Below are 113,493 nucleotides of genomic sequence, written 5' to 3'. Positions count from 1 at the left end.
CCGGCCTTTTTCCAGGACGACCAGGCGATCCATCCGGGCGATGGTCGAAAGGCGGTGGGCGATGGCAATCACGGTCTTGCCCTGCATCAGGGTTTCCAGGCTTTCCTGGATCGCCGCCTCGACCTCGGAGTCCAGTGCCGAGGTGGCTTCGTCCATGATCAGGATCGGCGCATTCTTCAGCAGCACCCGGGCGATCGCGATGCGCTGGCGCTGGCCGCCGGACAGCTTGACCCCGCGCTCGCCGACATGGGCGTCGAAGCCGGTGCGGCCCTGGGCGTCGCTGAGCAGCGGGATGAACTCGTCGGCCCGTGCACCACGCACCGCGTTCCATAACTCCTCGTCGCTGGCGTCGGGCTTGCCGTAGCGCAGGTTGTCGCGGATCGACCGGTGCAGCAGCGAGGTGTCCTGGGTAATCATGCCGATCTGCCCGCGCAGGCTCTGCTGGGTCACCCCGGCGATGTCCTGGCCGTCGATGAGGATTCGTCCGCCCTCCAGGTCATAGAGGCGCAGCAGCAGGTTGACCAGGGTCGATTTGCCCGCGCCGGACGGGCCGATCAGGCCGATCTTCTCGCCCGGACGGATATCCAGGTCGAGGTTGCTGATGATCCGGCTGCCGCTCTTGCCGTAGTGGAAGTCGACATTCTCGAAACGTACCGCGCCGCGCTCGACCTTCAGCGCCGGGGCGTTCGGCCTGTCGCTGACGCTGACCGGCTGGGCGATGCTTTCCAGGCCGTCCTGCACGGTGCCGATATTCTCGAAGATGCCGTTGACCACCCACATGATCCAGCCGCTCATGTTGACGATACGGATCACCAGGCCGGTGGCCAGGGCGATGGCGCCGGTACTGATCAGCGACTGGGTCCACAGCCACAGGGCAAGGCCGGTGGTGGTGACGATCAGCAGGCCATTCAGGCTGGTGATGACCACGTCCATGCTGGTGATGACCCGGCTGGCGAGCTGGGTCTTCTCGGTCTGCTCGCGGATCGCCTCGCGCGCGTATTGCTGCTCGAAATCGGTATGGGCGAACAGCTTGAGGGTGGCGATATTGGTGTAGCCATCGACGATGCGTCCCATCAGCTTGGAGCGGGCCTCGGACGACACCACCGAGCGCTCCTTCACCCGCGGCACGAAGTAGCGCAGCGCCAGGATGTAGCAGGCGATCCAGGTCAGCAGGGGGATCATCAGGCGCCAGTCGGCTTCGGCGAACAGCACCAGGGAACTGATGGCGTAGATGCTCACGTGCCACAGCGCGTCCATGGCCTGCACCAGCGAATCGCGCAGCGAATTGCCGGTCTGCATGATGCGCTGGGCAATGCGCCCGGCGAAGTCGCTCTGGAAGAAGTTCAGGCTTTGCTTGAGCACATAGGCGTGGTTCTGCCAGCGGATCATGCTGGTCATGCCCGGGCTGATGGCCTGGTGCACCATCAGGTCATGCAGGCCGACGAAGAGCGGCCTGAGGATCAGCGCCACCACCAGCATCCAGATGAGTTCGCCGGCGTGCTCGCTGAACAGGTTGACGTTGGGAGTGCCCTGGGCCAGGTCGATGATCCGGCTCAGGTAGCTGAACAGTGCCACCTCGATCAGCGCGACGATCAGGCCCAGCACCATCAGGGCGACGAAGGCCGGCCAGACCTGGCGCAGGTAGTAGAGATAGAAGGGCAGGACCCGTGAAGGAGGCGCCGCGGTGGGCGCCTCGCGAAAGATGTCGATCAACTGCTCGAAACGACGGAACAGCATGCAGCACTCCTGTAGTCGGGGCGGGCGCCTTGCCCGCGGGGTCACGTCCCTGTGACACCACGGTCAGTCGATGCGCTTGGCCGACTTGATATAGACCGGATCGGCGGGCACGTCGCGCATGCCTTTCTTCACGGTGGTTGGTGAGTTGACGATCTGGTCGACCACTTCCATGCCCTTGGTCACCTTGCCGAATACCGCGTAGCCGGCGTCGCGGCCCGGGTTGAGGAAATCATTGTCGGCCACGTTGATGAAGAACTGGCTGGTGGCCGAGTTCGGGTTAGAGGTACGGGCCATGGACAAGGTGCCGCGGGTGTTCATGAGGCCGTTGCCGGCCTCGTTGCGGATCGGGTCCTTGGTGTCCTTCTGCACCATCTGGTCGGTGAAGCCGCCGCCCTGGACCATGAAGCCCGGGATCACGCGGTGGAAGATGGTGTTGTTGTAGAAGCCGCTGTCCACGTACTGCAGGAAGTTCTTCGTGCTCAGCGGCGCCTTTTCGGCGTTCAGTTCGATCTCGATCTTGCCGAAGCTGGTGACCAGTTCGACGTGCGGGGTCTTGTCCGATGCCATGACGCCGGTAGCGAAGGCGACCGAGCAGGCGGCCATGAGGATTTTCTTCAGCATGTACTCAATGATCCTTGAGAGGTGGTTGGAGCCGCAGCGAGGAACTGCAGCAGGGTCTGGTTGAAGACATGAGGCTGGTCCAGCGGCGTAGCGTGCCGGGAATCGGCGATCACCGCCAGTCGTGCGCCGGGAATCAGTGCGGTGTATCGCTCCTTGAGCGCCACCGGGGTGTAGTCGTGGTCGGCGCTGATGATCAGGGTCGGGCAGGTAATCCGCCCGATGCGCTCCTCCACGCCCCAGTTGACGATGGCGTCGAAGCTGGCCAGGTAGGCGCGCTTGTCGTTGCGGGCCCAGCGTTCGGCCATCGTCTGCCGTAGGCCGGCCTGCTCCGGCTTGGGGAACAGCCGGGCCGCCAGGCCCTTGCCGATGGTCCGCAAGGGCAGGGCCCGGGCCAGGGTCCAGCGCTTGGCCCACTGCCAGTAATCGTCACGGGTCCGGACCTTTACCGCCGGGGCGCTGTTGACGATGGTCAGGCTGCGCAGCCGTTCAGGATGATCGACGGCGAACTGGAAGCCGACCATGCCGCCCATGGACAGGCCGACGAAGTGCACCGGGCCTGTGTCGAGATGGTCCAGCAGGGCGGTCAGGTCGGCACTGAAGCCGGCGATGCTGTAGCGCTCGCGGGGCTTGTCGGAGCGGCCATGGCCGCGCAGGTCGAGAAGGATCAGGCGGTAACGGGCGGCCAGTTCGGGAATCTGCAGCTCCCAGTCCTGGCAACTGGAGCCCAGGCCGTGCAGCAGTACCAGGGGTTGGCCCTGGCCATATTCTTCGTAGTGCAGGGAGCAACCTTCATGTTCGAAGCGGGCCATGGGCGGTACCTGTCAGGCTTGGGCCGGGGCGGCGAAGGGAACGTCCAGCGGCGCGGTATCGAAGTTGCGCAGCAACTCGATGAGGATCTGCGTGGCCGGGCCCAGGGGTTTGTCCTTGTTCGAGTAAAGGTAGAACAGCGGGTGGCGACTGCCACCCTGGTCCAGCGGCAGCGGCTTGAGCACGCCTTCGCGCAGCTCGCGTTCGATCAGATGGCGCGGCAGCCAGGCGAAGCCCAGGCCACTGCTGACGAAGGTCGCGGCCGTGGCCAGGCTGCCCACGGTCCAGCGCTGTTCGGCGCCGAGCCAGCCGACATCGCGCGGCTGGGAGCGACCGGAGTCGCGGATCACCACCTGCAACTGGCTTTCCAGGTCCTGGAAGTTGAGCACCCGGCCGAGGCGATGCAGCGGATGCTCCGGGTGGGCCACGGCGACGAACTCCACCGCACTCAATTCGGCGCCCAGGTAGCCGGCGATGCTGAAGCTGCTGATGGCCAGGTCGGCGATACCCTCGTGCAGCACCTCCTCGACCCCGGACAGCACTTCCTCGCGCAGGCGCACCCGGCAGCCGCGGCTCTGCGGCATGAAGGCGCTGAGGGCGCGGACCAGGCGCGCGTTGGGGTAGGCGGCGTCCACCACCAGGCGCACCTCGGCTTCCCAACCCTGTTCCATATGGTGGGCGAGGTCTTCCAGCTGGCTGGCCTGCTTGACCAGTTGCCGCGAGCGACGCAGCAGGACGTTGCCGGCATCGGTCAGCACCGCCTTGCGCCCGTCGATGCGCAGCAGCGGTACGCCCAGTTGATCCTGCATCCGCGCCACGGTGTAGCTCACCGAGGATTGCGAACGGTGCAGGGCTTCGGCGGCCTGGGCGAAGCCGCCATGATCGACCACTGCCTGCAGGGTTCGCCACTGATCCAGGGTAACGCGCGGCGCTTTCATCTTCGGCTCCTGTTGTCCTAAGCTGGCGCTCTTCTCAAGGAGAGCGCCGAATGAAGAAATATTCTGTTGCGTTGCTGGCCCTGCTGCCGCTGACCGTGCTGGCCGCTTACCCCATCGAGGTGAAGAAGGAGCTGGCCGAGGGCATCAAGCTCGATACCACCGCCTACGACACCGCCAACGACATGACCACCATCACCCTCAACAACTATGGCGACAACGCCGCCTCGTGCCGGGTGATGTTCAAAAACGGCCCGGAAACCCCGCGTAACCGCAGGGTCGATGTGCCGGCGAAGAAGAGCGTGGATGTCACGGCCAACTTCAACAAGCAGATCATCAAGATGCGCATCCTGGTGGACTGCAAAGTGCAAGAAACAAATTAACTGATAGATTTAACCGATTTTTTACGCTTTTTTATCGATAGGTCAATCATTAATCTTGCCTCCATCGACTTAGCGACCTTGCCGATGGAGGCAAAATTCAATGTCCCGCGTACTGATCATCGAAAGCAGCGCCCGCCAGCAGGATTCGATCTCCCGTCAACTGACCCGTGATTTCGTTGCCCAGTGGCAGGCCGCCAACCCCGCCGACAGCATCACCCTGCGCGACCTGGCGCAAAATCCGGTGCCACACCTGGACGCCAACCTGCTCGGTGGCTGGATGAAGCCGCAGGAACAGCGCAGCGCCGAGGAACTCCAGGCCCTGGCCCGTTCCAACGAACTCACCGATGAAGTGCTGGCCGCCGATGTGCTGGTGCTTGCCGCCCCGATGTACAACTTCGCCATCCCGAGCACCCTGAAGGCCTGGCTGGACCATGTGCTGCGTGCCGGCGTGACCTTCAAGTACACCGAAACCGGCCCGCAAGGCCTGCTGACCGGCAAGCGCGCCTATGTGCTGACCGCTCGCGGCGGCATCCATGCCGGTGCGTCCAGCGATCACCAGGAACCCTACCTGCGCCAGGTGCTGGCCTTCATCGGCATCCACGACGTGACCTTCATCCATGCCGAAGGCCTGAACATGGGCGGCGACTTCCACGAGAAGGGCCTGAACCAGGCCAAGGCCAAGCTGGCCGCGGTCGCCTGAGGCCGAAGAACATTCCCTGACTGACACCCCTTTTTTGCTCCTTTGGGTGTACTGCCCGGTCGAAGCCTAGCGCTCGGCCGGGCTTTTTTATGGGCGACGCGTACCCTGTGGGAGCGGGTTCACCCGCGATTACGATAGTGGATTCACCACCGCAATCGCGGGTGAACCCGCTCCCACAGGGTACGCGTCATGGCAACCAAAGCGTTGCATCTCAATTGCATCCCGACCGCCCAACCCGCTAAGGTCGCCGCCTTGATCCCCGAGAGGCAACCATGGGCTACCTACTGATCGTCGCGCTGATCCAGGCGTATTCCTTCAACCTGATCGGCGAATACCTCGCCGGCCATGTCGACAGCTACTTCGCCGTGCTGGCCAGGGTCGTCCTGGCCCTGCTGATCTTCCTGCCGCTGACCCGCTGGCGCCAGGTCGAGCCGCGCTTCATGCGCGCCATGCTGGTAATCGGTGCCTTGCAGTTCGGCATCACCTACGTCTGCCTCTACCTCAGCTTCCGCGTGCTCACCGTGCCGGAAGTCCTGCTCTTCACCATTCTCACCCCGCTGCACGTGACCCTGATCGAAGACGCGCTCAACCGCCGCTTCAACCCCTGGGCCCTGCTCGCCGCGCTGGTGGCGGTGGCGGGTGCGGCGGTGATCCGCTTCGACAGCATCAACCCGGACTTTTTCATCGGCTTCCTGCTCCTGCAGCTGGCCAACTTCACCTATGCCGCCGGCCAGGTCCTGTACAAGCACCTGGTCGCCCGCCATCCCAGCGACCTCCCGCATTACCGGCGCTTCGGCTATTTCTACCTGGGGGCGTTGATCGTCGTGCTGCCGGCCTTCCTCGCCTTCGGCAACGCCCAGCACCTGCCCACCACCGATGTGCAATGGGGCGTGTTGCTGTTCCTCGGGCTGTGTCCGACGGCGCTGGGCCTGTACTGGTGGAACAAGGGTGCCTGCCTGGTCTCTGGCGGCACCCTGGCGGTGATGAACAACCTGCATGTCCCGGTGGGCCTGCTGCTCAATTTGCTGATTTGGAATCAGGACGAGCCGCTGGGACGGTTGTTCATCGGCGGGAGCATCATTCTTGCCTCACTGTGGCTCAGTCGCCTCGGTACGCAACGCCCGGCGCTCGCCGGCGAGGCCGGTCGATAGGGCATCCAGCCCGGCGCGCAGGTCGCTGCCGCTGGGCTGCTGGTACAAGGCCAGGCCAAACTCCGGCAACACCGCCAGCAGATAATCGAAGATATCCCCCTGAATCCGCTCGTACTCGGCCCACACCGTGGTGCGGGTAAAGCAGTAGATTTCCAGCGGCACGCCCTCGGCGGTGGTCTGCATCTGCCGGACCATGCAGGTCATGCCCTGCTGCACATCAGGGTGGTTCTTCAGGTAGGCAAGGGCGAAGGCGCGGAAGGTGCCGATGTTGGTGAGCTGGCGGCGGTTGGCTGCCAGTTCCGCGACCTGGCCCTGGGATTCGTTCCAGCGGTGCAGCTCGTTGCGCTTTTGCGCCAGGTAGTCCTTGAGCAGGCGCACGTCGCCCAGGCGATGCTGTTCCTCGGCAGTCAGGAAGCGCACCCCGCCGGCATCGATGAACAGGCTGCGCTTGATCCGCCGTCCGCCGGATTGCTGCATGCCGCGCCAGTTGCGGAACGACTCGCTCATCAGGCGCCAGGTGGGGATGGAGACGATGGTCTTGTCGAAGTTCTGCACCTTCACCGTATGCAGGGTTATATCCACCACATCGCCGTCGGCGCCGACCTGGGGCATCTCGATCCAGTCGCCGACCCGCAGCATGTCGTTGCTGGTCAGTTGCACGCTGGCGACGAAGGACAGCAGGGTGTCCTTGTACACCAGCAGGATCACCGCCGACATCGCACCGAGACCGGACAGCAGCAACAGTGGCGAGCGGTCGATCAGGGTGGCGACGATGACGATCGCGCCGAACACGTACAGGACCATCTTCGCCAGTTGCACATAGCCCTTGATCGAGCGGGTGCGCGCGTGTTCGGTGCGGGCATAGATGTCCAGCAGCGCGTCGAGCAGGGCGGCGACGGCGAACAGCAGGAACAGGATGGTGAAGGCCAGCGCGACGTTGCCGAGGAAGTGCTGGCTGGTGGCGCTCAGCCCGGGCACCAGCTTGAGGCCGAACTGCACTACCAGCGAAGGGGTTATCTGCGCCAGGCGGTGGAACACCTTGTTGTGCAGCAGGTCCTTGAGCCAGTGCAGCGCCGGTTGTCGGCTGAGCAGCTTGACCGCATGGAGGATGACGAAGCGTGCCACACGGCCCAGCAGCAGGGCGACGATGAGCAGCGTCGTCAGGCCGAGACCGGCGTGCAGCAAGGGGTGCTGGTCGAGGGTGCCCCAGAGGTCGAGGGCGTCTTGCCAGAATTGTTGGATAGCCATGGAGGACGGGAAATCTCGCGAACGGGAAAAACAGGCCGTCCATTAGAGCCGCGCAGGCACCCTCGGGGCAAAAAGAAATTCGGCTCCGGCGGTGGAAAACGTTACCCTATGTGGCTGAATTTCTGCACATGCCCGAGGTTACATCCGTGTTCTCCGATTTCGCCCTGCACGAACGCCTGCTCAAAGCCGTCGCCGCACTCAACTTTGTCGAGCCGACGCCGGTGCAGGCCGCGGCCATTCCCCTGGCCTTGCAAGGACGTGACCTGCGGGTGACGGCGAAAACCGGGAGCGGCAAGACCGCGGCCTTCGTCCTGCCGGTGCTCAACCGCCTGGTCGACCTGAACCAGAAGCGTGTGGAAATCCGCGCCCTGATCCTGCTGCCGACCCGTGAGCTGGCGCAGCAGACCCTCAAGGAAATCGAGCGTTTCGCCCAGTTCACCTTCATCAAGTCGGGGATCATCACCGGCGGCGAGGACTTCAAGGAACAGGCGGCGATGCTGCGCAAGGTCCCGGATATCCTGGTCGGCACTCCGGGGCGCATGCTGGAGCACCTGAACGCCGGCAACCTGGACCTGGAGCATGTGCAGGTGGTGGTTCTCGACGAAGCCGACCGCATGCTCGACATGGGCTTCGCCGAGGACGTCGAACGTCTCTGCGGCCTGTGCCCGAACCGTGCCCAGACCCTGCTGTTCTCCGCCACCACGGGCGGCGCCGGCCTGCGCGACATGATCGGCAAGGTGCTCAAGGACCCCGAGCACCTGATGCTCAACGCCGTCAGCCAGCTCAACGAAACCACCCGCCAGCAGATCATCACGGCCGACCACAACCAGCACAAGGAGCAGATCGCCCAGTGGCTGCTGGCCAACGAAACCTATGAAAAGGCGATCATCTTCACCAACACCCGGGTCATGGCCGACCGCATCTACGGTCACCTGGTGGCCAAGGACGTGAAGGCCTTCGTCCTGCACGGCGACAAGGACCAGAAAGACCGCAAGCTGGCCATCGAACGCTTCAAGACCGGCAATGCGAAAGTGCTGGTGGCCACCGACGTGGCGGCCCGTGGCCTGGATGTCGACGGCCTGGACCTGGTGATCAACTTCGACATGCCGCGCAGTGGCGACGAGTACGTGCACCGTATCGGCCGTACCGGCCGCGCTGGTGCCGATGGCCTGGCGGTTTCGCTGATCTGCCATGGCGACTGGAACCTGATGTCGAGCATCGAGCGCTACCTGAAGCAGAGCTTCGAGCGCCGGGTGATCAAGGAAGTCAAGGGCACCTACAGCGGGCCGAAGAAGGTCAAGGCCTCGGGCAAGGCGGCAGGGGCGAAAAAGAAAAAGACCGACAAGAAGGGTGACAAGAAGGCCGTGGCCAAGCGCAAGCCGACTGCGAAGCCGCGTCCGAATGCGCCGCTAGCCAGTTCCGATGGCTTGGCGCCGCTGAAGAAGCGCGCTCCGGCAGCCGAGTAATCCATCGTACGCGTGATTTTCTGACTTACTCGGCCCCCTGTGGGAGCGGGTTCACCCGCGATTGCGGTAGTCGATTCACCGACGCAATCGCGGGTGAACCCGCTCCCACAGGGGCCGTGTTCACCCAGACGATCAGGTTTTCTTCTCCGCCTCGCGCAACTCCTGCAACCGCTTGTCGATCAACTGGCACTTGTCCGGCAGATCCTTCGACTCGGTTCCCAGCTTCATCCCCCGCAATTCCTCGTTGATCTCCTTGGCCTTCTGTGGATTCTGCTCGGTCAGCCGGGTCACTTCCTTGGCCAGCTCCTCACGTTTCTCCGTTGCCTCCTCCAGCGTGCAGGCCCAGCCTGGCAGGGCGAACAGCAGGCTGGCGGTGGCGGTGAGTGTCATCAGGGTTTTCATGGTCGAGCCTCCTTGTCCAGGTTCCCGGTTGAGGCCGGCGCCGTCTGGAAAGTTCAGTCGAACCGCGGCGAACCGGGTCGGTCACAACCTTGACTGTCACCACGCGAGGCCTTTTGCCATGAGCACTGTGTATGACTGGGACCTGATCGAACGCCTGCTCCACGAAGTGCAGAACAGCGCCGACCAGCATTTCACTCCGCGCCCTTACGCCGAACAGCACGCCGCGCAACTGGCGGCGGCAGGCGAGCCGGTGCCGGACGTCGATCACCTGAAAACCCGCGCCTGCGACTACGAACGCCTGCTTCTGGAACGTGGCTATATCGCCGATCGCCCGGAAAGCGAGGGCGGCAACGGAGAGAACTACGTGCTGACCGAGCGCGGCTCGCGCCTGTTGAGCCTGATCGACAGCAGCATCCCCGGTAACGACCATCCGCGCCAGGTGCTCAACGAACAGGCCGACGCCCTGGATGAGGCCACGTTCGAAGAGGTCGCGTCGAAAGCGCAGATCGCCTGAAAATGGTGCAGACATATCTGGTAATGGCTGGCGAGCCTCACTGATAATTGGCGCCAATTCTTCGCTGCCAAGAGGTGGTCATGCCGTTGCCAGAGTCCGGGGGTGAGCGATGAGCGATGCGCGCCGCAACCCCGATGCCTTCGCCTTCCAGGTCATGCTGGGCTTGTGCCTGATCTGGGGTATCCAGCAGGTCGTAGTGAAAATGGCTGCCGCCGACATCGCACCGGTGATGCAGGCGGCAACCCGTTCCGGTATTTCTGCGCTGCTGGTCGGGCTACTGATGTGCTGGCGCGGCGGCTGGGAGCAGCTCGGTACGACCTGGAAGGCCGGATTGCTGGCCGGCGCGTTGTTCGGCCTGGAGTTCCTGTTCATCGCCGAAGGCTTGCTGCTGACCTCGGCGGCGCATATGTCGGTATTCCTCTATACCGCCCCGGTATTCACCGCCCTCGGCCTGCATTTCAGCCTGCCCAGCGAACGCCTGCGGCCCTTGCAGTGGCTGGGCATCCTGCTGTCGTTCTGCGGGATCGCCGTGGCGTTCGCCGGTGGCCTGTCGTTGCAGGACCTCAATGGTCCGATGCTGCTGGGCGATGCCTTTGGCGTGCTGGCCGGCGCAGCCTGGGGCGCTACCACCGTGGTGGTGCGTTGCTCGCGGCTGTCGGAAGCGCCGGCGACCCTGACCCTGTTCTACCAGTTGGCAGTGGGCTTCGTCGGCCTGCTGTTGATTGCGGCGTTCAGCGGCAAGATCACCCACGTGGCCCTGACCCCCATCGCCATCGGCAGCGTCCTGTTCCAGGCCCTGGTGGTGTCATTCTTCAGCTACCTGACCTGGTTCTGGCTGTTGCGCAAATACCTGGCCTCGAACCTGGCGGTGTTTTCCTTCGTCACGCCTATCTTCGGCGTGACGTTCGGTGTGCTGCTGCTCGACGAACCCTTGAGCGCCAACTTCGTCCTCGGCGCCATCTGCGTGCTGCTGGGCATTGTCCTGGTCAGCGCCGAGCAGTGGGTGCGCAGGCGGTTGCGCACGCTGCTGGGACAACGGTAGGCCGCAAGGTCAGCAGGCCGGCCAGGAGCAAGCCGCTGCCGGCCGCCAGCAGTGCCGGTTGCAGGCTGCCGGCAAGCTGGTTGCTCAGCGCCGCCAGCAACGGGCCGCCCAACTGGCCGAGGGCGAAGCAGGCGGTCAGCAAGCCGGCATTGCGCTGGGTGGCGTGCGGTGCCAGTTCCCGCGAACGTTGCATCACCAATTGCATGCAGGCCAGGAATGGCGTGCCGCAGAGGATCACACCCAGGGCCAGGCCCAGGCCATCACCCATCAGGCAGGCGAATACGCCGGCGGCCTGCAGCCACAGGGTCAGCATCAGCCAGCGCGGCGTGCCGTTCGCTGTCGGGCGACGCAGGCTCAGCAGCATCACGCCAACCGCTGCTGCGAGACCGAAGCCGGGCCAGAACAGGTCGGCCATCCACTGCCCATGAAACCGCGCGTTGGCCATCTGCGACATGAAGGTGGCCGGGATGATGTAGCCGATGCCGTACAGGCCGTAGATCAGGCCCAGGCGGGCGATGCCCCGGGTGGGATGGACGGTCAGGCCGCTGGCAGGTTGCAACGGGGTGTTCTCGGGTTGCGGCAGCATCGGCCGCACCGCCAGCAGCATGACCAGTGCAGCGCCGGCGTAGATCAGCCACAGCGGTGCCGAGCCCAGGCCAAACAGGTTGGACACCAGCGCCAGCAGGCCGGTGAGCATGATCCCCAGGCCTGGCCCGGCGAATACCAGCGCGCCGAGTCGCGGCAGATTGTTGCGTGCCGCAAGGGGCTGGCTGAGGCTGGTGATCATCACCAGCACCCAGGCACTGGCCATGCCGGTGCCAAAGCGCAGCAGGGCGTGGACGATGAAACCATCGGCCTCGAACGACAGCAGGGTCAGCAGCACGCACAACCACAGGCCAAGGTTAAGGCGCAGGCGTACCTGGTCTGGACGCCGGGCGAACATCGCGTCCAGCGCACCCAGCAGATAACCGAGGTAATTGGCGGCGGCCACCAGCCCGGCGGTGGTCAGGCTCAACTGGCCTTCGCTCACCAGGTGCGGCAGTTGCGGAGTAAGTGCGAAACGGCCAATGCCCATGGCCATCATCAAGGCCACGAAGCTGGCGATCAAACGCAGGGTTGGCGACATGTCCGGTGCTCCTGTCAGAGGAATCGTTCGATGCCGTCAGACTACTGGTGGTTGTCATTCTGAAAAATTGAATAATACTGAGCTACTTGTTCAATTTTGGAGAATCGGTGTGGAGCTGAGCCAGTTGCGCATTTTCCAGGCTGTCGCCGAGACTGGCTCGGTGACCCGCGCCGCCGAACAGTTGCACCGGGTGCCGTCGAACCTCTCGACGCGCCTGCGTCAGCTTGAGGAGCAACTTGGCGTCGAGCTGTTCCACCGGGAGCGCCAGCGCCTGCAACTGTCGCCCGCCGGCAAGGTGCTGCTGGATTACGCCGGACGCATGCTGACCCTGCATGACGAGGCCTTCGCTGCGGTGCAGGGTGGCCAGCCGGCGGGGGAGTTCGTGCTGGGCTGCATGTACAGCACGGCGGCGATCCATCTGCCGGACTTGCTCGCGCGTTATCACAAGGCCTATCCGGCAGTGAACCTGCAGGTGCAGACCGCGCCCAGCGGCGAGCTGCTGGAAGGCCTGCTGGCCGGCCGCCTCGACGCCGCGCTGCTGGACGGGCCGCTGTCGCTGTCGGGCCTGGATGGCGTGCCGCTGTGCGAGGAAACGTTGGTATTGCTCACCGAACCCGATCATCCGCCGGTGCGCAGCGCCCGCGACGTGGCCGGGCGGGCAGTGTTCACCTTCCGCAAGGGTTGCTCCTATCGCATGCGCCTGGAGGCCTGGTATGCCCACGATCATGCGGCCATGGGCCGGGCCATGGAAATCGAGTCCTACCCGAGCATGCTGGCGTGCGTGGTTGCCGGATCCGGAGTGGCCTTGATGTCGCAATCCATGCTCGACAGCCTGCCGGGCCGGGAGAATGTTGCGGTGCATCGCTTGCAGACGCCGTTCGACCAGGCGACTACCTGGCTGGTCTGGCGTCGCGGCATGCGCGGAGCGAACCTGGATGCCTGGGTGAACCTTCAGGAAGAGAGCCGCCAGGGACCGCCTGTCGGCCAGGCGCTCAGCGCTTGATCCGGATCAGGAAACTGTTGATTTCTTCGAGCGGCTTGTAGGATTTGGGCCTATGATGTGTTTGAAACATCGTAGCCATTGGATTGCCACGATGACCCTCAAGGGGGATTCCATGAAAAACCTGATGATGAACTGGCTCCACGACCTTGCTGTGGCCCTGGGCTTGATCCCGCCGATGCAGCCGGTACCGATTCCTGCCGATGAAGAAAAGCGCAGGCGGCAGCCGCGGCGCTGAGATCTCTGAAGAGCGACACGGGCCCTGTGGGAGCGGGTTTACCCGCGATTGCGGTATTGAGGCCACTATCGCAATCGCGGGTGAACCCGCTCCCACAGGTCTGCGCCAAGCAAAGAAAAAGGGCCTGCTTCAGCAGGCCCTTTTCATTTCAATCTGTTTCAGCTCAAGCCAGTTTGGCCGCATTCACCGCCGGCCGCGACATCAGGCTCACCACGACGAAGCTCACCAGCCCGATCGCCAGGCTGTAGTAGATCGGCGTGTTCGCATCCATGCCGTCCTTGATCATGAACGCCAGGGCGGTAACGAAGCCCAGGCTCATGCTGACGATGGCGCCGCGAGTGGTCGCGCGCTTCCAGTAGATGGCTCCGATCAGCGGCACCAGCATGCCACCCACCAGCAGGTTATAGGCCAGGGTCAGGGCGCTGATCACGTCTTCCACCACCAGGGCGATACCCAATACGGCGATACCGGTCAGCAGGGTGAACAGGCGGTTCACCGCCAGGCTCGATTGCTTGCCGCCACGCAGCTTCGGCAGCAGGTCTTCGGTCAGTACGGTGGAGGCGGCCAGCAAGCCGGCACTGGCGGTGGACATCATCGCCGCCAGGGCCGCAGCGATCACCAGGCCACGGATACCATCCGGCAGCGCGGTTTTGACGATAGCGGCAAAGGCATTGTTGGCGTTGCCCAGGTCCGGCAACAGCACATGGGCTGCCATGCCGATCACCGCGCAGACCAGGCCGTATATCACGCAGTACACGCCTGCGGTGGTGCCGGCGTACTTGGCGACGTTCTCGTCACGGGCGGTGAACACCCGCTGCCAGATGTCCTGGCCGATCAGGATGCCGAAGAAGTAGATCAGGAAGTAGGTGATGATGGTGTCCCAGCCGATGGTGGTCAGGCTGAAGCTGGCTTCCGGCAGCTTGGCTACCAGTTGGTCCCAACCGCCGACGCGGTACAGGCAGATCGGCAGCAGGACGAACATCAGGCCGACGGTCTTGATCACGAACTGGACGATATCGGTCAGGGTCAGCGACCACATGCCACCGATGGTCGAGTACACCACCACGACGCCGCCGCCGAGCAGGATCGCTGCCCAGAACGGCAGTTCGAACAGCACTTGCAGTACGGTGCCGATGGCCAGGGTAGAGGTCACGCCGATCATCAGCGCATAGGCGAGCATGATCACCGCACTGGCCTGGCGCGCCATCGGGTTGTAGCGGCGCTCCAGGACCTGGGTCACGGTAAAGATGCGCAGGCGCAGCAGGGGTTTGGCGAGGAACAGGTTGAGGGCGATGATGCCCAGGCCCAGCGCGGCGCACAGCCAGAAGCCGGAAATGCCATGGACGTAGCCGAGTTTCACGGTGCCGACGGTGGAAGCGCCGCCCAGCACGGTGGCGGCCATGGTGCCCATGTACAGGCTGGGGCCGAGGTTGCGTCCGGCCACCAGGTATTCCTCGTGGGTCTTGGCGCGGCGCATGCCGTACCAGCCCAGCAACAGCATGCCGGCGGCGTATATCAGTACAACGAATATGTCCAGGGCCATGGGGTGTCTCCAGTTATCTTTTTTATGTGAGATCGATCCCGCCTGCGACAAGGCGCGGCGGGTCTTTTCTTCGTAGTCACTTCTTCGTAGCAGCGGGGCCCCTGCTCAAGGGGCCGCCGTCATGGCTCCTGCCGGGTGAAGCTCCGTTAGCGACGGGCTACGCCGGGCAGCACGCAGAGCATTTCGTAGAGCAGGTTGGCACCCAGCAACGAGGTGTTGCCGGTGGTGTCGTAGGGTGGGGAAACCTCCACCAGATCGCAGCCGATCAGGTCCAGGCCCTGGCAGCCACGGATGATTTCCATGGCCTGGATGGTGGTCAGGCCGCCGATTTCCGGGGTGCCGGTGCCCGGCGCCCAGGCCGGGTCGATACCGTCGATATCGAAGGACAGGTACACCGGACCGCCGCCGACCTTTTCGCGGACTTCCGCCATCAGCGGCTCCAGCGACTTGTGCCAGCACTCTTCGGCCTGGACCACGCGGAAGCCCTGCTTGCGGCTCCAGTTGAAATCCTCGGCGGTGTAGCCCTGGGCGCGCAGGCCGATCTGCACCACGCGCTGGCAATCGAGCAGGCCTTCTTCCACGGCGCGGCGGAAGGTGGTGCCGTGGGCGATCTTCTCGCCGAACATGTGGTCGTTGACGTCGGCGTGGGCATCGATATGCACCAGGCCGATCTTGCCGTGCTTCTTGTGCAGGGCACGCAGGATCGGCAGGGTGATGGTGTGGTCGCCGCCCAGGGTCAGGGGGATCACGTTGTGCTCGACGATCTGGTCGTAGGCTTCTTCGATGATGCGCACGGCGTCGAGCAGGTTGAAGGTGTTGATTGCCACGTCACCGATGTCGGCGACCGACAGCGAGTCGAAGGGCGCCGCACCGGTGGCCATGTTGTACGGACGGATCATCACCGATTCGGCGCGGATCTGCCGCGGGCCGAAGCGGGTGCCGGAGCGCAGGGAGGTGCCGATGTCCAGCGGCACGCCGATGAAGGCGGCGTCCAGGCCGGCAGGACTTTTCAGGTGCGGAAGGCGGAGCATGGTAGCGATGCCGCCGAAGCGCGGCATTTCGTTGCCGCCCAGTGGTTGGTGAAGAATCTTGTCCACGGTTCGGGCCTCATCGATTCGATTGTTCTAGTTGTTGATATCTGTTCTCGACACCGGCCAGCCAGCCGGAATAGTCCTGGAACAGTTGCTGTGCGGCGCAGTCTGCAAAAGGTAGTGCGGCAGAAGAATCGCTACCGGCAAATACTTAGTTCAGGTTTTTCTGAACTATCGCTGAACTATTCGCCTGGGCGCGGTTAGACTGTGGCGATTTCCGACGTGCGGATACCTCGCCATGGCCTCGAACCTGCCCGACCTGAAGCTGCTGCGCATCTTTGCCAGCGTGGTGCGCCACCAGGGCTTCGCCAACGCCCAGCGCGACCTCAACCTGTCCACCTCGGCGATCAGCACCTACATGAGCCAGCTGGAAGGGGCGTTGGGCATAGTGCTGTGCCATCGCGGTCGTGGCGGCTTCAGCCTGACCAGCAAGGGCGAACTGTTCCATCAGGAGACCCTGCGCCTGCTCGCCGAGTTGGACGGCTTCGAGCAATACGCAGCGGCGCTCAAGGGCGAACTGCGCGGCACGCTCAATCTCGGGGTGATCGATTCGACCGTCGGCGACCGCGCCTTGCCCCTGGCCGAGGCCATCGGCGCCTACAGCCAGGAACACCCGGCGGTGCATCTGCACCTCTCGGTGTCCAGCCCCTACGAGTTGCAACTGGGCGTGCAGGATAACCGCCTGGACCTGGCCATCGGCGCCTTTTCCACGCGAATGAGTGGCCTGGTCTACCAGCCGCTGTATCGCGAGCAGCACTGGCTGTATTGCAGTAACCGTCATCCGCTGTACCACGAGCGACGCATTCCCGAGCAGGTCATCACCCAGCAGCGCATGGTCGGACGTGGCTACTGGAGCCAGGCAGAACTGGCCCGGCACGGCTTCAAGCACAGTGCGGCCACCGTAGAAAGCATGGAAGCGCAACTGATTCTGGTTCTTTCCGGCGCTTACATTGGCTATTTGCCCGAACACTATGCCCAGGCCTGGGTGGACAAGGGCGACCTGCGGGTGCTTTCTCCGGCGACCTTCGGCTATCAGGCGCCTTTTTCCATGATCATTCGTCGAGGACGCAGCCGCGAACCCTTGATCCAGACCTTCCGCGACCTGCTCCGCGCGCAGTTGACCCCGGCGTGATGCGGACATGGGATCATTAATACTTTGTGTCTAGGGTAAAAAACACTGGCCTATTGCCCACATCCAGTTGAATGCTCTGCTATTCCTTTTCTTGCTGTGATGAATTTCCCATCCATCTCATCAGCAGGGATCGCCCAAGATGCGCAATAACTTGCCCGTCACTGAGCATGAAAGAACCTTTCCGCAGGAACAGCGGCTCATCTCCACCACCGACCTGAACAGCCGGATCACCTACTGCAACGACGCCTTCGTCGCCATCAGCGGCTTCACCCGCGAAGAATTGATCGGCCAGCCCCATAACATCGTGCGCCACCCGGATATGCCGCCAGCGGTGTTCGGCCATATGTGGGAGACGATCAAGGAGGGCAGGCCGTGGATGGGCGTGGTCAAGAACCGGGCGAAGAACGGTGATTACTACTGGGTCAGCGCCTATGTCACGGCGATCTACGAAAACGGCCGGATCAGCGGTTACGAGTCGGTGCGCTCGTTGCCAACCCGGGAGCAGGTCGGGCGGGCCTCGGCGCTGTATGCGCGCTTGCGTGCCGGGCGTTCGCCCACGCCTTGGGCGGCCCGGGTCGGCGATGTGCTGGAGCATGGCTGGCCCTTGCTGCTGGCCGGGCTGGTCTCGGTGGTCGGCTACCTGACCTTGCCGCAGTACGCGGCCCTTGGGTTGCTGATGGCGAGCCTGCTGGGGGCCTGGTTCCTTCTGGAAAACCGCCAGAACCGCGTTATCCGCCGCACCCTGGCCGAGCATCCGAAGGCGTTCACCAGCCCGCTGGTGGCCCTGACCTACAGCCGTAATCTTGGCCCGCAGGGGCAACTCGATCTGGCGATGATCAGCGAGGAGGCGCGTCTTCAGACGGCGCTGACACGTTTGGTGGATGCCGGCGTCAGTGTGAAGACCCGGGCTTCGCAGTCGTCGGAACTTTCCGACTCCCAGGCGCAGATGCTCGACCGCCAGCGCAGCGAAACCGACCAGTCGGCCACCGCCGTGGCGCAGATGGCGGCGACTATCCAGGAAGTGACCCATAACGTGCAGAGCACCGCGCATGCAGCCTCCGACGCCGATGAGTTGACGCGCCAGGGCAGCGACCTTGCCCAGCAGAGCCTAAAGGCCATGGGCAGCATGACCGAGGCGGTTCACGAGATTGGTGCGGCGGTCAACGCCCTGGCCGAGCAGACCCAATCCATCGGCAGTGTGGTGGATGTGATCACGTCGATTGCCGAGCAGACCAACCTGCTGGCGCTTAACGCGGCCATCGAGGCGGCGCGGGCCGGTGAGCAGGGCCGCGGCTTTGCCGTGGTGGCCGACGAAGTGCGCTCCCTGGCCCAGCGCACCCGTGCCTCGACCGAGGAAATCCACCAGATCATCGCTTCGCTGCGGGCGGGAGCCGACCGGGCGGTGAGCAGTGCCAGCAAGGGCGAGCAGATCTCCCGCGACAGCGTGCAGAGCGTTGAAGCGGTGCAACAGGCACTGGGCGGAATCCGCGAGGCGGTTAGCCGGATCACCGGCATGAGCCAGCAGATTGCCACGGCGTCCGAGCAGCAAAGCCATGTAGTGGAAGATATCAACCAGCAGATCGTGCGCATCGCCCAGCTGTGCGACCGCAGTGCCGGCCAGGCCCGCCAGGGCGCTGAAATAAGTGTCGAATTGGAGCGCATGGCGGGGTATCTGCACGACCTTGCTGAACGTTTCAACCGCTAGTTCTTCGACCGGCCCACACGGATGTGGGTGCTTTCCGGGACTGCTGTGGCAAAATTCACCGCCTCAGGAGAACCCGATGTCCAGAATCCAGTGCGAACGCTGCCTGCGTCCACGAAGCCATTGCCTTTGCCCTTCGATCCCGTGCCTCGACAGCCGTACCCGGGTGGTGCTGTTGCAGCATCCCGATGAAGTGCGTCACGCACTCAATACCGCGCGTCTGGCGGCGCTGGGGTTGCGCAATGCGCAACTGCGGGTGGGGGAGGTGTTCGACGACCTGTCGGAGCTGATCGCCACGCCGGGGTACCGCCCCGGATTGCTGTTTCCGGGCGATGGCGCCGAGGCGTTGGCCGCTTATTCCGGGGCGGTGGATGAACGGCCGTGGCTGTTGATCGTACCGGACGGAACCTGGCGCAAGGCACGCAAGCTGCTGTACCTCAATCCATTGCTGCAAGGGTTGTCGCGGGTCACCCTGGCCGAGGTGCAGCCGTCCCGCTACCGCTTGCGCAAGGCGCCGGAAGCGGGAGCGCTGTCGACGGTGGAGGCGGTGGCCCAGGCGCTGAATGTGCTGGAGGGCGCGGGGCGCTTCGATAAGTTGCTGCGGCCGTTCGAGGTGTTGATCGAGGGGCAGATTGCGGCGATGGGGATGGAGACGTTCGAGCGCAATCATCTGCGCTGATCTCTCGGGCCCCATCGCCGGCAACGCCGGCTCCCACAGGTTTTTGTACGCCGCGAATCTTGTGGGAGCCGGCGTTGCCGGCGATGAGGCCATCAGCAACACAGACGATTTCCAGCCCTTACCTCTCCCTCAAGGCTTCGGTCCGCGCCTTCAGCACCGGCTTGAGCAGGTAATCCAGCACACTCTTTTCCCCGGTGATGATATCCACCGTCGCCACCATTCCCGGGATGATCAGCAGCGGTTTGTTGTCGCCGCCCAGGTGGTTCCGGTCGGTGCGTACCTGGATCATGTAGAAGGCATTGCCCTTGTCATCGGTGATGGTGTCGGCGCCTATCAGTTCCAGCTTCGCCGTGAGCCCGCCATAGATGGAGTAGTCGTAGGCACTGAACTTGACCATCGCGTTCTGCCCCGGATGCAGGAACGCCACGTCCTGGGGGCGCACCCGGGCTTCGATCAGCAGGTTGTCTTCCACCGGCACGATTTCCACCATGTCGCTGCCCGGCTGCACGACGCCGCCGATGGTGTTGACCTTGAGCATCTTGATGATGCCGTGGACCGGCGAGACCACCGTGGTGCGGTTGACCCGGTCGTCGATCGCGACGCTGGTGGCAGTGATCTTCGACAGATCGGTGCGTTTGTCGTTGAGTTCCTTGGCCGCCTCCGAGCGGAAGCTGGCATCGGTTTCCTCGATCTTGCTCTTGATCTCGGCCACCGCTGCCTCGGCCCGGGGAATCGCCAGGCTGGTGGCGTTCAGCGAGCCACGGGCTTCCACTGCGTTGCGCCTGAGGCGCAGGATCTCCACCGGCGAGATGGCGCCGGTCTTCACCAATGGCGTGGACATGTCCAGCTCCTGTTGCAGCAGGGCCAGCCCGGAACGGTATTGCTCGACCTTGGAGCGGAACTCGGCGAGCTCCTGGGTCTTTTGCCGCAGTTGTTCGTTGAGGGTCTGCTTCTCGCTGCTTAGTCGGCGCTGGCGTGACTGGTACAGGGCCATCTCGTCCTCGGCCACCTGCGGCGCCTTGCTGCGTACTTCCTCGGAGACCTGGAAGGGCTTGCCCTCGGCCTCCGCCGCCAGGCGATCGACCTGGGCGGTAAGGGCGTAGCGGTCGGCCTCGCTCTCGCCCTTGTTCGAGCGAAAGCGCGTGTCGTCCAGGCGCAGCAGGGTATCGCCCTTGTTCACCATCTGCCCTTCGCGCACAAGGATCTCGGTGACGATGCCGCCTTCGAGGTTCTGGATCACCTGGACCTTGCTCGACGGGATGGCCTTGCCCTCGCCGGTGGTCACTTCGTCGAGCACCGCGAACCTGGCCCAGACCAGCGCTATCAGCAGCAGCGCCGCCGCCAGCCACACGGTCAGCCGGGAGCGGCGTGGCGAGTCCTGCAGGGTGGCCCGGGCCAGGTCCGGCAGGTAGTCGTGTTCGGCGGTCTTGTTGAAGCTGTGGAAGTAGCTGCGCAGCGAGGACATGGTGCGTGCCTCTTGTGTAGCAATGAAACGATAGTCGGTTCAGCGCGGACCTTGTGGGAGCGGGTTTACCCGCGATTGCGGTGGAGAGTTCACCAACGCCATCGCGGGTGAACCCGCTCCCACAGGGTACGCGTGTTCTTTTACAGGGCCTGCCCGACCCGTCCCTTGCGCAGCGCATCGATGACCGCATCCTTGGCGCCGTCCGCCACGATCTTGCCGTTGTCCAGCACCAGCAGGCGATCCACCAGGCTGAGCATGGCGGTGCGGTGGGTCACCAGCAGCAGGGTCTTGCCCTCGACCCAGCCGTGCAAGCGCTGGCGCAGTTGCTCTTCGCTGCTGTTATCCATGTGGCTGGTGGGTTCGTCGAGGACCACCAGCGGCGGTTCCAGCAACATTGCCCGAGCCAGCAGCACGGCCTGGCGCTGGCCTCCGGACAGCAGTTGTCCACGCTCGCCCACGGGCCGATCAAAACCGCGCGGGTGCTGCCTGGCCAGTTCACTGACGCCGGTCAGTTCAGCGACTTCGAGCATCCGGGCATCGCTGACATAGCGTGCGCCGAGGGTCAGGTTGTCGCGCAGGCTGCCGGCCAGCAGCGGCAGGTCATGGGCGACGTAGCCCAGTTGCTGGCGCAGGTCGGCGATATCCAATTGGCGCAGGTCCAGGTTGTCGAGCAGTACCTGGCCGTCGTCCGGCTCGTAGAAGCCCATCACCAGGCGCGCCAGGGTGCTCTTGCCCGAACCGCTGCGACCGATGATGCCGATGCGCTCTCCGGGCTTGACGCTGAAGCTGACGCTGTTCAGCGCCGGGCTGGCCTGGCCGGGGTAGCGGAAGGTCACCCGGTTGAACTCCAGCGCACCGTGCAGGCGGGTGTGCTCCAGCGGTTGCTGGTCGGTGCGGCGCTCCTGGGGCAGGGCCATCAGTGCGTCGGTGCTGCGCATGGTCAGTTGTGCCTGCTGGTAGCGGGTGATCAGCCCGGCGATCTGCCCCAGCGGGGCGAGGGTCCGGCTGCCGAGCATGTAGCAGGCGACCAGCGCGCCGACGCTGAGGTTGCCGGCGATGATGCTATAGACCCCGGCCACGATGGTGGCCATGCCGCAGAATTGCTGGATGAACAGGGTGCCGTTGCTGGCCAGCGCCGAGAGCTGGCGGGCATGGGCATCCAGTTGGGTCAGCGCGCCGTGGGTGCTTTCCCACTGATACTGGCGTTCACTTTCGGCGCCGCAGGCCTTGAGGGTTTCCAGGCCGCCGAGGGTTTCGATCAACAGCGCCTGGCGTACCGAGCCGAGGGCCAGGCTTTTTTGCACGGTGTCGCGCAGGCGGATCTGGATCAGCAGGGCAAAGATCACGGTCAGGGGAAAGGCGATCAGCGGGATCAGCACCAGCCAGCCGCCGAGCAGGCCGATGACCGCCAGCATCAGCACGACGAAGGGCAGGTCGATGACGCTGGTCAGGGTCACCGCAGTGAGGAATTCGCGCAGGCCCTGGAAGTCGTGGATGCTCTGGGCGAAGCCGCCGATGGTGGCCGGGCGGGCCTTCATCGACATGCCGGTGATGCGTTCGAACAGGGTCGCCGAGAGGATCATGTCGGTTTTCTTACCGGCCTGGTCCAGCAGGTGCGCGCGGACCACCCGCAACACCAGTTCGAACAGCGTGCCGATCAGTAGACCTATCACCAGTACCCACAGGGTCGAGGTGGCCTGGTTGGGGACCACACGATCGTAGGTCTGCATGACGAACAGCGGCACCATCAGGCCCAGCAGGTTGATCAGCAGGCTGGCCAGCAGGGCGTCGCTGTATAGCCAGCGGGATTGACGCAGCGTATCGCGGAACCAGGCGTGCACTCTGGGTACCAGCGGGTCGCGCTGCTGTTCCAGTTCATGGCGGGGGCGGGCGAACAGGGCGTGGCCGGCGTAGGCGTCGGCGAGTTCCTGGCGGCTGACCCACTGCTCGCCGCCGTCGGCTTCACAGGGCAGGATCAGCGCCTGGTCGGGGTCCTTCCAGCGCCGCAGCACGGCGCAGCGGCCGTCCTTGAACAACAGCAGCACTGGCAGGTTGAGCGCGGAAATCGCCTCCAGCTCGCGGCGCAGCACCCTCGCCTGCAAGCCGCCACGGGCCGCAGCGCGAGGCAGCAGTTCGAGATCGAGACGCTGCTGCGGCAAGGGCAGGCCGCTGCTCAGGCTGGCGCGGCTGGCCGTGCAACCGTGGAGCTTGCAAAGAATCAACAGCCCATCGAGCAACGGATCATCGAAACTCTGGCGCGGGTCCGCCGAGCTTGCCGGTTGCATGCTGGTCACAATGGCCTACCTCCCGCCGCTGCGGCGGAACAGGGTCAACGCATGTCAGGTAACTGCACGTTGTTGCGTACTTCGCTCTGGGCGATGGCTTCCGGCGGCAGGGAGATTTTCTGCTTCGTCAGCAGGTCACCCATGTTGGCCAGCAGCCGGTAAGCGGAGAACTCCTCGATATAGCGGACTTCGACATAGCGCCGATTGGCGTTGTACAGCTCGTTCTCGCTGTCGAGCAGGTCGAGCAGGGTGCGCTGGCCGAGGCCGAACTGGTCCTGGTAGGCGGCGCGCACCCGGGTGGTGGTCTCGGCATATTGCCTGGCCGCCGGGGTCTGCTTCTGGGCGTTGTTGAAGGCGTTCCAGGCCAGCGACAGGTCTTCGGTGAGCTGGCGCAGGGCGTTGTTGCGAATGTCCATGGCCTGGTTGATCTTGTGCGCATCCGATTGCAGGCGGGCCTTGTCGCTGCCGCCGCGGTAAAGGTTCCAGGTCATCTCCACGCCGGCCCTCCAGTCGGTATTGCTATGGCCTGGCTCGCCCCCGATGTTGTTGTTGGCTCCGGTGGACGCTATGGCGTCAAGACGTGGATAAAACACCGACTTGGCTTGTTCGTATTGCTGTTCGGCGGCCTGGATATCGGCCTGGGCCGATTTCAGGTAGGGGTTGTCCTGCAGCATGGCAGTGCGTGCTTCCTGAAGGCTGGCAGGGAGCAGGCCCTTGATCGAGGCGGGCGTTTCCAGCTCATCGGGGAAACGGCCCACCACGCTGTAGAAGTTGGCTTCAGCATCCTGCAGGTCCACCTCCGCGGTATTCAGGTTGTTCTCGGCGAGGGCGCGGCGGGCCACGGACTGATCGAGGTCGGCAGTGCTGCCCACGCCGCGCTCGCTGCGCAGGCCGATCTGGTCGTTGACCCGCAGGTGCGCCTGCAGGTTGTTCTTGGCCAGGGTCAGCAACTCACGACGCTTGAGCACTTCCAGATACACCTCCACTGCCCGCAGCGCCACGGTTTGCGCGGTGGCCTGGGTGTAATAGGCCCGGGACGTGGCGTAGGCCTGGGTGCGGGCCACCTCGTTGGAGGTATTGAAGCCATCGAAGAGCATCTGCCGCAGTCTCAGTTCCGACTGGGTGTAGTTGAGCGTTTCCTTGTTGTGATTGCGCGTGCCGTCAGGGTTGAGGCCCCGGGTGTTCAGGTTGTCCGAACGTTCTCGACCATAACCGGCAACCAGATCGACGGTGGGGTAGTAGCCACCGCGAGCCTGTTTCACATCTTCATCGGCAGACAGCTTGCTGTTGCCTGCCGACTTGATTTCCGGGTGGTAATCCACAGCGCTTTGCACGGCTTCCTGCACTGACATGGCCTGGGCGTTGGCACAGACGATGGCCAGTAGAACTGCACTGGTGATGGGGTTCAAAACGCGCATGGGGTACTTCTCCCTGAGTCCATTTTTGGATCTGCAATCGCCAAAAAAATGGCGAAAAATTGTGGTTTAACCGTTTCACGCTTGTAACAACAGAGCTAAGAACATTTGGGCGAAAAGCTAAGAAGAAATTTTCATAAGTGTTATGCGAAAAAAAACTTATGCGGTCTAAGGAAAGCGGCACATTGTTTAACCCGCAGGCCACGTAAATAGCGCGCTAAAGCGCTTTTTTACTGGCGTCAGAAAAACTTCGGTCGTCTTTCGACCATGGGCAAGAAAGGCGTGGAGCGGAGTCAGACAACCTTGGGATTTGCGACAGAAATTTGGCATGAAGCCAATCGCCACTATCGGTTGTCACTCCATCGCAGCGATCCATGCAAGGCATCCGGGTCTGGTTGAAAACCCGCCGTCTTGACGGTCGCAGCTACTTCGAGTCGGGCACCTTCCGGGTGTTCAACCACGAGACACCACAGGCTTTTCTGCGAAGAACGTCGACAGTGGAGGAGTGGCTAGATGGCCAAGTCAATTGGTGTGGTCAGCAAGGTGATCGGTCAGGTGTTCGCGGTCGAGGCCGACGGTACCCGGCGGTTGTTGATCGAGGGCGATCGGCTGTTCGTCGGCGAGCGACTGGAAACCGGTGCTACAGGCGCGGTGGCGGTCCATCTGGCCAATGGCGGGGAGCTGACCCTGGGGCGTGACAGCAGCCTGAGCCTTTCCAATGGTCTGTTAGCTCACCAGGCACCCCATGTGCTGGCGCCGGAGGCGGTCCCACCGAGCGAAGCGCAGCTCGCCGAAGTCGAGAAACTCCAGCAAGCCATTGCCGCCGGTGGTGACCCGACCCAGGATGCCGAGGCCACGGCGGCCGGCCCTACGAACGGGGCTCCGGGGGCATTGGGCGGCGGTCACAGCTTCGTGCTGCTGACCGAGGTCGGTGGACGTGTCGATCCGGTGATCGGCTTTCCTACGGCCGGCCTGCAGTTCGCCGCTGAAAGGGCTGAGCTGGACACCGGCTTCATCGACCACAACGAGCCGCTTCCGGCCGTCGACAATCCCATCACCCTGGTAGGGCTGGCGGTGGAGGGCGGTGAGATTTCGGTCAATGAAGCCAACCTGCCGCTGGGTTCTGCCAGCAATCCGGGCGCGCTCACCCAGACCGGCACCTTCAGCGTGGTGGCCCTCGACGGGGTGCTCAACCTGAATGTCGGCGGCATCAATGTGTTGACCAATGGTGTCGTCACGGGCGTGGGCCAGTCCTTCACCACTGGCCTGGGAAATGTCCTGACCATCACTGGCTACGACGCGGCCACCGGTGTGGTCAACTACAGCTACACCCTCGCCACTGCCGGCAGCGCCCTGGGCGAAAGCATCCCGGTGTTGGCCAGCGACAGCAATGGCGACGTCACCAGCGGCAGCCTGGATGTCACCATCATCGACGATGTACCGCAGGCGGTGGACGACGGTAACCCGTCGGTCGCTAGCGAAGCCGCCACCGTGCTGACAGGCAATGTGTTGCCCAACGATATCCAGGGCGCCGACCGGGTGGCCAATCCGATCATTCCCGGGACCTACGTCGGAACCTACGGCACCCTGGTCCTGGCTTCGGATGGCTCCTACACCTATACCCTGAATCCGTCGGACCCGGATTTCGTCAATCTGCACGGCGGTGGCAAGGGCACCGAGACCTTCACCTACACCCTGACCGACGCAGACGGAGATACCAGTACCGCCAACCTGGTGCTGAACATCACCAACCTCGACGACCCGGTGACTATCGGCGGACTCGGGGCCAACGGCGGGATCACCACGGTCTTCGAGAACAACCTTGGCACCGGCAGCAGCCCGGATATGGCGGCACTGACCCGGAGTGGCAGTTTCACCGTCAGTGCGGCGGACGGGCTGCAGACCCTGAGCGTGGGTGGAATCAGCGTCGTCAGCGGTGGGGGGGCGAACACCGGGACACAGTCGGTGGTCACGCCGCTGGGCAATACCTTCACTGTGATCGGTTATGACCCGGCGACCGGGTTGGTGACCTACAGCTACACCTTGAATGGCAATGAAGCCCACCCGGCAGGTGGCGGTGCCAATAGCCTGGGTGAGACTTTCACCGTGGTCGCTACCGATACCGATGGCAGCACCGGCAGCGTCAACCTTAACGTGGTGATCGTCGACGATGTGCCCACGGCGGTGGCTGACAGCAATGCCGGCGTGGCGACCGAAGCGGCAACCGTGCTGACCGGTAATGTGCTGACCAACGATGTGCAAGGGGCTGACCGGGTGGTTGGTCCTGTTACCGCTGGTACCTTCATCGGGACCTACGGCACCCTGGTGCTGGCTGCGGATGGTTCCTACACCTATACGCTGAATCCTTCGGATCCGGATTTCTACAACCTGCATGGCGGTGGTACGGGTACCGAGACCTTTACCTACACGCTGAGTGATGCCGATGGGGATACCAGCACTGCCAACCTGGTACTGGACATCAAGAACCTGAACGACCCAGTCACCCTCAACGGGCTGGACGTTTCTGGTGGTGAGCTATCGGTCTACGAGAAAAACCTCAGCGACGGCAGCAGTCCGAATGCTGCGGCCCTGACCCAATCCGGCACCTTCACGGTAACCGCACCGGACGGCCTGCAAACGCTGAGTGTGGGCGGCATCAATGTGATCAGCGGCGGCGTGGCGGCCACTTTCCCGCAAACAGCCACGACTCCTTTGGGCAATACGCTGACGGTGACGGGCTACAACCCGGCGACCGGGGTGGTTTCCTACAGCTATAGCCTGGTGGATAACGAAGCCCATCCAACGGGCGGTGGTATCAACAATCTGACCGAGAGCTTCACCGTCACTGCCACCGATACGGATGGCAGCACCAGCAGTGGCAGCCTGGACGTGAATGTCGTGGATGACGTGCCGACAGCCGTCGCGGATACCAACGCCAGCGTGGCGACGGAAGCGGCAACCGTGTTGACCGGTAATGTTCTGACCAACGATGTCCAGGGCGCCGACCGTGTCACCGGACCGATCACCGCAGGTACCTTCACCGGAACCTACGGCACCCTGGTACTGGCGGCGGATGGTTCCTACACCTACACGTTGAATCCTTCGGATCCGGACTTCTACAACCTGCACGGTGGCGGGACGGGTACCGAGACCTTTACCTACACACTGAGCGATGCCGATGGCGATACCAGCACTGCCAACCTGGTGCTGAACATCAAGAACCTCAACGACCCAGTCACCCTCAACGGTCTTGATGCGGAGGGCGGCGAGCTATCGGTCTACGAGAAGAGCCTCAGTGATGGCAGCAGCCCGAATGCTGCTGCCCTGACCCAGTCCGGCACCTTCACGGTAACCGCGCCGGACGGCCTGCAAACCCTGAGTGTGGGCGGTATCAATGTAATCAGCGGTGGTGTGGCAGCAACCTTCCCGCAAAGCACCACGACGTTGTTGGGCAATACCTTGGCGATCACCGGGTACAACGCAAGTACGGGTGTCGTGTCCTACAGCTACACCTTGCTGGATAACGAATCCCATCCTGCAGGCGGTGGCATCAACAACCTGACCGAGAGCTTCGCCGTCACTGCCACCGATACGGATGGCAGCACCAGCAGCGGCAGCCTGGACGTGAACATCATCGATGATGTGCCGACGGCAGTAGCTGACACCAATGCATCGGTGGCTACCGAGGCAGCAACTGTACTGACGGGTAATGTGCTGACCAACGATGTCCAGGGCGCCGACCGTGTCAGCGGGCCGATCACCGCAGGTACCTTCACCGGAACCTACGGCACCCTGGTACTGGCGGCGGACGGTTCCTACACCTATACGCTGAATCCGTCAGACCCGGACTTCTACAACCTGCATGGCGGCGGGACGGGCACCGAGACCTTTACCTACACGCTGAGTGATGCCGATGGCGACACCAGCACCGCCAACCTGGTGCTGAACATCAAGAACCTCAACGACCCAGTCACCCTCAACGGTCTTGATGCGGAGGGTGGTGAGCTATCGGTCTACGAGAAAAACCTGAGCGACGGCAGCAGCCCGAATGCTGCTGCCCTGACCCCATCCGGCACCTTCACGGTAACCGCGCCGGACGGCCTGCAAACGCTGAGTGTGGGCGGCATCAACGTGATCAGCGGCGGCGTGGCGGCCACTTTCCCGCAAACAGCCACGACTCCTTTGGGCAATACCCTGACAGTGACAGGCTACAACCCGGCGACCGGGGTGGTTTCCTACAGCTACACCTTGTTGGACAACGAAACCCATCCAATTGGCGGTGGTATCAACAACCTGACAGAGAGCTTCACGGTCACTGCTACCGACACTGATGGCAGCACCAGTAGCGGCAGCCTGGACGTGAATGTCGTGGATGACGTGCCGACAGCCGTCGCGGATACCAACGCCAGCGTGGCGACGGAAGCGGCAACCGTGTTGACCGGTAATGTTCTGACCAACGATGTGCAAGGGGCTGACCGGGTGGTTGGTCCTGTTACCGCTGGTACCTTCATCGGGACCTACGGCACCCTGGTGCTGGCTGCGGATGGTTCCTACACCTATACGCTGAATCCTTCGGATCCGGACTTCTACAACCTGCATGGCGGTGGCACGGGTACCGAGACCTTCACCTACACCCTGAGCGATGCTGATGGGGATACCAGCACTGCCAATCTGGTGCTGAACATCAAGAACCTCAACGATCCGGTGACCCTCAACGGTCTTGACGTATCTGGTGGTGAGCTAACTGTCTACGAGAAAAACCTGAGCGACGGCAGCAGCCCCAACGCAGTAGCGCTGACGCAATCCGGCACCTTTACGGTTACCGCACCGGACGGCCTGCAAACCCTGAGTGTGGGCGGTATCAATGTAATCAGCGGTGGCGTGGCAGCAACCTTCCCGCAAAGCACCACGACGTTGTTGGGTAATACCCTGACGGTCACCGGGTACAACACCAGTACCGGCGTGGTCTCTTACAGCTACACCTTGCTGGACAACGAAACCCATCCAACGGGCGGTGGCATTAACAACCTGACCGAGAGCTTCACGGTCACAGCGACGGACACCGACGGCAGCACCAGTAGCGGCAGCCTGGACGTGAACATCATTGATGATGTGCCGACGGCAGTAGCTGACACCAATGCATCGGTGGCTACCGAGGCAGCAACCGTACTGACGGGTAATGTGCTGACCAACGATGTACAGGGCGCCGATCGTGTCACCGGACCGATCACCGCAGGTACCTTCATCGGAACCTACGGCACCTTGGTGCTGGCGGCGGACGGCTCCTACACCTATACGCTGAATCCGTCAGACCCGGACTTCTACAACTTGCACGGCGGCGGTACGGGCACCGACACCTTCACCTACACGCTGAGCGATGCCGATGGCGACACCAGCACTGCCAACCTGGTACTGGACATCAAGAACCTCAACGACCCAGTCACCCTCAACGGGCTGGACGTTTCTGGTGGTGAGCTATCGGTCTACGAGAAAAACCTCAGCGACGGCAGCAGTCCGAATGCTGCTGCCCTGACCCAGTCCGGCACCTTCACGGTTACGGCACCCGATGGTTTGCAAACCCTCAGCGTGGGCGGCATCAACGTGATCAGCGGCGGCGTGGCGGCCACTTTCCCGCAAACAGCCACGACTCCTTTGGGCAATACCCTGACAGTGACAGGCTACAACCCGGCGACTGGGGTGGTTTCCTACAGCTACACCTTGTTGGACAACGAAACCCATCCAATTGGCGGTGGTATCAACAACCTGACCGAGAGCTTCACCGTCACTGCCATCGATACGGATGGCAGCACCAGTAGCGGCAGCCTGGACGTGAATGTCGTGGACGATGTGCCGACAGCCTTCGCGGATACCAATGCCGGCGTGGCAACGGAAGCCGCAACCGTGCTGACCGGCAATGTCCTTACCAATGATGTCCAGGGCGCCGACCGTGTCACCGGACCGATCACCGCAGGTACCTTCACCGGAACCTACGGCACCTTGGTGCTGGCGGCGGACGGCTCCTACACCTATACGCTGAATCCTTCGGATCCGGACTTCTACAACCTGCATGGCGGCGGTACGGGCACCGACACCTTCACCTACACCCTGAGCGATGCTGATGGGGATACCAGCACTGCCAATCTGGTGCTGAACATCAAGAACCTCAACGATCCGGTGACCCTCAACGGTCTTGACGTGTCTGGTGGTGAGCTAACTGTCTACGAGAAAAACCTGAGCGACGGCAGCAGCCCCAACGCAGCAGCCCTGACCCAATCCGGCACCTTCACGGTAACCGCGCCGGATGGTCTACAAACCCTGAGTGTGGGCGGTATCAACGTAATCAGCGGTGGCGTGGCAGCAACCTTCCCGCAAAGCACCACGACGTTGTTGGGCAACACCTTGACGATCACCGGGTACAACGCCAGTACGGGTGTCGTGTCCTACAGCTACACCTTGCTGGATAACGAATCCCATCCTGCAGGCGGTGGCATCAACAACCTGACAGAAAGCTTCACGGTCACCGCCACCGACACCGACGGCAGCACCAGCAGCGGCAGCTTGGACGTGAACATCGTCGATGATGTGCCGACGGCGGTGGCTGACACCAATGCATCGGTGGCTACCGAGGCAGCAACTGTACTGACGGGTAATGTGCTGACCAACGATGTCCAGGGCGCCGACCGTGTCACCGGACCGATCACCGCAGGTACCTTCACCGGAACCTACGGCACCCTGGTGCTGGCGGCGGATGGTTCCTACACCTACACGCTGAATCCTTCGGACTCGGACTTCTACAACCTGCATGGCGGTGGCACGGGTACCGAGACCTTCACCTACACCCTGAGCGATGCCGATGGCGACACCAGCACTGCCAACCTGGTGCTGAATATCAAGAACCTGAACGATTCGGTGACCCTCAACGGTCTTGACGTATCTGGTGGTGAGCTAACTGTCTACGAGAAAAACCTCAGCGACGGCAGCAGCCCCAACGCAGTAGCGCTAACGCAATCCGGCACCTTCATGGTTACGGCACCGGACGGCCTGCAAACCCTGAGCGTGGGCGGTATCAATGTAATCAGCGGTGGCGTGGTAGCAACCTTCCCGCAAAGCACCACGACGTTGTTGGGCAATACCCTGACGGTCACCGGGTACAACGCCAGTACGGGTGTCGTGTCCTACAGCTACACCTTGCTGGATAACGAAGCCCATCCAACGGGCGGAGGCATCAACAACCTGACCGAAAGCTTCACCGTCACTGCCACCGATACGGATGGCAGTACCAGCAGCGGCAGCCTGGACGTGAACATCGTCGACGACGTTCCGACGGCGCGAGCGGACTCGGCCTCGGTGGTCGAGGGCGGCACGGTCAGTGGCAATGTGCTGGTGAATGACACCAGGGGCGCCGACGATCCGGGTAGCAATGTGGTGGTGGGCGTGCGCGCCGGCGCCAACACTGCGACTGCAGCCATCGGTTCGCTGAACACCAACGTTGCGGGCATCTACGGGACCTTGACCCTGGATGCCGCAGGCAATGCGGTTTATCACGCCAACCCGAACTCGGTGGCGCCGGCCGGGGCGCAGGATGTATTCACCTACACCATTCGCGACTCCGATGGTGATGAAAGCACCACGACGTTGACCATCAATGTGCAGGATTGCGGCTTGGTCGCCGGACAGGATCAGGACATTACGGTGTATGAAAAAGCACTGGACCTGACGAAAGATGGCCAGGACCTGGCCGCAGGGACTGTGATCGGCAGCGATCCGGGCAATACCGCGGAAACCGGCAGCGGGACCCTGGTGGGGTCGGTGTCGGGTGGTTCCGGCGCCATTACCTACAGCCTGCTGGGCAGTCCGACGGGTGCCTACGGCCAGATCCAATTGCTGGCGAACGGCTCCTACACCTACACCCTGACCTCCGCGCCGAAGACCCCGAGTGGTGCCAACGATGGCGCCAATGTGATGAGCGAGACCTTCACCTACAAGGCGACGGATGCGCTCGGCAACTTCACCACCAGCACCATCCAGATCAACATCGTCGACGACGTACCCAAGGCCGTGGGTGCGACCCGTTCTGTCACTCCGGGCCAGGTGGATTCCAACCTGCTGCTGGTGATCGACGTGTCCGGCAGCATGAACGATGCCTCCGGCGTACCGGGACTGACCCGTATCCAGCTGGCCAAGCAGGCCATCGCGCAGTTGCTGGACAAATATGACGACCTGGGTGATGTGAAGGTGCAGATCGTCACCTTCTCGAGTGGTGCTTCCCAGCCGTCTTCCGTCTGGGTTTCGGTGGCGGATGCCAAGACCATCGTCAATGGCCTGAGCGCTGGCGGCAACACCTACTATGACTCCGCCACCACCACGGCCCAGGCGGCGTTTGCCACCGCAGGAAAAATCGTAGGCGCGCAGAATATTACCTACTTCTTCTCCGACGGCGAGCCTACGTCTGGTCATGCCATCTCCGGTACCCGCGAAACCACCTGGACCAACTTCCTGGATGCCAACGGGATCAAGTCCTACGCCATCGGCCTGGGCAGTGGGGTCAATACCAGCAATCTCAACCCACTGGCCTATGACGGCAGCACCCACACCGACACCAACTCCACCGTTGTCACCGATCTCAACCAGCTCAACTCGGTACTTTCCGGCACGGTGCAGGGCGCACCGGTCACTGGCAGCCTTATGACTGGCGGCTACTTCGGGGCCGACGGCGGTTTCATCAAGTCACTGGTAATCGATGGCACCACCTATACCTACGATCCGAAGGGTAATTCCAACCAGGGATCCTATGCTGCCAGCGGGGGAACCGATCGCGGCATGTTCGATACCGCGAGCAACAGCATCACGGTGAAGACGGTACTCGGCGGTTCGATCGTGGTGAACATGGACACCGGCGAATTCACCTACACGCCGCCGAAAGACAATGGCAGCAGCCAGGTGGAGAACATCGGCTTTGTGGTCAGCGACAACGATGGTGACCTGAGCAATGCCACCCTGCTGGTCAATGTCTACACCAATGCCGCGCCGGTGGCCGGGGCCGACCATGTCATCACCAATATCCTGTCGGCCACTATCACCGTGCCGTCCGAGGCGCTGGTGGCCAACGACACCGATGCCAACAACGACCGACTGAGTGCTTCCCCGATTTCCTTCAATACCGGCTGGACGGCGCGCGGCGCGGACTTCACCGTAGGTAATACAACGCCTACGGTCGTATTCAACGGGACCAACAACAGTGCGGCGAACCAGTTGAAGGACATCGCCCGCAGCACCTTCACCGGAACAGCCTCTTCCATGACCGCCGCGGTCATTGTCAGCGGCTACCTGGGCGCGGTGACTACGGCCAATGCCAACGACGAAGACACCATCACCGTTACCCTCAAGCAGGGCGAGTCTCTCAATCTCGACCATGACCGGCCGGCTGGCAATGTGCTGATGGAATGGAAGGACGCCACCGGCAGCTACCAGACCATTGCCGATGGTGGAACCTTCATCGCCAGCCACGACGGGGTCTACAGCATCCATGTGGTCAATCTCACCAACAGCGGTGGCGGAGGCAATGCCAACAACGCGGAAAACTATCAGTTGACCATGACCATCGATTATTCCGGCGCCGCCAACAACACGCCGCAATACAACGGTACCTACACCGTCAGCGACGGTCATGGCGGCACGGCGACCGGGGCTGTGGATATCAACTACCAGGACAGCTCGATCCTCACCGGTACCGTCAATGCCGACACCCTGCTTGGCGGCAGCGGCAATGACACGCTCAATGGTGGCGATGGCAACGATGTGTTGATCGGCGGTGACGGCAACGATGCGCTGTATGGCGGCAATGGCAATGACCTGCTGATCGGCGGTCCCGGCAACGACCTGCTGGACGGCGGCGCCGGTATCGACACGGCCAGCTATGCCAGCGCCACCGCCGGGGTAACGGTCAACCTGTCCATCGCCGCTCAGCAGAATACCGTCGGTGCCGGGCTGGATACCCTGGTATCGATCGAGAACCTGGTCGGTTCGGACTACAACGACACCCTGACCGGTGACGGCAACGCCAACGTGTTACGCGGCGGCCTTGGCAACGATGTGCTCAGTGGCGGTGGTGGCGACGACCTGCTGATCGGCGGGCGAGGGGATGACACCCTGACCGGCGGCCCGGGGGCCGATACCTTCCGGTGGCAACTGGGCGACAACGGGCATGATGTTGTGAGCGATTTTACCCCTGGCACCGATCATCTGGATCTCTCCCAACTGCTGCAGGGGGAGAACGCCACCAGTGCTTCACTGGACGATTACCTGCACTTCAAGGTGACCGGCAGTGGTGCCAGTGTGGTGTCGACCATCGAGGTCAGTTCGGTGGCCGGGGCGGCGGCTACCCAGACCATCGACCTGGCAGGAGTGGACCTGGCCCAGCATTACGGGGTGGCGGCAGGCTCGGGCGGGATGATAGCGGCGGGGGCGGATACGGCGACCGTCATCAACGGGATGCTGAATGACCAGTCGTTGAAGGTGGATACCGTGTAAGGCTTCAGGGCCTCATCGCTGGCAAGCCACACACAGGTTGGATCCCTGTGGGAGCTGGCTTGTCAGCGATGAGGCCCTCAAGACAACAACCTAGTCCCGCCGACGCAGGGTCTTCTGCCTGAGGATATAGATCGAAACCAGCACCGCACTGGTCAGCATGAAGCCCCGGGCCCAGGGTGATGGCACCAGGTAGCAGGAGAGGCCGATACTCGCCCACATCAGACCGATGGCGTAGACCTTGCCCTTGAGCGGAATGCCCTCGCCACTGAGGTAATCACGAATCCACGGCCCGAGCCGCGGGTGATTTACCAGCCAGTCATGAAAGCGCGGAGAGCTGCGGGCAAAACAGGCTGCCGCGAGCAATAGAAAAGGGGTGGTTGGCAATACCGGAAGGAAAATGCCAATCACCCCCAACGCGACGCTGAGCCAGCCAGTGGCCAGCAGCAGGTAGCGCACCACCACGGAATCAGTGGTGGCGCGGTTTGAGCAGGGCCGGTTTTTCGTCTGGCGCGTGGCACAGCAGGTACAGGGCAGTCAGTGCTTCGGGGATCTGCACGATCATGTCGTCCATCAGGTTCGCATCACTGGCAATGTCGGCGAACTCGGGCTGCTCGTCGAACAGGCCGGAACCGACCATGATCGGCAGGAGCATCTCGCTGACTTCCTCTTCGGCGCTTTCGAACCAGGCTTCCTCGCGCAGGAACACGCCTTCCATGAAGCCGATGCACCAGCCGCGCAGGTCGGAATCGTCCGGCTCGTCGCCAAGGTCGAGGTCGCATGGCAGCTCGAATTCCTCGTCGCTGGCCAACTGGCGGGCGATATGGCCCTTGAGCTGGACCAGGGTGGCTTCGATCTCGGCGCGCTGGGCGTCGCTGGCGTAGTGGGGCTCCTCGGAGAACAGGGCGTCGATCCATTCCCGCTCGGGCACCTCTTCGGCGCAGATCGATAGCGCGGTCAGGTAGCCGTGGGCGGCAACGTAGTCCAACGCCTCTTCATGCAGCTCGTCGGCGTCGAGGAAGACTTGCAGGCGGGTCAATTGCTCAGCGAAGGACATTAGGGGCTACCTTGAAAATGGAACAATATTGAATTCTAGCATTGTGCGGGCCTCGCAAGGCAAAGGATGACGCTCTATCGCGCGGTCGCCCTGCGCAGGCGGGGGCTCGGGTATACTCTCGGCTTTTTTCCGCCGGGTGCGGAATTTGCCCGGTAAAAGCTGCTTGCGTTTTTTTCCGTGAGAGGCGAAGGGTTTTGATCCAGCCTGTATGGCCAGGATGGGTTCACGATTTTGGAGTGGTTATGCTCGAACAGGCTCAGCGCGTTCTGCGCGATATCTTCGGCTACGACAGCTTCCGCGGTCGCCAGGGGGCGATCATCGAGTGCGTGGCCAAGGGTGGCGATGCGCTGGTGCTGATGCCTACCGGTGGCGGCAAGTCCCTGTGCTTCCAGGTTCCGGCGCTGCTGCGCAACGGCCTTGCGGTGGTGGTGTCGCCGCTGATCGCGCTGATGGAAGACCAGGTCGCGACCCTCGACGAGCTAGGGGTCGCTGCCGCGTCCCTGAACTCGACCATGAGCCCGGAACAGCAACGCGAGCTGGCCGGACGCATTCGTCGCGGCGAGCTGAAGATGCTGTATCTCGCACCGGAGCGCCTGGTCCAGCCACGCATGCTGGATTTCCTCCGTGACCTGGACATCGCCCTGTTCGCCATCGACGAGGCCCACTGCGTTTCGCAATGGGGTCACGATTTCCGTCCCGAGTACCTGCAACTTGGCCAGTTGGCCGAGCTCTTCCCGAATGTGCCGCGCATCGCCCTGACCGCTACCGCGGACATGCGCACCCGCGAAGAGATCGTCAACCGCCTGCATCTGCAGAATGCCGAGCGGTTCCTTTCCAGTTTCGACCGACCCAACATTTTTTATCGCATCGTGCCCAAGGAGCAGCCGCGCAAGCAGTTGCTGGCGTTCCTCGGCGAGCGTCGCGGCAATGCCGGCATCGTGTATTGCCTGTCGCGCAAGAAGGTCGACGAAGTCGCCGCGTTCCTGTGCGGCGAAGGCTTCCCGGCGCTGCCCTATCATGCCGGCCTGCCTGCCGAGACCCGTGCTGCCAACCAGCGTCGCTTCCTCAACGAGGAAGGGCTGATCATGGTTGCGACCATCGCCTTCGGCATGGGCATCGACAAGCCCAACGTGCGCTTCGTCGCTCACCTCGACCTGCCCAAGTCGCTGGAAGCCTATTACCAGGAAACCGGTCGCGCCGGTCGCGACGGCCTGCCTGCCGACGCCTGGATGGCCTATGGCCTGCAGGACATGGTCATGCTCAAGCAGATGTTGCAGAACTCCGAAGGCGACGAGCGGCACAAGCGCGTCGAGCAGCACAAGCTCGATGCCATGCTTGCGCTGTGCGAGGAAACCCGCTGCCGTCGCCAGGCGTTGTTGCGCTACTTCGATGAAGAGCTGCCCAACCCCTGCGGTCACTGCGACAACTGTGTCGATGGCGTGCAGACCTGGGACGCCACCGAGCCGGCGCGCCAGGCCCTCTCGGCGATCTACCGTACCGGCCAGCGCTATGGCGTCGGTCATCTGGTGGATGTGCTGCTGGGCAAGGACAACGAGAAGGTCCGCAACTTCGGTCACGAAAAACTCTCCGTGTATGGCGTCGGCAAAGGCCGCGCCGAAGGCGAATGGCGCTCGCTGTTCCGCCAGATGGTGGCCCGCGGCCTGGTGGATGTAGACCTGGACGGTTATGGCGGCCTGCGCCTGTCCGATACCTGCCGTCCGCTGTTGCGCGGCGAAGTGACCCTGGAACTGCGCCGTGACCTCAAGCCGCAGACCACCAGCAAGGGCAGCAGCAGCGGTGGCAGTCCGGCCAGCCAACTGGTGCGTGGTGACGAGCGCGAGCAATGGGAAGCCCTGCGTACCCTGCGGCGCAAGCTGGCCGAGGAACACGGCGTGCCGCCCTACGTCATCTTCCCCGACTCGACCCTGCTGGAGATGCTCCGCAGCCAGCCCACCACCCTGGCCGAGATGGCGCGGGTCAGCGGCGTCGGTGCACGCAAGCTGGAACGCTACGGCGAGGCCTTCCTCGAGGTACTCGGCGGCGAGGCCGGAACGCCACCTGTGGTCACCGACCTGCGCCACGAGCTGGTCAGCCTGGCCCGCGCTGGCATGACGCCTGCGCAGATTGCCGCGCAACTGAAATGCAGCGAGAAGAACGTCTACAGCCTGCTGGCCGAGGCGATTGGTCGTCAGGAGCTGTCGCTGGAGCAGGCCCTGGACCTGCCCGAAGACCTGATGATGGAAGTGCAGGATGCCTTCCTCGATGGTGAAGGCGAACTGCCGCCGGTGTCCGAGATCCAGCCGCTGTTCGGTTCGCGGGTACCGGACGGGGTGCTCTACTGCGTGCGTGCCGCCCTGGCGGCCGAATTCGAGATGTAGCGAGGGTTGTCACTATTTCTTACGTTTGGTCAAGATCGTCGTCAAGATGAACCTTGCCTAAGCGCAAAGGCCATGGTTAGCTGACTAATAATTAGTTCTGACCATGAGTTTTCCATGCCATTGACCGATCAACACCGCTTCGGGATGCAGCTTGCCCACATGTCCCGAGGCTGGCGCGCCGAGCTGGACCGCCGCCTGGCGGGCCTGAACTTGTCCCAGGCGCGTTGGCTGGTGCTGCTGCACCTTGCCCGTTTCGACGAAGCCCCTACCCAGCGTGAACTGGCCCAAAGCGTGGGCGTCGAAGGCCCGACCCTGGCCCGATTGCTCGACAGCCTGGAAGCACAGGGGCTGGTGAAACGCCATGCGGTGCTGGAAGACCGGCGGGCCAAGAAGATCGTCCTGTGCCCTCCGGCCAAGCCATTGATCGACCAGATCGAAACCATCGCCAATGCCCTGCGCGTGGAACTGTTCACCGGTGTCGATGAAGAGGACCTGGCGGTGTGCATGCGGGTGCATACGCGGATCCTGGCGAACCTGGACAAGTCCAAGGTTTGATTTTGAAGTCACTGGCTTCATCGCTGGCAACGCCAGCTCCCACAGGGATCGCGTGCACCGCCGAACCTTGTGGGAGCCGGCGTTGCCGGCGATGAGGCCCTAGAACGTCTGCCCAAGATTCAGGTACACCGCCTTCTCATCCTCGGTATTGAACCCATAGCTGAAGCTCAGCGGCCCCAGCGGTGTGTCGAAGCCGAGGAAGATGCTCGCCGCGTTGATGTAGCCGCTGTCGAATTCGTTGTCGTTGTTCCACACCCGCCCGCGCTCGAGCGATCCGCCCAGGTACAACGGGAAATCCAGCGGCAGATAGGCCCGCGGGGTCAGCCGGCGGTAGTACACCATGCGCATCAGGCTGAGGTTTTGCCCCGACAGCGAATTCTGCCGGAAGCCCGAGAGCTGCCGCGCCCCGCCCATGACCATGCTCGACACCACTACGTCGGCATCATCCAGGGTACGGCCATAGCGACCGCCCAGTACCCAGGTATCCGGTCCGCTGCTCAAGGCCTTGTCCAGCTTCAGATCCCACTGCCGGTAGCGCTGGTCCGACCCCAGTGCGGGCTCGAACTGGCGCAGGGTCAGGCGGATGTCTTCCCCGCTGTGGGGAAAGTAGACATTGTCCAGGGTGTCGAACGAGTACTTGAGGTCGTAGTAGCCCTCGTTGAAGTTGATCTCCGGCAGGTCCTGGTCGCCGACCCGCACTTTCGCCTGGCCCCAGGCCTGGCCTACCCCCAGGCGCACCTCGCCGCTGGTGCCGATCTGCCGACCGACATTGAGACCGAATCCGTAGCGTTCCAGGCGGTATTCGGCGATCGGATCGTTGTCCAGCGTCGCCTCGATATTCTGCGAGCCCAGCTCCAGGAACGGCGCGACGAAGTACCGCGAGCCTACGTCCATCGGCTGGTAGAACTCGCTGTACAGCTCCTGCACATCACCTATCTGCGCCCGGGTCAGCCATTCGGCGCCGAGCTGGTTGATGCCGTTGACCCGATAGCTGGCGCCGAGGTTGAAGGCACTGTCACCGCGCATGTCATCGGAAAGGTTGAGCCCCAGGCGCAGGTAATCGGTACCACCACGCCGCCCGCGGGCGGTGATCACCAAGGTGTTGTCCTTGCCCTTGTGCACCACGCGGTACTGCACCCGGTCGAAGTAATCCAGGCCGTAGAGGGTGCCCATGTCGGTCTGCAGGCGCCCCAGGTCCAGCGGCTGGCCGATGGTCTGGCGGATGTAGTAGCGAACCACGTCATCGCTGACCTTGGAGTCGTTTTCCACCTTGATCGCGGTGATGATCGGCGTGCGCTGGTCCGGCGAGCGCGCTACTGCCAGCTCGATGCCGCTGCCTTCGGGCGGACGCAGGGCGGCAAAGCGATTGTCGAGGATCCGTGTGGCCCGGTAGCCGGCGTCCATCATTTCCTCGGCGCGGCCGAAGTCGGTGGCGCTGATGCTGGCCAGCGACGGCTGGATCAGGATGTCATCGCGGTGCAGGGCCGCCAGTTGTTCCTCGGAGTTGCGCCGGGTCATCAGGGTGATGGACTGGTTGAGCACATCCACCACTGTGCCCAATTGCTTGCGGTTGCGCAGCGGGGTGCCGATATCGACGACGATCGCCACGTCCACCCCCATCTGCCGCACGATATCCAGGGGGATGTTGTCGACCATGCCGCCATCCACCAGCAGCCGGCCATCCAGCTCCACCGGGGCGAACACCGCCGGAATTGACATGCTGGCGCGAATCACCTGGGGCAGGTGGCCGCGGCTGAACACGACCTTTTCGCCGCTGGCGATATCGGTGGCTACGGCGCGGAAGGGAATCGGCAACTTGTCGAAGTCACGGGTGTCGCTGGTATGGGCCAGCAGGCTTTCCAGCAGCAAGGCGAGGTTCTGGCCCTGGATCACGCCCAGCGGCAGGCCGAGGCTGCCGTCGTCGCGAAAGCTGAGCTTCTGTTTCACCAGAAAGTCGCGGTCGTCCTGCTTGCGCCGGAACGGCACGTCCTTGCGCGGCGGGGCGTCGGACAGTGCCTGCTGCCAGTCGATGCTGCGCGCCAGCTTTTCCAGCTCCTCGACCTTGTAGCCGGAGGCATACAACCCGCCGATCACCGCGCCCATGCTGGTGCCGGCGATGGCATCGATCTTCACCCCCTGTTCCTCCAGGGCCTTGAGCACGCCGATATGCGCCAGCCCGCGGGCTGCGCCACCGGACAATACCAGGCCGACCTTGGGCCGGGCAGTTTCGGCGGCGACCAGATGCAGGGACGGGAGCAGGAAAAGCAAAAACAGCAGCAGGCAGCGCATCGCGATTCTCGAAGCCAAGGGCAAACCGCTAGTATAAGCGCCACTTACTTTCCTTTGAGACCGCCACCGTGAGCACCTCCAAGCCCGAGATCGTCATCACCTACTGCACCCAGTGCCAATGGCTGCTGCGCGCCGCCTGGTTGGCCCAGGAACTGCTCAGCACTTTCAGCGACGACCTGGCCCGTGTGGCCCTGGAGCCGGCCACCGGCGGCACTTTCCGCATTACCTGCGACGGTGTGCAGATCTGGGAGCGCAAGGCCGATGGCGGCTTCCCCGAGGCCAAGGTGCTGAAGCAGCGTGTGCGTGACCGGATCGACCCGCAACGCGACCTGGGCCACAACGATCGCTAATGCTCCGCAGCCACCTTTGTTGATCCGCCACTGGCCGCCAGTCGGCTGGAAACGACGATGGCGAAGATGATCAGTACGCCGCCCAGCAGCATGCGCGGCGTGGGCGTTTCGGCGAACAGCATCCAGGCCACGGCGATGCCGTAGATCGGCTCCATGGCGAACACCACGGCGGCGGTGCGCGCCTTGATCACGCCGAGGGCAGCGACGAACAGGCTATGGGCGACGCCGGTGCAGAACACCCCGAGCAGGCCGATCCACAGCCAGTCCAGGGCCGGCACCTGGCCCAGGCCGGGCGCGGCGAAAGGCAGCAGGCACAGGGCAACCACCAGGTTCTGGCACATCGCCGCCTGCACTGCGGGAATCCGTCCGGAGCCGGCACGGTTGGTCAGCGACAGCAGTGAGAACAGCAGGCCGGACAGCAGCGACCAGAGCAGGCCGCCGGTGGCCTCGCTGGCCAGGTTGAATTCCGGTGTCACCAGGATCAGGCCGACGGTCACCAGCCCCACCAGCAGCAGCTCGTTGCTGCGAATCCGCTCGCGGAACAGCACACCTTCCAGAAGCACGGTAAAGGCCGGAAAGCTGGCGAAACCGAGGGTGGCGATGGCTACGCCGCCGACTTTTACCGAAATGAAGAAACTTACCCAGTGCCCGGCCAGCAATACGCCGCCCAGCCCGAGGCGACGCCAGTCCTGTGCTTGCAGCGCTTTCCAGCCCGGCCCGGCGAGGCGGGCGAACAGGCCCAGGGCGAGTACCGCAAAGGCGGCCCGACCGAAGACGATGATCGACGGCGAGGCGCTGGCCAGCTTGCCGAAGACGCCGGTCAGGCCAAAGAACAGCGCGCCGATATGCAGGGCGCCGAGGGCAGTGCGGTGGTTCATGGAAGTCCTTGCGGGGTCCGGTATCGACACAGCCAGTCTACGGCGCCGACAGCGGGGCTGTCTGTCGCCGGACTCGCGTCAGTTGTCGCCGGACTCGCGGCGCAATGCGCCGGGGCTGCGACCGAAGGCCTTGAGCATGGCGGCGGCGAAGGCGCTTTGGGAACTGTAGCCGACCCGGCTGGCGATCTCGCCGATGGGCAGGCTGCTGCCTTGCAGCAACTGGCGGCCGCGCAGCAAACGGCGCTGGCGGATGTACTCCATCGGCGTGATCCCGCGTTCGGCCATGAAACGTGCATGCAGGCGGGCGCTGGACAGGCCGGCGAGACGGGCCAGGTCGGCGACTTGCAAGGGATAGGCGGCGTATTGCTCGATATGCGCGTCGAAGGACGCGTAGGGCAGCTCCCGCGACGGCGGCAGCGGGCTGTTGCCCCGATTCAGGCTGGCCAGCAGCAGTACCGCGCCCTGGCGGGTGATCAGTGGATCGTCCATCGGCCCATGGGCCAGCCAGTCCACCAACTGTTGCTGGCGGTTGTCCAGCAGCAGCGGGCCAGGACGGTCCAGCAGGCGCAGGCAGTCGCTGCTGCGCTCGCCCAGGCTCTGCGCCAGCCAGTTTTCCGCCGGCACATCCAGCACCAGGCAATGGCTGCCGACAGGGCTGCCGCAGGTGTGGTGGGCACCTGCGGGAATCACCATCAGGTCCTGGCGCTCGACCCGTCCGCCACGGCCGTCCACCTCGAAATCCAGGCGACCGCCGAGGCCGAACACCAGTTGCGGGTGGTCGTGGGCGTGGGCGATCAGGTCGTCGCGGTAATGGCGCAGGGAAAGAATCGGGCCGTTGCTCATCTGGCGTGGTGTCCGGCTGGGCGAAAGCTGCCATTGTACGCCCCGGCGGCTGTCATGGGATTGCCGCATGGCTGTCATGTCGGATTAACCGCTGGCTGGCAAGGTCGACCAAAGTCAGCCGGAGCCTCGCCCATGAACAGTGCCGCGTTTCTAAAGCCCACGCGCAAGCGGCGTGTCCGCACCCTGTGGATTTCCGACGTGCACCTGGGCACGCGGGATTGCCAGGCCGAGCACCTGTCGCAGTTTCTCAAGCGCTACCACGCCGACCGCATCTACCTGGTCGGCGATATCATCGATGGCTGGAAACTGCGCGGCGGCATGTACTGGCCGCAGGCACATACCAATGTGATCCGCCGGTTGCTGACCATGAGCAAGCGCGGCACCGAGGTGATCTATGTCACCGGCAACCATGACGAGTTCCTGCGTCGCTACTCCAGGCTGATCCTCGGCAATATCCACCTGGTGGACCAGGCCGAGCATCTGACAGCCGATGGGCGCCGCCTGCTGGTGATCCATGGCGACCAGTTCGACGTGATCACCCGCTACCACCGCTGGCTGGCGTTCCTCGGTGATTCGGCCTACGAATTCACCCTGACCCTGAATCGTTGGCTCAATCACTGGCGGGCGCGCTACGGCTATGGCTATTGGTCGCTGTCGGCGTACCTGAAGCACAAGGTCAAGACGGCGGTGAACTTCATCAGCGATTTTGAAGAAGCCATCGCCCATGAATGCGTGAAGCAGGGCTTCCACGGCGTGGTCTGCGGGCATATCCACCATGCCGAGATCCGCAAGGTGGGGGAGGTGGACTACCTCAATTGCGGGGACTGGGTGGAATCGTGCACGGCGCTGATCGAGCACTGGGATGGGACCATCGAGCTGTACCGGCTGGCCGAGGATCAGGCGCGGATGGCGGAGGAGGAAGCCGCCAGGGTGGCCGAATCCGTGCAAGGCTGAGGGGCCACCGCGACCTCTGTGGGAGCGGGTTCACCCGCGATTGCGATGGAGGGCTCACTATCGTAATCGCGGGTGAACCCGCTCCCACAGGGTGTGGTGCAAGCCTTTAGAAACTCACTTTCCCGCGCAACATGTCCCGATACATCACGAAATCCCCCAGCAAACTGTAGAACGGATGCTGAAAGGTCGCCGGCCGGTTCTTTTCGAAGAAGAAGTGCCCGATCCAGGCGAAGCCGTACCCGGCGAACGGCACTGCCAGCAGCAGCACCCAGGTGCCACTGCCGATCGTGTAGGCAAGCAGGGCGATGACCAGCGTGGTACCGATGAAGTGCAGGCGACGGCAGGCGGGGTTGGCGTGTTCGTTCAGGTAGTAGGGGTAGAACTGAGCGAAATTGTCGAATCGGCGGGGGCTTTCCACGGGGCTGATGCCTCCTTGTTCTTGTAGATTTTCAACGGGTACGGCGTGGAGCCTGAACCCAGTCTAGAGTCAATTGCTGTATCGGCAAGTGACAATAAGCGCCACTTTAGTATCCTTGCGTCTTATCCCAAACCAGAGCCAGCCAATGAACGAGCGAACCACCTCAGCAAGCTGGGCCTCGGGTATTGTCAAGGCTCTCGAGCTCGAAGGGCTGGACTGCCCGGCCCTGTTCCACAAGCTTGGCCTGGACTTTGCCGCGCTGAGCGACCCGGATGCGCGCTTCACCCAGGACTCCATGACCCGCCTCTGGCTGCTCGCCGAGGAGCTTTCCGGCAACCGCGCCATCGGCCTGAACATGGCCAGGGTGGTGCGCCCGGCATCCTTCCATGTGGTGGGTTATGCACTGATGTCCAGCCGCACCCTGGCCGAAGGCTTCGAGCGCCTGGTGCGCTACCAGCGGATCATCGCCGAGAGCTCCGACCTGAGCCTGCAGCTCGGCCCCGAGGGGCATGCCCTGATTCTCACCGTGCATGGTGATCACCTGCCACCGACCCGGCACAGTTCCGAAGCATCCCTGGCCTGCGCGCTGGCCCTGTGCAGCTGGCTCAGCGGGCGTACCATCCAGCCGCGCCGGGTGCTGATCCAGGGCCCGCAGCCCGAGGATATCGAGCCCTACCGTATCGCTTTCCATTCGCCGCTGGTGTTCAACGCACCCTACGATGCGCTGATCTTCGAGCCGTCCGACCTGCAATCCCCGTTGCCTACCGCCAACGAGGCGATGGCGGTGTTGCACGACCGGTTTGCCGGGGAATATCTGGCGCGTTTCTCGGAAAGCCGGGTGACCCACCAGGCGCGGCAGGTGCTGTGTCGCGTATTGCCCCAGGGCGAGCCCAAGCGCGAGCTGGTGGCCCAGGCGCTGCACCTGTCCCAGCGCACCTTGCAGCGACGCTTGCAGGAAGAGGGCACCAGTTTCCAGGCGCTGCTCGACGACACCCGCCGCGAACTGGCGGAGCAGTACCTTTCCCAGCCGGGCATGACCTTGTTGGAAACCGCCTATCTGCTGGGCTTCGCCGACCCGAGCAACTTCTTCCGCGCATTTCGTCGCTGGTTCGGTCTCACTCCCGGCGAGTATCGCGCCCGTCGCCATGGCCTGAGCCACGACGACGCGGAAGCGGACGCTGTCAGTGCCGCCAGAACGCCGGCATACAGAGAACAAATACGGTAATGATCTCCAGGCGGCCAAGCAGCATGCCGCCCGCCAGGATCCACTTGGCCGCGTCCGGCAAGGTGGCGAAGTTGCCCGCCGGGCCGATGGTCTCGCCCAGCCCCGGGCCAACGCCGGATACGGTACTCGCCGCGCCGGTCAAGGCAGTCATCCAGTCGACGCCGAGCAGCGACAGGAGCAGGGCGATCACGCAGATGGTGATGGCGAAGAAGAACGAGAAGGTCAGGATCGAGCGCACGATTTCTTCATCGAGGCGGTGACCGTTGTATTTCTGCTTGATCACCGCGCGCGGGTGGATCAGCTGGTTGAGCGAAGCCTTGAGCAGGATATACGCGACCTGGAAGCGGAAGATCTTGATGCCCCCGGCAGTGGAGCCCGAGCAGCCGCCGATGAAGCCCAGGTAGAAGAACAGCATCAGCGAGAAATTGCCCCACAGGCTGTAGTCGCCCAAGGCGAAACCGGTGGTGGTGACGACCGAGGTGACGTTCAGGGCGACATGGCGGAAGGCATCCAGCCAGTGCAGCTTGGTGGTCGCCCAGTACCAGGTGCCGAGCACGATCCAGGTTACTACCAGCAGGAGCAGCAGGCCCTGGACCTGCTGGTCGCGGATCAGCGCCCTGCGGTTGCCGCGCAGGGTGGCGACGTACAGGGTGAAAGGCACGCTGCCGGAGATCATCACCACTACCGCGACCCAGTGCACTGCCGGCTGGTCCCATTTCGCCAGGGACATGTCCGAGGTGGAGAAACCGCCGGTCGAGATCGCCGACATGGCATGGTTGATCGCATCGAACGGGCTCATTCCCGCCCACCAGAAGGCCAGGCTGCCGAAGATGGTGATGCCGACGTACACCAGCACGATGTACTTGGCCACCATGTGCGAGCGCGGCATGACCTTTTCCGAGCGGTCCGAGGACTCGGTCTGGAACAGGCGCATGCCACCGATGCGCAGCAGCGGCAGGATCGCTACCGCCATGCCGATGAAGCCGATGCCGCCGAGCCAGTGCAGCAGCGAGCGCCACATGAGGATGCCGGGCGACATGTTGTCCAGGCCGCTGAGCACCGTGGAGCCGGTGGCGGTGATCCCCGACATGCTCTCGAAGAAGGCGTCGGTGTAGCTGATGTGCTGGGTCAGGAGGAACGGCAGGGCGGCGAAGATGCATACCACCAGCCAGCTGCTGACGGTCAGCAGGTACATGTCCCTAGGGCGCAGGTGCACGTGTTCCGGACGCCCCGGCAGGACCAGGGCCAGGCCGGCGACGAAGGTGATCAGGCTCGACCACAGGAACGACGGCATGTCGCCGGTGCGCTCGAAGATGATCAGCGTGGCCATGGGGACCGTCATGCTGATCGCCAGGGTGATCAGGAAGATGCCGATAATGAAACCGATGATCCTTAAGGTCGGCAACGCCACCATGTACTCAGCCCTGACTCGAAACGGAAGGGCGCCATTCTACCTGCGGCCCCTTTTAAGTAAACGGCGCTGTGCGCTTTGCCGAAGAGCACCCTAGAATGGCCGCTCATTTTTCCACTGGAGGGTAGCCGATGGAGGCTCTCGACGCTTTGCTCAACCGTGTTTCCGTTCCGCGCCTGACCGAACCCGCGCCCAATGCGGCGCAGCGCGAGGGGCTGTTCCAGGCGGCCTTGCGTGCGCCGGACCACGGGCAATTGCGGCCATGGCGCTTCATCACCGTCGAAGGGGAAGGGCGCAACCGCCTGGGCGAGCTGTTCGCCGAAGCGGTAGCGCAGAAGGGCGATGCCGAACAGGCCGCGCTGGACAAGGCCCGGGCCATGCCGCTGCGCGCCCCCTTGCTGGTGCTGGTGATTGCCCGGACCCGCGAACACCCCAAGGTGCCGGTGTCGGAGCAGGTACTGGCGGCGGGCTGCGCGGCTCATGGGATCCTGCTGGCAGCCCATGCCCAGGGTATCGGCGCAGTATGGCGCACCGGCGAGCTGGCCTATTCGGCGCATGTCGCCAAGGGGCTGGGGCTGGAAGCGGGAGAGGAACTGATCGGCTTCCTGTACCTGGGCACGCCGATCGGTGAGCCGCGCACGGCGCCGGTGCTCAAGACCGAGGATTTCGTCAGCGCCTGGGGCTGAGATAGTTCTGAACGCGCCGCAGACCCTGTGGGAGCGGGTTTACCCGCGATTGCGTCGGTGAATTCACTATCGCGATCGCGGGTAAACCCGCTCCCACAGGGTCTGCGGCGTTGCAGTTTCAGGCGCTCGCGCTCCCCTGAATCGGCAGCACCAGGGTAGCCACAAACCCACCCTGCGGATGATTGCCCAGTTGCAACACCCCGCCATGCCGCTCTGCCGCCTTGCGCGCGATCGCCAGCCCTAGACCATGCCCCGCCGCCGTCTGCCCCGGCGCGCGGAAGAATGGCTCGCCCAACTGCTCCAGGTGCTCCGCCGCCACCCCGGGCCCGTGATCACGCACGCTGAGCATGATCCTGTCACCGTCGCGCCCGGCCGCCACTTCGATCGGTTGGCCTTCAGGATTGAAGCGCAGTGCATTGCGCAGCAGGTTGTCCAGCGCCCGCTCCACCAGGGTCGGCCAGCCGTGCAGGCTCAAGCCCGGGGTTTCCCGCAGTTCGATCAACTGCTCCGGCGCACTCAGTTGCGCATCCTTGCATACGCCATTGACCACCGCATTGATGTCCACCGGTTCGGCGTGGGCCTGCTCGGCATCGACCCGGGCGAGCACGAGGATCTCGCTGATCAGGGCCTCCAGGCGGTCGCATTCGCGGGTCAGGCGCGGCCAGTAGGTGTCACGCTGCTGCGGCTCGGCACGTTCGGCCAGCGCCAGGGCGATACGCAGGCGGGCCAGGGGCGAGCGCAGTTCATGGGAAACGTCGCGCAACAACTGGCGCTGGCTGCCGATCAGGCTCTGCAAGCGCGAGCCCATGCGGTTGAAGTCGTTGGCCAGCACGCCGAATTCGTCCCGACGCGCGGCCAGCCGGGCCAGGCTGTTCTGCTGGTAGGTGGTCTGGCCCAGGTCATGCACCGCGCTGCGCAGGCGGCTGAGCGGGCGGGTGATGGACAGGGTCACCAGCAGGCTGAACAGGGTCAGGACCACCAGCGCGATGCCAAGGGCGCTGAACGGCCAGATCAGGCTGTCGCGGTGCCAGGCGTCAAGCTCCGGATGCGGTATGCGGTAGATCAGCAGGTAGGTTTCGCCGCTGCTGGCACTGGTGTACTCCTCGGTCAGCCGGCGCCAGGGCAGGGGCCGATGATCGTTGCCCTGGCGCGCTTCGAACACCGCAGCCCGCCGCGGGAAGGTGCCGGGCACCACCGAGTCGCCGGCTTCGTTGAGCACTTGGGTGTCGATGTGGTAGCGCCGCTTGCGTTGCTCCAGGTACTGCTGGGCTGCTTCCGGACCCTGGGTTTCGTAGCGCTGGGTCCAGTTCTGCGCCAGGGTATTGAGGCCGGGGTGGCGGCTGAGGATCCAGGCGTCCTGGTTGAGGATGTGCCCGAGCAGGATCGACAGGCCGGCAACCAGGGCGATGGCCAGCCAGAAGCTGGCCAGGATACGCCAGAACAATGAACGCAAGGGCAGTCCCTCGAACAGGAAAAGCCCGGCCTGCTTGCGCAGGCCGGGCGGGGTTCATGGATTATTGGGCCTTTTTGCCATGTTCGGCTTTCCAGGCCTGGAACTCCTGCCATTCGGCACGGCGTTCCTCACGTTTTTTCTTCATCTCGTCGAACTGCTTTTGCTGTTCAGGCTTGAGCAGGGCGCGGATATCGGCCTGGGTCTTGTCCTGCTTGGCCTTGAGCTCGTCTTTCATGGCTTTCTGCTCAGCGGCTGGCAGTTTGTCCAGGTATTTCCGGGTGAGGTCGCGGCGGTCTTTCATTTCCTGGCCCATCAGCTTGCCGATCTGCTGGCGCTGTTCGTGGGTCAGGTCCAGCCTGGCAAGCGGGTCGCCACCGCGGTGATGTTCGCTGAAGCGTGGGCCGTGGTCAGGGCCCGGGCCTGGGCCGGCGTCCGGCATGGCCATGGCGACGGTCGGCAGGGCGGCAGCGAACATCAGGGCGATAAGGGTCTTGCGCATGGTGTATCTCCTTTCTGAAGGCCGGTCGTTACCGGATGTGGCCAGTTTATGGAGATCAAGGTCAGCGGCGGTCAGGTGACGGTAAAGCCTGGGTAAAGAGGACGAGCCTTGCTGCTGACATAGCCATCACAAGCTGTAGTAGTAGCCCCGGCTGCGCAGGGCGACGATGCGCGGGCGTCCGTCGGCATGCGGGCCGATCTTCTTGCGCAGGTTGCTGACATGCATGTCCAGGCTGCGGTCGTACAGGGTCAGCTTGCGCCCCAGGGCGATCTGCGCCAGTTCCTGCTTGTCCAGCGGCTCGCCGGGCTGGCGCAGCAGGGCTTCGAGGATGCGGCTTTCGGAAAGGGTCAGGGTCTGCTCGCGTTGGTCGATCTCGACCACGCCACGGGCGGGGCTGAAGCTCAGATCGCCGAGTTCCACCTGGGTCGGGGTCGCCGGGGCATGGCTGCGGCGCAGCACGGCGCGCAGGCGGGCGGTGAGTTCCCGTGGGTCGCAGGGCTTGGCCAGGTAGTCATCGGCGCCGAGTTCGAGGCCGAGGATGCGGTCCAGCGGCTCGCCGCGGGCAGACAGCATCAGGACCGGCAGCTCGGCGTGCTCGCTGCGCAACTGCTTGAGCAATTCGAGGCCGCTGCCGTCGGGCAGCATGACGTCCAGCACGACGGCAGCGGGGGCCTGTTCGGCCAGGGCCTTGCGTGCGCTCAGGCCGTCGTGGCAGGCGCGGACCTGGAAACCCTCCTGGCCCAGCCAGTGGACGAGCAGTTCGCAGAGTTCCTGGTCATCGTCAATCAGTAGCAGTTCGCTCATGTCTTACTCAGTTCAACCATTGCTTGCGCCGTCTGTGGCTGCCGCTGGCAAAGATACCGCAAAGCACGGCGATCAGGGCCACTGCGCCGCCGGTCACGAACCATTGCTGCTGTTCGGTCAGCAGGCGCGGGGCGATGCTGGCCTGGGCTTCCTTGAGCGCCAGTTTCAGGCGCTGGTTTTCCTGGCGCAGGCGCGCCAGCTGGGCGCTTTCGCGTTCGTTGTCGGCGCTGTGCAGTTGCTGGGCCAGGGCCTCGCGCTGGCGTTCGCTGTCCTGCAGGCGCTGCTGCAATTCGGTGATCTGGCTGCCGGCACTCAGTGACAACGGCGTGGACTCTTCGGCCTGGGCGAGCGGGCTCAGCAATGACAGGCACAGCAGCAGGGACAACGGACCTTGACGCATCATGACTCCTGTAATTCAAGACGAATGTTCAGGACGTTGTCGGCAGGGCGATGAGAATAATGAGCAACAGGGAAGATTTAAAGCGTCGACGACGCACCGCCGCCGGGCGGCGCGTCGCACCCGTCACGGCAGGACTTGCTTGAACGGCTTGACGATGACGTTGGCGTAGACGCCGGCGGCCACGAACGGATCGGCCTCGGCCCAGGCCTTGGCGGCTTCCAGGGAAGTGAATTCGGCGACGATCAGGCTGCCGCTGAAACCGGCGGCGCCCGGGTCGTTGCTGTCGATGGCCGGGTGCGGGCCGGCGAGGACGATGCGCCCCTCGGCCTTCAGTTGCTGCAGGCGCTCAAGGTGCGCCGGGCGCGCGGCCAGGCGGGCGTCCAGGGAGTTGGCGACGTCGGTGGCGATGATGGCGTAGAGCATGTCATTCCTCGGGTTTGGGAGTGGTGGGATCGCTGTCGTGCAGGTGTCGGGACAGGTAGATACCCTGGGCGACCAGGAACAGCACGGTCATGCCCAGGCTGCCGAAGACCTTGAAGTCGACCCAGTAGTCCTGGAAGGTGAAGGCGACGAACAGGTTGGCCGCGCCACAGAACAGGAAGAAGGCGATCCAGGCCAGGTTGAGACGGTTCCACACGGCGTCCGGCAGGGTCAGGGCGTGGCCCATGATGCGCTTGATCAGCACCTTGTCACCGATGAAGTGGCTGCCGAGGAAGGCCAGGGCGAACAGCCAGTTGACCACCGGCGCCTTCCACTTGAGGAAGGTCTCGCTATGGAAGGCCAGGGTCAGGCCGCCGAACACCAGGCAGGCCACCAGGGTCAGCAACTGGCCTTTTTCCAGGCGTCGCTGGCGAATGAACAGGGCGCCGTAGACCACCAGCGAGCTGACGATCAGCACCGCCGTGGCGCTGTAGATACCCCCCAGCTCGAAGTGCTGGCCGGCGAACTCGACCAGTCGCGGTTCGGTCTTGTAGACGATGAAAAACAGCAACAGCGGGATGAAATCGATGAATTGTTTCACAGTGGCAGCCAGGAGCGGGATGTCCCGGCATAATAACAAACCTCAATGAGAGGAAAAGCGTCACCCCATGAATGTTGATCTGCACTGCCACAGCACCGCGTCGGACGGCTCGCTGACCCCCACCGAACTGGTCGCACGCGCTTACGAGCAGGGTGTGCGGGTGATGGCGCTCACCGACCATGACACCCTCGAAGGCCAGCCCGAAGCCCGCCAGGCCATGCACGAGCGCGGCATGCAGTGGGTCAGCGGGGTCGAGTTGTCGTGCACCTGGTCGGGCATCACCATCCATGTGCTGGGCTACGGCTTCCCGCTGGACGCGCCGCCCTTGCTCGAGGCGGTGGAGTCGTTGCACCGCGGCCGCTGGCTGCGTGCCGAAGAGATCTCGCGGCGCCTGGCGGCCAAGGGCATGCCTGGTGCGCTGGACGGCGCGCGGGCGCTGCAGCAGGCCCTGGGCGACAGCGGCAACGCGCCGGCCCGTCCGCATTTCGCCGATTTCCTGGTCAGCGCCGGGCATGTCAAGGACCGCGCCGAGGCCTTCCGCAAATGGCTCGGCGCCGGCAAGCTGGGGGACGTCAAGCTGCACTGGCCGACCCTCGACGACACCGTCGAGACCCTGCGCAAGTCCGGAGCCTGGGTCAGCCTGGCCCATCCGATGCATTACGATCTTACCCGCAGCAAGCGCCGCCGCCTGATTGCCGACTATATTCAAGCGGGGGGCCAGGCTCTGGAGGTGGTCAACGGTATGCAGCCGGCGGAACAGGTCGGCACCTTGTCCATCCTGACCCGCGAGTTCGGTCTGCTGGCCAGCGCCGGCAGCGACTTCCATGGCCCGGGCACCTGGTCGGAAATCGGTGTCTACCGGCCCTTGCCGGAGGATCTGCCACCTCTGTGGCGTCGATTCAAACATGAGCAGCCATCCGCGGACGCCTGAACAGGAAGACAACGTGAGTCAATTTTTCCAGATACACCCGGAGAATCCACAGCCGCGCCTGATCAAGCAGGCGGTGGAGATCATCCGCAAGGGCGGGGTGGTGGTGTTTCCCACCGACTCGTCCTACGCCATGGGTTGCCAGATCGGCGACAAGGGCGCCATCGACCGGGTGCGCCGACTGCGCCAGCTGGACAAGAACCACAATTTCACCCTGATCTGCTGCGACCTGTCGCAAATGGGGCTGTTCGCCAAGATCGATACCGGGCTTTTTCGCCTGCTCAAGGCCCATGTGCCGGGGCCGTACACCTTCATCCTCAACGGCACCCGCGAAGTGCCGCGCCTGCTCCTGCACGAGAAGCGCCGGACCATCGGTCTGCGTGTACCCAGGCATCCGATCACCCTCGCGTTGCTGGAGGAACTGGGCGAGCCGCTGATGAGCGTGAGCCTGATCCTGCCCGGTGACGAGGAAGTGATGACCGACCCCTACGAGATGCGTCAGCGCCTCGAACATCACGTCGACCTGATCATCGACGGCGGCTACGGCGACCTCAAGGCTTCCACGGTGATCAACCTGGCCGACGGCGAGCCTGAAGTGGTGCGGGTCGGCTGCGGCGACCCGACCCCGTTCATGGTCGAAGCGTGAGCGCGGTCGAAACCGTCGAGGCGCCGCTCGATCCCCAGGCCGGCGCCCAGCAGGAACTGCCGCTGGTGATGGTCTATGGCCAGGCCCTGACCGAAATGCCGGTGGACCTGTACATCCCGCCGGATGCCCTGGAGGTTTTCCTCGAAGCCTTCGAGGGCCCGCTGGACCTGCTGCTCTACCTGATCCGCAAGCAGAACGTGGATATCCTCGATATCCCGGTGGCGGAAATCACCCGCCAGTACATGGGCTACGTCGAGCTGATGAAGACCGTGCGCCTTGAGCTGGCCGCCGAATACCTGGTGATGGCGGCCATGCTCGCCGAGATCAAGTCGCGCATGTTGCTGCCACGGGCCGAGACCGCCGAGGAGGAAGAGGACGATCCTCGTGCCGAGCTGATCCGCCGCCTGCAGGAGTACGAGCGTTTCAAGGCCGCTGCCGAGGATATCGACCAGCTCGCGCGGGTAGGTCGCGATGTGCTGGTGCCGCAACTGGAAGCCCCGCAGGCCAAGGCGCGCAAGCTGCTGCCTGATGTGATCATCGAGGAAGTGCTGATGTCCATGGCCGAGGTGCTGCGGCGCAGCGACCTGTTCGAAAGCCATCAGGTCAGCCGCGAGGCGCTGTCCACCCGCGAGCGCATGAGCGAAGTGCTGGAGCGCCTGCGCGGCGCTGGCTTCGTTGCCTTCGGCGAGCTGTTCAAGGCCGAGGAGGGCAAGCTCGGGGTGGTGGTGACCTTCATGGCGATTCTCGAGCTGGTCAAGGAACAATTGGTCGAACTGGTGCAGAATGAGCCCTTTGCGCCGATCCATGTCCGGGCCCGGGCAGAGTAATCCACGAGCATCCCCATGAACCTGACTGACCCCCACGACCTGGCGCCATTGCTGGAAGCCTTCCTGCTGGCTTCCGGCAAGGCGCAATCCCTGGATCGCCTGTTCGAGCTGTTCGAAGAAGCCGAGCGTCCCGAGCCCGAAGTGTTCAAGCAGGCCCTGGAGCTGCTGCGCGAGTCCTGCGAAGGCCGGGCCTTCGAACTCAAGGAAGTGGCCTCCGGTTATCGCCTGCAGATCCGCGAAGACTACGCGCCCTGGGTCGGCCGCCTGTGGGAAGAACGTCCGCAGCGCTATTCCCGCGCCTTGCTGGAAACCCTGGCGCTGATCGCTTACCGCCAGCCCATCACCCGTGGCGAGATCGAAGATGTGCGCGGCGTGGCGGTCAACAGCAACATCATCAAGACCCTGCTCGAACGCGAGTGGGTGCGCATCGTCGGCTACCGCGAGGTGCCCGGGCGCCCGGCGATGTTCGCCACCACCAAGGCCTTCCTCGACCACTTCAACCTGAAAAGCCTCGACGAACTGCCACCGCTGGCCGAGCTGCGCGAGATGGAGCCGTCGCCCATGCCGCCGGTCGATCTCGACGATTTGCCGGTTCCGGCCCATCTGCAGGCGCTCGCTGACGCCAGCGCCGACCCGGACGAGCAGCCGGCGGAGGAAACCAGTTTCCGTTCGCTGCTGGTGGAGCTGGATGCCATGGAAGAAGGGTTGAAAACCGACTTCGACGACCTGCTGCGCGATCTCCCGCACGCCGGCGACGAAGAGCAGCCGGCCGAGGCCGAGCCTGAAGAACCGAGGAACTGAACCGCCGCCGGGCGCAAAGCCCGGCGTGCAACGCGATATCGGTCTACTCTCTGATGCGTTTGCGCCGCGATCAGCGTATGATTCGCGGCCTTTTTGGTGCTCGCAGCATCAGGAACCCAGATTCTACTTTTACACCGGGAGGTGCCCAGATGAGTGAACAAGACCTGCAAGACAGCCCGCCACGTCCGGCCGGGGAAAAACTGCAAAAAGTACTCGCACGCATTGGCGTCGGCTCGCGCCGCGATGTCGAGGCCTGGATCGGCGAGGGCCGGATCAAGGTCAACGGCGTGGTCGCGACCCTCGGCCAGCGTGTCGACCTGCACGACGCGATTTCCGTCGACGGCCGCCTGATCAAGCGCGAAGAAAGCGCAGAATCCGTGCGCCGCGTGATCATGTACAACAAGCCCGACGGCGAGATCTGCACCCGCGACGACCCGGAAGGCCGCCCCACCGTGTTCGACCGCCTGCCGCGCCCGAAAGAGGGCCGCTGGATCAACGTCGGTCGCCTCGACATCAACACCACCGGCCTGCTGCTGTTCACCACCGACGGTGAGCTGGCCAACCGCCTGATGCACCCGTCCTTCGAGATGGACCGCGAATACGCCGTGCGTGTGCGGGGTGAAGTCGACGACGACATGATTGCCCGCCTGAAAGAAGGCGTGGTGCTGGAAGACGGTCCGGCACGTTTCACCGACATCCAGGTGGCGCCCGGCGGTGAGGGCTTCAACCACTGGTATCACTGCGTGGTGATGGAAGGCCGCAACCGTGAGGTGCGTCGCCTGTGGGAATCCCAGGGCCTGGTGGTCAGCCGCCTGAAGCGCGTGCGTTTCGGCCCGGTGTTCCTCAACTCCGACCTGCCGATGGGCCGCTGGCGCGAAATGAGCCAGGGCGAGATCGACATCCTGGCGGCGGAAGTGGGCCTGACCCCGGTAGCGATGCCGGCGATGAATGCCAAGACCAAGGACAAGCTGGAGCGCATGCAGCGTAAATCCAGCAAGCCGGTGGGCCGTGGCGAGCGCGTGCGCACCCTGCGTCCGGCCAAGGACGGAGCGCCTGCGGGTGAGCGTCCGGCGCGTCAGCCGCGTGAAGAGGGCGGGCGCAAGGGCCGTACCACCGTGGCCGAGCGTCCGAGCGATGTACGGCGCAAGCCGGCGGGGGCGCCGAAGCGTTCCGGGCCGGGGACTGGTCGCGGCAAGCCGCGCTCCGAGTAAGGGGCCCAGGTGTACAAAGAGCCAACCTTCGGGTTGGCTTTTTTGTGCCTGCAAGATTTGTAGTTACTGCTATTGGCTTAACGCGGCCCCTGTGGGAGCGGGTTCACCCGCGATTGCGGCAGTGGATTCACCAAAGTAATCGCGGGTGAACCCGCTCCCACAGGGGCCGCGCTAGCCAGTCCCTGGAAATATTTTGAACCACCTTGTAAAAAAATCCTTACGCCAGACAGCCCTTTCCCCAACCAATTCAGCCCCCGCCGAAGCCTGTAAACATTCCTTGCCGGAAGCCTCTCTCGATCCCCCTTTACGCTTACGTCAACCTCTTGCCCAAGCTCCCGAAAACCGGGCTTGATGTGGCCGACAGCCAAGTGCCTGACCCGCCGTAGAGCGGGACAGAAACAGAACAAAAACGGAGGGCGCGATGTACGCCATTCACTCCCCCAGGCTTCATCTCTCCCGCGGGAACGCGACGTGTCGTTATCAAAACGTTACGCGGCGTGTTGACCCCTGCGTCAATGCAAGGGTATACAGGGCGCCGCGTTTTACCTGTGACCCTTCTGCGTACCGCGCATTCTGGCTGACGCCAGGCTGATCTTCCGGGCTCGTCCGCGGAAACCGCCGCGTCCGGCCCAAGGTAACCACCTTGCCAATTCCGCCGCGCCACGAGCGAGGCGGGTCCGATCCCGTCACAGATAAAAACAACAGGTGACTTCGTTCATGAGTGGAACAACTCCGCATTCAGGTGAGCTCAAGCGCGGCCTGAAGAATCGCCATATCCAGCTGATCGCCCTCGGTGGCGCCATCGGTACCGGCCTGTTCCTCGGTTCGGCCGGGGTGATGAAGTCGGCGGGGCCGTCGATGATCCTCGGCTACGCCATTTGCGGCTTCATTGCCTTCATGATCATGCGCCAGCTCGGCGAGATGATCGTCGAAGAGCCTGTGGCCGGCTCCTTCAGCCATTTCGCCCACAAGTACTGGGGCGGTTTCGCCGGTTTCCTCTCGGGCTGGAACTGCTGGATGCTGTACATCCTGGTGGGAATGTCGGAACTGACCGCGGTCGGCAAGTACATCCACTACTGGTGGCCCGAGATTCCGACCTGGGCGTCGGCGGCGGCGTTCTTCATCCTGATCAACGCGATCAACCTGGCCAACGTCAAGGTGTTCGGCGAGGCCGAGTTCTGGTTCGCCATCATCAAGGTACTGGCCATCGTCGGCATGATCGGCCTGGGCAGCTACCTGCTGGTCAGCGGCAGCGGCGGCCCGGACGCCTCGGTCAGCAACCTGTGGGAACACGGTGGCTTCTTCCCTAATGGTGTCAGCGGGCTGGTGATGGCCCTGGCGATCATCATGTTCTCCTTTGGCGGCCTGGAAATGCTCGGTTTCACTGCGGCCGAAGCGGACAAGCCGAAGACCGTGATCCCGAAAGCCATCAACCAGGTCATCTACCGCATCCTGATCTTCTACATCGGTGCGCTGGTGGTACTGCTGTCGCTGACCCCGTGGAACAGCCTGGTGGCCAACATCGACGCGGCCGGCGGTTCGTACAGCGGTAGCCCGTTCGTCCAGGTCTTCTCGATGCTGGGCAGCAATGTCGCGGCGCATATCCTCAACTTCGTGGTCCTCACCGCGGCGCTGTCGGTGTACAACAGCGGCACCTACTGCAACGCCCGCATGCTCTACGGCATGGCCGAACAGGGTGATGCCCCGGCCAGCCTGGCGAAGATCGACAAGCGCGGCGTGCCGGTGCGTTCGATCCTGGCGTCGGCGGCGGTGACCCTGGTGGCCGTGCTGCTCAACTACTTCATCCCGCAGCATGCGCTGGAGCTGCTGATGTCGCTGGTGGTCGCGACCCTGGTGATCAACTGGGCGATGATCAGCTATTCACACCTGAAATTCCGCCAGCACCTGGACCGTACCGGCCAGAAACCGCTGTTCAAGGCACTGTGGTATCCGTTCGGCAACTACTTCTGCCTGGCCTGGGTGGTGTTCATTCTTGGCATCATGCTGATGATTCCGGGGATCCAGGTGTCGGTGTATGCCATGCCGATCTGGCTCGGGGTGATGTGGGTCTGCTACATGCTCAAGAGCAAGCGGGTGACGGCTGAGGCTGTTTTGGCCAAGTAACCCGTTGGGGCCGCAAAGCGGCCCCAATCCATGCAACACCGGGTATCCTGCTTGCATCTCCTACCCGGTCCCCTCCGAATGCTCCAACTCTCCAACAGCGTCCACATCCCCGACGAAGAAATCGAGTTGAACGCCATCCGCGCCCAGGGCGCCGGCGGGCAGAACGTCAACAAGGTTTCCAGCGCCGTGCACCTGCGCTTCGACAGCCAGGCCTCCTCCCTGCCGCCGTTCTACAAGGAGCGCTTGCTCCAGCTCAGCGACAGCCGCATCACCCGCGACGGCGTGATCATCATCAAGGCCCAGCAATACCGCACCCAGGAACAGAACCGCGCCGACGCCCTCGAGCGTCTGCGCGAACTGATCCTGTCGGCGGTGAAGGTGGAAAAGAAACGCCGTCCGACCAAACCCACCCTCGGCTCGAAAACCCGTCGTCTGGACGGCAAGAGCAAACGCGGCGCGATCAAGGCCGGGCGCGGCAAGGTCGATTATTGAGGGGAATGCAGCGAAGGGGAGGGGAGTGTTCTTGAGCGTGTGAAAACCGGTCGATCGACCGAGGTTTCCACACGTCCTGTGGTGCGCGGTTATTCCTGGTCGGCGCTCGGCGATTCGTCGCCTTGCTGATCCGCCGATTGCGCGGGTTCAGCGTTGATGGGGGCCGGCTTCTGCTCGACTTGGTTCAGGCTTGGGAAGGGAAGATTCGGGATTTCATGCATCTCGTCGTTCCTCGCAAGGTGGTCGTAGGTGGGAAGTTCACGCCAAAAAGCGCGTCGGCTCCGGTGAAGCCGGGGGCAGGATACCGCAGTCTGGATGACAGATTGAGGTTTTCCTGCTGATTGGTAGGAAATTTACAACATTAGTGCTGGTCTTGATGGCCTCATCGCCGGCAACGCCGGCTCCCACAGGTATTGTGAACACCGCCGAACCTTGTGGGAGCCGGCGTTGCCGGCGATGAGGCCATCAGCAGCAGTGCAAATTCAGCGACAGACGTCGGCAATAGCCGCAGCCAGCACATCCAGCCGCGCTTCATCCGCCCCCGCCACATTGGCCCGCCCGGTCCCGACCATATACACGCTGTGCCGCTCGCGCAGCGCCGCGACCTGGTCTGGCGACAGCCCGGTGTAGGAAAACATCCCGCGCTGCTCGGCAATATGCGCAAAGCGCTCGCTCAATCCGTGTGGCGCCAGGGCTTCGACCAGCCCGTTGCGCAAGCGTGCGATACGCTGGCGCATGGCCTCGACCTCGCTGGTCCACAGGCTTTTCAGCTCGGGATCAGCAAGAATCTCCGCCACCACCGCCGCGCCATGATCCGGCGGTGTCGACCACAGGTTGCGCGCAATGAACGCCAGTTGGCTGCGTACATCCAGCAGTTTTTCCGTATCGGCGCAGCATGCCAGCAAGGCGCCGGTACGCTCGCGATACAGGCCGAAGTTCTTCGAGCAAGAGCTGGTGATCAGCAATTCGGGCAGCTCGGCGGCGAACAAGCGCACCGCCCAGGCATCCTCGTCCAGCCCGTCGCCAAAGCCCTGGTAGGCAAAGTCGATCAGCGGCAGCAACGAACGCCGCTTCACTACTTCCAGCACCCGGCCCCAGTCGTCCCGCGACAGGTCGAACCCGGTCGGGTTGTGGCAGCAGGCATGGAGCAGGACGATATCACCCTCGGGCGCCGCTTCCAGCGCAGCGAGCATGCCCGTCACATCGAGGCGATTGTCCGCGCCGACATAGGGATAATGCCCGACCTTCAGCCTGGCTCCGGCGAAGATGGTCTCGTGGATCGGCCAGGTCGGATCGCTCAGCCAGATCCCGCGCCCCGGCAGGCAGCGCTGGATGAATTCCGCCGCCAGGCGCAGGGCGCCGGTGCCGCCGGGTGTCTGGGTGGCCCCGGCCAGCGGGGAATCCTTGCCCAGCACCAGTTGGCAGAGCAGGCGACCAAAGGCGGCATCGCCATGGCCGCCGACGTAACTCTTGCTCGACTGGCGATCCACCAGGCGCTGTTCCGCGATCTTCACCGCCCGGGGCACTGGCGTCAGGCCCTGGGCATCCTTGAAGACGCCCACGCCCAGGTCGAATTTCGCCGGGTTCGGATCCTTGGCGTAGGCCTCCATCAAGCCGAGGATGGGATCACCCGGAATCCGGGTGATGGCCTGGAAATGCATCACTTGCGCCCTTCGGCGGTCTTGGCGACCTCGTCAGTGCGCGCTGCCATGATGAAGTCGTTGCGGTGCAGGCCCTTGATCGAGTGGCTCCACCAGGTCACGGTGACCTTGCCCCATTCGGTCAGCAGGCCCGGGTGATGGCCCTCGGCCTCGGAGATCTCGCCTACCGCATTGGTAAAGGCCAGGGCGTGCTTGAAGTTCTTGAACAGGAAGACTTTCTCCAGCTGCATGATCGCGTCGCGGACTTCGATGTTCCAGTCCGGAATCATGCGGATCAGTTCCGGCAGTTCTTCATCGCTGACTTTCGGCGCATCGGCGCGGCAGGCTTCGCAGTGGGCTTGGGACAAGGCGTTCATAATGATCTCTTTTCCGTGGATTGTTATAGGTGTGCAGGGCGGCTCAGGCCGCCTTGGGTGGAAACCTGGGTGCGTGCAGGCCAAGCTGCATGGCGTGCTCGACCATGCCCATGATGTCCTCGTGGGCCAGGTCGAACAGGCGCTTGAGGTTCGGCAGAGTGAAATACACCGGCTGCAGGATATCGATGCGATACGGGGTACGCATGGCTTCCAGCGGATCGAACGGCTGGTGTTCCGGCTCGCTGGAAAGACTGTAGACCGTCTCCTTGGGCGAAGACAGGATGCCGCCCCCATAGATGCGCCGGCCTTGCGGGGTGTCGATCAGGCCGAACTCGATGGTCATCCAGTACAGGCGCGCCAGATACACGCGCTGCTCCTTGGTCGCGGCCAGGCCGAGCTTGCCGTAGGTATGGGTGAATTCGGCGAACCAGGGGTTGGTCAGCAGCGGGCAGTGGCCGAAGATCTCATGGAAGATGTCCGGTTCCTGCAGGTAGTCCAGCTCTTCTTCCGTACGAATGAAGGTAGCGACCGGAAAACGCTTGCTCGCCAGCAGTTCGAAAAAGGTCTGGAAGGGGATCAGTGCCGGCACCCGGGCGACCTGCCAGCCGGTGGTGGCGCCAAGCACCGCATTGATTTCCGAGAGCTGCGGAATGCGATCGTGGGGCAGGTCGAGCTGCTCGATGCCGTCCAGGTATTCCTGGCACGCGCGGCCCTCGATCACTTTCAACTGGCGAGTGATCAGGGTGTTCCACACCGCATGTTCCTGCGGCGGGTAATCGATAAAACCGTTCGCATCGGGCTCGCGGGCCACGTATTGCGTCTGTTTCATGCTGCTCTCCTGCTGAGGGCTTTTATTGTTGTGTGCGGCTTGCGCCATGCCCTTAGAGATAGCGCCTGGCTCCGTGAATTGCAGCGGTCGGGAAGGATTACAGGCAGTGTGAACGAACGAATTTTGTAACGCAGACTTTACGGAAACCGCGCTGGCGCGGAAACGCGTGCTTGCGGAGCGCTGGGAATCACGGGTTTTGTAACGTATTATTTACAAATTTTCCGGCGATCCAGCAGAAAAATCGCCGCTTCCTCCTCCCTTGCAGGACTTTTCATGCGTATCAAAGTGCATTGCCAGAACCGCATCGGCATCTTGCGGGACATCCTCAACCTGCTGGTGGAATACGGCATCAACGTCGCTCGCGGCGAGGTCGGCGGTGAGCATGGCAATGCCATCTATCTGCACTGCCCGAACCTGATCAACCTGCAGTTCCAGGCGTTGCGGCCCAAGTTCGAGGCGATCACCGGGGTATTCGGGGTCAAGCGCGTCGGTCTGATGCCCAGCGAGCGGCGGCACATGGAGTTGAACGCGTTGCTCGGTGCCCTCGACTTCCCGGTGCTGTCCATCGATATGGGCGGGTCCATCGTCGCGGCCAACCGTGCGGCGGCGCAGTTGCTCGGCGTCCGGGTCGACGAGGTGCCGGGCATCCCGCTGTCACGCTACGCCGAGGACTTCGATCTGCCGGAACTGGTGCGGGCCAACAAGGCCCGGATCAACGGCCTGCGGGTGAAGATCAAGAATGATGTGTTCCTTGCCGATATCGCCCCGCTGCAATCCGAACATGACGACAGCGAGGCCCTGGCCGGTGCGGTGCTCACCCTGCACCGCGCCGACCGCATCGGCGAACGCATCTACAACGTGCGCAAGCAGGAGTTGCGTGGCTTCGACAGCATCTTCCAGAGTTCGCGGGTAATGGCGGCAGTGGTACGCGAGGCGCGGCGCATGGCGCCGCTGGATGCGCCGTTGCTGATCGAAGGCGAGACCGGAACCGGCAAGGAGCTGCTGGCCCGGGCCTGTCACCTGGCCAGCCCGCGTGGACAGGCGCCGCTGATGGCGCTGAACTGCGCCGGGCTGCCTGAGTCCATGGCCGAGACCGAACTGTTCGGCTATGGCCCCGGCGCGTTCGAAGGCGCCCGTGCCGAGGGCAAGCTCGGGCTGCTTGAACTGACCGCCGGGGGCACGCTGTTCCTCGACGGTGTCGACGAGATGAGCCCACGCCTGCAGGTGAAGCTGCTGCGATTCCTGCAAGACGGCTGTTTCAGGCGTGTCGGCAGCGACGAGGAGGTTTATCTGGATGTCAGGGTTATCTGCGCGACCCAGGTGGATCTGTCCGAATTGTGTGCCCATGGCGAGTTCCGGCAGGACCTGTATCACCGCCTCAACGTGCTATCGCTGCATATCCCGCCGTTGCGTGAATGCCTCGATGGCCTTTCGCCGTTGGTGGAGCATTTCCTCGACCAGGCCAGTCGCCAGATCGGCTGCCCGCTACCGCGCCTGGCCCCGGCGGCGCTGGAGCGCCTTGGCCAATATCACTGGCCGGGCAATGTGCGACAACTGGAAAACGTCCTGTTCCAGGCGGTATCGCTGTGCGATGGGGGCGTGGTCAAGGCCGAGCATATCCGCCTGCCGGACTATGGCGCGCGTCACCCCCTGGGCGAGTTCTCCCTGGAGGGCGATCTGGCGCAGATTGTCGGGCGGTTCGAAAAGGCGGTGCTCGAAGCCTTGCAGCATGAATATCCAACCAGCCGGGCATTGGGCAAGCGTCTTGGTGTGTCCCATACGACCATTGCCAACAAGTTGCGTGATTATGCGATCGGCAAGTCTTCCGAGTGATTGAATAGTCGGAGTTTATTAAAGTTTCATTAGTTCTGGCATGGCGCCTCTTAATTGAACAAGAGGCGCGCCAGCACTGAACCAAGTGTTAGCCGTTGGAACAGCCATTACCCATCACGCGATATTCGAGGATGTGTTTCCGACCCTGGGAGTCTTCATAGGTCATACGCGCCGGAACGACTTCGCAGACGTTCGGGATTTCGCTCATGGACAGGACTTTGGCGATATCCAGGTGTTGCGAGTAACTGTACTGTTCAACCGGAATCTGCTCGGCGCCGTTATTTGCCTGTTCGGCGGCCATGGCCGCGCCGCAAACACTGCCGAGTACCAAAACCAGTAAAGCTTTCATCTTAAATTTACCTGTTCAAGGTCGAATAAGGGGGCGTAGCGCTTGTGGCGCTACGTTGTTGCAAAGTAAAAGCGGAATGTTATTCCGGGATTAACTGCCTTCGTGGGGGCTGTTACCAAACGTTAATCTCGTTGCCGTTGCTGGCGAGGTGAATTCTAGGGGCTGACATCAAACTGAAACAGCCAGCGTTTTGATAAACACTGTTGGCGGAATCCGTAACAATCGCCGGGAAAAGCCTGGCAATGTCTCGTCGATAAAGCGGAACGCCCGTGCCAGAGCGGCTTTTCGGCCGGAAGTGGCGAAAAGACCATGCCGTTACTACCAACGTCGAATGGTCTGGATGGCTCTGGTACAGTTAAAACGAGGTCATACAAAAACAACTATTACACCGAGGTAACAAAGATGAGTGCGGCTTCCCTGTACCCCGTTCGTCCCGAGGTTGCGGCGAATACCCTGACCGACGAGGCTACCTACAAGGCCATGTACCAGAAGTCGGTGGTCAACCCGGACGGCTTCTGGCGTGAGCAGGCCCAGCGCCTCGACTGGATCAAGCCCTTCACCAAGGTCAAGCAGACCTCCTTCGACGACCACCATGTCGATATCAAGTGGTTCGCCGACGGCACCCTGAACGTTTCCTACAACTGCCTCGACCGGCACCTGGAAGAACGTGGCGACCAGGTCGCAATCATCTGGGAGGGCGATGACCCTTCCGAGCACCGCAACATCACCTATCGCGAGCTGCACGAGCAGGTGTGCAAGTTCGCCAACGCCTTGCGTGGCCAGGACGTGCACCGTGGCGACGTGGTCACCATCTACATGCCGATGATCCCCGAGGCCGTGGTCGCCATGCTGGCCTGTGCCCGCATCGGCGCAATCCACTCGGTGGTCTTCGGTGGCTTCTCCCCGGAGGCCCTCGCCGGTCGCATCATCGACTGCAAGTCCAAGGTCGTCATCACCGCCGACGAAGGCCTGCGCGGCGGTCGTCGCACGGCGCTCAAGGCCAACGTCGATGACGCCCTGACCAACCCCGAGACCAGCAGCATCCAGAAGGTCATCGTGTGCAAGCGTACCGGGGCCGATATCAAGTGGAACCAGCACCGCGACATCTGGTACGAAGACCTGATGAAAGTGGCCGGCAGCGTCTGCGCGCCGAAGGAAATGGGTGCCGAGGAAGCGCTGTTCATCCTTTACACCTCCGGCTCCACCGGCAAGCCCAAGGGCGTGCTGCATACCACCGGCGGCTACCTGGTATACGCCTCGATGACCCACGAGCGCGTATTCGACTACCGTCCGGGCGAGATCTACTGGTGCACCGCCGACGTGGGCTGGGTCACCGGCCACAGCTATATCGTCTACGGGCCGCTGGCCAACGGCGCCACCACGCTGCTGTTCGAAGGCGTGCCGAACTATCCGGACATCACCCGTGTGTCGAAGATCATCGACAAGCACAAGGTCAACGTCCTCTACACTGCGCCGACCGCGATCCGCGCCATGATGGCCGAAGGTCAGGCCGCCGTTGCCGGCGCCGACGGTTCGAGCCTGCGCCTGCTGGGCTCGGTGGGAGAGCCGATCAACCCCGAAGCCTGGAACTGGTACCACCAGACCGTCGGCAAGGAGCGTTGCCCTATCGTCGATACCTGGTGGCAGACCGAGACCGGCGGCATCCTCATCAGCCCGTTGCCCGGCGCTACCGCCCTGAAGCCGGGCTCCGCGACCCGTCCGTTCTTCGGCGTGGTACCGGCGCTGGTGGACAACCTGGGCAACCTGATCGAAGGCGCCGCCGAGGGCAACCTGGTGATCCTCGATTCCTGGCCGGGTCAGGCGCGTTCGCTGTATGGCGACCACGACCGCTTCGTCGACACCTACTTCAAGACCTTCCGTGGCATGTACTTCACCGGTGACGGTGCCCGTCGCGACGAGGATGGCTACTACTGGATCACCGGGCGCGTGGACGACGTGCTCAACGTGTCCGGGCACCGCATGGGTACGGCCGAGATCGAAAGCGCCATGGTCGCCCACCCGAAGGTCGCCGAGGCGGCGGTGGTCGGCGTGCCGCACGACATCAAGGGGCAGGGCATCTACGTCTACGTCACCCTCAATGGTGGCGAGGAGCCGAGCGAGGCGCTGCGTCTTGAACTGAAGAACTGGGTGCGCAAGGAGATCGGGCCGATCGCTTCGCCGGACGTCATCCAGTGGGCGCCGGGGCTGCCGAAGACCCGCTCGGGCAAGATCATGCGCCGCATCCTGCGCAAGATCGCCACGGCCGAGTACGACTCCCTGGGCGATATCTCGACCCTGGCCGACCCGGGGGTGGTGGCGCACCTGGTGGAGACGCACAAGACCATGAATGTGGCTTGAGTAGTGAAGGCTGACGCGTAACCAATGTGGGAGCGGGTTCACCCGCGATTACGGTGGTGAGCCCACCGACGCCATCGCGGGTGAACCCGCTCCCACAGGGTCCGCATACCACCTGCAGGTAAAAGCCCAAGGCCCCGTAGGCAGCCAGCCTCCGGGGCCTTGGGCTTTTTTGTTACTTCGACTTTCATCGGTAACCTTTCCCACACGGCTTTCGTACAAAAACGGGGCGGAAGGAAACGGCTTCGCTCGCTCATGGTGCATGGGAAGATGAAATTTCCGACACCCAAACGGCTGGACTTGCCGTGATACAAGGCTTTGCCAATAATGGGCCCGGTTATTGCTTCAGTCATGGGTTATTTGTTTTTCGCTTTTGCATATTCCTCCGAAACTGTCAATATCTCCCGGCCGCTCTTCAAAGGCTTCTGTAACTACTTGTCGCTTTGAAGAAATATCGGCTTCCGAGCTGTCGTTAAAATGCCGATCACTCGCTCGTGACGCCTGACCCGTGGTCCGGTCCCGCGCAGCTCTGCGTTGTACTCATTCGCATAGTGGGCAGTCGTACTGCCTGGCATTGCCCTTTACCGATTGGAGTTCCCAGATGAAGAAACTCGCATTGCTTGGCGCACTGGCGCTGTCCGTGTTTTCCCTGGTGTCCGTGGCTGACGAAAAACCGCTGCGCATCGGCATCGAAGCCGCTTACCCACCCTTCGCCTCGAAAGCTCCGGATGGCAGCATCGTCGGCTTCGACTACGACATCGGCAACGCCCTTTGCGAGCAGATGAAGGTCAAGTGCACCTGGGTCGAGCAGGAGTTCGACGGCCTGATTCCGGCGCTTAAGGTGCGCAAGATCGACGCCATCCTGTCGTCCATGTCGATCACCGAAGATCGCAAGAAATCGGTCGATTTCACCAAGCGTTACTACCTCACCCCGGCCCGCCTGGTCATGAAGGACGGCACCACCGTCAGCGACAGCCTGGCCGAACTGCAAGGCAAGAAGATCGGCGTGCAGCGCGGCTCGATCCATGACCGCTTCGCCAAGGAAGTGCTGGCTCCGAAGGGCGCCACCATCGTTCCGTATGGCACCCAGAACGAAATCTACCTGGACATCACCGCCGGCCGCCTGGATGGCACCGTGGCCGATGCTACGCTGCTGGAAGACGGCTTCCTGAAGACCGACGCTGGCAAGGGCTACGCCTTCACCGGCCCGGCCTTCACCGACGCCAAGTACTTCGGCGACGGCATCGGCATCGCCGTGCGCAAGGGCGACAAGGAAAACCTGGAACGCATCAATGCTGCCATCGACGGCATCCGCGCCAGCGGCAAGTACAAGGAAATCCAGGACAAGTACTTCAACTTCGATATCTACGGTCCGGAACCCAAGTAACCGCTGTCCGTATCACCTGTGCAATGGTGCAAGCAGCAGAAGCGCTGAGGCTTGCACCATTTTTTCATCCCTAAGGTCGAGGACCTCATCATGTTGAAAGGCTACGGGGCAGTCATCCTCGATGGAGCGTGGCTGACGCTACAGCTCGCCTTGTCGTCCATGGCCTTGGCCATCGTGCTTGGCCTGATCGGCGTGGCCTTGCGGCTGTCGCCGGTACGCTGGCTGGCCTGGCTCGGCGATCTGTATGCCACGGTCATTCGCGGCATTCCCGATCTGGTCCTGATCCTGCTGATCTTCTACGGTGGCCAGGACATCCTCAATCGCGTCGCCCCGCTGGTGGGCTACGACGATTACATCGACCTCAATCCCCTGATTGCCGGCATCGGCACCCTGGGCTTCATCTTCGGTGCTTATCTGTCGGAAACCTTCCGTGGCGCCTTCATGGCGATCCCGAAAGGCCAGGCCGAGGCCGGCATGGCCTATGGCATGAGCAACGTGCAGGTGTTCTTCCGCGTGCTGGTGCCGCAGATGATCCGCCTGGCGATTCCCGGCTTCACCAACAACTGGCTGGTTTTGACCAAGGCTACCGCGCTGATTTCGGTGGTGGGCCTGCAGGACATGATGTTCAAGGCCAAGCAGGCGGCCGATGCCACCCGCGAGCCTTTCACCTTCTTCCTGGCGGTGGCCGCGATGTACCTGGTGATCACCAGTGTCTCGCTGCTGGCCCTGCGTTACCTGGAAAAGCGCTACTCGGTTGGCGTAAAGGCGGCTGAACTATGATTTTCGACTACAACGTCATCTGGGAAGCGTTGCCGCTGTATTGGGGCGGCCTGCTGACCACCCTCAAGCTGCTGGCGATTTCCCTGTTCTTCGGCCTGCTCGCGGCGATTCCGCTGGGGCTGATGCGGGTGTCGAAACAGCCCTTGGTGAATTTCGCCGCCTGGCTCTACACCTACGTGATCCGTGGCACGCCGATGCTGGTCCAGTTGTTCCTGATTTACTACGGCCTGGCCCAGTTCGCCGTGGTGCGCGAGAGTTTCCTCTGGCCCTGGCTGTCCAGCGCGACCTTCTGCGCCTGCCTGGCCTTTGCCATCAACACCAGCGCCTACACCGCGGAAATCATCGCCGGCAGCCTCAAGGCCACGCCCCACGGCGAGATCGAGGCGGCCAAGGCCGTGGGCATGTCGCGCTACAAGATGTACCGCCGCATCCTCCTGCCTTCGGCCTTGCGCCGGGCACTGCCGCAGTACAGCAACGAAGTGATCATGATGCTGCAGACCACCAGTCTCGCGTCCATTGTCACCTTGATCGACATCACCGGTGCCGCACGGACCGTCAACGCCCAGTACTACCTGCCGTTCGAGGCCTATATCACCGCCGGCGCGTTCTACCTGTGCCTGACCTTCATCCTGGTCCGCCTGTTCAAGCTCGCCGAGCGCCGCTGGCTCGGCTACCTGGCGCCGCGCAAGGGTTGAGCCCCGCGGCTAACTGATTCGCTCCGGGCGTGCTGGCGCGCCCCGGGCCTTATGAGACCGACAGCAATGTACAAACTCGAAATCCAGGACCTGCACAAGCGCTACGGCAGCCATGAAGTGCTCAAGGGTGTGTCCCTGGCCGCCAAGGCCGGCGACGTGATCAGCATCATCGGCTCCAGCGGCTCGGGCAAGAGCACGTTCCTGCGTTGCATCAACCTGCTGGAACAGCCCCATGCCGGCAAGATCCTGCTCAACAACGAAGAGCTGAAGCTGGTGGCGAACAAGGATGGCGCGCTCAAGGCTGCCGACCCGAAGCAACTGCAGCGCATGCGCTCGCGGCTGTCGATGGTGTTCCAGCACTTCAACCTGTGGTCGCACATGACTGCCCTGGAAAACATCATCGAGGCGCCGGTGCATGTGCTCGGCGTGAACAAGAAGGAAGCGCTGGAAAAGGCCGAGCATTACCTGGCCAAGGTCGGCGTGGCGCACCGCAAGGACGCCTATCCCGGTCATATGTCCGGCGGCGAGCAGCAGCGTGTGGCGATCGCCCGGGCCCTGGCCATGGAGCCTGAAGTCATGCTGTTCGACGAGCCGACCTCGGCGTTGGACCCGGAACTGGTGGGCGACGTGCTGAAAGTCATGCAGGCCCTGGCGCAGGAAGGCCGGACCATGGTGGTGGTGACCCACGAAATGGGCTTTGCCCGCGAGGTGTCCAACCAGTTGGTGTTCCTGCACAAAGGCCTGGTGGAGGAGAGTGGCAACCCGCGCGAGGTGCTGGTCAATCCGCAGTCCGAGCGGCTGCAGCAGTTCCTGTCCGGCAGCCTGAAATAACTGGTGTTGGCTTAAGGCTGCCTCTTTGCACCAAAATAGGTCATGCTGCGCTGTTTGCGCAGCGTGCGCCACGTTTGCTTAAGTCCGCCTATCATTGCGGACACCAGTTCCGGACCTCACCTCATGACCACCCAGCGAATCGGTTTTCTCATCTGGCCCAGCACCAAGGCCCTGACCCTGGCGCTGGCTGAAGAGGTGTTGCGGGTGGCGCAGAAGGTCCACCCGGAGGTGGTCTACGATCTGGCTTTCCTTCAGGCCGAGGCACCGGTCGACGGCGATTGGCGTCTGCCGGGCGAGCCGTGGAACGGGCGCCTGGACAACTGCCAGAAGCTGTTCCTGCTCGCCGACGAGCCGCCGCTGACGGTGGGCGCGGCGCTGGGGGCGGCGCTCAAGCAACTGGTGCGCTCCGGTTGCGTGGTTGGTGGCCTGTCGGCCGGGGTTTATCCTCTGGCGCAGCTGGGCCTGCTGGATGGCTACCGTGCCGCAGTGCACTGGCGCTGGCAGGACGATTTCGCCGAACGCTTCCCCAAGGTGATTGCCACCAGCCATTTGTTCGACTGGGATCGCGATCGCCTGACCGCTTGCGGCGGCATGTCTGTGGTGGACCTGCTGTTGGCGGTGCTGGCCCGGGATCACGGGGCCGAGCTGGCGGGGGCGGTATCCGAGGAGCTGGTGGTCGAACGCATCCGCGAAGGCGGCGAGCGCCAGCGCATTCCGCTGCAGAACCGCCTGGGCTCCAGCCATCCGAAGCTGACCCAGGCCGTGCTGTTGATGGAAGCCAATATCGAAGAGCCACTGACCACCGACGAGATTGCCCAGCACGTCTGCGTCTCGCGCCGGCAGCTGGAGCGGATCTTCAAGCAGTACCTGAACCGGGTGCCGAGCCAGTACTACCTGGAGCTGCGCCTGAACAAGGCGAGGCAGATGCTGATGCAGACCAGCAAGTCGATCATCCAGATCGGTTTGTCCTGCGGCTTCTCGTCGGGGCCGCACTTCTCCAGTGCCTACCGCAACTTCTTCGGCGCCACGCCGCGGGAAGACCGCAACCAGCGGCGCAGCAGTTCGCCGTTCGAGCTCTCCTCCGTTCCCGCCGAGCGCGGTTGATCTTTCGGGCCTCATCGCCGGCAACGCCGGCTCCCACAGGTTTCTCTTTCAGTCGATGGATTTGTGCTCGACGCGCACTTTGTGGGAGCCGGCGTTGCCGGCGATGAGGCCCCTCAAATCCCGGAAAAACCATCTATCACCCCCCAATCATCGAACACCTTGAACTTCCTGTCTTTCCCGCCTCCAACTCTCTCCCCGCCAAGCCCCCGCACCGTTTAAACTGCGCCTTTGCGAAGCTATATGTCGCATTGCCGAAAGCCTTGGAAAAACAGGGTTTGGCGCTATAAGAAGTTGTCGCTTGGCGACAAGGCCAAGTGTTCATCTCTCCTTACAATCCCCCCATCGCTCGCCAGTTCCAGGCAGGCGTTCCTCTTCAGGAGACTCCGATGTCCGTTGAGCAAGCTCCGGTGCAACGCGCCGATTTCGACCAGGTAATGGTTCCCAACTACGCACCAGCCGCCTTCATTCCCGTGCGTGGCGCCGGTTCCCGAGTCTGGGACCAGTCGGGTCGAGAGCTGATCGATTTCGCCGGCGGCATCGCCGTTAACGTGCTGGGGCATGCCCATCCGGCGCTGGTCAGCGCGCTGACCGAACAGGCCAACAAGCTGTGGCACGTCTCCAACGTCTTTACCAACGAGCCGGCCCTGCAACTGGCACGCAAGCTGGTGGATGCGACCTTCGCCGACCGCGCCTTCTTCTGCAACTCCGGCGCCGAGGCCAACGAGGCTGCCTTCAAGCTGGCCCGTCGGGTCGCCCATGACCGCTTCGGTCCGGAAAAGTACGAGATCATCGCCACCGTCAACAGCTTCCACGGGCGCACCCTGTTCACCGTGAGCGTCGGCGGCCAGCCGAAGTACTCCGATGGCTTCGGGCCGAAGATCACCGGCATCAGCCATGTGCCGTACAACGACCTGGAAGCGCTGAAAGCGCAGATCTCCGACAAGACCTGCGCCGTGGTCATCGAGCCGATCCAGGGCGAGAGCGGTGTGGTCCCGGCCGACAAGGCCTACCTGGAAGGCGCACGCGCCCTGTGCGACCAGCACAACGCGCTGCTGATCTTCGACGAAGTGCAGACCGGCGTCGGTCGTACCGGCGAGCTGTACGCCTACCAGCACTACGGTGTGGTGCCTGACATCCTGTCCAGCGCCAAGAGCCTGGGCGGCGGTTTCCCGATCGGCGCGATCCTGACCACCGACGAACTGGCCAGGCACCTGGCCGTCGGCACCCACGGCACCACCTATGGTGGCAACCCGCTGGCCTGTGCCGTCGCCAATGCCGTGCTGGATATCGTCAATACCCCTGAAGTGCTCAACGGCGTGAAGGCCAAGCACGAGCGCTTCAAGTCGCGCCTGCAACAGATCGGCGAGAAGTACGGTTTGTTCAGCCAGGTCCGTGGCCTGGGCCTGCTGATCGGTTGCGTACTCACCGACGCCTGGAAAGGCAAGGCCAAGGACGTGTTCAACGCCGCCGAGCAAGAGGGCCTGATGGTCCTGCAGGCCGGCCCGGACGTGGTCCGCTTCGCCCCGAGCCTGGTGGTCGAGGATGCCGATATCGACGAAGGTCTGGACCGCTTCGAGCGCGCTGCCGCCAAGCTGACCCAGGCCTGATTCACCGCGCTGCACCTTCGCTGGCCTGCCCGGGCCAGCGAACCGATTTCCGTGGCCTGTGCCCGATGCGCACACGCCGCTTTTTTTGCGCCGACACGTCGGCCCGTATATCCGAAAGGAGTGACACCATGCTGGTGATGCGCCCCGCGCAAATGGCTGACCTGGATGAAGTACAGCGTCTGGCTGCGGACAGTCCCATTGGTGTCACGTCCCTGCCGGACGATGCCGGTCGCCTGGGCGACAAGATTTCCGCCTCGGAAACGTCCTTCGCCGCCGAAGTCAGTTTCAACGGCGAAGAAAGCTATTTCTTCGTCCTGGAAGACCTGGCCACCGGCAAGCTGGTCGGTTGTTCGGCCATCGTCGCCTCGGCCGGCTACTCCGAGCCGTTCTACAGTTTCCGTAACGAAACCTTCGTTCACGCTTCCCGCGAATTGAAGATCCACAACAAGATCCATGTGCTTTCCCAGTGCCATGACCTCACCGGCAACAGCCTGCTGACCAGCTTCTACGTGCTGCCGGAACTGGTGAACACTGCCTGGGCCGAGCTCAACTCGCGCGGACGCCTGCTGTTCATGGCCTCGCACCCGGAGCGCTTCGCCGACTCGGTGGTGACCGAAATCGTCGGCTACAGCGACGAGAACGGCGATTCGCCCTTCTGGGACGCGATCGGGCGCAACTTCTTCGATCTCAACTACGCCGAGGCCGAGCGCCTGTGCGGCCTGAAGAGCCGTACCTTCCTCGCCGAGCTGATGCCGCATTACCCGATCTACGTGCCGCTGTTGCCGGACGCCGCCCAGGAAGCCATGGGCCAGGTCCACCCGCGGGCGCAGATCACCTTCGACATCCTGATGCGCGAAGGCTTCGAGACCGATCACTACATCGATATTTTCGACGGCGGCCCGACCCTGCATGCGCGGGTCTCCGGCATCCGTTCGGTCGCCCAGAGCCGGGTCGTGCCGGTCAAGCTGCAGGAGCAGCCGACCAAGGGCGGCCGCCAGTACCTGGTGACCAACGGCCAGTTGCAGGACTACCGCGCGGTGTTGCTGGAACTGGACTGGGTGCCGGGCAAACCCGTTTACCTGAGCCAGGACGCCGTCGAGGCCCTTGGCGTCGGCGAAGGCGCCAGCGTGCGCCTGGTCGCGGTTTGATACTGACTGAGTTTCGCGGGCGCCCATGGTGCGCCTGCCCGAGGAGATAGCATGATCGTTCGTCCCGTACGCAGCAGTGACCTGCCGGCGCTGATCGAGCTGGCGCGCAGCACCGGCACCGGCCTGACCACCTTGCCGGCCAACGAAGAACGTCTGGCCCACCGGGTCGGCTGGGCCGAGAAGACCTTCCGTGGCGAGGCCGAGCGGGGCGACGCCGACTACCTGTTCGTGCTGGAGAACGACGCCGGCGATGTGGTTGGCATCTCCGCCATCGCCGGCGCCGTCGGCCTGCGCGAACCCTGGTACAACTACCGGGTCGGCCTGACCGTCAGCGCCTCCCAGGAACTGAACATCTACCGGGAAATCCCGACGCTGTTCCTGGCCAACGACCTGACCGGCAACTCCGAGCTGTGCTCGCTGTTCCTGCGCGCCGACAGCCGTAGCGGCCTCAACGGCCGCCTGCTGTCCAAGGCGCGGATGCTGTTCATCGCCGAGTTCCCCGAGCTGTTCGGCAACAAGATCATCGCCGAGATGCGCGGCATGTCCGACGAGCAGGGCCGCTCGCCATTCTGGGAAAGCCTGGGCCGGCATTTCTTCAAGATGGAGTTCAGCCAGGCCGACTACCTCACCGGTGTCGGCAACAAGGCCTTCATCGCCGAGCTGATGCCCAAGTTCCCGCTGTACACCTGCTTCCTCTCCGAGGCGGCGCGCAATGTGATCGGTCGCGTACACAGCGATACCGAGCCCGCGCTGTCGATGCTCAAGAGCGAAGGCTTCAGCTACCAGGGTTATGTCGACATCTTCGACGCCGGCCCGGCCATCGAATGCGAAACCCGCAGGATCCGTGCGGTGCGTGACAGCCAGGCACTGGTGCTGGCGATCGGTACCCCGGGCGATGACGCCACGCCTTTCATCATCCACAACCGCAAGCGCGAGGATTGCCGCATCGCCGCAGCGCCCGCGCGCCTGGCGGCCGGTACCCTGGTGGTCGATCCGCAGACCGCCAAGCGCCTGCGCCTGAGCGCCGGCGATCAGGTACGCGCCGTTGCACTGTCCGCGCCCCGGGAGGCCAACCAATGACCACTCATTACATCGCAGGCCAGTGGCTGGCCGGCCAGGGCGATGCCCTGCAATCCTTGAACCCGGTCACCCAGGCGGTGATCTGGGCGGGGCAGGGCGCCAATGCCGGGCAGGTCGAGCAGGCCGTCGCCGCCGCACGCCAGGCATTCCCGGGTTGGGCGCGGCAGTCCCTGGACATGCGCATCGCCGTGCTGGAAGCCTTCGCCGCGCAACTGAAGGCCAACGCGGACGAACTGGCCCGCTGCATCGGCGAGGAAACCGGCAAGCCACTCTGGGAAGCGGCCACCGAAGTGACCAGCATGGTCAACAAGGTCGCCATTTCGGTACAGAGCTACCGTGAGCGCACGGGCGAGAAGAGCGGCCCGCTGGCCGACGCCACCGCCGTGCTGCGTCACAAGCCCCACGGCGTAGTGGCAGTGTTCGGCCCGTACAACTTCCCCGGCCACCTGCCCAATGGCCATATCGTCCCGGCGCTGCTGGCGGGCAATGCGGTGGTGTTCAAGCCAAGCGAACTGACGCCCAAGGTCGCCGAGCTGACCGTCAAGTGCTGGATCGATGCCGGTCTTCCGGCGGGCGTGCTGAACCTGGTCCAGGGGGCGCGGGAAACCGGCGTGGCCCTTGCTGCCGATCCGGGTATCGACGGGCTGTTCTTCACCGGCTCCAGCCGCACCGGCAATCTCTTGCACCAGCAGTTCTCCGGGCGTCCGGAGAAGATCCTGGCCCTGGAAATGGGCGGCAACAACCCGCTGGTGGTGGACGAGGTCAAGGACCTGGACGCAGCGGTCTACACCATCATCCAGTCGGCCTTCATCTCCGCCGGCCAGCGCTGCACCTGCGCGCGCCGCCTGCTGGTGCCGCAGGGCGCCTGGGGCGATCGTCTGCTGGCGCGCCTGGTGGAGGTCAGCAAGAACATTTCCGTGGGCGCTTTCGACCAGCAACCGGCGCCGTTCATGGGTTCCGTCGTGTCGCTCGATGCGGCCAGGGTGCTGATGGATGCCCAGGCGAAGCTGTTGGCCAACGGCGCCAGCGCCTTGCTGGAAATGACCCAACCGCAGGCGACTGCCGCCCTGCTGACCCCGGGCATCCTCGACGTCAGCGCAGTGGCTGATCGCCCCGACGAGGAATTCTTCGGCCCGTTGCTGCAAGTGATCCGTTATGCCGACTTCCCGGCCGCCATCGCCGAAGCCAACAACACCCGGTACGGCCTTGCCGCCGGCCTGCTGTCCGACTCCCATGCGCGCTACCAGCAGTTCTGGCTGGAAAGCCGCGCCGGTATCGTCAACTGGAACAAGCAACTGACCGGCGCGGCCAGCAGCGCGCCGTTCGGCGGTGTCGGCGCCAGCGGCAACCACCGCGCCAGTGCCTACTACGCGGCGGACTATTGCGCCTACCCGGTCGCCTCCCTGGAGACCGCCAGCCTGGTCCTGCCTGCCACGCTGACGCCCGGCGTCGCCCTATAACAACAGGTTCACGGAGCCTTGACCGATGAAATCGTTTGAAGTGAATTTTGATGGGTTGGTCGGACCGACCCATAACTACGGCGGCCTGTCCTACGGCAACGTGGCCTCGCAAAGCAACAGCCAGCAGGGTTCCAACCCGCGGGAAGCGGCGCGTCAGGGCCTGGCCAAGATGAAGGCCCTGGCCGACATGGGCTTCAAGCAGGGCGTGCTGGCGCCGCAGGAGCGCCCGGACGTGGCGGCGCTGCGTCGCCTCGGCTTCAGCGGCAGCGATGCCGAGGTGATCCAGCGCGCGGCGAAAGACGCCATGCCGCTGCTGGTGGCGAGTTGCTCGGCGTCGAGCATGTGGGTTGCCAACGCCGCCACCGTCAGCCCGAGCGCCGACACCGCCGACGGTCGCGTGCATTTCACCGCGGCCAACCTGAACTGCAAGTACCACCGCAGCATCGAGCACCCGACCACCAGCCGGGTGCTGGGCGCCATGTTCGCCAATCAGCAGTACTTCGCCCACCACGCGGCGTTGCCGGCGGTTGCCCAGTTCGGTGACGAAGGCGCGGCCAACCACACCCGCTTCTGCCGTGCCTACGGCGAACCGGGGGTCGAGTTCTTCGTCTTCGGCCGCAGCGCGTTCGACACCCGCTACCCTGCGCCGCAGAAGTACCCGGCGCGCCAGACCCTGGAAGCCTCGCAAGCCGTGGCCCGCCTGCACGGCCTGAGCGATGACGGCGTGGTCTATGCTCAGCAGAATCCGGCGGTGATCGACCAGGGCGTGTTCCATAACGATGTGATCGCCGTGGGCAATGGCGAGGTGCTGTTCTACCACGAGGATGCCTTCCTCGAGACCGAGCGCGTGCTCACCGAACTGAAGGACAAACTGGCCAGGCGCGGCGGCAATTTCAAGGCGATCTGCGTGCCGCGGGCCCAGGTGACGGTGGAGGATGCGGTGCGTTCCTATCTGTTCAACAGCCAGTTGCTGAGCCGCGACGACGGTTCCATGCTGCTGGTGGTGCCGGAGGAATGCCGCAACAACGAGCGGGTCTGGGCCTACCTGAACAGCCTGGCCAGCCAGGGCGGCACGATTTCCGAGGTGCGGGTATTCGACCTCAAGCAGAGCATGCAGAACGGTGGTGGCCCGGCTTGCCTGCGGCTGCGTGTCGCGCTCAATGAAACGGAACTGGCGGCGGTCAATCCAGGGGTTATCATGACCGCCCCGTTGTACGACACCCTGACCCAATGGGTCGACAGGCACTACCGCGACCGCCTCGTCGAAAACGACCTGGCCGACCCGCAGTTGCTGGTGGAATGCCGTACGGCGCTGGATGAGCTGACCCATATCCTCAAGCTGGGTTCGGTCTATCCGTTCCAACTCAACCCCTGAAAGAGCACCCGAAAATGTCCGACGCCCTGCAACTGATCCTTGAAGACGAAGATGGCAACCAGCGCGAAGCCTCCACCAACCGCTTTGCGGTGATCTGGCAGGGCAAGGAAGTGTGGATCCAGCAGGACGGCCGCGGGCAGTTGCTGATCGGCGTCGATGTCGAGGAAGGCGATACCGAGTACGCCAACCTGCTGCTGCGTCCGCTGGCGACCAACCTGGTCAGCCTGCAACTGGAAATGGAGCCGGCGGATGTCGGCGACGATGACGATCACGTCCATGGTCCCGATTGCGGACATCATCACTAAGGAATCGCCCCATGCTCTCCCTCGGCAAACTGCTTGATCTGACCCTGTTCGAACGCGAGCCGGCCGAGAAGACCCAGGCCACGGTGCAGGGTGTACGCCTGCGCTGGCTTGCCGAGGGCGCGCTGGAGGTGCGGCCGCCGGAGTCGCAGGACAACGGCCTGGACCTGCTGTTGTCCGCCGGCATCCACGGCAACGAGACCGCGCCCATCGAATTGCTCGACGATCTGCTCGGGCGGATCGCCAAGGGCGAGATCCACCCGAGGGCCCGGGTCCTGTTCCTGTTCGGCAACCCCGAGGCGATGCGCAAGGGCGAGCGCTATATCGAGCAGGACGTGAATCGCCTGTTCAACGGGCGGCATGAACTGTCCAGCGGTCCGGAGGCCCTGCGCGCCGGGGACCTGGAGCATCTGGCAGCGACCTTTTTCAGCATTCCGGGGCGTACCCGGTTGCACTACGACCTGCACACCGCGATCCGTGGATCGAAGATCGAGCAGTTCGCGCTCTACCCCTACAAGGAAGGGCGCCAGCATTCCCGCCGCGAGCTGGCGCGCCTGCGGGCTGCCGGCATGGAGGCGGTGCTGTTGCAGAGCAAGACCTCGATCACCTTCACTGCCTACACCTACGAGCAACTGGGCGCCGAGTCCTTCACCCTGGAACTGGGCAAGGCACGGCCGTTCGGGCAGAACCAGCAGGTCAACCTCGACCTTCTGGAGACCCGGCTCATCCAGATCATCGAGGGCAACGAGCCGGTGCCGGCCGAAGAGCTGGACGGCCTGCAACTGTTCAGTGTCGCCCGCGAGATCATCAAGCACAGCGACAGCTTCCACCTGCACCTGCCAGCGGACATCGAGAACTTCTCGGAGTTGTCCAAGGGCTATCTGCTGGCCGAGGATCTGGCCGAGACGCGCTGGATCGTGGAGGAGGAGGGGGCGAGGATCATTTTCCCCAATCCCAAGGTGAAGAATGGACTGCGGGCGGGGATCCTGATCGTTCCGGCTTCGGCTGAAGGACTAGGCCAGTAGTACCGGCTTCATCGCTGGCAAGCCAACTCCCACAGTGACCTGTGGGAGCTGGCTTGCCAGCGATGAGGCCGGAACAGACAACCAAGAAGGCCGCGGTATCAACCGCGGCCTTCTTCATTTACACCGCCACCTTCTGCGGCACTTCGTTGCGGCGCAATGCCCGCAGTTTCAACAAGGTATCGGCACAGGTATTCGCCGCTTCCTCGCCCTTGAGCACGAAGTGCTCGAAGAAGAATTTCTGGTGCTCGTCGCCGGCATGGAAGTGGTGAGGGGTCAGTACTACCGAGAACACCGGTACTTCTGTCTCGAGTTGTACCTGCATCAGCCCGCTGATCACCGATTGGGCAACGAACTCATGGCGATACAGCCCGCCATCCACTACCAGCCCGGCCGCGACGATCGCAGCATAACGGCCAGTGCGCGCCAGCAGCTTGGCGTGCAGCGGAATCTCGAAGGCGCCGCCGACTTCGTAGAAATCGATATCACCAGCCTGATAGCCATGCTTGGCCATCTGCTCGACGAAGCCCTTGCGGCTCTGATCGACAATATCCTTGTGCCAGCAAGCCTGGACGAAGGCGATACGCTCGTTGCCGTGGGCTTTGCTGTCGATTGGGGTTGCTTGCATTGAAACGGACTCCTGTTTGTATAAGAAACAGGGCATCTGGATCGAAAGGGATGGTCGCTCGCGAAAATGCGGACGAACGGACACAAGGTGCCTATCCCGTTCTCTCTTTATCCGGACTGTGACCGTCGGCCCCGGGATCACACCGGGTCTGCTGACCTTGCAAAGCCTTGCCTGCAAGCGCTCGCGGGCTATGCGCGCTGGGCGCAATTACCGCCGGTGGGGAATTGCACCCCGCCCTGAGAACGTTGCCATCATGGGTGATGGCCGGGCTTTTTGTAACACAGTTTTCCGATGAACGCATAGCCTGCTAAGCAAATCGCCTCGATTAACCTTCTTTTCATCCGTGAATGGGCCTTTGCATCGTATAAACCCACTACAACTGGCACGCAGGCTGGCTATAATGCGGCCCTTTGCCGTCGTTTTCGTCATTTGACGCGCACTTTTGCCTCAGGCCGCCGTTTCCGTGGAAGAACCTATGAAAAGCGCAGAAATCCGTGAAGCCTTCCTTCGATTCTTCGAAGAGCAGGGACACACCCGAGTCGCCTCCAGCTCCCTGATCCCGGGCAACGACCCGACCCTGCTGTTCACCAACGCCGGGATGAACCAGTTCAAGGACTGCTTCCTCGGCCAGGAAAAGCGCGCATACACCCGCGCGGTGAGCAGCCAGAAATGCGTGCGTGCCGGCGGCAAGCACAACGACCTGGAAAACGTCGGCTACACCGCGCGCCACCATACCTTCTTCGAAATGCTGGGCAACTTCAGCTTCGGTGACTATTTCAAGCGCGATGCGATCACCTTCGCCTGGACCTTCCTGACCTCCGAAAAGTGGCTGAACCTGCCGAAGGACAAGCTTTGGGTCACCGTCTACGCGACCGACGACGAGGCCTATGACATCTGGACCAAGGAAGTCGGCGTCCCCGCCGAGCGCATGGTCCGCATCGGCGACAACAAGGGTGCGCCATACGCGTCCGACAACTTCTGGACCATGGGCGACACCGGCCCGTGCGGTCCGTGCACCGAGATCTTCTACGATCACGGCGCCGACATCTGGGGCGGCCCACCCGGCTCGCCGGAAGAAGACGGCGACCGCTACATCGAGATCTGGAACAACGTCTTCATGCAGTTCAACCGCACCGCGGATGGTGTCCTGCACCCCCTGCCGGCGCCATCGGTGGACACCGGCATGGGCCTGGAGCGCATCAGCGCGGTCCTGCAGCACGTCCACTCGAACTACGAGATCGACCTGTTCCAGAGCCTGCTGGCCGCTTCGGCCAAGGCCATTGGCTGCACCGACGAAGGCCAGCCTTCGCTGAAAGTGGTGGCCGACCATATCCGTTCCTGCGGCTTCCTGATCGCCGACGGCGTGGTGCCGTCCAACGAAGGTCGCGGCTACGTGCTGCGCCGCATCATTCGTCGCGCTTGCCGCCACGGTAACAAGCTCGGCGCCAAGGGCAGCTTCTTCTACCAGATCGTCGCGGCGCTGGTGGCCGAGATGGGCGACGCCTTCCCCGAGCTGAAAGCCCAGCAGGCGCATATCGAGCGTGTGCTGAAGACCGAGGAAGAGCAGTTCGCCAAGACCCTGGAGCAGGGCCTGAAGATCCTCGAACAGGACCTGGCCGACCTCAAGGGCAACGTCATTCCCGGCGAAGTGGTCTTCAAGCTGTACGACACCTACGGCTTCCCGATGGACCTGACTGCCGACATCGCCCGCGAGCGCGAGCTGAGCATCGACGAGGAAGGCTTCGAGCGCGAGATGGAAGCGCAGCGCGAGCGCGCCCGCTCTGCCAGCGCCTTCGGCCTGGACTACAACAGCCTGGTCAAGGTCGACGTGGACACCGAGTTCCTCGGCTACAGCGCTACCGAAGGCAGCGCGAAGATCGTCGCCCTGTACAAGGATGGCGAGTCGGTCGAGCAACTGGGCGAAGGCGAGGAGGGCGTGGTCATCCTCGACCGTACGCCGTTCTACGCGGAGTCCGGTGGCCAGATCGGCGACACCGGCTACCTGCAGGCTGGCGCCGCGCGTTTCGACGTGCGCGACACCACCAAGACCGGCGGTGCCTTCCTGCACCACGGGGTGATCGCCAGCGGCAAGCTCGTGGTCGGTGCCCAGGTCGAGGCCAGGGTCGATGCCGATGTGCAGAAGGCCACGGCGCTGAACCACTCCGCGACCCACCTGCTGCACGCTGCGCTGCGCCAGGTCCTGGGCGAGCACGTACAGCAGAAGGGCTCGCTGGTGAACAGCCAGCGCCTGCGTTTCGACTTCAGCCATCCGGAGGCGGTCAAGCCAGAGCAGATCAAGGCCCTGGAAGAGATCGTCAACCGCGAAATCCGCAAGAACTCCGAGGTGCAGACCGAAGAGACCGATATCGACACCGCCAAGCAGAAGGGCGCCATGGCCCTGTTCGGCGAGAAATACGGCGACAGCGTGCGGGTCCTGAGCATGGGCGACTTCTCGGTCGAGCTGTGCGGTGGTATCCACGCCAAGCGTACCGGTGATATCGGCCTGCTCAAGATCGTCAGCGAAGGTGGCGTGGCCTCCGGCGTGCGTCGTATCGAGGCGGTCACCGGTGCTGCGGCACTGGCCTACCTCAATGGCGCCGAAGAACAGCTCAAGGAAGCCGCGCAACTGGTCAAGGGCAGCCGCGACAACCTGATCGACAAGCTGTCGGCCGTGCTGGAGCGCAACCGCCAGCTGGAAAAACAGCTGGAGCAACTGCAGGCCAAGGCTGCCAGCGCCGCCGGCGACGATCTCGCCAACAGCGCGGTGGACGTCAAGGGCGTCAAGGTCCTGGCTGCACGCCTGGACGGCCAGGACGGCAAGGCCCTGCTGGCCCTGGTCGATCAATTGAAGAACAAGCTCGGCCGCGCAGTGATCCTGCTCGGCAGTGTCCACGAAGAGAAGGTCGTACTGGTCGCCGGCGTGACCAAGGACCTCACCGGCCAACTCAAAGCCGGGGATTTGATGAAGCAAGCCGCTGCGGCGGTGGGTGGCAAGGGTGGCGGTCGTCCGGACATGGCGCAAGGTGGTGGCGTGGACGCCGCAGCGCTGGACGGCGCACTGGCCCTGGCCGTGCCATTCGCAGAGCAGGGTGTCTGAGGCGTCGACGGCCCGTTGTCTAGTAGCGGGCCGTCGGCGTTGTGTTTTGTTTATTGGGTGCCCTTCACGGGCTGAGGCGGCTTTGAAATGGCGTTGATCGTACAGAAATTTGGCGGTACCTCGGTCGGCACAATCGAGCGAATCGAGCAGGTAGCCGAAAAGGTCAAGAAATTCCGCGAAGCCGGCGATGACCTGGTGGTTGTACTGTCGGCGATGAGCGGTGAAACCAACCGCCTGATCGACCTTGCCAAGCAGATCAGCGATCAGCCGGTTCCACGCGAACTGGACGTGATCGTGTCCACCGGTGAGCAGGTGACCATTGCCTTGCTCGCCATGGCACTGATCAAGCGCGGCATCCCGGCGGTGTCGTATACCGGCAATCAGGTGCGGATCCTCACCGACAGCGCGCACAACAAGGCGCGCATCCTGCAAATCGACGACCAGAAGATCCGTGGCGACCTCAAGGCCGGCCGCGTGGTCGTGGTCGCCGGTTTCCAGGGCGTCGACGAGCAAGGCAACATCACCACCCTCGGTCGCGGTGGTTCCGACACCACCGGCGTGGCCCTGGCGGCGGCCCTGAAGGCTGACGAGTGCCAGATCTACACCGATGTCGACGGTGTCTACACCACCGACCCGCGCGTGGTATCCCAGGCCCAGCGCCTGGACAAGATCACCTTCGAAGAGATGCTGGAAATGGCCAGCCTCGGTTCCAAGGTCCTGCAGATCCGTGCCGTCGAGTTCGCCGGCAAGTACAACGTTCCGCTGCGCGTGCTGCACAGCTTCCAGGAGGGTCCGGGTACCCTCATTACCATTGATGAAGAGGAATCCATGGAACAGCCGATCATTTCCGGCATCGCCTTCAACCGCGATGAAGCCAAGCTGACCATCCGTGGCGTACCGGACACTCCGGGCGTGGCTTTCAAGATCCTCGGCCCGATCAGCGCCGCCAATATCGAAGTCGACATGATCGTGCAGAACGTTTCGCACGATAACACCACCGACTTCACCTTCACCGTGCACCGCAACGACTACGCCAAGGCGCAGCAGGTGCTGGAAAACACCGCCAGCCAGATCGGTGCCCGTGAAGTGATCGGCGACACCAAGATCGCCAAGGTTTCCATCGTCGGTGTCGGCATGCGCTCCCACGCGGGCGTCGCCAGCCGCATGTTCGAAGCCCTGGCCAAGGAGAGCATCAACATCCAGATGATCTCCACTTCGGAGATCAAGGTTTCGGTGGTGATCGAAGAGAAGTACCTGGAGCTGGCCGTACGCGCTCTGCATACCGCCTTCGAGCTGGACGCTCCGGCCCGTTCGGGCGAATAAGCGGTGTCCCGGGGGCGCGGCCAGGCCGCGCTCCTTTTTTCGACCTGTGTGCCCCTTCACACCCTGGTCAATACTCCGGCAGAGGCCGGCAACCGTCCTGGTTGCAGTCCCGAGCCCGCTTTACCTACAGACTGTTGTCCCTGAACTGAATCCCGTGAGGAGTAACGTATGCTGATTCTGACTCGTCGGTGTGCCGAAAGCCTGATTATTGGCGATGGCGAAATTACCGTGACCGTGCTCGGCGTCAAAGGAAACCAGGTGCGCATTGGCGTCAACGCACCGAAGGAAGTGGCTGTGCACCGCGAGGAAATCTATCTGCGGATCAAGAAAGAGAAGGACGAAGAACCAACCCTTTAATTTTTCTCGTTTTTTTTTCAAAAAAGAGTTTGCAAACGGGGAAGGCTCTGGTTATTATACGCCCCGTGTTGCGGAGAGGTGGCCGAGTGGCCGAAGGCGCTCCCCTGCTAAGGGAGTATACCTCACAAGGGTATCGGGGGTTCGAATCCCCCCTTCTCCGCCATTATTCATGTAGGGCGCTGTAATCTGGCATGAATCGCTAAGTAGTTGAAATTAAACGAAAAAGTGATTGCAAAAAAGATTTAGCGAACTATAATGCGCGGCTTCAAATGCACTCGTAGCTCAGCTGGATAGAGTACTCGGCTACGAACCGAGCGGTCACAGGTTCGAATCCTGTCGAGTGCACCATATAGAAGAAGCAAGTTTCATTGAAATCTGCTTCGGCTTCAACCAGAGGTGATCTGGTCCATCAAGTACCAACCCTGCACTCGTAGCTCAGCTGGATAGAGTACTCGGCTACGAACCGAGCGGTCACAGGTTCGAATCCTGTCGAGTGCACCATAATCCAAGAAGCCGTTTCCTCTGGAAGTTGTTTCGGATACACCAGAGGTGATCTGGTTCATCAAGCGCCAACCTTGCACTCGTAGCTCAGCTGGATAGAGTACTCGGCTACGAACCGAGCGGTCACAGGTTCGAATCCTGTCGAGTGCACCATATAGACGAAGAGCCCGCCTTAATGGCGGGCTTTTTGTTTTCCGCAATGTGTTGATCCCGATAAATGATTTGTCATCCAGGCGTCGCCGGCGCGTGCTAATTTTTCAGGAAGTGGATGTGCTCTTTTTCGGGCACTGGCCGTCGCATTGATGGATTCGGGAGTTTGCCTTCGTCATTTCCGCAAACGATTGTTTTCACCGAGATTTTCAGCCCCTGGCAGCTCAAGCGGTGTATGATTGCGCCCGTCAGCCCCGCCGGGGCTTGTGGAATACCACCATGGACTTACCCAGTAGTTACTTAAAAGCCTGTTTTGCCAATCACGATGTGACTGATTGATCTCCCGGCGTGCTCCGCTGCTGGGAGTGGAGTTCGCCTATGACTGAAATCGAAGCAAAAAAAACGCAGGAAAGCCTGCAGGATCGCCTGGCTCAGGTGGTCGAGCTGCTGCAGCGCCAGCGCCTGGTCGAAGACCTGACCCACCGTCAGGAAGGCGCCCACAACGATCACGTGGAAAGCTTCGTCCACCGGCAGCACCTCGTCGAGCTGCAACGCAAGCTCGATGACCTGCACTCCGCCGACGTTGCCCATATTCTCGAAGCCTTGCCCCTGGACGACCGCCTGACCGTATGGCAGTTGGTCAAGGCAGAGCGCGACGGCGATATCCTTCTTGAAGTCTCCGACTCGGTGCGTGAAACCCTGATCGCCGACATGGACGATCACGAGTTGCTCGCCGCGGCCAAGGAGATGGACGCCGACGAACTGGCCGACCTCGCTCCCGAGCTGCCCCGGGATGTCGTCCACGAACTGATGGAAAGCCTCGACGCCCAGCAACGCGAGCGGGTGCGCTCGGCATTGAGCTATGACGAGGAGCAGGTCGGTGCGCTGATGGACTTCGAGATGGTCACCATCCGCGAAGATGTCAGCCTCGAAGTGGTCCTGCGCTACCTGCGCCGGCTCAAGGAATTGCCCAACCATACCGACAAGCTGTTCGTCGTCGATTACGACGGCATCCTCAAAGGCGTGCTGCCGATCAAGCGTCTGTTGGTCAATGACCCGGACAAGCAGGTCGCCGAGGTCATGGCCGACGATCCGGTCAGTTTCCACCCTGACGAGGACGCCTACGACGCAGCCCAGGCGTTCGAGCGCTACGACCTGGTTTCGGCTCCGGTAGTGGACAAGAACGACCGCCTGATCGGTCGTCTGACCATCGACGAAATGGTCGACCTGATCCGCGAAGAAAGCGAAACCGAAGTGCTGAACATGGCCGGTCTGCGCGAAGAGGAAGACATCTTCGCCTCGGTCTGGCGCTCGCTGCGCAACCGCTGGGCCTGGCTGGCAATCAACCTGATCACTGCCTTCGTGGCGTCCCGGGTGATCGGCCTGTTCGAAGGCTCGATCGAGAAATTGGTGGCTCTTGCGGCGTTGATGCCGATCGTGGCCGGTATCGGCGGCAATTCCGGCAACCAGACCATCACCATGATCGTCCGTGCCATGGCGCTCGACCAGGTCACTCCGGGCAACACTACCCGCTTGATGCGCAAGGAGCTGGCGGTATCGCTGCTCAACGGCCTCATCTGGGGTGGCGTTATCGGGGTAGTGGCCTTCCTGCTCTATGGCAGTTGGTCGCTAGGGGTGGTGATGACCGCTGCAATGACCCTCAACCTGCTGCTGGCAGCGTTCATGGGGGTGTTTATCCCGATGACGCTTACGCGCCTCGGTCGCGACCCGGCAATGGGCTCCAGCGTGATGATCACGGCGGTGACCGACAGCGGTGGCTTCTTCATCTTCCTGGGGCTGGCCACCCTGTTCCTGCTGTAAGCCATCGTTGAATCAAGTGAGCCAGCTTCGCGCTGGCTTTTTTGTTGTCTGTCCCGGCCTCATCGCTGGCAAGCCAGCTCCCACAGGGTTCAGCAACACCCAGGATCCAGAAAGCAAAACGCCCGGTGCAATCGATTGCGCCGGGCGTTTTGTTTTGAACCGAAGTCAGTCGGGACGATCAGGAAGCGTCCGCTGCCATCTCGACGTCATGGGCGATCAGGGCAACCAGCGCGTTCTGCTGGCGGTGGGACAGTTGGCGGAAGCGTTGCAGCAGCTCGCGCTCATGCAGGGACAGTTCCGGGCTGTCCAGGCGCATGCTCAGTTCGTCGCCCAGTGCACCTTCCTGGATCAGGCTCTGTTCCAGGCGGGCAATGATCTCGGAGTTCATGCTGCGGTGGTGGTTACGCGCAACCTCGGCAATGCGCTCACGCATTCCGTCTGGCAGGCGGACGACGAATTTGTCTGCGGTTCGGCTTGAGTAGATAGCCTGTTTCATTGGGCGCATATAATTGACCGGTTTAGTTCAGGGGGAGCGGTTCTTGAAGTTGGCCGCGCGATGAGACTAGGACCATCGATACGGTCAAATGTTCAACCTGAATTGTGAATGAGGTCGCAATAATGCCTCATTGTCGCCGGTTCCTTGGCGTCAATTCTGTGACAAATATTGAACCGGGTGGAGGCTTTTTGCCAGTACCAATTATCAGAAATGAGCACTGGTTTGAAAAGTTTCAATTCCCGCCTTCCCGATCCAGCCACCTTTTTGACTGTCGACGCAGACCAGCGAAAAGGTAACGGAAAGCGCCTAAAATACCTGCGCTTTTCCTATCTATGAGCATAGTGGCTATGCAGCATGACGCAAGGGGCGAGACCCCACCCCGGGCCGGCGGGAGATTGATCTACCTGATGGGGCCATCCGGTTCCGGCAAGGACAGCATCATCGATCAGGCCAGGCCGGCGCTCCAGGCGCTGGGCGTGGTTGTGGTGCGGCGGGTGATCACCCGCTCCGCCGAGGCCGTGGGCGAAGCGGCGCACAGTGTATCGCTTCAGCAATTCCAGGCGCTACGGGAGCAGGGCGGATTCGCCCTGGACTGGCAGGCCAACGGCCTCAGTTATGGCATTCCTGTGGAGATGGATCGTTGGCTTGCCGCTGGCCAGTGGGTATTGGTCAACGGCTCTCGGGCCAACCTGCAAGAGGCTCGCAGCAGATATCCGCACCTGCTGCCGGTGTTGATCACCGTTTCTGCCGCGGTGCTGGCTCGGCGCCTGAAGAATCGCGGGCGGGAATCCGCAGAGGAAATCGAAGCCCGTCTGGCGCGCAACGCCCTGGTTTCAGGCGGTCTGGGCGCCGATGTGCATTACCTGGATAACTCCACCACCCTGGCCGATGCGGCGCAGCGCCTTTTGGATATATTGCGCGAAGCTGGCTTGCCGACTCAGAAAGCGTAGCGTTCCTGCGCGTTCACCTTGACCTGCTGCGTCAGCGTGGTTTCTGCCTCACCCATGACCGCAGGACGCGCCTGCATCGAAGTGCGGTATTCCAGCGAATGGACCGGCGTCTTCGCGGGCAACAGGCCCATGGCAATCACGGCGGTCAGGGCCAGGGCATTCAAGGCGAGCAGGGCGTGAGTCATGGGCGTGATCCGGCTGTTGGGTGGGTACATTCCGTTATCTTCCTTTCCGTTATCTTCCTTTCAGCATGCCGCGTGCCATCTGAATATTTTTATTTTATCTTTTAAAATCAACATCTTACGTTAATTAGAGCAGGGCTCTTCCGTGCATCATGCAATGATGGCCTTATGCTCCGTTGCAAATTGCACGAAGCCTGCACACAGCTTGTGGATTCGGGCAGGCAAAAAGCCCGATCCATGGAATGACAAATACCTCCCGTCTGGTTAACATGCACGCCTTCCGCCGCGTGACGCCTGTCATCGGCTCAGGGTCTCAGTAGCTCAATTGGATAGAGCATCCCCCTCCTAAGGGGAAGGTTGGCAGTTCGAACCTGCCCTGGGACACCACCCCTTCATTTCCCCCCTGTCGCATCCAGAAACGCCCCGGTCACGAATGACGCTTCGCTGCTTGCCAGCCAGAGAATGGCCTGCGCGATCTCTTCCGGCTGGCCACCCCGGCCTAGCGGAATCGTGTGCTTGACCCTGTCTACCCGTCCTGGCTCCCCGCCGCTGGCGTGCATTTCGGTATAGATGTGGCCGGCCCGAACGCAATTGACGCGAATGCCTTCCCCGGCAACTTCCTTGGCCAGGCCGGTGGTGAAGGTTTCCAGTGCACCCTTGGAGGCGGCGTAGTCCACGTATTCGTTCGGGCTGCCGAGCCTGGCCGCTGCCGAGGATACATTGACCACCACGCCGCCAGCGCCGCCATGGCGCTGGGACATGCGTTTGACCGCTTGCTGCGCACAGAGTATCGGGCCGATGGCGTTGACGGCGAAGATCCGTCGTATCCGCTCGATATCCAGATCCTCCAGGCGTGACTGCCGGGCAATGATCCCGGCATTGTTGACCAGCACATCGAGTCGGCCAAAGGTCTCGTCGACCGCGGCGAAAAGCCGGGCGACCTGTTCTGGGTCTGCGCTGTCTGCGCACACGGGCAGCGCCTGGCGGCCAGCGGCGCGCACCTCCTGGGCCACGGCCTGGGCGGCCGCTTCATTGGAAACGTAGCTGATGACCACGTCGTAGCCGCGCGTGGCGGCAAGTCTGGCCGTTGCCGCGCCTATGCCGCGGCTGGCGCCGGTGATCACCATGACGGGGGCATGGGGAGTCGTGTCCATCGATGCTTACCTCGAAGTTGGGCTGGTCTGAAGATACGGGCGCAGCGTCGACACCAGGGGCACGACGGCCAGTGCGGTGAGCACGGTCAGCAGCAGCGCAGTGCCTCGGCTGCTCAGGTCGGCGATCGCACCGAAAAGGATGGGGGCGATACCGCCGGAGCCGATGACGCAGGTATAGAACACCGCGAAAGCGCGTCCAGTATCGCCTTTCGATAATTCCGGGACGGTGCCGTACAGAACCGACGAGGTTCCGTTGAGCACGATCCCCAGCACGGGTAGCAGGAGCAGTGTCGGCAGCAGCGGAGTGACCAGCGTCGCCGCGATCAATAGCGCCGTTGCGCACTCGGCGAGCATGACGCAGCGCACCACGCCGATCCGCTCGCCAAGCCAGCCGAAGGTGAATTTTCCGAATGCGCCACCGATGAAGAGCAGGGCCAGGGCGACCCCGATCGTCGGCGAGTCGCCACCGCGGCCCTGGATGAGAAAGGGCAGGAACAGCAGATAGCCCATGCGCGTTGCGGTATCCAGGGCGCCGACCGTGGCCAGGATTGCGAAGCCCCGACCGTCCTGGGCGCGCCCCGGGGCACGTGTTGCGGCTCGCTGCGCTTGCACCGGCGTCGCTGGTGCAAGCCTGGCCAGGGCCATGATCAGCAGGATGCCCAGCGCTGCCATCAGCACCATCACCGCTTGCCAGTCGATAACCGGTAGCAGCACCGCCACCAGCGCCGGCAGCAGCGCTTTGCCCAGGTCGCCGGAGAAGTTGTAGATACCCAAGGGACGCCGCGAATTTGCCCCGTATGTTTCGGTGACCAGCATCGAACTGCGCGGATGCTGGATACTCGAGCCAATGCCTGCCAGCACAAGCCCCGCGCAAAGCCCGATCATGCCCAGGGGCAGGGCCATCAGCAGCAGGCCGGCCAAGGCCAGTGCGGTCGAGAGTATCAGCGCCGCCCGCGGCGACCAGTTGCGCAATGCGCGGTCGGCGGGTATCTGCAGGCCGCCCATCGTTGCGGAATAGAGCGCGCGGATAACCGCCAGCCCGGCATAGGAGAGGCCGAACTGCGCTTGCCAGACTGGCAGGAACACATACAGCGCATCGGTGTAGCCGTCATGCAGGGCGTGGGTCAGGCAGGCTGCCGACAAGCTGCGTGAGGCGGTTGCGGGCGTGCCGCCGGGAATCACTGGAAGCCGGGTTTGAGTATTCATGCAATGATGGTGAATGCGTTAGATAACTTGCACAAACCATATCTCCTAACGGAATACATTAGATTTTCTATAGGAACGAGTGATGCGCCGTCTTCCTCCTCTCAACGCATTGCGCGTTTTCGAAGTGGCGGCCCGGGTGGGTAGCTACGCGGATGCTGCCCTGCAGCTGGGCGTGACCCAAGGGGCCGTGAGCCAGCAGATCGCTACGCTCGAAGACTGGTTGGGCCAGCGCCTGTTCATCAAGGAGGGGCGGCGGATGGTTGCCACACCGCTGGCCCGGGTCTTTGCCGCTGAAGTCGGCCTGTCCCTGGATCGCCTCGCCGTAGCGGCCGAAGCCTGCGGCAGGCCCAGCGTGCGACGCATCCTTCGGGTCAGTGCACCCACCAGCCTGGCGATGCGCTGGCTGATCCCCAGGCTCGAGCGCTATCACGCCGGGCATCCGGACATCGAAGTGGTGGTCACCACGGTTTCCAGCGTGGTGGAGGACCTGCGCGGCGGTGTCGACGTCGCGATCCGGCGTGGCGCTGCACGGCCGGACCTGTGGCCGCATCACAACGTCGTGCCACTGCTGGAAGACCACGACACGCTGATCATGAGCCCTGCGTTGTTTGCCCGGCGCCCGATCCGCGAGCCAGGCGACATCGAAGGGCATCGCTGGCTGGCCAGCGAAACCCGCGCCGGAGACTGGCTGGGCTGGCTGGAAGCTGCCGGCCTGGAGCACCTGGAAGGCCATCCGCGACAAACCTTCGATCATTTCTTCGTGACCCGCCAGGCCGTGGAAGACGGTCTGGGAATCGGCATCGGGCCGCTGCCGATGCTGGAGATCGACATCGCTCGCGGCACGCTGATGACGCCCCTGCCGGACATCAGCGTTTCCCGGACCGGATACGTGGCCCTGTTCCCGCGTCGGGCCGACCCGACGCAACTGCTTTCCGGCTTTGTGGATTGGTTGCTCGAAGAGGCAAGAGGCAGCGGCCCGGGTACAGTGGCCTGAACCAGGCCAGGTATCGCCGACGGCGATACCTGGCAGCATTAAACGCGAGGACGTGTGCGGGCAACGTTGAGGTATAACCCGTCCATGCGCTATCGCCGCCTCGATCTCAACCTTCTCGTCGCCCTCGATGTCCTGCTCGAAGAAAGCAGCGTCAGCAGGGCGGCCGAGCGCCTGAACCTTGGTCAGTCGGCGACCAGTGCCGCCCTGGGGCGCTTGCGCGAGCACTTCCAGGATCCGCTGCTGGTCCCGGTTGGCCGCGGACTGCAGCCCAGTGCGCTGGCCCGGCAGTTGGCACCCAGGGTCCGCGAACTGCTGCTGATGACCGACGCGCTGGTGGAAACCACGGCCGAATTCGATCTGGCCCGCTGCGAGCGCCGTTTCACCCTGATGGCCTCGGACTATGTGGCGGCTACCCTGATGCCTGCGGTCAGCCGCGCGCTGCGCCGCCTCGCGCCCCGCGCTTCGTTGGTGGTGCGCGAGCTGTCCCGGTCCCGTGATGGCGACCAGGTCGCCGAAGCCCTGGAGTACCGTCGCAGCGACCTGGCGATCGTGCCGCAACGCCGGATCAATCCCGCCTACCCCCACGCCGCGTTGCTCGACGATGCGTTGTGCTGCATCGTCTGCGCCGCACATTGGCCGGTTGGCCAGGCGCTGACGGAGGCGCGCTTTCGTGAAGGCGAACACGTTCTGCGCGAGTTCGCCGATGGGCAGACGCTCTCCCTGGAGGCCCAGCACCTGCGGGACATCGGCATCGAGCGCAGGGTGGTGGCCACCGTGCAGAACTTTGCCCTGATGGCCGATTTCGTGGTCGGCACACCGCGTATCGCCACGCTGTTGCGCCGCCAGGCCGAGGCGCTGGCGCAGCGTTATCCGTTGCGGGTGCTACCGGCGCCTGTCGAGTTCCCGCCTGCTGCCCAGGCCCTGCAGTGGCATCCGCAGCAGACCGGGGACCCGATGCTCGCCTGGTTCCGTCAGCTGTTGCTGGAGCAGGCGGCTCAGCTTTGAGGGTCGCCGGTGTCTCCCCGCAGGCCGACAGCGGCAATCGCTAGCAGCGCACAGTGTTCGTCGTTATCCGAGCTATCGCCGCTGACGCCGATCGCCCCGAGCAGCCGCCCCTGTGCATCGCGCAGCAGGATCCCGCCGGGCACCGGAATCACTTCGCCGTCGGTGAGGCTGTTGATCGCATCGAAGAACGTCGGCATCGCCTGCGCGCGTCGTGCCAGTTCCCGACCGCCCACGCCCATGCCCAGGCAGCCGCGGGCCTTGCCGCTGGCGATGCGCGGCCGGAGGAAACTGGCCTGCTCGTCACGCAGCACCGCCAGTGGATGCCCGGCGGCGTCCAGTACCGCCGCAGCCAGGGGTTTGATGCCCAGCTCGCGGGCCTGGCGCAGGGTGGTCGCCGCCAGCCGCGCGGCCGTTTCAACGTCGAGTGTGCTCATGTCCACAGGCTCCATTTGCCCAGTTCGGCCACGCGGTCGCGGGTGTAGAGATCGGTCCACTTCAGGGAGTTGAAGTCCGATACCTGCCTGGGGTCGTAGGCGGTACGCTGCAACTTCACCGGTTCGCCGGCCTTGTACACGGCCAGCAGGCGGCTGCGGTCCTGGAGGATACGGATATCTTCCAGCGGCGAACCATCGAGGATCAGCAGGTCGGCCTGCTTGCCCGATTCCAGGGTGCCAAGGGTTTCGCCACGGGGCATCAGGCGCGCGCCGATATGGGTCGCGGCGAACAGTGCTTCGGCGGGGGTGAAGTCCAGGCGTCGTACCAGCAGTTCCAGCTCGCGGGCATGCCACTCGCCATAAGGCGTCACGGCAAAGCCGCTGTCACTGCCGCAGGCGAACGGGACACCGGCGGCCTTGGCCCGTTTCAGCACCGGTGTACCCGACTCCAGGGTGCGAGCGCAGTAGCCGGCATAGCCGGTGGCGATGGCCGGGTCATGGGCCTGGCAGAAGTCCACGGTGTTCTGCGGGAAGGTCATGGTTGGCGCGAGGACGCTGCCTGCTTCGAGCAGTGCCTCGATACAGGCGTCGTCCATGTAGAAGGCATGGAACACCAGGTCGACCCCGGCCCTGGCCGCATACATGACCGCTTCACGCCCGTAGGCGTGGGCCGCCACCCGGCAGCCGAGGCGGTGGGCTTCCTCGACCATCTCGCGGGTTTCGTCGGCGGTGAAGGCGGCGATGATCTCGCCGTTGGCGCGGCGGTGAGTGCCGTCCATGGCGATCTTGATCAGGTCCACGCCGTCCTTGGCCTGCTTGCGGATCTGCGCAATGGCCTCGGTGCGGCTGGTGACCAGGGCAGCGGTGAAGTACTCCGGTGCGCCAACCCGGCTGGGAAACCAGTCGTTGAGGCTCTGGCGGTTGGTGATCACCCGGCTGCTGGCGGCAATGCGTGGCCCTTCGAACAAGCCGGCGTCCACGGTGTTGCGTACGGCGATGCTGAGCTGGCCGCTGTCGCCGGGGCAGACCATCGACGTCACGCCAGCCGCCAGCACGTGCTGGGCGAAGAACAGGCCACGCAGGGCGCGGAATTCGTCGCTGGTCCAGATATCGATGTCTTCCTCGCTTTGCGCATTGCCGAAGGCCAGGTGGGTATGCACGTCTACCAGGCCGGGCATCACAAAATGGCCATGGACTTCGCGGTCGCCGGGTTGCGGACGGGGTGACTGGGCGCTGGGGCCGACGTGGCGGATCTGGCCGTTTTCGATGATAAGGGTCTGGTGGTGAAGTGGCGCCAGGCTGGTGCCGTCGAAGAGGGTTGCGCAGTGCAGGTGCAGGGCGGTCATGGAGTGGTGCCTCGTCTTGTCGTTTGTGACGCAGGCTAGGGGGCTGTGTTGGTGGGGACTATCAGATGCTGTCGATGGCTAGGCATTGACCGGATGGATAGGTCCAGCGCGGACCCTGTGTGTGCGGGTTCACCCGCGATAGCGGCAGTGAATTCACCATTGCAATCGCTGGCAAGCCAGCTCCCACAGTCGATCGGTTCGAGCCGGAATTCCGTGGTCGACGCAGGACCCTGTGGGAGCTGGCTTGCCAGCGATAGCGGTAGTGGACTCACCACCGTCATCGCGGGTAAACCCGCTCCCACAGTCGACCGAGTCGAGCCGGAATTCTGCGGCCGGCGCAGTCCACCCTGTGGGAGCGGGTTCACCCGCGATAGCGGCAGTGAATTCACCATCGCAATCGCTGGCAAGCCAGCTCCCGCAGTCGGTCGAGTCGAGCCGGAATTCTGCGGCCGGCGCAGTCCACCCTGTGGGAGCGGGTTCACCCGCGATAGCGGCAGTGAATTCACCATCGCAATCGCTGGCAAGCCAGCTCCCACAGTCGATCGAGTCGCACCGGAATTCTGTGGCCGGCGCAGGACCCTGTGGGAGCTGGCTTGCCAGCGATAGCGGTAGTGGATTCACCACCGTCATTGCGGGTAAACCCGCTCCCACAGTCGATCGGTTCGAGCCGGAATTCCGTGGCCGACGCAGGACCCTGTGGGAGCTGGCTTGCCAGCGATTGCGGTAGTGAATTCACCGCCGTCATCGCGGGTAAACCCGCTCCCACAGTCGAGCGAGTCGAGCCGGAATTCTGTGGCCGGCTCCATCAGGTCACCGGCAGATCGATATCCTGAATGCAATCCCGAATCCGCCCGCGCAACCACTTCAGCATCGGATCGCCTTCCATGCTGCGGTGCCACAGCATGTATTCGCCCATCAGCGGAATCTCCATGGGTGTCGGCAATATCCTCAGCGGCAGGTACCGCGCATAAAGCTGCGCCAGGCGCCGGTGCATGGTCGCCAGCCGGGGCGTGCCGACCAGCAGCTGCGCGAGTGTGTTGAAGTCGTTGGTGATCACCTCCAGGCGCCGCTTCACCCCGTACTGGTTCATGATCCAGTCCTCGATGCTCAGGTGCCGGTTGCGGCCGAAACCCACCGAGATATGCCCCATGGCCAGGTATTGCTCCAGGCTCAGGCTGTCGCCGACCTCCGGGTTGTCGCGCCAGACCACGCAGACATGGTCTTCCTCGAACAGCAGCTGCGCCGGGTGATCGTCGATCCGGTAGCGCTCGGGCACGATCATCAGGTCCACCTCGCCGCGGATCAGCAGTTCGGAGCTGTTGTCGCCGGGGCTGAGCATCTCGAAAGTAATCCCCGGCGCCTCCTGGTGAATCCGCTGGATGACCTGGGCGAACAGCACGCTGATCAAGTAATCCGAGGTCACCAAACGAAAATGCCGCTTGCTGGCCGCCGGGTCGAACACCGGCCGCGCGGTGATGGATGAGCGAATGGTCAGCAGCACCTCGCGCACCGGCCCGGCCAGCTCCAGGGCATAGGGCGTAGGTTGCATGCGCCGGCCGACCTGCACCAGCAATTCGTCTTCGAAGAAGGTGCGCAGGCGCCCCAGCACTCCGCTGGTGGCGGACTGGGTCATGTGCAGGCGTTCGGCGGTGCGGGTGATGTTCTGCTCTTCGAGGAGCACGTCCAGGGCAACCAGCAGGTTGAGGTCCAGATGGTGAAAACGCATGGCTCGGGCTTCTTGTAGTTGTTTTGCCGATACCTTCCGGTCGCGCTCGCGCGCCGTCAATGCGCCCGGGTATCGCTTTTGCCGATGCCTGATATCCCCCTGCGCGATGCCTTCGAGGTATCGCGCCGCTCGATAGGTCGCATCCCGACAAGCGATTAGTCAGAGACAGCCGTGCAGGTCAACCTGTGCCCGTCGCCCGGTCTATCCCGCCGGGCGATGCCACCCCTGGCACACGACCCAGAACCGGTCCGGCTGCCTTACCGGCCGGTGGTGGCCAGGAAAAGATGCCAACAAAAACAATAAAAGAGGGTTCGTTCGATGGCTATTCGCTCCATCGCCGCATCGCGGCGTGCGCCTTCCACCCTGACGCTCGCTGCAGCGCTGGTCATGGGCATTCCCGGCGCCCAGGCATTCGAAATGCAGACCGGCAACCCGGACCTGAGCCTGCGCTGGGACAACACACTCAAGTACAGCGCCGCCTGGCGCACCCAGGACCAGAGCAGCAAGCTCACCCGCGGCCAGGTTGCCCTCAACCAGGACGACGGTGACCGTGCCTTCGCCAAGGGCCTGATCTCCAACCGCCTGGACATCCTTTCCGAGCTGGACATCGGCTACCGCGACTTCGGCGCCCGGGTCAGCGGCGCGGCCTGGTACGACACCGAATATCAGAAGGACAACGACAACAACGACCCGTCCCGGGCCAATGTGCGCTCGGTGGCCTACGACCGGTTCAGCGATGACACCCGTCACCTGCACGGCGGCGACGGCGAACTGCTGGATGCCTTCGTTTACTGGAACGGCGATGTCGCCGACCGCGCCGCCTCGGTGCGTCTTGGTCGCCACGGCCTGATCTGGGGCGAAAGCCTGTTCTTCGGCGCGAACGGCATTGCCGGCGGCATGGCCCCGGTGGATGTGGTCAAGGCGGTGTCGGTGCCCAACACCCAGTTCAAGGAAATCACCCGTCCGGTCAGCCAGTTGTCCGGCACCTACCAGCTCACCGACGCGCTTTCCGTCGGCGCCTACTACCAGTTCGAATGGGAAGAAACCCGCCTGCCGGGCGCCGGCAGCTACTTCTCGGTCAGCGACACCATCGGCACCGGCAACGAACGCCTGATCGTCGGCGAACCCTTCCCGGCGTTTCTCGGCGGCAATCCGGACAGCCCGGCGGCGTTCTTCCACGGCAAGGACAAGGACGCGAAAAGCTCGGGGCAGGGCGGCCTGCAGTTGCGCTACACCGCCGACACCGTCGAGTACGGCCTGTACGCCATCCAGTACCACGACAAGTCGCCCAAGCTGTACCTCAAGCCCAGCGCCACCGGGCCCAACTACGCCAGCGGACAGATCGGCGAGTACTACTGGGTCTACCCGGAAGACATCCGCGCGCTGGGCGCCAGCTTCGCCACCAGCATCGATGAATACAGCTTCGCCGGTGAAGCCTCCATGCGCTGGAACATGCCGCTGGTTTCCAATGGCCAGACCATCGGCACCGGCGTGGTTGCCGATAACGACGACCACCCGCTCTACGCCGTCGGCCGCACTGCGCACCTCAACCTGAACATGATCGCCTCGCTGGGCCCGTCCTTCATCGCCAACGAGGCCAGCCTGGTCGGCGAGGTGGCCTGGAACCGCCTGCTCAGCGTGACGAAGAACCGCGCGGCCCTGGATCCGGGTGCCACTGACGACGGTGTCGGCCTCAAGCTGGTCTACACCCCGACCTACCGCCAGGTGTTCCCCGGCATCGACCTCAGCGTGCCGCTGGGCATCAGCTACTTCCCCATGGGCAAGTCGGCGGTGGTCAGCAGCTTCGGCCCGGACCGCGGCGGCGATTTCAACGTCGGGGTCAGCGCCACCTACCTGGACCGGGTGACCTTCGGCCTGACCTACACCCACTACTACGGCCCCGAGGACACCAACCTCGATGCCCTCTCCCGATTCACCTTCAAACAAGCACTGAAAGACCGGGACTACCTGGCCTTCTCGGTTAAAACAACATTCTGAGGGGATCTCCGTGAACATTCCTTTCGCTCTCAAGACCTTCTGTGCCTCCTTGCTTTGCAGCGCAGTCCTGGGCCTGCAACCGGCAGTGGCGGCGGGCGCCGACGACCTCGGCAAGCAGCTCACGCCACTGGGCGCCGAGCGCGCCGGCAACGCCGACGGCAGCATCCCGGCCTGGGACGGCGGCTACACCAAGGTCGATCCCTCGTTCAAACAGGGTGGCAAGCGCAATGATCCGTTCGCCGGCGACAAGCCGCTGTACAGCATCACCGCGAAGAATCTCGACCAGTACGCCGCCAGGCTCAGCGACGGCACCAAGGCCATGTTCAAGCGTTACCCGGAGAGCTACCGCATCGATGTCTACCCGACCCGGCGCACGGCTGCCGCGCCGCAGTGGGTCTACGACAACACCCTCAGGAATGCCCGCGAGGCGAAGCTGGTGCAGAGCAGTGCCGGCCCGGTGCCGGAAGGCGCCTATGGCGGCATCCCGTTCCCGCTGCCGAAGAACGGTGCCGAGGCCATGTGGAACCACCTGCTGAACTGGCGCGGCGTGTCCCTGGCCATGGACTTCCGCCATTACCTGATGACCGCCGACGGCGCCCAGGTGATGACCACCGACGGCAAGGCCGTGCAGGAGATGCCCTACTACTACCAGGACGGCAACGCGGCCAGCTTCGACGGTGACTACTGGCTGTTCCGTCTGCTCAACGTCGGCCCGGCCCTGCGTGCCGGCGAGCAGATCATGGGGCGTACCAACATCAACGGCGACAAGTCCCAGGCCCACGTCTACCTGACCGGCCAGCGCCGCGTGCGCAAGCTGCCCAACGCCTGCTGCGACACGCCGACGCCGGCCACTGCCGGAGTCATGTCGTTCGACGAACTGAGCGTGTTCCAGGGCCGCATGGACCGCTTCGACTGGAAGCTGGTGGGCAAGCAGGAGATGTACATCCCCTACAACACCAACAAGGTGCAGACCGCCGCCAAACCCGAAGACCTGTTCGCCAAGCATCACCTCAACCCCGACTACGTGCGCTGGGAACTGCACCGGGTGTGGGTGGTGGAAGCCGACCTGGCGCCGGGCAAGCGCCACCAATTGCCCAAGGGCCGCTACTACCTCGACGAAGACACCTGGCAAGCCATGCTCGGCGACCGCTGGGACGCCAACGGCCAACTGGCCAAGACCTTGTGGTCGCTGCCGTCGGTAATGCCCGACCTGCCGGCCGTTGCCCAGTTGTCGTCGGGCTTCTACGACCTGGTCTCCGGTGCCTGGTTCATCCAGAACCTCTACGCCGGCAAGGACCAGCAGTATGCCGTGGTCGATCGCTACAAGGCGGCCGAGTTTTCCCCGGCGGCAATGGCCGGGCGCGGCGTGCGCTGACCGCGAAGGAGGAGGGCAGGCGCTGCCCTCCCGATCGGTACTGGATTTCGAGGTAGACATGAACAGATTGCTTCAGTCGAGCGGCCTGCTGCTGGCCCTCGCCTTGCCGCTGGCTTCCACCTGCCAGGCCCAGGCCATGCTGCAGCAGCGTGCGGTCGGCGATGTCCTGCAAAGCCCGGCGATGCAGATCGCCCATCCGCAGCGCGCCGTCTACACCGCCCTGGCCCGGGCCGGCGAGCGGCTGGTGGCGGTGGGCGAGCGCGGGCTGATCCTGCTCTCCGACGACAACGGCCAGCACTGGCGCCAGGTTGCGGTGCCGGTCTCGGTGGGCCTGACCGCCGTAGCCTTTGCCGATGCCCGAAACGGCTGGGTGACAGGACATTCCGGGGTGGTCCTGGCGACCCGCGATGGCGGCGAGCGCTGGAGCCTGCAACTGGACGGCGAGCGCGCCGCGCAAGTCGAACTGGAGGATGCCCGCCGCGCCGCGCAGCAGACGCCGCAGGACGAGACGGCCGTGACGCGGCTGGAAACCGCCGAGCGCATCGCCGGCGAAGCCGCGGACAAACCCTTCCTCGCCGTGGCCGCCAGGGATGAGCGCAGCGTGCTGGTGGTCGGTGCCTATGGCCTGGCCCTGCGCAGCGACGATGGCGGCGTCAGTTGGCACTCGCTGATGGGCCGCATCGACAACCCCGACGGCCTGCATCTGTATGCCGTGGCGCGCCAGGGCGAGTCCTGGGTGCTGGCTGGCGAACAGGGCTACCTGGCCCGTTCCGACGATGGCGAGCATTTCCACCCGCTGCCCAGCCCTTATCACGGCAGCCTGTTCACCCTTGCCACCCGGGCCGACGGCGCGCTGCTGATCGGTGGGCTCAAGGGCAACGCCTTCGTCCTCGCCGCGGGGGCGCAACAGGCCGAAGCGCTGCCGACCCTGGCCCCGGTGTCGTTCAGCGACGCCATTACCCTCGGCGATGGCCGGGTGCTGCTGAGCAATCAGTCCGGTGGGCTGTTCACCAGTGCCGCCGGTGGCCTGGAGCCCGCCTTTACCCCGCAGCGCAAGCCGGTGGCGGCGGTAGTCCAGGCCGCCGACGGCAGCCTGGTGACCGCCGGATTCACCGGGTTGTCCCGCGTCGCCGCGCCTACCGTTTCCGCTTCGGAGTGATCGCCATGAATTGCGCAAGCCGCCATCCCGACCCGGGCAGCCCGGACGGGTTCGACCCGCGTTCCGGCTCGCTGATCGAGCGGGCCCTGTTCAACCACCGGCACTGGGTCCTGTTGCTGTGCCTGCTGACCACCCTGGTGCTGGGCTGGCAGTCCACGCGCCTGGAGCTCAATGCCAGTTTCGAGAAGATGATCCCCACCGGGCATCCCTATATCGCCAACTACCTGGAGCGGCAAAAGGAACTGTCCGGCCTGGGCAATACCTTGCGCATTGCCGTCGCCAACACGCGCGGCGAAATCTATGACACGGCCTACCTGGACACCCTGCAGAAACTCAGCGAACGCATCTACCTGCTGCCCGGCGTCGATCGCGCCTACATGAAGTCGCTATGGACCCCGGCCACCCGCTGGGTCTCAGTGACCGAGGACGGACTCGATGGCGGCCCGGTCATCCCCGACGACTACAACGGCAGCCCCGAGTCCCTCGCCGAGCTGCGGCGCAACGTGCAGTTGTCCAACGAGATCGGCCAACTGGTGGCCTTCGACCAGCGCTCCAGCATCATCCAGGTCCCGCTGCTGGCCCGCACCCCGGACGGCAAGGCGCTGGACTATGCGGTACTGGCCGGGCAACTGGAGGCGTTGCGCGGCGAGTTCGCCAAGGATGGCATCGCTATTCATGTCACCGGCTTCGCCAAGAAAGTCGGCGACCTGATCGATGGCCTGCAACAGATCCTGGTGTTCTTCGCCGTGGCCATCCTCATCACCACGGCGGTGCTCTACGCCTACACCCGCTGCGTGCGCAGCACCTTGCTGGTGGTGATCTGCTCGCTGGTTGCGGTGGTCTGGCAACTGGGGCTGCTGCCGCTCCTGGATTTCCAGCTCGATCCTTATTCGGTGCTGGTGCCGTTCCTGGTCTTCGCCATCGGCATGAGCCATGGCGCGCAGAAGATGAACGGGATCATGCAGGACATCGGGCGCGGCATGCACCGTGTGGTCGCTGCGCGCTTCACCTTCCGCCGCCTGTTCCTCGCCGGCCTCACCGCCTTGCTCTGCGATGCGGTGGGCTTCGCGGTGCTGATGATCATCCAGATCAAGGTGATCCAGGACCTGGCCATCATCGCCAGCATCGGCGTGGCGGTGCTGATCTTCACCAACCTGATCCTGCTGCCGGTGCTGCTTTCGTACGTCGGCGTCAGCCCCCGTGCTGCCGCGATCAGCCTGCGCAGCGAGCGCGCCGAGCAGAGCGGCAAGGCCCGCCATCCGTTCTGGCGCTTTCTTGACCTGTTCACCCGCAAGCCCTGGGCAAGCCTGTGCATCGGCGTCAGCCTGGTGCTGGCGGTGCTGGGTTTCCTGGTCAGCCTGCACCTGGCCATCGGTGACCTCGACGCCGGTGCCCCGGAGCTGCGTGCCGACTCGCGCTACAACCGCGACGACGCCTTCATGACCCAGGCCTACGGCGCCAGCAGCGACCTGTTCGCGATCATGGTGCAGACCCCAGCCGGGGCCTGTGCGCGCTACGACGTGCTGCGCAAGGTGGACGAGCTGGACTGGCAGCTACGCAGCCTGCCGGGCGTGGATTCGACCAACTCCCTGGCGTTGCTCAACCGGCGCATGCTGGTCGGGTTGTCGGAGGGCAACCCCAAGTGGTACGAGCTGCAGAACAACCAGGCGATGCTCAACATGATCACCGCCAGCGCCCCGCGCGGCTTGTACAACGAGGCGTGCAACCTGCTGACGCTGTACGTCTACCTCACCGATCACAAGGCCGAGACCCTGACCCGGCTGGTGCAGCATGTGGAGGGTTTCGCCGCGGCCAATGACACCGCCGAGGTGAAATTCCTCCTGGCCGCCGGCAACGCGGGCATCGAGGCGGCGACCAATATCGTCGTGCGCGAGGCCAACCGCGAAATGCTGTTCTGGGTCTACGGCGCGGTGATCCTGCTGTGCCTGCTGACCTTCCGTTCCTGGCGCGCCACGCTCTGCGCGGTGATCCCGCTGATGCTCACCTCGATCCTCTGCGAAGCGCTGATGGTCTGGCTGGGCATCGGGGTCAAGGTCGCCACCTTGCCGGTGATCGCCCTGGGCGTGGGCATCGGTGTCGATTACGCGCTGTACGTGATGAGCATCCTGCTCGCCCACCTGCGCCAGGGCGCCAGCCTGTCCGAGGCCTATTACCGGGCCCTGGTGTCCACCGGCAAGGTGGTGATGCTGACCGGCGTGACCCTGGCCATCGGCGTCGGCACCTGGATGTTCTCGCCCATCAAGTTCCAGGCCGACATGGGCGTGCTGCTGGCCTTCATGTTCGTCTGGAACATGGTCGGCGCGCTGGTGCTGCTGCCGGCCCTGGCGCGTTTCCTCCTGCCGGTGCGTCCGGCGTCCCTCCCTACCGAATCGTCCGTACGCCAGGAGGTCTCCCATGCGTCGTGAAGCCCAGGCGGGTTTGCCGCAATCCCTGTTGTTGTTGCTGGGCAGTTGCCTGCCGGTCCTTGGCGCGGTGCTGCTGGCCCCGGTGTTGCCACGGATGCAGGCGCACTTTGGCGACGATCCGCTGGTCTCGGTGCTGGTCCCGGTCAGCCTGACCATCCCGGCACTGGTGATCGCCTTGCTCGCGCCCTTCGCCGGCATCATCGCCGACCGTCTCGGGCGCAAGCCGCTGCTGCTCGGCTCGATGCTGCTCTACAGCCTGTTCGGCCTGCTGCCCTTGTGGCTGGAGTCGCTGCCGGCGATCGTCGCCAGCCGTGCCGGCCTGGGTCTGGCAGAGGCAGGGATCATGACCTGCTGTACCACCCTGATCGGCGATTACTACCAGGGCGCCCGGCGCGAACGCTTGTTCGCCTTGCAGATGGTCTGCACCTCGCTGTCGGCGGCGCTGTTCATTGCCGTGGGCGGGGCGCTGGGGCAGGAGAGCTGGCGCACACCCTACATGCTGTACGGCGTCGGGCTGCTGTTGCTGCCGCTGATGGCCTGGCTGCTCTGGGAAGGCGAGGCGAGCGAGGTCCGGCTGGAAAGCGGCGTCGCCGGCTTTCCGTGGAGCGCCCTATTGCCGCTGTACCTGTTCAGCCTGCTGGCGGGCGTCAGCCTGTTCATCGTGCCGGTACAGGCGGGCTTCCTGCTCGGCTTGCTGCATGTCGAATCGCCGCAGCAGATCGGCATGGTCATGGGCGCCAACCAGTTGGGCGTGATGCTCGGCGCCCTGGGGTTCCGCCTGTTGCATGGCTGGGCGCGCCAGCACGTGCTGGCGCTGGCCTTCGTTACCGCGGGCATTGGCGGCGGTCTGATGGCCCAGGCGCCGGATGCGCTGTGGCTGACCCCGGCCGTCGCCCTCAATGGCCTGGGCATCGGCCTGATGCTGCCGACCCTGATCACCTGGGTAATGTCCCGTGCCGGCATGGCCCAGCGCGGGCGCGCCACCGGCGGCTTCACTGCGGCGCTGTTCGCCGGCGAATTCGCCAGCCCGCTGGCGGTGCTGGCGCTGACCTCGGGCAGTGCGCAGGCGCTCCCCGGTGCCCTGGCCGTGGTGGCGCTGGCGCAACTGCTGCTGGCCCTGGTCTGCCTGGCGCTGCCGCGCTGGATGCCGGCGCCCTCGGCGAGGGCCATCGGATGAACCTGCATCCGTTGTTTTCCCTCACCGGCAAGAGCGCCCTGGTCACCGGTGGCACCCGTGGTATCGGTCTGGCGATCGCCCGCCTCTATGGGCAGGCCGGGGCCCGGCTGGTGATCAGCAGCGAGAGCCGCGAGGACTGCCAGCGCGCCGTCGCCGAACTGGGCGAGGAGGGCATCGACGCGCAGGCCTGTCCTGCCGATCTGGCTGACCGCGAGCAGGTCCTGGCCCTGGCTGGCGAGGCAAGCGAAGTGGATGTGCTGGTGTGCAACGCCGGCGTTGCTGCGCATTTTGGCCCGTTGCACAGCCTCGACGAGGCGCAGTGGCGCACCACCCTCGGCGTCAACCTGGAAAGTGCCTTGTGGCTGACCGGCGCGCTGCTACCCGGCATGGCCAAGCGTGGTGGTGGCAGCGTGGTGCTGATGGCCAGTATCGCCGGTGTGCGCGGCAACAAGGCCCTTGGCGCCTACGGCCTGAGCAAGGCGGCACTGGCGCAACTGGCGCGCAACCTGGCGGTGGAGTGGGGGCCGGCGAATATCCGGGTAAACGCCATCAGCCCGGGAGTGATCCAGACCGAGTTCGCCCGCCCGCTCACCGACAACCCTGACGTCATGCAGCGCCGTCTGGCGCTCACGCCTTTGCGCCGGGTCGGCGTGGCGGACGAAGTGGCGGCCCTGGCCTTGCTCCTGGCGGCCCCCGGTGGCGCCTTCATCTGTGGACAAAACCTGATCGTCGATGGCGGAACCACTATCGGCGACGGCAACTGAACGGAGTACATCACATGCAAGCACTTCCCCCCTTCAAACGTGTCGTCACCGGCCATAGCGCTACCGGCACGGCCCTGGCGGCACTGGTTGGCGCCGTGCCCACCAGCCTCGAACTCAAGGCTGTGCCCGGTACGGTTTTCCATGAGGTCTGGAGCAGCGATGCCAGCCCGGCCGTGATCGACAATGGCGCGGACCCGACCCTCAGGCCGCTGGTGCTCAGCCCGTCGGCCTTCGGCAGCCTGATCCGCGTGGTGGATATTCCGCCGGACAGCGTGCAGAACCAGGTCAGTGCTGCCGAGGCGGCGGCGGTATTCGCCGAAATCGGCGAGTCCCATGCCGGCACCGGTACGGGCGAGTCCCGCCACAAGCTGATGCACCGCACCGAAACCCTCGACTACGGCATCGTCACCGAAGGTGAAGTGTGGCTGGTGCTGGATGACGAGGACGTGCACCTCAAGCGCGGCGATATCGTGGTCCAGCGCGGCACCAACCATGCCTGGAGCAACCGCACCGAAGCGATGGCGCGGATGGTCTTCATCCTCCTCGACGGGCGTTATGCCGAGCCGCTGCAGGAGGTACTGGCATGAAGCTCGCGACCCTGGCCGATGGCAGCCGCGACGGTCGTCTGCACCTGGTATCCCGGGACTTGCGCCGGGCGGTCGACGCCGGCGATATCGCCGCGACCTTGCAGGCGGCAATCGACGACTGGGCGCAGCTCGAACCGCGCCTGCTGGCTCGCTACCAAGCGTTGAACAGCGCCGCGCTGGACGCTGCCTTCGACTTCGATCCGCAGCAGGCCATGGCCCCGCTGCCGCGAGCCTGGCAATGGCTGGACGGCTCGTGCTTCCTCAGCCATGGCGAGCTGATGCAGCGCGCTTTCCGCCTCGATCCTATCGAAGGCGTCGAGGACACACCCTTGATGTACCAGGGCGCCGGCGACGATTTCCTCGGCCCGCGCCAGGACATCCCGCTGCCCAGTGAAGCCCATGGCATCGATTTCGAAGGCGAGTTCGCCGTAGTGGTGGACGAGGTGCCCCTGGGCTGCTCCGCCGAACAGGCGCTCGGGCATGTACGCCTGGTCATGCAGCTCAACGATGTCAGCCTGCGTGCCCTGGCGCCCCGGGAAATGAAGACCGGTTTCGGCTTTGTCCAGGCCAAGTCGTCCTCCAGCTTCGCCCCGGTGGCGGTCACCCCGGATGAACTGGGCGAGGACTGGCACGAAGGCCGGGTGCACCTGCCCCTGCATGTACAGCGCAATGGCCAATGGTTCGGCCATCCCGACGGTGGCGCCATGCATTTCGGTTTCCACCAGTTGATCGCCCACGCGGCCCTGACCCGACGTCTTAGCGCCGGCACCGTGATTGGGTCGGGCACGGTGTCCAATGCCGACCGCAGCGTCGGTTCGGCCTGCATCGCCGAGCGCCGCGCAGTGGAAATGCTCGAGCACGGCTCGCCGCGTACCGCGTTCATGCACTTCGGCGAGCGCGTGCGCATGGAGGCCCGCTGCCGGGATGGCTCGCCACTGTTCGGCGCCATCGACCAGCAGGTGGTCCAGGCAGGTGCGCCATGCGCGTAATGGTCACCGGGGCGGGCGGGTTCCTCGGGCGTCGGTTGGTCCGGCGCCTGTTGGCCGCCGGGCAGTTGCGCGGTCGGCGCATCGAGGCGCTGATCCTGCTCGACCAGCAGCTCGACGGCTTTGCCGAAGACCCGCGCCTGCGTCATCTGGCCGGCAGTATCACCGACCCGGCGTTGCTGCGCAGGGGGCTGGCCGACGGGGTGGATGTGATCTTCCACCTGGTCAGCATCGCGGGCGGCGCGGCCGAGGAAAACTACGCGCTCGGCCGCCAGGTCAACCTGCTTGCCAGCCTGCAGTTGCTGGAGCTGCTGCGCAATGCGCAACGCCCGCCGGTACTGGTGTATGCCAGCAGCGTCGCGGTCTACGGCGCTGACCTGCCGTTGCGCATGGACGAGCAGCAACCGACACGCCCGGCGCTGTCCTATGGCGCGCACAAGGTGATGATCGAACAGCAGCTCGGCGATCTGGCCCGGCGCGGCGAAGTGGATAGCCGCGCCCTGCGCCTGCCCGGCATCGTCGCCCGGCCCGGCGACGGCGCCGGGCTGCGTTCGGCGTTCATGAGCGAGTTGCTGCAACGTTTCGCGGCCGGGCAGCGCTACACCTGCCCGGTCTCGCCCCAGGCCACGGCCTGGTGGATGTCGGCGGCCTGCTGCGTCGACAACCTGCTGCATGCCGCCGAATTCGAACTGCACGCCGATGCGCCGTGCCGGGTGTGGCAACTGCCGGTGCTGCACCTGTCCATCGCTGCGGTGGTGGATGCGCTGGCGCAGGTCTTCGGTGAGGAACGCCGCAGCCTGATCGATTACCAGCCTGACCCGGCGCTGGAAGCGCTGTTCGGACGCTTCCCGCCGATGCGCACGCCCCTGGCCCGGCAGCGTGGTTTCCAGCATGACGGCACGGCCAGGGCGCTGGTGCGCCAGGCCCTCGACCTTACCCAACGCGTCCGTGGTTCACGGGCGCTCACCGCAACCGCCTGAGAGGAATCCCCATGACCCCGAGTCGCAAACGCCGCCTGGTCGACCTGTCGGTGACCCTGGACAACAACCCTTACACCGATCCGCCGCCGTTGCTGCCGAAGATCGACTACATGGACCACCAGCAGGGCTGGCCGGAAATGGCCGCGATGTTTCCGGGGCTGGCTATCGAGCAGATGCCGGGCGCCGAGTCCTGGGCTGCCGAGCGCCTGTCCATCACTACCCACAGCGGTACCCACATGGACGCGCCCTGGCACTACGCCTCGACCACCGACGGCGGCAAGCCGGCCTTCGGTATCGACGAGCTACCGCTGGAATGGTGCCTGCAACCCGGGGTGAAGCTCGACTTCCGTCATCTGCCGGATGGGCATGTGGTTCGCGCGGCCGAGGTCGAAGCCGAGTTGCGGCGCATCGGCCATGAACTGCAGCCGCTGGACATCGTCCTGGTCAATACCCGGGCCGGCAGCCTGTTCGGCCAGCCGGGCTACCTGGATGCCGGCGTCGGCATGGGCCGCGAGGCCACCCTGTACCTGCTCGATCGCGGCGTGCGGGTGGTGGGCACCGATGCCTGGAGCTGGGATGCACCGTTCAGTTTCACCCGCCAGCGCTTCGCCGAAAGTGGCGATGCCTCGATCATCTGGGAAGGGCACAAGGCCGGGCGCGATATCGGCTACGGGCAGATGGAAAAACTGGCCAATCTCGACAACCTGCCGGCCAGCGGTTTCCTGGTGTCCTGCTTCCCCTACAAGATCAAGCACGCCTCCGCCGGCTTCGTTCGCGCCGTGGCGATCTTCGAAGAATAAGAACAGCGAGGTTCCCGTGCGTTTTCCCTTCCTGCTCACTGCGCTGGCATGTCTTGTGTCCGGCGCTGCGGTGGCTGCCGAGCGGCCGAATATCCTGCTGATCCTGGCCGACGACCTCGGCTACTCCGACTTGGGTTCGTTTGGCGGCGAGATCGCCACGCCCAACCTCGACCAACTGGCTGCCCATGGCCTGCAACTGACCCATATGTACGCCGCGCCGACCTGCTCGCCGACCCGGGCGATGCTGATGTCCGGCACCGACAACCACCTGGCCGGGCTGGGCACCATGGAGGAGGCGATCCAGCCGTTCCAGCGCGGCAAACCGGGGTATGAGGGCTACCTCAACCCGCAATCCCATTCGATTGCCGAACTGCTGCGCGAGGGTGGTTATCGCACCAGCATGGTCGGCAAGTGGCACCTTGGCCTTGGGCCCGACCAGGGCCCTGACCGGCGTGGCTTCGAGCAGTCGTTCACCCTGCTCGAAGGGGGCGGCGTGCACTTCAAGCCCCCGACGCAACCGACGGCGAAGATCGAACGTATTACCTATCGCGAGAATGGCCAGCCGGTGGAATTGCCGGAGAATTTCTACTCCTCGGACTTCTACACCGACAAGCTGATCGACTATCTGCGCAAGGGCCAGGACAGCGGCAAACCGTTCTTCGCCTACGCGGCCTACACCGCGCCGCACTGGCCGTTGCAGGCGCCGCAGGCCTGGCTGGAGAAGTTTCGCGGGCTGTATGACCAGGGCTACGACAAGGTCCGCCAGGCGCGCATCGAACGCCAGCGCGAGAAGGGCCTGCTGCCGGAGGACTTCGTCGCCGCACAGCGCCTGCCGGTGGCCGCGGACCTGCCGGGCTGGGAGCAGTTGAGCCCGCAGCAGCGCCGTGTCGAGGCGCGCAAGATGGAGATCTACGCCGCCATGGTCGGCAACCTCGACTACAACATCGGACGCCTGCTGGACTACCTGAAAAGCACCGGGCAATACGACAACACCCTGGTGGTGTTCATGTCCGACAACGGCGCGGCAGGGGAGCGGCACGAGCAGTTCTACCCGGCGGGCGCCCATACCGATAACAGCCTGGAGAACCTGGGGCGGCGTGGCTCGCAGATCGACTACGGGCTGCGCTGGGCCGAGGTGAGTGCGGCGCCGCTGCGCCTGTTCAAGGGCAGCACCGCGGAGGGCGGGATCAGCGTGCCGGCGATCGTGCACATGCCTCGTTCGCTGGCACGCCAGGGTGTGGAACATGGCGTGGCGCGGGTGGACGACCTGGCGCCAACGTTCCTCGAGATAGCCGGGCTGGCGGTTCCCGAAGAGCAGGGCAAGCACCCGATCACCGGGCGTTCGATGCTGCCGATGCTGGAGGGCAAGGGTGCGCTGGAACGACCGTTGGCCGGGGAGTTGTTCGGCAGCCTGTATTACCGCGAAGGCAACCTGAAGCTGCTCGGGCTGCGCCCTTGGGCGATGCCGGGGCAGGCGCCGCAGCCCACGCGCTGGCAACTGTTCGATGTGGCGCGGGACCGGGGTGAATTGGAGGACCTGGCGGCGCGCGAGCCCGAGGTGTTCGAGCGCTTGAAGCGGCAGTGGCAGGTGTATGCGAGGGAGGTTGGGGTGGTCTTCCCACCGCAAAACACGGCAGATTGACGCAGTCCCCTGTGGGAGCGGGTTCATCGGAGCGCCGAACCGCCGCGATTACGGTAGTGGACTCACCATCCCAATTGCGGGTGAACCCGCTCCCACAGTGTCCGCGTCAAGGAAAAGGGGGTGTCATCCGACACCCCCTTTTTGCATTCCCTCAATGCTTGGCCGGCGGCCCGCCCGGGAACCATTTCTCCTGGTAGTGGAACAGGAAATACTGCGAGTTATCCGCCCCTGGCGCGGCCACGCGGGCCGTCCATTGCTCGTCGTGCAGGTCCATGTCGGCGTCATATTCCACATGGCAGCCCATGGGGCTGTTGAAGTACCAGAACCAGTTCGATCCCAACTGGTGCCGTCCCGGGCCCCAGAACGACTCGTAGCCTTTCTCGACGAACCGCGTCCCGGCCACCAGCACTTCGGTCGGCCCGCCCATATGGAAGGTGAAGTGCTCGATGCCTTTCATGAACGGCGGGGTCTGGATCAGGAACAGGGTGTGATGGTCCTGGGTGCCGCCGGGCCGCAGGAACGGTCCGGTGTCGGCGAAACGGTCGGTGCAGACGAAGCCCAGGCGCTGGTAGAACGCCTCGGCCCGGTCCGGATCCGGCACGAAATACACCACATGGGACAGGCTGCGCGGCAAGGCCGGCATGTCGTTGCTCGCACCCAGCGCATTGACCGCACGCGCTGCCGGCGCCCCCGGAGCATGGCTGGCTTCGCCCGGCAGGTCGAGGGTACGGCGCCGGGTGATGCGAAAGCCGAGGGCGAAGCCCATGTCGTCCACGCAGCGCAGCACGCCATCCTCGCCGCGCTGCACTTCGCGGTCCTTGCCCAGCTCGGCCTCGATGGCCTGCAGGGTAGCTTCGTCGGCGACGCCGTACACGGTTTCGCGCAGGGTGGTGGCGGTTTCCATGGCCGGCGGCAGACGCGGGTCGTGGCGAGGGCGGATCAGTACGCCAGTGCCATCGAGGGCTTCGAGCCAGCCGCCGCTTTCGTCGATATCGCAAGGCTTGAGACCGTAGTCGGTCATGTACTGCACGCAGTCGGCGACGTTGTCCACGCCGAAGACCAGGTAATCGGGTCCGATGATGTTCATGATGGTGTTCTATCCAGGGTTCAGGCGGTGCGGCCGCCGAGGGTTTCGGCGACCCAGTCGGCGATGTACTGGCCCGCATTGATGGAGTTGTCGAAGCTGGAGTGCTGTACGCCGCCTTCGCGGGAGGTGAAGATCTTCAGCTCGCGCTTGGGGCTGTTGACCAGTTGCTCGTAGGTGCGGTGTGCCCATTTGAGCGGGATCTGCGAGTCCTGCTCGCCATGGGTGACCAGGAAGGGCACGCGGATCTTCTCGACGACGCCATCGAGGTGGACGTTCTCGGCGATCTGCATGAACGCCTCGATGTCCTTGCCGCCCCAGACCCAGCGCACATGCTCCCAGTAATGCGGCACCGGGAAGCTGCCTTCGCGCTCTAGGCGGCGTTTCTGCACATCGCGCCAGTCATGGTTGGCGCCCCACACCACGCCGCAGGCGAAGCGCGGTTCGAAGGCCACGGCGCGCGGGCAGTAGTAGCCACCGAGGGACACGCCTTCGCAGCCGATGCGCTTGGGATCGATGTCTGCGCGGTCCTGCAGCCAGTCCACCACGCGGCTGGCCCAGTGCTCGGCGTCGTAGCGCGCCTTCAGGTCATGCAGGCGCAGGGCTTCGCCGGTGCCGGGCTGGTCGATCAGCAGCGAGGCCACGCCACGCCTGGCCAGCCATGCGGGCAGGCCGACGCGGTATTTCATTTCCTTGGTGGAGTCCAGGCCGTTGAGCTGGACCAGCACCGGTGCCGGGCCGCTGACCCCTTCGGCGCGCACGTAGAGGCCGGAGAGCACCTTGCCCTCATAAGGAATTTCGACCCGTTCGCAATTCTCCTTCGACAGCGCGATGCCGCGGGCGAAGGTGTCGAGGAAGCGCTGGTACAGCGCCATGCGCCCGGGGGCGCCGTGGGCCTGGAGGCGTTCGCAGGTCAGGTAGTAGGTGGCCGCACGGTTGTATTTCTCGCCGGCGGACAGCAGCCGGCCGCGGGCTTCGTCCTCGGCCGCCAGCTCGCAAAGCTTGTCGGCCATTTTCGCCCAGGTCTCGCGGAAGGCCCGGGTGCCTTCGGCATCAGGCTGTTTCGCGGCCTCTTGCAGCGGCTCGCACATCTCGACGATTTCGCCGATGCGGGCGCCCATCTCGATGGCCAGGTTGACCGAGAGGTTCCACACGTAGTTGCTCGGGAAGTAACGGAACATGGTTGTTTTCCTTCTTGTTATGCACGTCGCCGGCCTGCGCTGCAGATCTGCCGAAGCACGCGGCGACCGCCCTTCGGGCAGCCGTTGCAAACTCGCATGGGCTCCGGGAATCGGACAAATCGCTTGTTCGGATGGCAGCTATCCGGTGACGCGATACATGGCGCGGGCCCAGCAGGATCTCGCCTGGAGGGTGAATGATGCGGCGGGGGAGGTGGAGCGGGTGGGGGAGGCGTTGGGTGTGCTCCGCGTCTAGCGCTGATCTTTAGCTTCACGCGTCTCCTGTGGGAGCGGGGTGACCCGCGCTTGCGATGGTGGGCTCACTAACGTAATC

General features: G+C 63.8%; 97 protein-coding genes, 5 tRNA genes, 1 pseudogene and 1 riboswitch (1 of these 104 only partly in view). Of the genes and pseudogenes, 63 read left to right on the top strand and 40 right to left on the bottom strand.

What is annotated here, in order from left to right:
• From ACKLLE_RS14710 to ACKLLE_RS14695, 4 genes are all read right to left on the bottom strand, one after another.
• Positions 1–1,737, bottom strand: the 5' portion of a protein-coding gene (locus tag ACKLLE_RS14710) for an ABC transporter ATP-binding protein (protein ID WP_009405171.1). It extends 99 nt beyond the left edge of the window; only the first 1,737 of its 1,836 coding nucleotides appear in the window; it begins with the start codon at positions 1,735–1,737; its stop codon lies beyond the left edge, outside the window.
• A 63-nt stretch (positions 1,738–1,800) separates the two neighbouring features.
• Positions 1,801–2,358, bottom strand: a complete 558-nt coding sequence (locus ACKLLE_RS14705) for a peptidylprolyl isomerase A (RefSeq protein WP_009405170.1) — start codon at positions 2,356–2,358, stop codon at positions 1,801–1,803.
• Positions 2,352–3,167 carry an alpha/beta fold hydrolase gene (locus ACKLLE_RS14700; RefSeq protein WP_420058354.1) on the bottom strand — a complete coding sequence of 272 codons (816 nt, stop codon included), beginning with the start codon at positions 3,165–3,167 and terminating at the stop codon, positions 2,352–2,354. Before ACKLLE_RS14700 ends, ACKLLE_RS14705 begins: the two co-directional genes overlap by 7 nt.
• 12 nt (positions 3,168–3,179) lie before the next feature.
• Entirely contained in the window at positions 3,180–4,103 is a 924-nt protein-coding gene (locus ACKLLE_RS14695; protein ID WP_009405168.1) for a PA3225 family LysR-type transcriptional regulator, read from the bottom strand.
• A gap of 50 nt (positions 4,104–4,153) precedes the next feature.
• Here ACKLLE_RS14695 and ACKLLE_RS14690 point away from each other — a divergent pair, with 50 nt between their 5' ends.
• From ACKLLE_RS14690 to ACKLLE_RS14680, 3 genes are all read left to right on the top strand, one after another.
• Positions 4,154–4,483 (top strand): hypothetical protein, encoded by a 330-nt coding sequence (locus ACKLLE_RS14690; protein ID WP_064301936.1) that lies wholly within the window; start codon positions 4,154–4,156, stop codon positions 4,481–4,483.
• Positions 4,484–4,583: 100 nt separating this feature from the next.
• Complete coding sequence (locus tag ACKLLE_RS14685; protein WP_009405166.1) at positions 4,584–5,183, top strand: FMN-dependent NADH-azoreductase; 600 nt, start codon at positions 4,584–4,586, stop codon at positions 5,181–5,183.
• 272 nt (positions 5,184–5,455) lie between these two features.
• A complete protein-coding gene (locus ACKLLE_RS14680; protein WP_064301937.1) occupies positions 5,456–6,334 on the top strand; it encodes a carboxylate/amino acid/amine transporter in 879 nt (292 codons plus the stop codon).
• On the opposite strand, the gene ACKLLE_RS14675 is transcribed toward ACKLLE_RS14680, so the two are convergent.
• Entirely contained in the window at positions 6,272–7,582 is a 1,311-nt protein-coding gene (locus ACKLLE_RS14675) for a mechanosensitive ion channel family protein (protein WP_420058353.1), read from the bottom strand. The genes ACKLLE_RS14680 and ACKLLE_RS14675 overlap by 63 nt on opposite strands.
• A gap of 128 nt (positions 7,583–7,710) precedes the next feature.
• Between ACKLLE_RS14675 and ACKLLE_RS14670 the strand changes: the two genes are divergently transcribed.
• Positions 7,711–9,048: a DEAD/DEAH box helicase gene (locus ACKLLE_RS14670; RefSeq protein ID WP_037061786.1), complete on the top strand. Its 1,338-nt coding sequence runs from the start codon at positions 7,711–7,713 to the stop codon at positions 9,046–9,048.
• A 132-nt stretch (positions 9,049–9,180) separates the two neighbouring features.
• On the opposite strand, the gene ACKLLE_RS14665 is transcribed toward ACKLLE_RS14670, so the two are convergent.
• Positions 9,181–9,450, bottom strand: coding sequence for a hypothetical protein (locus ACKLLE_RS14665; RefSeq protein WP_009405155.1), 270 nt, complete (start codon positions 9,448–9,450; stop codon positions 9,181–9,183).
• A 118-nt stretch (positions 9,451–9,568) separates the two neighbouring features.
• Between ACKLLE_RS14665 and ACKLLE_RS14660 the strand changes: the two genes are divergently transcribed.
• Positions 9,569–9,964 carry a hypothetical protein gene (locus ACKLLE_RS14660; RefSeq protein WP_009405153.1) on the top strand — a complete coding sequence of 132 codons (396 nt, stop codon included), beginning with the start codon at positions 9,569–9,571 and terminating at the stop codon, positions 9,962–9,964.
• 109 nt (positions 9,965–10,073) lie between these two features.
• Positions 10,074–11,006, top strand: a complete 933-nt coding sequence (locus tag ACKLLE_RS14655; protein ID WP_064301939.1) for a DMT family transporter — start codon at positions 10,074–10,076, stop codon at positions 11,004–11,006.
• Here ACKLLE_RS14655 and ACKLLE_RS14650 read toward each other — a convergent pair.
• Entirely contained in the window at positions 10,951–12,132 is a 1,182-nt protein-coding gene (locus ACKLLE_RS14650; protein ID WP_420058352.1) for an MFS transporter, read from the bottom strand. The genes ACKLLE_RS14655 and ACKLLE_RS14650 overlap by 56 nt on opposite strands.
• Before the next feature lie 109 nt (positions 12,133–12,241).
• Between ACKLLE_RS14650 and ptrR the strand changes: the two genes are divergently transcribed.
• Positions 12,242–13,135, top strand: a complete 894-nt coding sequence (gene ptrR, locus ACKLLE_RS14645) for a putrescine utilization regulator PtrR (protein WP_064301941.1) — start codon at positions 12,242–12,244, stop codon at positions 13,133–13,135.
• A 112-nt stretch (positions 13,136–13,247) separates the two neighbouring features.
• Complete coding sequence (locus tag ACKLLE_RS14640; protein WP_256721154.1) at positions 13,248–13,370, top strand: PA1414 family protein; 123 nt, start codon at positions 13,248–13,250, stop codon at positions 13,368–13,370.
• A 163-nt stretch (positions 13,371–13,533) separates the two neighbouring features.
• Here the strand turns inward: ACKLLE_RS14640 and ACKLLE_RS14635 are convergent, their stop codons facing one another.
• Positions 13,534–14,913 carry a sodium:solute symporter family protein gene (locus ACKLLE_RS14635; RefSeq protein ID WP_064301942.1) on the bottom strand — a complete coding sequence of 460 codons (1,380 nt, stop codon included), beginning with the start codon at positions 14,911–14,913 and terminating at the stop codon, positions 13,534–13,536.
• Between the two features lie 146 nt (positions 14,914–15,059).
• The gene (gene speB, locus ACKLLE_RS14630) at positions 15,060–16,010 is read right to left on the bottom strand and encodes an agmatinase (RefSeq protein WP_420058351.1); all 951 of its coding nucleotides are present in this window, start codon (positions 16,008–16,010) and stop codon (positions 15,060–15,062) included.
• A 232-nt stretch (positions 16,011–16,242) separates the two neighbouring features.
• On the opposite strand from speB, the gene ACKLLE_RS14625 reads away from it, so the two are divergent.
• From ACKLLE_RS14625 to ACKLLE_RS14610, 4 genes and pseudogenes are all read left to right on the top strand, one after another.
• Complete coding sequence (locus ACKLLE_RS14625; protein WP_009405144.1) at positions 16,243–17,136, top strand: LysR family transcriptional regulator; 894 nt, start codon at positions 16,243–16,245, stop codon at positions 17,134–17,136.
• 139 nt (positions 17,137–17,275) lie between these two features.
• A pseudogene (locus tag ACKLLE_RS14620) lies at positions 17,276–17,557 on the top strand (PAS domain-containing protein); the annotation flags it as partial.
• A 255-nt stretch (positions 17,558–17,812) separates the two neighbouring features.
• The gene (locus tag ACKLLE_RS14615; RefSeq protein WP_420058385.1) at positions 17,813–18,841 is read left to right on the top strand and encodes a methyl-accepting chemotaxis protein; all 1,029 of its coding nucleotides are present in this window, start codon (positions 17,813–17,815) and stop codon (positions 18,839–18,841) included.
• Positions 18,842–18,917: 76 nt separating this feature from the next.
• A complete protein-coding gene (locus tag ACKLLE_RS14610) occupies positions 18,918–19,517 on the top strand; it encodes a tRNA-uridine aminocarboxypropyltransferase (protein ID WP_420058350.1) in 600 nt (199 codons plus the stop codon).
• 118 nt (positions 19,518–19,635) lie between these two features.
• Here the strand turns inward: ACKLLE_RS14610 and ACKLLE_RS14605 are convergent, their stop codons facing one another.
• The 3 genes from ACKLLE_RS14605 to ACKLLE_RS14595 all read right to left on the bottom strand — a co-directional run bounded on the left by ACKLLE_RS14605 (position 19,636) and on the right by ACKLLE_RS14595 (position 24,685).
• On the bottom strand, positions 19,636–20,982 hold the full coding sequence (locus ACKLLE_RS14605) for an HlyD family type I secretion periplasmic adaptor subunit (protein WP_420058349.1): 1,347 nt from the start codon (positions 20,980–20,982) through the stop codon (positions 19,636–19,638).
• Between the two features lie 140 nt (positions 20,983–21,122).
• Positions 21,123–23,276 carry a type I secretion system permease/ATPase gene (locus ACKLLE_RS14600; RefSeq protein ID WP_420058348.1) on the bottom strand — a complete coding sequence of 718 codons (2,154 nt, stop codon included), beginning with the start codon at positions 23,274–23,276 and terminating at the stop codon, positions 21,123–21,125.
• 35 nt (positions 23,277–23,311) lie between these two features.
• Positions 23,312–24,685, bottom strand: coding sequence for a TolC family outer membrane protein (locus ACKLLE_RS14595; RefSeq protein ID WP_064301947.1), 1,374 nt, complete (start codon positions 24,683–24,685; stop codon positions 23,312–23,314).
• Between the two features lie 510 nt (positions 24,686–25,195).
• Here ACKLLE_RS14595 and ACKLLE_RS14590 point away from each other — a divergent pair.
• Positions 25,196–35,212 carry a retention module-containing protein gene (locus ACKLLE_RS14590; RefSeq protein WP_420058347.1) on the top strand — a complete coding sequence of 3,339 codons (10,017 nt, stop codon included), beginning with the start codon at positions 25,196–25,198 and terminating at the stop codon, positions 35,210–35,212.
• 90 nt (positions 35,213–35,302) lie between these two features.
• Here ACKLLE_RS14590 and ACKLLE_RS14585 read toward each other — a convergent pair whose 3' ends face one another.
• Positions 35,303–35,668: a YbaN family protein gene (locus ACKLLE_RS14585; RefSeq protein WP_064302006.1), complete on the bottom strand. Its 366-nt coding sequence runs from the start codon at positions 35,666–35,668 to the stop codon at positions 35,303–35,305.
• 10 nt (positions 35,669–35,678) lie between these two features.
• On the bottom strand, positions 35,679–36,266 hold the full coding sequence (locus ACKLLE_RS14580; protein WP_009405136.1) for a YecA/YgfB family protein: 588 nt from the start codon (positions 36,264–36,266) through the stop codon (positions 35,679–35,681).
• A gap of 242 nt (positions 36,267–36,508) precedes the next feature.
• On the opposite strand from ACKLLE_RS14580, the gene recQ reads away from it, so the two are divergent.
• The gene (gene recQ / locus ACKLLE_RS14575; protein ID WP_420058346.1) at positions 36,509–38,644 is read left to right on the top strand and encodes a DNA helicase RecQ; all 2,136 of its coding nucleotides are present in this window, start codon (positions 36,509–36,511) and stop codon (positions 38,642–38,644) included.
• A 114-nt stretch (positions 38,645–38,758) separates the two neighbouring features.
• Positions 38,759–39,199, top strand: coding sequence for a MarR family transcriptional regulator (locus ACKLLE_RS14570; protein WP_009405134.1), 441 nt, complete (start codon positions 38,759–38,761; stop codon positions 39,197–39,199).
• 99 nt (positions 39,200–39,298) lie between these two features.
• Here ACKLLE_RS14570 and ACKLLE_RS14565 read toward each other — a convergent pair whose 3' ends face one another.
• Positions 39,299–41,488 carry a patatin-like phospholipase family protein gene (locus tag ACKLLE_RS14565; protein ID WP_009405133.1) on the bottom strand — a complete coding sequence of 730 codons (2,190 nt, stop codon included), beginning with the start codon at positions 41,486–41,488 and terminating at the stop codon, positions 39,299–39,301.
• A gap of 68 nt (positions 41,489–41,556) precedes the next feature.
• Here ACKLLE_RS14565 and ACKLLE_RS14560 point away from each other — a divergent pair, with 68 nt between their 5' ends.
• Positions 41,557–41,838, top strand: a complete 282-nt coding sequence (locus tag ACKLLE_RS14560) for an Rdx family protein (protein ID WP_064301950.1) — start codon at positions 41,557–41,559, stop codon at positions 41,836–41,838.
• Here the strand turns inward: ACKLLE_RS14560 and ACKLLE_RS14555 are convergent.
• Together ACKLLE_RS14555 and ACKLLE_RS14550 are read right to left on the bottom strand one after the other, a co-directional pair.
• Positions 41,835–42,716: a DMT family transporter gene (locus tag ACKLLE_RS14555; protein WP_064301951.1), complete on the bottom strand. Its 882-nt coding sequence runs from the start codon at positions 42,714–42,716 to the stop codon at positions 41,835–41,837. The two genes, ACKLLE_RS14560 and ACKLLE_RS14555, sit on opposite strands and share 4 nt — an antisense overlap.
• Positions 42,717–42,794: 78 nt before the next feature.
• Complete coding sequence (locus ACKLLE_RS14550; protein ID WP_064301952.1) at positions 42,795–43,559, bottom strand: AraC family transcriptional regulator; 765 nt, start codon at positions 43,557–43,559, stop codon at positions 42,795–42,797.
• 132 nt (positions 43,560–43,691) lie between these two features.
• Between ACKLLE_RS14550 and ACKLLE_RS14545 the strand changes: the two genes are divergently transcribed.
• Complete coding sequence (locus ACKLLE_RS14545) at positions 43,692–44,513, top strand: UDP-2,3-diacylglucosamine diphosphatase (protein WP_009405126.1); 822 nt, start codon at positions 43,692–43,694, stop codon at positions 44,511–44,513.
• 106 nt (positions 44,514–44,619) lie between these two features.
• Here the strand turns inward: ACKLLE_RS14545 and ACKLLE_RS14540 are convergent, their stop codons facing one another.
• Positions 44,620–44,931, bottom strand: coding sequence for an Mpo1-like protein (locus tag ACKLLE_RS14540; RefSeq protein ID WP_064301954.1), 312 nt, complete (start codon positions 44,929–44,931; stop codon positions 44,620–44,622).
• 145 nt (positions 44,932–45,076) lie between these two features.
• Between ACKLLE_RS14540 and ACKLLE_RS14535 the strand changes: the two genes are divergently transcribed.
• The gene (locus tag ACKLLE_RS14535; RefSeq protein WP_009405124.1) at positions 45,077–46,156 is read left to right on the top strand and encodes an AraC family transcriptional regulator; all 1,080 of its coding nucleotides are present in this window, start codon (positions 45,077–45,079) and stop codon (positions 46,154–46,156) included.
• Here the strand turns inward: ACKLLE_RS14535 and ACKLLE_RS14530 are convergent.
• On the bottom strand, positions 46,113–47,567 hold the full coding sequence (locus ACKLLE_RS14530) for a TrkH family potassium uptake protein (RefSeq protein WP_009405123.1): 1,455 nt from the start codon (positions 47,565–47,567) through the stop codon (positions 46,113–46,115). The genes ACKLLE_RS14535 and ACKLLE_RS14530 overlap by 44 nt on opposite strands.
• Before the next feature lie 131 nt (positions 47,568–47,698).
• Between ACKLLE_RS14530 and ACKLLE_RS14525 the strand changes: the two genes are divergently transcribed.
• The gene (locus tag ACKLLE_RS14525) at positions 47,699–48,253 is read left to right on the top strand and encodes an NAD(P)H nitroreductase (protein ID WP_009405122.1); all 555 of its coding nucleotides are present in this window, start codon (positions 47,699–47,701) and stop codon (positions 48,251–48,253) included.
• Between the two features lie 118 nt (positions 48,254–48,371).
• On the opposite strand, the gene ACKLLE_RS14520 is transcribed toward ACKLLE_RS14525, so the two are convergent.
• The 6 genes from ACKLLE_RS14520 to ACKLLE_RS14495 form a co-directional block, all read right to left on the bottom strand.
• Positions 48,372–49,706, bottom strand: coding sequence for a sensor histidine kinase (locus ACKLLE_RS14520; protein WP_420058345.1), 1,335 nt, complete (start codon positions 49,704–49,706; stop codon positions 48,372–48,374).
• Between the two features lie 61 nt (positions 49,707–49,767).
• On the bottom strand, positions 49,768–50,205 hold the full coding sequence (locus ACKLLE_RS14515) for a hypothetical protein (RefSeq protein WP_064301956.1): 438 nt from the start codon (positions 50,203–50,205) through the stop codon (positions 49,768–49,770).
• Between the two features lie 126 nt (positions 50,206–50,331).
• Positions 50,332–51,009: a response regulator transcription factor gene (locus tag ACKLLE_RS14510; RefSeq protein WP_009405119.1), complete on the bottom strand. Its 678-nt coding sequence runs from the start codon at positions 51,007–51,009 to the stop codon at positions 50,332–50,334.
• Between the two features lie 7 nt (positions 51,010–51,016).
• Positions 51,017–51,409, bottom strand: coding sequence for an SH3 domain-containing protein (locus ACKLLE_RS14505; protein ID WP_037061779.1), 393 nt, complete (start codon positions 51,407–51,409; stop codon positions 51,017–51,019).
• 123 nt (positions 51,410–51,532) lie between these two features.
• Entirely contained in the window at positions 51,533–51,832 is a 300-nt protein-coding gene (locus ACKLLE_RS14500) for a YciI family protein (protein WP_009405117.1), read from the bottom strand.
• A 1-nt stretch (position 51,833) separates the two neighbouring features.
• Positions 51,834–52,430, bottom strand: a complete 597-nt coding sequence (locus ACKLLE_RS14495) for a septation protein A (RefSeq protein ID WP_064301957.1) — start codon at positions 52,428–52,430, stop codon at positions 51,834–51,836.
• Between the two features lie 67 nt (positions 52,431–52,497).
• Here ACKLLE_RS14495 and ACKLLE_RS14490 point away from each other — a divergent pair, with 67 nt between their 5' ends.
• The 7 genes from ACKLLE_RS14490 to arfB all read left to right on the top strand — a co-directional run bounded on the left by ACKLLE_RS14490 (position 52,498) and on the right by arfB (position 59,459).
• Positions 52,498–53,361, top strand: coding sequence for a PHP domain-containing protein (locus ACKLLE_RS14490; protein WP_064301958.1), 864 nt, complete (start codon positions 52,498–52,500; stop codon positions 53,359–53,361).
• Between the two features lie 13 nt (positions 53,362–53,374).
• A complete protein-coding gene (locus ACKLLE_RS14485) occupies positions 53,375–54,004 on the top strand; it encodes an L-threonylcarbamoyladenylate synthase (RefSeq protein WP_009405114.1) in 630 nt (209 codons plus the stop codon).
• 128 nt (positions 54,005–54,132) lie between these two features.
• On the top strand, positions 54,133–54,831 hold the full coding sequence (locus ACKLLE_RS14480) for a segregation and condensation protein A (protein ID WP_205884583.1): 699 nt from the start codon (positions 54,133–54,135) through the stop codon (positions 54,829–54,831).
• A 15-nt stretch (positions 54,832–54,846) separates the two neighbouring features.
• Positions 54,847–55,632 (top strand): SMC-Scp complex subunit ScpB, encoded by a 786-nt coding sequence (gene scpB, locus ACKLLE_RS14475; RefSeq protein WP_420058344.1) that lies wholly within the window; start codon positions 54,847–54,849, stop codon positions 55,630–55,632.
• Between the two features lie 149 nt (positions 55,633–55,781).
• Positions 55,782–56,843 (top strand): 23S rRNA pseudouridine(2605) synthase RluB, encoded by a 1,062-nt coding sequence (gene rluB / locus ACKLLE_RS14470; protein WP_064301961.1) that lies wholly within the window; start codon positions 55,782–55,784, stop codon positions 56,841–56,843.
• A 717-nt stretch (positions 56,844–57,560) separates the two neighbouring features.
• Positions 57,561–58,967 (top strand): amino acid permease, encoded by a 1,407-nt coding sequence (locus tag ACKLLE_RS14465; RefSeq protein ID WP_064301962.1) that lies wholly within the window; start codon positions 57,561–57,563, stop codon positions 58,965–58,967.
• Between the two features lie 78 nt (positions 58,968–59,045).
• On the top strand, positions 59,046–59,459 hold the full coding sequence (arfB, locus tag ACKLLE_RS14460) for an alternative ribosome rescue aminoacyl-tRNA hydrolase ArfB (protein ID WP_064301963.1): 414 nt from the start codon (positions 59,046–59,048) through the stop codon (positions 59,457–59,459).
• Positions 59,460–59,548: 89 nt separating this feature from the next.
• Here the strand turns inward: arfB and ACKLLE_RS14455 are convergent, their stop codons facing one another.
• From ACKLLE_RS14455 to phhA, 4 genes are all read right to left on the bottom strand, one after another.
• Positions 59,549–59,680, bottom strand: a complete 132-nt coding sequence (locus ACKLLE_RS14455; RefSeq protein WP_009405108.1) for a hypothetical protein — start codon at positions 59,678–59,680, stop codon at positions 59,549–59,551.
• A gap of 261 nt (positions 59,681–59,941) precedes the next feature.
• Positions 59,942–61,120 carry an amino acid aminotransferase gene (locus tag ACKLLE_RS14450; protein WP_420058343.1) on the bottom strand — a complete coding sequence of 393 codons (1,179 nt, stop codon included), beginning with the start codon at positions 61,118–61,120 and terminating at the stop codon, positions 59,942–59,944.
• On the bottom strand, positions 61,120–61,476 hold the full coding sequence (locus ACKLLE_RS14445; protein ID WP_064301965.1) for a 4a-hydroxytetrahydrobiopterin dehydratase: 357 nt from the start codon (positions 61,474–61,476) through the stop codon (positions 61,120–61,122). The genes ACKLLE_RS14450 and ACKLLE_RS14445 overlap by 1 nt, the downstream gene beginning before the upstream one ends.
• Positions 61,477–61,519: 43 nt before the next feature.
• The gene (gene phhA / locus ACKLLE_RS14440) at positions 61,520–62,305 is read right to left on the bottom strand and encodes a phenylalanine 4-monooxygenase (RefSeq protein ID WP_420058342.1); all 786 of its coding nucleotides are present in this window, start codon (positions 62,303–62,305) and stop codon (positions 61,520–61,522) included.
• Between the two features lie 273 nt (positions 62,306–62,578).
• Between phhA and ACKLLE_RS14435 the strand changes: the two genes are divergently transcribed.
• A complete protein-coding gene (locus ACKLLE_RS14435) occupies positions 62,579–64,138 on the top strand; it encodes a sigma-54-dependent transcriptional regulator (protein ID WP_420058341.1) in 1,560 nt (519 codons plus the stop codon).
• An 88-nt stretch (positions 64,139–64,226) separates the two neighbouring features.
• Here the strand turns inward: ACKLLE_RS14435 and ACKLLE_RS14430 are convergent, their stop codons facing one another.
• Positions 64,227–64,487 (bottom strand): DUF2790 domain-containing protein, encoded by a 261-nt coding sequence (locus ACKLLE_RS14430; protein WP_009404950.1) that lies wholly within the window; start codon positions 64,485–64,487, stop codon positions 64,227–64,229.
• A 402-nt stretch (positions 64,488–64,889) separates the two neighbouring features.
• Between ACKLLE_RS14430 and acs the strand changes: the two genes are divergently transcribed.
• The 13 genes from acs (at position 64,890) to astE (ending at position 79,636) form a co-directional block, all read left to right on the top strand.
• Positions 64,890–66,845 (top strand): acetate--CoA ligase, encoded by a 1,956-nt coding sequence (acs, locus tag ACKLLE_RS14425; RefSeq protein WP_009404949.1) that lies wholly within the window; start codon positions 64,890–64,892, stop codon positions 66,843–66,845.
• Positions 66,846–67,443: 598 nt separating this feature from the next.
• A complete protein-coding gene (locus ACKLLE_RS14420) occupies positions 67,444–68,229 on the top strand; it encodes an ABC transporter substrate-binding protein (RefSeq protein ID WP_064301968.1) in 786 nt (261 codons plus the stop codon).
• Positions 68,230–68,319: 90 nt separating this feature from the next.
• Positions 68,320–69,009, top strand: coding sequence for an ABC transporter permease (locus ACKLLE_RS14415; RefSeq protein WP_009399056.1), 690 nt, complete (start codon positions 68,320–68,322; stop codon positions 69,007–69,009).
• Positions 69,006–69,704, top strand: a complete 699-nt coding sequence (locus ACKLLE_RS14410; protein WP_009399050.1) for an ABC transporter permease — start codon at positions 69,006–69,008, stop codon at positions 69,702–69,704. The genes ACKLLE_RS14415 and ACKLLE_RS14410 overlap by 4 nt, the downstream gene beginning before the upstream one ends.
• Before the next feature lie 66 nt (positions 69,705–69,770).
• Positions 69,771–70,535 carry an ABC transporter ATP-binding protein gene (locus ACKLLE_RS14405; RefSeq protein ID WP_009399049.1) on the top strand — a complete coding sequence of 255 codons (765 nt, stop codon included), beginning with the start codon at positions 69,771–69,773 and terminating at the stop codon, positions 70,533–70,535.
• A gap of 123 nt (positions 70,536–70,658) precedes the next feature.
• On the top strand, positions 70,659–71,639 hold the full coding sequence (gene argR, locus ACKLLE_RS14400) for a transcriptional regulator ArgR (protein WP_420058340.1): 981 nt from the start codon (positions 70,659–70,661) through the stop codon (positions 71,637–71,639).
• A 386-nt stretch (positions 71,640–72,025) separates the two neighbouring features.
• Positions 72,026–73,246, top strand: a complete 1,221-nt coding sequence (locus ACKLLE_RS14395) for an aspartate aminotransferase family protein (protein WP_064301970.1) — start codon at positions 72,026–72,028, stop codon at positions 73,244–73,246.
• Positions 73,247–73,374: 128 nt separating this feature from the next.
• The gene (aruF, locus tag ACKLLE_RS14390; RefSeq protein WP_420058339.1) at positions 73,375–74,394 is read left to right on the top strand and encodes an arginine/ornithine succinyltransferase subunit alpha; all 1,020 of its coding nucleotides are present in this window, start codon (positions 73,375–73,377) and stop codon (positions 74,392–74,394) included.
• Between the two features lie 51 nt (positions 74,395–74,445).
• Positions 74,446–75,474, top strand: coding sequence for an arginine N-succinyltransferase (gene astA, locus ACKLLE_RS14385; RefSeq protein WP_009399038.1), 1,029 nt, complete (start codon positions 74,446–74,448; stop codon positions 75,472–75,474).
• Positions 75,471–76,934: a succinylglutamate-semialdehyde dehydrogenase gene (gene astD / locus ACKLLE_RS14380; protein WP_009399036.1), complete on the top strand. Its 1,464-nt coding sequence runs from the start codon at positions 75,471–75,473 to the stop codon at positions 76,932–76,934. Before astA ends, astD begins: the two co-directional genes overlap by 4 nt.
• Before the next feature lie 25 nt (positions 76,935–76,959).
• Complete coding sequence (astB, locus tag ACKLLE_RS14375; protein ID WP_420058338.1) at positions 76,960–78,309, top strand: N-succinylarginine dihydrolase; 1,350 nt, start codon at positions 76,960–76,962, stop codon at positions 78,307–78,309.
• 14 nt (positions 78,310–78,323) lie between these two features.
• Entirely contained in the window at positions 78,324–78,614 is a 291-nt protein-coding gene (locus ACKLLE_RS14370) for a hypothetical protein (protein WP_009399032.1), read from the top strand.
• Positions 78,615–78,625: 11 nt separating this feature from the next.
• The gene (gene astE, locus ACKLLE_RS14365) at positions 78,626–79,636 is read left to right on the top strand and encodes a succinylglutamate desuccinylase (RefSeq protein WP_279897652.1); all 1,011 of its coding nucleotides are present in this window, start codon (positions 78,626–78,628) and stop codon (positions 79,634–79,636) included.
• Positions 79,637–79,754: 118 nt separating this feature from the next.
• Here astE and ACKLLE_RS14360 read toward each other — a convergent pair whose 3' ends face one another.
• A complete protein-coding gene (locus ACKLLE_RS14360) occupies positions 79,755–80,261 on the bottom strand; it encodes a 6,7-dimethyl-8-ribityllumazine synthase (protein WP_064301975.1) in 507 nt (168 codons plus the stop codon).
• Between the two features lie 94 nt (positions 80,262–80,355).
• Positions 80,356–80,509, bottom strand: a riboswitch (FMN riboswitch).
• A 227-nt stretch (positions 80,510–80,736) separates the two neighbouring features.
• Here ACKLLE_RS14360 and alaS point away from each other — a divergent pair.
• From alaS to mgtE, 8 genes are all read left to right on the top strand, one after another.
• Positions 80,737–83,358 (top strand): alanine--tRNA ligase, encoded by a 2,622-nt coding sequence (gene alaS / locus ACKLLE_RS14355; protein ID WP_420058337.1) that lies wholly within the window; start codon positions 80,737–80,739, stop codon positions 83,356–83,358.
• 87 nt (positions 83,359–83,445) lie between these two features.
• Positions 83,446–84,681 carry an aspartate kinase gene (locus ACKLLE_RS14350; protein ID WP_009399025.1) on the top strand — a complete coding sequence of 412 codons (1,236 nt, stop codon included), beginning with the start codon at positions 83,446–83,448 and terminating at the stop codon, positions 84,679–84,681.
• A gap of 168 nt (positions 84,682–84,849) precedes the next feature.
• Positions 84,850–85,038, top strand: a complete 189-nt coding sequence (gene csrA / locus ACKLLE_RS14345; protein ID WP_009399024.1) for a carbon storage regulator CsrA — start codon at positions 84,850–84,852, stop codon at positions 85,036–85,038.
• A gap of 72 nt (positions 85,039–85,110) precedes the next feature.
• Positions 85,111–85,201, top strand: a tRNA-Ser gene (locus ACKLLE_RS14340).
• Positions 85,202–85,309: 108 nt separating this feature from the next.
• Positions 85,310–85,386: transfer RNA gene (locus ACKLLE_RS14335), tRNA-Arg, on the top strand.
• Positions 85,387–85,462: 76 nt separating this feature from the next.
• Positions 85,463–85,539 (top strand) — tRNA-Arg (locus tag ACKLLE_RS14330).
• A gap of 76 nt (positions 85,540–85,615) precedes the next feature.
• A tRNA-Arg gene (locus ACKLLE_RS14325) sits at positions 85,616–85,692 on the top strand.
• Between the two features lie 375 nt (positions 85,693–86,067).
• Positions 86,068–87,510, top strand: a complete 1,443-nt coding sequence (gene mgtE, locus ACKLLE_RS14320; protein WP_009399023.1) for a magnesium transporter — start codon at positions 86,068–86,070, stop codon at positions 87,508–87,510.
• A 178-nt stretch (positions 87,511–87,688) separates the two neighbouring features.
• Here the strand turns inward: mgtE and ACKLLE_RS14315 are convergent, their stop codons facing one another.
• Positions 87,689–88,015 (bottom strand): Arc family DNA-binding protein, encoded by a 327-nt coding sequence (locus ACKLLE_RS14315; RefSeq protein WP_003254499.1) that lies wholly within the window; start codon positions 88,013–88,015, stop codon positions 87,689–87,691.
• Between the two features lie 338 nt (positions 88,016–88,353).
• Here ACKLLE_RS14315 and phnN point away from each other — a divergent pair, with 338 nt between their 5' ends.
• Positions 88,354–88,956 carry a phosphonate metabolism protein/1,5-bisphosphokinase (PRPP-forming) PhnN gene (phnN, locus tag ACKLLE_RS14310; protein ID WP_420058336.1) on the top strand — a complete coding sequence of 201 codons (603 nt, stop codon included), beginning with the start codon at positions 88,354–88,356 and terminating at the stop codon, positions 88,954–88,956.
• Here phnN and ACKLLE_RS14305 read toward each other — a convergent pair.
• Complete coding sequence (locus ACKLLE_RS14305) at positions 88,944–89,171, bottom strand: hypothetical protein (protein WP_420058335.1); 228 nt, start codon at positions 89,169–89,171, stop codon at positions 88,944–88,946. The genes phnN and ACKLLE_RS14305 overlap by 13 nt on opposite strands.
• 277 nt (positions 89,172–89,448) lie before the next feature.
• On the opposite strand from ACKLLE_RS14305, the gene ACKLLE_RS14300 reads away from it, so the two are divergent.
• Positions 89,449–89,525, top strand: a tRNA-Arg gene (locus tag ACKLLE_RS14300).
• A gap of 5 nt (positions 89,526–89,530) precedes the next feature.
• Here ACKLLE_RS14300 and ACKLLE_RS14295 read toward each other — a convergent pair.
• On the bottom strand, positions 89,531–90,292 hold the full coding sequence (locus tag ACKLLE_RS14295) for an SDR family oxidoreductase (protein WP_420058334.1): 762 nt from the start codon (positions 90,290–90,292) through the stop codon (positions 89,531–89,533).
• Between the two features lie 6 nt (positions 90,293–90,298).
• Positions 90,299–91,498, bottom strand: coding sequence for an MFS transporter (locus ACKLLE_RS14290; protein ID WP_420058333.1), 1,200 nt, complete (start codon positions 91,496–91,498; stop codon positions 90,299–90,301).
• An 82-nt stretch (positions 91,499–91,580) separates the two neighbouring features.
• On the opposite strand from ACKLLE_RS14290, the gene ACKLLE_RS14285 reads away from it, so the two are divergent.
• Together ACKLLE_RS14285 and ACKLLE_RS14280 are read left to right on the top strand one after the other, a co-directional pair.
• Entirely contained in the window at positions 91,581–92,492 is a 912-nt protein-coding gene (locus tag ACKLLE_RS14285; RefSeq protein ID WP_420058332.1) for a LysR substrate-binding domain-containing protein, read from the top strand.
• 84 nt (positions 92,493–92,576) lie between these two features.
• Positions 92,577–93,497: a LysR family transcriptional regulator gene (locus ACKLLE_RS14280; RefSeq protein WP_420058331.1), complete on the top strand. Its 921-nt coding sequence runs from the start codon at positions 92,577–92,579 to the stop codon at positions 93,495–93,497.
• On the opposite strand, the gene ACKLLE_RS14275 is transcribed toward ACKLLE_RS14280, so the two are convergent.
• The 3 genes from ACKLLE_RS14275 to ACKLLE_RS14265 all read right to left on the bottom strand — a co-directional run bounded on the left by ACKLLE_RS14275 (position 93,488) and on the right by ACKLLE_RS14265 (position 97,003).
• Positions 93,488–93,931, bottom strand: a complete 444-nt coding sequence (locus tag ACKLLE_RS14275) for a GlcG/HbpS family heme-binding protein (RefSeq protein ID WP_420058330.1) — start codon at positions 93,929–93,931, stop codon at positions 93,488–93,490. The two genes, ACKLLE_RS14280 and ACKLLE_RS14275, sit on opposite strands and share 10 nt — an antisense overlap.
• Positions 93,928–95,277: a metal-dependent hydrolase family protein gene (locus tag ACKLLE_RS14270; RefSeq protein ID WP_420058329.1), complete on the bottom strand. Its 1,350-nt coding sequence runs from the start codon at positions 95,275–95,277 to the stop codon at positions 93,928–93,930. The genes ACKLLE_RS14275 and ACKLLE_RS14270 overlap by 4 nt, the downstream gene beginning before the upstream one ends.
• Positions 95,278–96,082: 805 nt before the next feature.
• Complete coding sequence (locus ACKLLE_RS14265; protein WP_064301985.1) at positions 96,083–97,003, bottom strand: LysR family transcriptional regulator; 921 nt, start codon at positions 97,001–97,003, stop codon at positions 96,083–96,085.
• A 318-nt stretch (positions 97,004–97,321) separates the two neighbouring features.
• Between ACKLLE_RS14265 and ACKLLE_RS14260 the strand changes: the two genes are divergently transcribed.
• Genes ACKLLE_RS14260 through ACKLLE_RS14210 form a run of 11 tightly spaced genes read left to right on the top strand, consistent with a single transcriptional unit; the run spans position 97,322 to position 110,897 of the window.
• A complete protein-coding gene (locus ACKLLE_RS14260; RefSeq protein ID WP_064301986.1) occupies positions 97,322–99,001 on the top strand; it encodes a DUF1302 domain-containing protein in 1,680 nt (559 codons plus the stop codon).
• A gap of 10 nt (positions 99,002–99,011) precedes the next feature.
• Positions 99,012–100,376, top strand: a complete 1,365-nt coding sequence (locus ACKLLE_RS14255; protein ID WP_064301987.1) for a DUF1329 domain-containing protein — start codon at positions 99,012–99,014, stop codon at positions 100,374–100,376.
• Positions 100,377–100,434: 58 nt separating this feature from the next.
• Entirely contained in the window at positions 100,435–101,535 is a 1,101-nt protein-coding gene (locus tag ACKLLE_RS14250) for a WD40/YVTN/BNR-like repeat-containing protein (RefSeq protein WP_420058328.1), read from the top strand.
• A 5-nt stretch (positions 101,536–101,540) separates the two neighbouring features.
• Positions 101,541–103,961, top strand: a complete 2,421-nt coding sequence (locus ACKLLE_RS14245) for an efflux RND transporter permease subunit (protein WP_420058327.1) — start codon at positions 101,541–101,543, stop codon at positions 103,959–103,961.
• Positions 103,951–105,138, top strand: a complete 1,188-nt coding sequence (locus ACKLLE_RS14240; protein ID WP_420058326.1) for an MFS transporter — start codon at positions 103,951–103,953, stop codon at positions 105,136–105,138. The genes ACKLLE_RS14245 and ACKLLE_RS14240 overlap by 11 nt, the downstream gene beginning before the upstream one ends.
• Complete coding sequence (locus ACKLLE_RS14235) at positions 105,135–105,902, top strand: SDR family NAD(P)-dependent oxidoreductase (RefSeq protein ID WP_420058325.1); 768 nt, start codon at positions 105,135–105,137, stop codon at positions 105,900–105,902. Before ACKLLE_RS14240 ends, ACKLLE_RS14235 begins: the two co-directional genes overlap by 4 nt.
• 14 nt (positions 105,903–105,916) lie before the next feature.
• Entirely contained in the window at positions 105,917–106,489 is a 573-nt protein-coding gene (locus tag ACKLLE_RS14230) for a cupin domain-containing protein (RefSeq protein ID WP_064301991.1), read from the top strand.
• The gene (locus ACKLLE_RS14225; RefSeq protein WP_420058324.1) at positions 106,486–107,478 is read left to right on the top strand and encodes a fumarylacetoacetate hydrolase family protein; all 993 of its coding nucleotides are present in this window, start codon (positions 106,486–106,488) and stop codon (positions 107,476–107,478) included. The genes ACKLLE_RS14230 and ACKLLE_RS14225 overlap by 4 nt, the downstream gene beginning before the upstream one ends.
• On the top strand, positions 107,469–108,455 hold the full coding sequence (locus tag ACKLLE_RS14220) for an NAD-dependent epimerase/dehydratase family protein (protein WP_420058323.1): 987 nt from the start codon (positions 107,469–107,471) through the stop codon (positions 108,453–108,455). The genes ACKLLE_RS14225 and ACKLLE_RS14220 overlap by 10 nt, the downstream gene beginning before the upstream one ends.
• 11 nt (positions 108,456–108,466) lie before the next feature.
• The gene (locus ACKLLE_RS14215) at positions 108,467–109,255 is read left to right on the top strand and encodes a cyclase family protein (RefSeq protein WP_009402996.1); all 789 of its coding nucleotides are present in this window, start codon (positions 108,467–108,469) and stop codon (positions 109,253–109,255) included.
• Between the two features lie 16 nt (positions 109,256–109,271).
• Entirely contained in the window at positions 109,272–110,897 is a 1,626-nt protein-coding gene (locus ACKLLE_RS14210; protein ID WP_420058322.1) for an arylsulfatase, read from the top strand.
• Positions 110,898–111,048: 151 nt separating this feature from the next.
• On the opposite strand, the gene ACKLLE_RS14205 is transcribed toward ACKLLE_RS14210, so the two are convergent.
• Both ACKLLE_RS14205 and ACKLLE_RS14200 read right to left on the bottom strand, forming a co-directional pair.
• A complete protein-coding gene (locus tag ACKLLE_RS14205) occupies positions 111,049–111,984 on the bottom strand; it encodes a VOC family protein (RefSeq protein ID WP_009402994.1) in 936 nt (311 codons plus the stop codon).
• Positions 111,985–112,004: 20 nt separating this feature from the next.
• Positions 112,005–113,162, bottom strand: coding sequence for an alpha/beta hydrolase family protein (locus ACKLLE_RS14200; RefSeq protein ID WP_064301997.1), 1,158 nt, complete (start codon positions 113,160–113,162; stop codon positions 112,005–112,007).
• Positions 113,163–113,493 lie beyond the last annotated feature (331 nt).

It is taken from the genome of Pseudomonas bharatica, assembly GCF_048586865.1.
Taxonomy (GTDB): domain Bacteria; phylum Pseudomonadota; class Gammaproteobacteria; order Pseudomonadales; family Pseudomonadaceae; genus Aquipseudomonas; species Aquipseudomonas bharatica.
The sequence above is the reverse complement of the archived record's forward strand: the minus strand, read 5'-3'. Positions and strand labels throughout refer to the sequence as shown.

Bases quoted from the DNA above. Each gene is read 5' to 3' on its own strand.
- ACKLLE_RS14205 (WP_009402994.1), bottom strand. From the start codon at position 111,984: ATGAACATCATCGGACCCGATTACCTGGTCTTCGGCGTGGACAACGTC.
- astB (WP_420058338.1), top strand. From the start codon at position 76,960: ATGAAATCGTTTGAAGTGAATTTTGATGGGTTGGTCGGACCGACCCAT.
- ACKLLE_RS14595 (WP_064301947.1), bottom strand. From the start codon at position 24,685: ATGCGCGTTTTGAACCCCATCACCAGTGCAGTTCTACTGGCCATCGTC.
- ACKLLE_RS14580 (WP_009405136.1), bottom strand. From the start codon at position 36,266: ATGTCCTTCGCTGAGCAATTGACCCGCCTGCAAGTCTTCCTCGACGCC.
- ACKLLE_RS14670 (WP_037061786.1), top strand. From the start codon at position 7,711: ATGCCCGAGGTTACATCCGTGTTCTCCGATTTCGCCCTGCACGAACGC.
- aruF (WP_420058339.1), top strand. From the start codon at position 73,375: ATGCTGGTGATGCGCCCCGCGCAAATGGCTGACCTGGATGAAGTACAG.
- ACKLLE_RS14405 (WP_009399049.1), top strand. From the start codon at position 69,771: ATGTACAAACTCGAAATCCAGGACCTGCACAAGCGCTACGGCAGCCAT.
- ACKLLE_RS14690 (WP_064301936.1), top strand. From the start codon at position 4,154: ATGAAGAAATATTCTGTTGCGTTGCTGGCCCTGCTGCCGCTGACCGTG.
- ACKLLE_RS14240 (WP_420058326.1), top strand. From the start codon at position 103,951: ATGCGTCGTGAAGCCCAGGCGGGTTTGCCGCAATCCCTGTTGTTGTTG.
- ACKLLE_RS14625 (WP_009405144.1), top strand. From the start codon at position 16,243: ATGGCCTCGAACCTGCCCGACCTGAAGCTGCTGCGCATCTTTGCCAGC.
- ACKLLE_RS14430 (WP_009404950.1), bottom strand. From the start codon at position 64,487: ATGAAAGCTTTACTGGTTTTGGTACTCGGCAGTGTTTGCGGCGCGGCC.
- ACKLLE_RS14525 (WP_009405122.1), top strand. From the start codon at position 47,699: ATGGAGGCTCTCGACGCTTTGCTCAACCGTGTTTCCGTTCCGCGCCTG.
- ACKLLE_RS14695 (WP_009405168.1), bottom strand. From the start codon at position 4,103: ATGAAAGCGCCGCGCGTTACCCTGGATCAGTGGCGAACCCTGCAGGCA.
- ACKLLE_RS14700 (WP_420058354.1), bottom strand. From the start codon at position 3,167: ATGGCCCGCTTCGAACATGAAGGTTGCTCCCTGCACTACGAAGAATAT.
- ACKLLE_RS14570 (WP_009405134.1), top strand. From the start codon at position 38,759: ATGCCATTGACCGATCAACACCGCTTCGGGATGCAGCTTGCCCACATG.
- ACKLLE_RS14685 (WP_009405166.1), top strand. From the start codon at position 4,584: ATGTCCCGCGTACTGATCATCGAAAGCAGCGCCCGCCAGCAGGATTCG.
- astD (WP_009399036.1), top strand. From the start codon at position 75,471: ATGACCACTCATTACATCGCAGGCCAGTGGCTGGCCGGCCAGGGCGAT.
- ACKLLE_RS14200 (WP_064301997.1), bottom strand. From the start codon at position 113,162: ATGTTCCGTTACTTCCCGAGCAACTACGTGTGGAACCTCTCGGTCAAC.
- ACKLLE_RS14610 (WP_420058350.1), top strand. From the start codon at position 18,918: ATGTCCAGAATCCAGTGCGAACGCTGCCTGCGTCCACGAAGCCATTGC.
- ACKLLE_RS14510 (WP_009405119.1), bottom strand. From the start codon at position 51,009: ATGAGCGAACTGCTACTGATTGACGATGACCAGGAACTCTGCGAACTG.
- ACKLLE_RS14260 (WP_064301986.1), top strand. From the start codon at position 97,322: ATGGCTATTCGCTCCATCGCCGCATCGCGGCGTGCGCCTTCCACCCTG.
- ACKLLE_RS14450 (WP_420058343.1), bottom strand. From the start codon at position 61,120: ATGCATTTCCAGGCCATCACCCGGATTCCGGGTGATCCCATCCTCGGC.
- ACKLLE_RS14245 (WP_420058327.1), top strand. From the start codon at position 101,541: ATGAATTGCGCAAGCCGCCATCCCGACCCGGGCAGCCCGGACGGGTTC.
- ACKLLE_RS14290 (WP_420058333.1), bottom strand. From the start codon at position 91,498: ATGAATACTCAAACCCGGCTTCCAGTGATTCCCGGCGGCACGCCCGCA.
- ACKLLE_RS14615 (WP_420058385.1), top strand. From the start codon at position 17,813: ATGGCGAGCCTGCTGGGGGCCTGGTTCCTTCTGGAAAACCGCCAGAAC.
- ACKLLE_RS14420 (WP_064301968.1), top strand. From the start codon at position 67,444: ATGAAGAAACTCGCATTGCTTGGCGCACTGGCGCTGTCCGTGTTTTCC.
- alaS (WP_420058337.1), top strand. From the start codon at position 80,737: ATGAAAAGCGCAGAAATCCGTGAAGCCTTCCTTCGATTCTTCGAAGAG.
- ACKLLE_RS14705 (WP_009405170.1), bottom strand. From the start codon at position 2,358: ATGCTGAAGAAAATCCTCATGGCCGCCTGCTCGGTCGCCTTCGCTACC.
- ACKLLE_RS14270 (WP_420058329.1), bottom strand. From the start codon at position 95,277: ATGACCGCCCTGCACCTGCACTGCGCAACCCTCTTCGACGGCACCAGC.
- ACKLLE_RS14605 (WP_420058349.1), bottom strand. From the start codon at position 20,982: ATGTCCTCGCTGCGCAGCTACTTCCACAGCTTCAACAAGACCGCCGAA.
- ACKLLE_RS14230 (WP_064301991.1), top strand. From the start codon at position 105,917: ATGCAAGCACTTCCCCCCTTCAAACGTGTCGTCACCGGCCATAGCGCT.
- ACKLLE_RS14640 (WP_256721154.1), top strand. From the start codon at position 13,248: ATGAAAAACCTGATGATGAACTGGCTCCACGACCTTGCTGTGGCCCTG.
- ACKLLE_RS14435 (WP_420058341.1), top strand. From the start codon at position 62,579: ATGCGTATCAAAGTGCATTGCCAGAACCGCATCGGCATCTTGCGGGAC.
- ACKLLE_RS14660 (WP_009405153.1), top strand. From the start codon at position 9,569: ATGAGCACTGTGTATGACTGGGACCTGATCGAACGCCTGCTCCACGAA.
- ACKLLE_RS14590 (WP_420058347.1), top strand. From the start codon at position 25,196: ATGGCCAAGTCAATTGGTGTGGTCAGCAAGGTGATCGGTCAGGTGTTC.
- mgtE (WP_009399023.1), top strand. From the start codon at position 86,068: ATGACTGAAATCGAAGCAAAAAAAACGCAGGAAAGCCTGCAGGATCGC.
- astA (WP_009399038.1), top strand. From the start codon at position 74,446: ATGATCGTTCGTCCCGTACGCAGCAGTGACCTGCCGGCGCTGATCGAG.
- ACKLLE_RS14305 (WP_420058335.1), bottom strand. From the start codon at position 89,171: ATGTACCCACCCAACAGCCGGATCACGCCCATGACTCACGCCCTGCTC.
- ACKLLE_RS14455 (WP_009405108.1), bottom strand. From the start codon at position 59,680: ATGCATGAAATCCCGAATCTTCCCTTCCCAAGCCTGAACCAAGTCGAG.
- ACKLLE_RS14445 (WP_064301965.1), bottom strand. From the start codon at position 61,476: ATGAACGCCTTGTCCCAAGCCCACTGCGAAGCCTGCCGCGCCGATGCG.
- arfB (WP_064301963.1), top strand. From the start codon at position 59,046: ATGCTCCAACTCTCCAACAGCGTCCACATCCCCGACGAAGAAATCGAG.
- ACKLLE_RS14370 (WP_009399032.1), top strand. From the start codon at position 78,324: ATGTCCGACGCCCTGCAACTGATCCTTGAAGACGAAGATGGCAACCAG.
- phnN (WP_420058336.1), top strand. From the start codon at position 88,354: ATGCAGCATGACGCAAGGGGCGAGACCCCACCCCGGGCCGGCGGGAGA.
- ACKLLE_RS14250 (WP_420058328.1), top strand. From the start codon at position 100,435: ATGAACAGATTGCTTCAGTCGAGCGGCCTGCTGCTGGCCCTCGCCTTG.
- ACKLLE_RS14265 (WP_064301985.1), bottom strand. From the start codon at position 97,003: ATGCGTTTTCACCATCTGGACCTCAACCTGCTGGTTGCCCTGGACGTG.
- scpB (WP_420058344.1), top strand. From the start codon at position 54,847: ATGAACCTGACTGACCCCCACGACCTGGCGCCATTGCTGGAAGCCTTC.
- ACKLLE_RS14350 (WP_009399025.1), top strand. From the start codon at position 83,446: ATGGCGTTGATCGTACAGAAATTTGGCGGTACCTCGGTCGGCACAATC.
- argR (WP_420058340.1), top strand. From the start codon at position 70,659: ATGACCACCCAGCGAATCGGTTTTCTCATCTGGCCCAGCACCAAGGCC.
- ACKLLE_RS14680 (WP_064301937.1), top strand. From the start codon at position 5,456: ATGGGCTACCTACTGATCGTCGCGCTGATCCAGGCGTATTCCTTCAAC.
- ACKLLE_RS14505 (WP_037061779.1), bottom strand. From the start codon at position 51,409: ATGCGTCAAGGTCCGTTGTCCCTGCTGCTGTGCCTGTCATTGCTGAGC.
- rluB (WP_064301961.1), top strand. From the start codon at position 55,782: ATGAGTGAACAAGACCTGCAAGACAGCCCGCCACGTCCGGCCGGGGAA.
- ACKLLE_RS14550 (WP_064301952.1), bottom strand. From the start codon at position 43,559: ATGAGCAACGGCCCGATTCTTTCCCTGCGCCATTACCGCGACGACCTG.
- ACKLLE_RS14490 (WP_064301958.1), top strand. From the start codon at position 52,498: ATGAATGTTGATCTGCACTGCCACAGCACCGCGTCGGACGGCTCGCTG.
- ACKLLE_RS14220 (WP_420058323.1), top strand. From the start codon at position 107,469: ATGCGCGTAATGGTCACCGGGGCGGGCGGGTTCCTCGGGCGTCGGTTG.
- ACKLLE_RS14280 (WP_420058331.1), top strand. From the start codon at position 92,577: ATGCGCTATCGCCGCCTCGATCTCAACCTTCTCGTCGCCCTCGATGTC.
- ACKLLE_RS14565 (WP_009405133.1), bottom strand. From the start codon at position 41,488: ATGCGCTGCCTGCTGCTGTTTTTGCTTTTCCTGCTCCCGTCCCTGCAT.
- ACKLLE_RS14275 (WP_420058330.1), bottom strand. From the start codon at position 93,931: ATGAGCACACTCGACGTTGAAACGGCCGCGCGGCTGGCGGCGACCACC.
- ACKLLE_RS14535 (WP_009405124.1), top strand. From the start codon at position 45,077: ATGAACGAGCGAACCACCTCAGCAAGCTGGGCCTCGGGTATTGTCAAG.
- ACKLLE_RS14675 (WP_420058353.1), bottom strand. From the start codon at position 7,582: ATGGCTATCCAACAATTCTGGCAAGACGCCCTCGACCTCTGGGGCACC.
- ACKLLE_RS14655 (WP_064301939.1), top strand. From the start codon at position 10,074: ATGAGCGATGCGCGCCGCAACCCCGATGCCTTCGCCTTCCAGGTCATG.
- ACKLLE_RS14555 (WP_064301951.1), bottom strand. From the start codon at position 42,716: ATGAACCACCGCACTGCCCTCGGCGCCCTGCATATCGGCGCGCTGTTC.
- ACKLLE_RS14225 (WP_420058324.1), top strand. From the start codon at position 106,486: ATGAAGCTCGCGACCCTGGCCGATGGCAGCCGCGACGGTCGTCTGCAC.
- acs (WP_009404949.1), top strand. From the start codon at position 64,890: ATGAGTGCGGCTTCCCTGTACCCCGTTCGTCCCGAGGTTGCGGCGAAT.
- ACKLLE_RS14215 (WP_009402996.1), top strand. From the start codon at position 108,467: ATGACCCCGAGTCGCAAACGCCGCCTGGTCGACCTGTCGGTGACCCTG.
- ACKLLE_RS14515 (WP_064301956.1), bottom strand. From the start codon at position 50,205: ATGCGCAAGACCCTTATCGCCCTGATGTTCGCTGCCGCCCTGCCGACC.
- ACKLLE_RS14295 (WP_420058334.1), bottom strand. From the start codon at position 90,292: ATGGACACGACTCCCCATGCCCCCGTCATGGTGATCACCGGCGCCAGC.
- ACKLLE_RS14650 (WP_420058352.1), bottom strand. From the start codon at position 12,132: ATGTCGCCAACCCTGCGTTTGATCGCCAGCTTCGTGGCCTTGATGATG.
- ACKLLE_RS14500 (WP_009405117.1), bottom strand. From the start codon at position 51,832: ATGCTCTACGCCATCATCGCCACCGACGTCGCCAACTCCCTGGACGCC.
- ACKLLE_RS14465 (WP_064301962.1), top strand. From the start codon at position 57,561: ATGAGTGGAACAACTCCGCATTCAGGTGAGCTCAAGCGCGGCCTGAAG.
- astE (WP_279897652.1), top strand. From the start codon at position 78,626: ATGCTCTCCCTCGGCAAACTGCTTGATCTGACCCTGTTCGAACGCGAG.
- ACKLLE_RS14415 (WP_009399056.1), top strand. From the start codon at position 68,320: ATGTTGAAAGGCTACGGGGCAGTCATCCTCGATGGAGCGTGGCTGACG.
- ACKLLE_RS14635 (WP_064301942.1), bottom strand. From the start codon at position 14,913: ATGGCCCTGGACATATTCGTTGTACTGATATACGCCGCCGGCATGCTG.
- ACKLLE_RS14545 (WP_009405126.1), top strand. From the start codon at position 43,692: ATGAACAGTGCCGCGTTTCTAAAGCCCACGCGCAAGCGGCGTGTCCGC.
- csrA (WP_009399024.1), top strand. From the start codon at position 84,850: ATGCTGATTCTGACTCGTCGGTGTGCCGAAAGCCTGATTATTGGCGAT.
- ACKLLE_RS14410 (WP_009399050.1), top strand. From the start codon at position 69,006: ATGATTTTCGACTACAACGTCATCTGGGAAGCGTTGCCGCTGTATTGG.
- ACKLLE_RS14665 (WP_009405155.1), bottom strand. From the start codon at position 9,450: ATGAAAACCCTGATGACACTCACCGCCACCGCCAGCCTGCTGTTCGCC.
- ACKLLE_RS14235 (WP_420058325.1), top strand. From the start codon at position 105,135: ATGAACCTGCATCCGTTGTTTTCCCTCACCGGCAAGAGCGCCCTGGTC.
- ACKLLE_RS14360 (WP_064301975.1), bottom strand. From the start codon at position 80,261: ATGCAAGCAACCCCAATCGACAGCAAAGCCCACGGCAACGAGCGTATC.
- ACKLLE_RS14395 (WP_064301970.1), top strand. From the start codon at position 72,026: ATGTCCGTTGAGCAAGCTCCGGTGCAACGCGCCGATTTCGACCAGGTA.
- ACKLLE_RS14285 (WP_420058332.1), top strand. From the start codon at position 91,581: ATGCGCCGTCTTCCTCCTCTCAACGCATTGCGCGTTTTCGAAGTGGCG.
- phhA (WP_420058342.1), bottom strand. From the start codon at position 62,305: ATGAAACAGACGCAATACGTGGCCCGCGAGCCCGATGCGAACGGTTTT.
- recQ (WP_420058346.1), top strand. From the start codon at position 36,509: ATGCTCGAACAGGCTCAGCGCGTTCTGCGCGATATCTTCGGCTACGAC.
- ACKLLE_RS14315 (WP_003254499.1), bottom strand. From the start codon at position 88,015: ATGCGCCCAATGAAACAGGCTATCTACTCAAGCCGAACCGCAGACAAA.